Genomic DNA, 91,972 nt, shown 5'->3' on the forward strand with positions numbered 1-91,972 from the left:
CTTTTTCTATAGGCGCGTTAATTTCTACTTCATATACTAGAATTTCCATATTCAATTTCCTTATCTCTGTTACTCAAGTGTTCAATAAACTTTCTCGTTTTATATAAACATGAATTCATCTGTCTATTTATTAATCAGCTTATGTTTTTAAGAACTTTATTTATATAAATGCTTTGTTCTTTTTGTAACCCTTCATATCACTTAAAACCTTATTACATTAATAAGTGAATAAAAACATATGATTTATTATGTGCTTATGTTGAAGTTTTGCCTAAATAACCAGTTATTTGTCTCGATATGCCATTCACCTTTGCTTACGAATGATTAAACTCCCTTATGTGCTTTACTTTAAATGTAGAACTGCGTAAAAATTTGATACCCGATCAAAGCTACATTAGTTATTATTGAGCGGATCGTAGTTACATTATTAATAGATGGAATAGTTTTACTGAAAGGCAGCTTTGAGCAAACTTATCAGTGCGGAGAGTCTCATGAAAAAATATCAATGTATCGTTTGTGGATGGATTTACGATGAAGCAGAAGGTTGGCCACAAGACGGCATTGCAGCTGGAACAAAATGGGAAGATATCCCTGATGATTGGACTTGCCCTGATTGTGGCGTTTCAAAAGCTGACTTTGAAATGATCGAAATCTAATGTCTTAACCTAAAAGGCCATGATTTACATGGTCTTTTTTATATATCACCAATCACCGTATTAAATGAACAATTCTAATTCTGGAGAAAAAAATGCATCCAATCGTCATTATCGGATCAGGCATGGCGGGTTATACCTTAGCACGTGAGTTCCGTAAGCTTAACCCAGAGCAAGAACTTGTGATGATTTGTGCGGATGATGCGGTGAACTATGCAAAACCAACGTTATCTAACGCTTTTGCAGGTAAAAAGGCTCCGGAACAAATTCCGTTAGGCGATGCTGCAAAAATGAGTGCACAGCTCAATATGCGTATTGAACCTTTTACATGGGTGAAAGAAATTTTAGCTGAGCGTCATGAGCTTGTTCTGGAGAAAGATGGGGTAACTTCAAATCAACCCTATTCAAAACTGATTTTAGCCGTTGGTGCCAACCCGATTCGTCTTGCAATTGCAGGTGATGGCAGTGATGACATTCATGTAGTGAACTCACTGATTGATTATCGTACCTTCCGCGAAAACCTGGCTCAGCGCAAAGATAAACGTGTTGTGATTTTGGGTGCTGGTTTAATTGGTTGCGAATTTGCCAACGACTTACTTCATAGTGAATATGATGTAACGGTAATTGATTTAGCACCTCAACCATTAGGCCGTTTATTACCATCACACATTGCTTCAGCTTTCCAAGAAAATCTTGAAGAAGCAGGAGTTAAATTTGCATTAGGCACAACCGTTGAAAAAGTAAGTAAGATCAATGATGGTGAAGATTACGCCGTTACATTAGCAAATGGTCAAACTTTAGTTGCTGATATCGTGCTTTCAGCAATTGGCCTACAACCAAATATTTCTCTTGCTCAAAGCGCAAATATTCAAACCAGCCGTGGTGTAATTACGAATAGCTTGCTTGAAACGAATCAAGCAGATATTTATGCGATTGGTGACTGTGCGGAAGTGAACGGTACCCTGCTTCCATATGTAATGCCAATTATGCAACAAGCGCGTGCTCTAGCAAAAACATTAAGCGGCCAACAAACAAATGTACATTACCCTGCAATGCCAGTTGCGGTAAAAACCCCGGCTGCACCACTTACAGTTTTACCGGCACCGGTTGATGTCGATGTAAATTGGGAAACTGAAGAATTCGACGATGGTATGCTTGCTAAAGCAATTGACAATGAAGGAACATTGCGTGGTTTCGTATTGTTAGGTGCAACAGCAGGCAAGCAACGTTTAACGTTAACTAAGCTTGTTCCAGATCTTATTCCTGCCCAAGCATAAGGTTTAAACTGGGAATACTCGCTCAAGAGTATTCCTTCAAGGAATGCATAACATGAATAGCGCCTTACAATTTAGTATTTCACCCTACACTCCTTTTATGCAAGAAACCAAAGTCAACTTAGGCAATGGTATTGAATTGCATGTAGAAGTAGGTGGAAAAGCAGAGCATCCGACCATTTTGCTAATTATGGGCTTAGGTGCCCAAATGCTATTTTGGCCGGACTTTTTCTGTAAATCGCTCATTGATCAAGGTTTTCGTGTTATTCGTTTTGATAACCGTGATATTGGCCTTTCTTCAAAAGTTCGTCATCAGGGTAAACGTTTAAATACCATGAAGTTGATGGGACGCTTTGCATTAGGGCTAAAAAATCAGGGCGCACCTTATACATTGTATGATATGGCAGACGATGTATCGATGCTTCTCGACCGTTTAGGGGTAACTAAAGCACATGTGGTCGGTGCATCAATGGGTGGTATGATTGCCCAGATTCTTGCTGCAAAATATCCGGAAAAAGTAGAAAAATTAGGTTTGATGTTTACCAGTAACAACCAACCTTTTTTACCACCACCATTTCCTAAACAACTTTTAAGCTTGATTGGCAAACCCGAATCACGTGATGAAGAAGGGATTGTTAACCACAGCTTAAAATTATTCCAATTGATTGGTTCTCCTGGTTATATTAATCATATTGAAGCCGTTCAAACTGCACGAAAACTTTATCAACGTAGCTATTATCCTGCTGGTGTACTTCAACAGTTTTTAGCAATATTATGTACAGGTTCCTTACTGCAACTGGACCGTGAAATTAAGCAACCCACCATAGTCTTACATGGCTCTCGTGACCGCTTACTTCCACCAAGCCACGGTAAGGCTGTAGCAAAAGCAATTTCCGGTGCTAAGTTTGAATTAATTGATGGAATGGGGCATGATATCCCTGCCCATTTTATTCCACAGCTTAGCGGTTTATTTGCGCATCATTTTAAATCATCATACTAGGACACTATGGCTGCATTACCCTCACTAAGACAGCTATCATATTTAGTTACGTTGTCGGAAACTTTGCATTTTACTGAAGCAGCACGCCGCTCTTTTGTTACCCAATCGACTTTATCGGGCGGTATCATGGAGCTGGAAAGGCTATTAGGTGGCGTTCTGGTTGAGCGTGACCGTCAGAATGTGCGCTTAACACCATTAGGTGAACAAGTCGTTGCTAGAGCCCGTGTATTGCTAGCAGATGCTCAGGATTTAATGCGTTTAAGCCGTGAAATGAGTGAACCATTAACTGGTGATCTTCATTTGGGTGTTATTCCAACCATTGCACCTTTTATCCTGACACGGTTACTTGATGAAGTGCATCAACAATTACCAAAGATTCAGTTGCATTTACATGAAGCTCAAAGTGAGAAAATTGTAGAGCGCTTAGAACACGGTAATTTGGACATGATCGTCCTTGCCCTACCTTTTGACACAAGAAGTCTAAAAGTAGCTGAAATTTCAAAAGAAAATTTATATCTTGTTTGTAGTAAGCAAGATACAAATGCACTTCAAGCAAATTCACTCGATGACCTTGATTTGTCGCGTCTTATTTTGCTTGAAGAAGGCCACTGTTTACGTGACCATGTATTAAGTGCTTGTCCAATTGGTGAACGTAAAAACGATAACCGTTTAAAAGCAAGTTCGTTACCAACATTAGTCGAAATGGTTTCTTCTAATTTAGGTTTTACGCTTTTACCAGAAATCGCAATTGAAAATAGTATGATCAAGTTTAATGATCAGATTACTGCAAAACCAATTGAAGATGCACCAAGTCGTACACTAGCGCTCGTTACACGTAAAAGTACGCCATTGCAAAGCGAGTTTGATGTACTACTGCAAATCATGCAGAAAATCACAACAAATTTACATGAATAAAAAAAGGAGTCTTCGGACTCCTTTTTCTTTTACTGTGCTGTTAAAGATGCCCATTTAAAGACCCAAGCCGATTTCAGATCCAAACTCTCATCTGAAATTATTTTTTCTCGAATAATTTGTGCAATCGCAAAATCATTGGCGGGGTCTACCATAACCCGTATGCCTTTTGTGGTTGGGCTAGTCACAATCTTATATCCTTTCGCCTGCAATTGAGACTGGATCATATTTGCTTTATTTTGATTAGGTGCCAATGCAACTTGTACCATCCATTTTTTTTCGCCATTTTCTAAAATTTCTTTAGCTACTGCTGCATCAAGCTGTTTTTTATTCTCAAGATTTTTCTTTTCTTCTATTTTTTTTAATTGAGTATCTTCAACTTTCTTTTGTGCTACCAGCTCATCTTGAGTAGGTTTTCTTTTCTGAACCGTTATTACTTTATTTTGTGTATCATTTTTCTTATTTTTCTCCTTAGAAGGTTGTATAAAGTAGGGATATATCATTTGATCATCATATTTATGAAATACAATAATATCTCCATAGCACTTTTGATCTGCATACGCAGTCACTGGCATTACCCCTAAAAATATTCTAATAAATAAACTTTTAATAAAGCATTGCATATTATTCACTTACCAAAGTTAAGTATATTTAATGCAGCGTATTAAAGTAGATTTCACATAATTTGTATATTTTTAAAATTCAATGTTTTATGTAAAGAATCACATATTTTTAAAACATATTGCGGTGATTCAAACTATTATCGTATATCCTGCAACCATTTAAGAAACCAGATTAAATTACTATGAATTTCAAACAATTAAAAAGCCGACATGATGCCGGCTTTTTAATATTAAGTTTTATTTAAATGTTTCTAATAATTCTCTTTGAGCATTATGTAGTTTTTCACCTTCAGCAGGTTGAGCACGGACCCACGTACCATCACCTTGTAATAACCAAGCTTGCTGATTGTCTTGCAAATAATTAAGAAGACCTTGCTGATAAATTCGCTTTTTCAATGCAGGATCTTCAATCGGGAAGCATGCTTCAACACGATTAAATAGGTTACGATCCATCCAGTCTGCACTTGAACAGTAAATACGTGCATCACCATTATTACTAAAGTAATAAACACGTGTATGCTCAAGGAATCGTCCTACGATTGAACGTACTCGAATATTTTCCGATAAATTTGGCAATCCTGGGCGTAAGCAACAAATAGAACGGATAATGAGATCTACCTGTACCCCTGCTTGAGAAGCTTCATACAATTTATTGATTAATTGAACTTCCGTTAAAGCATTCACTTTCACAATAATTTGAGCTTTACGACCAGCCTTTGCATTGGCAATTTCTTCATCAATAAAGTTGATGAGCTGAGCATGCAAAGTAAAAGGTGCATGGAGTAACTTTTTCAGTTTTGCCATTTTGCCCATACCTGTTAACTCTTGGAAGATACGGTGTACGTCTTCACATAAGTCTTTATCAGTCGTCATGAGACCATAATCGGTATAAATACGGGCATTCATCGCATGGTAGTTACCTGTTCCTAAATGAACATAACGTACCAATTTATTATTTTCACGGCGTACCACCATAATCATTTTGGCATGGGTTTTATAACCCACGATACCGTAAACGACTACCGCTCCTGCTTCTTGAAGTACATTCGCCACTTCAATGTTTGATTCTTCATCAAAACGGGCACGTAATTCAATAACTGCCGTTACTTCTTTTCCGTTACGTGCAGCTTCAGCCAAGACTTGTACAATTTCCGAATCAACTCCACTACGGTAAAGCGTTTGTTTAATTGCAAGTACTTGTGGATCACGTGCTGCTTCGCGGAGTAACTGAATAACTGGAGCAAAAGATTCAAATGGATGATGAAGCAAAATATCCTGCTTTTGCATGGCAGAGAAAATACTCTCGGTCTTTTTAAACACTTTCGGTACGACTGGCGTATGCGAGTCATAACGCAAATGAGGGCGTTTAAAGTTTGAAACCAGACGAGCCAAGTTTACAGGACCATCAACTTTATATAGTTGTTCTTCGTTTAAGTCGAATTCTTCAAGCAGATATTCATAAATATGTTGCGGACAGTTATGAGTTACTTCCAAACGAACTGCACGCCCAAATCGGCGTGAACTTAATTCACCTTTTAAAGCTTTAGCTAAATCTTCAACGTCTTCATTGAGCGCCAAATCGGCATTACGAGTTACACGGAATTGATAACATCCAGTTGCAGTCATGCCAGGGAATAAGTCTGATACATGTTCATGAATAATCGCAGACAGCATGACATGATGCTCTTTACCACCCGTTAACTCATCTGGTAATCGTACAACACGAGGTAATGAACGCGGCGCGGGTACAACGGCTAAATCAATTTGACGGCCAAATGCATCTTTACCTTCTAAGGTCACAATGAAGTTAAGGCTTTTGTTAACTAAACGCGGGAATGGATGAGCTGGATCTAGACTAATTGGTGTTAAAACAGGTGCAACTTGTTCTTGAAAATATTTTTTAACCCAAGCCGATTGAGCGGGTGTTAACTCCCCACGACGCAAGAAGCAAATGTCTTCTTCACGGAGTTTAGGCAAAATTTCTTCATTTAAAATACGATATTGGCGTTCAATTGCCGCATGAGCAGTCTCAGAGATTTTTTGTAAGACTTGTCTTGGTGTTAAACCATCAGGGCTTCGGCTTTCATTGCCTAGAGCATATTGCTCCATAACTCCTGCCACACGAATTTCAAAAAACTCATCTAAATTACGCGAAAAAATGAGCAAGAAATTCATTCGCTCAAGTAATGGATGTAAAGGGTCGACTGCCTGTTCCAGTACACGCAAATGAAAGTCAAGAATAGACAATTCACGATTAATATAACGGTCGTTATAACTATATTCTGTTGGGGTCGTTGCTGTAATCGCTGTATTCATGTCTAACTTAATCTCTTTCCAACCAAAATCTCTGCAAAATAGTATGCTGCAAATTTATGTCAATTTGATAAAAACTAAAAAAATAACACATCTTTAAGACAGAGTTATTCAGGAATCTGGGTGCTATTCATATAACGTAAAATAACGCGTTTTCGATATTGTAGTTTATGGTCATTACGGTGATCTTGATAATATTTTGGATCAGGCAATAACGCGGCTAAAAAAGCAGCTTGTTCACGCGTTAAGCTTTTAGCACTTTTACCATAATAATATTGAGAAGCTGCTTCAACACCATATAAATGTTTGCCAAACTCAACCGAGTTCATATACACCTCAAGAATTCGGCGTTTTGACCACATGCGCTCCATCATCCATGTCGCTACTGTTTCTTGGCCTTTACGAATAAATGAACGCTTATTATATAAGAACAAATTCTTTGCAAGCTGTTGAGACACGGTAGAACCACCCGCAACAACTTCACCCTCTTCATTGTTACGCTCAAGGGCAAAACGAATACCTTGCCAATCAAAGCCATGATGATGGATAAATTTTGCATCTTCACCAGCTAAAATCGCATGTTTGAAATTATCGCTAATATCGTCATAGTCGAGCCATTCATGAATGATTGGCCGAGATGTATCTGACCAATAATCAATTCGCATAAACATGGTGGTATCAACTTCATGTGTACGCCACCAAACCAAACTTGAGAAGATCCAAAGCTGAATTAAGAGAATTGCCCCAATAAAAATTAACAACACGCGAACAATAAAAGCTTTCATGTTCGTCCTGATCTCCTGTATTCAACTTTTTTCATGTTAAGCTGTAAAGCATGTTCATATATAACAAAAGCATAGCATGACTCAATCTCAGCCTCCGCACATTAATCGTAAACTCAATGTACAAGCATGGTGGCTGACCGCCCTACTGATCTCAATCAATGTAGGTTTGTTCATCTGGCAAATTATATCTGGGGTCGACATTAGTGACCCAGCCATAAAAGATGCTCTTCACTGGGGAGCAGATTTTACACCACTTACTTTCTCTGGACAGCCAGAACGTTTATTTACCAGCATGTTTTTTCACTTTGGTATCATTCACCTTATGCTTAACATGTGGGCCTTATATATTTTCGGTAATGTCGCTGAAGCTTTATTTGGCCGTTTATATTTTATTGGTCTGTATTTGCTTGCTGGTCTGTTTGGCAGCCTTTTAAGTAGTTATATCAATATTCAAAATGGACATGAATTACTACAACATTTCGATCAAAGCTTACTTCCCCATGTCAGTGCGGGTGCCTCGGGTGCCGTGATGGGACTAGGTGCAGCTTTAACTGTTCTTTCTTTATTTCCACCCTTACCACACCAAGCCTACATACTTGATAAAAAAGCATTATTAATGATTATGGCGATTAACCTTATATTCGGTTTGGTTGCCACAGGTATTAATAATGCTGCACATGTTGGTGGCATGATTATGGGTGCATTACTCGCACTGATTTGGTATTTAAGCTATCGCACTCAATTTAGAAGCCTCCTAAAATTTTTAGGGTTGGTGGGAGGCCTTTTAATAACTGTCGGCTTCTATATTTACTGTAATCAGCTCAACTCACCATTACTTCCGCTTTGGCATGAGGTTTTAATTCAGAACCCAGAAATACTACCTTAACTTAAATCTGATTCAGCTCTCGCAAACTTTGTAATGGTGGCAAATTACAAAGATATCCTAGTCGATATCGACCAATGAGAGCGCAAATGAGCATCATGGCAAGGGGTAAAATCAACCATATTTCAATATGCCACTGTAGAGCCATATTCATTTTATAACTTGCAATTGCACTAATTACCTCAGCAAAACAGCAGGCAACAATGCCTGCTAATAAGCCTAAAAATCCAATTTCTAAGCTCAGCATTTGCTTCATTTTATTTTTAGACAAACCAAATGAACGTAACAAAGCAACTTCCCGACGGCGCTCATCCATTAACAGATTTAAACAAGCAATTAAAACGAGTATTCCAGAAAAGCCAACTAAAGCCGCAAGCACAGTCACAATTTTGACTAATACATTCATTAAACGCTTTACTTCATCCAAAATACGGTCAACATCAATAAAAACTGTATTTGAAAATTGCTGAATAATATGAATCATTTTAGGCTGATCTTGTTTAGGCACGTAAAAACTACCCAAGTAGCTACCCGCATTCTCATCTAAAGTTTTTGGCGAAAAAATAAAGAAGAAATTTGGACTAAAACTTTCCCATTCAACACTCCTGAAGTTTACAACTTTAGCCTGTAAAGTACCGTCTGGCAGACTAAAGGTCAGCTTATCCCCAATTTGAATACCTAGACTTTCAGCAGTTTTTGCCTCTACTGAAACTTGGCCTACAGCGTTGAACCCAGATTGACCTTTTGTAATGGCATTGTCATTTGGTAAAGCACTCGACTGAGTTAAATTTAATTCACGACGTAAAGCATTATTTTGCTTTATAGCTTCTTCTGAAAAAGGCACATCATTCTTGGCAAGTAAACGCCCACGAATGTTTGGGTATAACGGTGTACTTTGCCAACCATTTTGCTTTAACTGTTGCTCAAAAGCTTTTAAATCGAATGGAGGTAGGCCATAAACAAACTGGTTTGGTGTTCCCTCTGGTAATTGCTGTTGCCAACGCTCTAATAAATCTGTCCTGAGTACACTTAACACGGTAATGAGGCTTAAACCCAAAGCCAGTGCTGTAATTTGTAAGGCACTTTGCGATGGTGAACGAATATAAAAAGACAAACGGGTTTTCATCTTTTTTAAAGCACGAAGCAATAGCCAGACAACGGTGTAAAGTAAAATGCAAAGTAGAATAATCGCTGTTAATACCCAAATGCTGAGCATTAAATTTTCACTTAAAACTAAGCTAAAAATAACAAGACTGGTAATACCAGCAAAGAACATAAAGAATAACGATTTTCGAGATTTTGCCTGCTCTCGAATAACTCGAATTGGAGGTGTATTTAACAGCTCCCAAATGCTTGGCAAAATAAATCCGAGTAGCACAATCACACTCGTAAAAATGGCAATTGGTAAAGGGCCAATTAAAAAACCGACCGCGGAAAAACTTAACTCTAGTTGTGGAATGAGCTGCAACATAAGCTCAAGCAAGCCATAGCCCATCATTATTCCGAGTAGGCTACCGATCACAATCGAAACTGCACTGACTACACAAAGTAGCCCGATATAGGCCCATAAAATTTGGAACTTACTGGCACCTAAACAACGTATTAAAGCAATATGATCTTGGTTTTGCTGAACATAACGCTGACTCGTTAACGCGATGGCAATGCCACATAATAAAATCGTTAAAATATTGGCAAGTTGTAAGAATGTATCGAGGTTTTCTAACGGACGTAATAATCTACTATTTGATTCACTGGCATCGCGTAAGCGTAAACCTGCAGGTTCTTCCTGATCATTTACGGGTTTATGTTGCTGTTTAAATTGCTTACTAAAGTTCTGAACCTGTTCAGGTTGACCAGACATTAACAATCGATAATCAATTCTACTGCCAGTTTGTATTGCATGGGTTTTAGCTATATCGGCTTGATGAATAATAACGGTGGGCGAAAAACCTGAAAAACCGAGTTCTTGATTTGAATCTCGTACAATGACACCACTAAAGCTAAATTCGGCATCTGCAATAGAAACCGTATCGCCTAGTTTAACTTTAAGTAAATCGGCTGCTCTTTGACTTAACCACACTTGGCCTGGTTGAATACTCTGTGTACTAGGTGCTATCTCAAGCTCTCCTCTTAATGGGAAAGCAGGTTCTATTGCTTTGACATTGACCATGACAAACTGATCTTGAGTATGCGCCATTGAACTAAACATGGTCACATTGGTCTGCCTTAAACCAAGCCGCTCTGCTTTTTTCTGCCATTTAGTGTCTAGAGGTTCGTTATTCGACAGAACTAAATCAGCTGCTAACATTTGCGCTGCTTGTAGACTTACCGCATTTTTAACCTGATCATTACTAAACTTAAGGGCCGTGGTTGCGCTAATGGCAAGTGAAAGCGCAATAATAAGTAAATATAGCCCTCCAGTACGAAAGCTTTGTAGTAAAAGTGGCTTAAGTAAATTACGCATAGTCTAACCACCCTGTACTGTCTTTAGTCGGCCGTCATCTAACTCAACATGACGTTGACAAAGCGCTGCCAAGTTACGGTCATGTGTGACCAAAATAAGCGTTGTACCAAGCTCTTTATTTAAATCAAAAAGTAGAGTTTCAATTTCTTGTGCTGTCTGACCATCTAAGTTCCCAGTAGGTTCATCGGCAAAAATGATTTGTGGTTCGGCAATGAGAGCCCGAGCAATTGCCACGCGTTGCTGCTCTCCTCCAGATAAGACTTTAGGGGTTTGCTCTGCCTGTCGGCTCAAGCCTACTCGATGCAACCAATCTAAGGCTTTTTGTTCAGCAACTTTATAATCAAAATCTTTACGCAACCGAAGTGGTAACATCACATTTTCAAGTGCACTTAACTGCGGTAAAAGTTGGAAAGACTGAAATACAAAACCGATATGCTGCATTCGAATTTGAGCGCGCTGCTCTTCTGTTAACTGATGAACCGCCTGTCCACATAGCCACACCTCACCTTCAGACGGCTGATCTAAAGTCGCTAAAATACCCAGTAAGGTTGATTTTCCCGAACCAGAACGTCCTGTAATTGCTACCTGCTCCCCTTCATAAATTTCTAAATCAATATTTTTTAAAATCGTAAACTGATTTTGGTTAATCTGAATAGTTTGTGTAACTTGATGGGCAGCAATGATAGGTTGTGGCATGATGTGGACAGTCCTATATATTTAGTATTCGGGTCGAAACACAAATGTATAAATCTTATTTGTTTAGTTCTAAAAGTCTCTTGCTCATTTCATTGAGCATGTTGCCTATGTTCGTCTCGGCCAAAACTATTTTAATTTTAGGAGATAGTATTAGTGCCGGTTATGGAATAGACCCTAAACAAGGTTGGGTACAATTACTACAAAAACGTTTAGACCAACAGTATCCCAAACGACATAAAGTGGTCAATGCAAGTATGAGTGGTGAAACGACTAGTGGCGCGTTGGCACGATTACCTAAACTTTTACAGACGTATAAACCAGAGGTTGTTGTTATTGAGTTAGGTGGGAATGATGGCTTGCGTGGACAACCGCCACAAATGATTCAACAAAATCTGTCTCAGCTCATCCAATTAAGCCAAAAACAAAAAGCGCAGGTTATTCTTTTTGGTATGAAGATTCCGCCAAATTATGGGGCCGCTTATAGCAAAGCTTTCGAAAACAGCTATAAAACTGTGAGTCAAAAATATCAGGTGAAATTACTACCATTTTTCCTTGATGGAGTTGCTGGGCAAAAGCAACTAATGCAAAATGACTTGATTCATCCAAATGCTCAAGCACAATCGAAACTACTTAATTTAGCTTATCCATACATAAAAGGTGCCCTATAGGCACCTTTTAGTTTTAAATCTTTTTAGACTGATCAGAAGTCAAAAAAAGTAACTTCACCAGTTTCTAGTGAATATTCAGCGCCTACAACAATTAATTTACCTTGTGCAATTAAATTTTCTAGCACTGCCGACCCATGACGTAACTGATTTACCGAAGCAAAAACGTTTGAACGTACTGCATGGCAGGATAATTTTTTCAAATCATTTTTCAGATCAGTTTGCATTAAAATTTCAACAGATGGACGAACACGGTTCACAATCGACATCAAGTTAGATGAAGGCGGTTGATCAGGGTTCATTAATGTATCAATTGTTGCTTGAATCGCACCACAATGACTATGTCCTAATACAACTACAACTGGACAGTCATAGCGCTCTGCTGCGAACTCAACACTACCAACTTGTGAAGGTGCAACCACATTACCAGCAACGCGAATTACGAATAAGTCACCAAGACCTTGATCGAATACCATTTCTGCTGGTACACGAGAATCTGAACAGCCTAATACAATTGCAAACGGATTTTGATCCTTTGCCATTTCAGCACGTTCGTGATGCGATAAGGTTTTTGTAAGGGAAGTATTTCCATTTACAAATCGTTGATTACCAGCTTTCAAACGATCCAAAACTTCTTGCGCAGTAGGCATTGTATATTTCCATTGTTTTTTCAAGGTTGGAAATCATTTTAATGTGTCAAAATTTGAATGTCACTGACAAAAAATAAATCCTTTTTCATGAAAAAATTTAAAAATACTCAAACGATTTTAAGATAGCTATTACTGCATATTCCCTACTGTTTAGTGAAAAAATAGACATACTTTAGTTTGTAGATTGACTATAATTTTCTTCATTCCAAACGTTTGGCAAATGACTCATTGGCAAAGTTTTTCAATAATTTTTCAAACTCGCTTAAGCTTCAAGGATGAAATCTATGACCAGGTTGTCTGCATCAATTAAAGCCTCTATGAAAAAAACTGCTACTGCACTGACATTAGCTTGTAGCTTATGGTCGGTTATGAGCATTTCTCAAGCACAGGCAACCGATAATCTTGATGTGACGTTCCAAACAGTCTTACAGCAAGAACGTAGCTGGGCGGGCCTTCAAAGCAAAAAATTAAAAGTAGGTGATATCACTTGGTCATATAGTGAAGGTGGTTCGACCACAAAACCAACCTTATTACTTATTCATGGTTTAGGTGGCAGTCGTGACAATTGGAATCGCATGGCGCATTACTTAACTACGAATTACCACGTCATTATTCCAGACCTACCAGGTAGCGGCGAAACTATTGTTGCTCAAGACTTTGACTATTCGGTTCCGAACCTTGCTGAAAAATTACGCCGTTTTGTTGAAGCTGAAAATTTGAAAGGACCTATCCATATTGCTGGGCACTCACTTGGTGGTTCTATTGCCCTACTCTATGCTGGACAGTATCCATTTGAAACCAAAAGTCTATTCTTGGTTGATAGCGGCGGTATTTTCCGTTCTGCCAATACAATTTATCTAAAAGACCCAGCCTACTTAAAACAACTTTTGGTCTCTAAAAAAGGTGACTTTAATTATTTATTAAAACAAACCATGTTTAATCCTCCGTTTATTCCTAAAGAGTTCTTACAAGCACAAGAAAAACTGATGATTAATCAGGCACCACAAACTCAAAAATTGGTCGACCAACTCATTGCACTCAATAAAGTCTATACTCCAGACTCTTTTGCGGTACTCACCAAAACCATTGATGCACCCACACTCATTTTATGGGGCAAACAAGATAAGATTATTAATGTAGAAGTGGCGAGTGAACTAAAACGACTTTTGAAAAACGCACAGCCTCCAGTTATTTTAGAAAACGTAGGCCATATGCCAATATTGGAAGCTGAGCAGTTAGTTATTCAACAATATGTACCGTTTTTACTGAAAGTAGAAACAGATCAGATGTCAAAAACGACCGCACCTTAAATAAAACTTCGGACTTGTGAGACCTTATGTCTACCCAACCAATCATAGAAAAACTTATTGAAGCTCATCTAGATTTTTTAGATGAGCAATTTGCTCAGACTCAGGTGATCCAACAAGAGTTTGAACAATTTTATCATTGGTTGGGCAGTCGACAATTACAACTCCTTTGGACCTTTGACCAAATTCAACAGCTCATTCAAAAGCAGATTTTAGGTACACCTGCTTCTGATTTTTTGATTGAACAGATTGCTGAGCATATTCGATTTGCACTCATTCATCCTGCAAATGACACGGCAACAGTTGAAGACGTTATTCCTGTTTTAACCATTGACCGCATTGCGCAGTATGTTGCAAGTAAAGAAGAGCACCGTAAAAAACTCATTAAAACAATTGTAAATAATCCGGCCTTTTCTGCCCTTTTAACGCAACTGATTCAGCAAACAATGCATGATTATTTAGATGAATCTATGTCAAAACGCGTACCGGGTGTAGGCCGTTTTATGAAAATGGGTAAATCGGTATTAGAAACAGTGACTGATTCTAATCTCGACGATACCATTAACCATTATTTGCAAAAGAATATTTTAAAACTCAGCCAAATGAGTGAGCGTGTTTTAAACCAACATTTTGACAATGATAAGCTCTACCATTTTCAGGCAAATGTTTGGCACAAAGTTAAAACGATGCCTCTTTCTGTTTTAAAAAATTATGTAGAAGTTCAAGATTTAACAAAAACAGTGGGCTTAGGACATGAGATTTGGGACCACATTCGTCAAACTGATTACCTGAAACAACAAGTACATGATGGTATTTACACTTGGTATGTGCGTAATCAGGAACGTAACTTCGACTTATTACTGCGTGACCTTAATATTGATGAAAGCCTAGTACAACACGAACTCACGCAGTTACTTGTACCAGTATTACAACAATTAGTGACAACAGGACATTTAAGACGTCGTGCGCGTGTTTACCTAGAAAAGTTTTATTATTCTGAAAAAACATTAGATATTCTAAACAACAAAGGCGCTTAAAGCGCCTTTGTTGTTTAACTATTTAAAATTTATAAATAATACCCAAATTATAACGGCGTCCGTCTAAAACATAATTGTAAGTTGCTACATCAATATCTTTATCAAATAAGTTATAAATACCTGCTGCAACTTGGATTTTATCAGTCGGTTTATAGTTCATACCAATATCAACCAACCCATAAGCAGGCTTTCCTTCAGCCATTGAAGTTCGGCTTAAATATTCAGAAGTTTTACTACGGAAATTCAAGCGGCTCCACATGCCCACCAAATCATTCACTTGCCAATCCAAAGTAGTATTAAACATGTGTTCCGGCATTTCATTTAAAGGTTGACCTTTAAACTCCCCACTCTTTTGCTCTGTATCGGTATAGGTATAATTGGCATTCAACTTTAAGTCAGGTGAAATGAGCCAACCAAACGTCGCTTCAACCCCTCTCATACTGGCTTTATCTACATTCGTACGTTGACTGACAAAATCAAATTTTGTACCTAACCAATCACAATTATAAGTACCTGCATCTCCTGAACAGGTTCTAACTTCTGTAATTTTATCCTTAAATTCGCTATTAAAGAGCGTTAGGCCAGCATTCAAGTTATCTAAATTATCCCAAGAAAATGACAGCTCATAGTTGGTACTTTTTTCTGGTTTTAGATTTGGATTACCAACAATTACCCCTGCTGAACGTCCTCCGCCTGTCGCTTGTCCCCATTCCGCTACTGTCGCTCTTAGCGCAGGTGTTTTATAGCCTGTTGATACACCGCCTTTAATGATCCAGTTATCATTTAAAGTCCACACACCGTAAACTTTAGGAGTGAAATGGTCTCCAAATTTTTCGTCCTGATCCATACGCAGTGACATTGTTAAAGTAAAAGGATCAATAATATTCCATGCATCTTCTGCAAATAATGCCCAGCTATAACGATCTAAATTAGAAACAGGTTGTGACCCACCCACTTTTAACTGGTTTCCTAAGTCATCTAATTCTTCTTTTAAATAACTCCCCCCAACGCTCAGTGCATGATTTGCGAGTGTGATCTGGTTAAGCGTATTAAAAGTAGTATTTACAGCCTCCATGTTTCTCGAAGGATTCTTGTTCTCTTCGCGTTGAATATAAGAATGAGTTTTCACAGGACCAATGTCACCACGATGGGTCAAACTATATTCGGTACGATAATAATCCGTTATTGAATCCACTGGTGGATTACGTCCAGTTTGAATAGGCGAAACTGATTTTCCAACTGTAGCATTACGATTTTGAATAGAACGCTGATATTCAAGTTCAATGGTATGTTGATCATTCGGAGTCAGACTTAAAGTAGCCCCACCAGCACGGATTTTTTGTTTGCTATAACCACCAATAATTTCATCTTCATCTCTTTGTGAAAATGTCCCGTTGGCCTTTAACCCAAGTAAATTCTTAATTAATGGCCCTGAAACATAAGTATTGGCTTGGTAAAGATTGCCAGATTTATTGTTTTCTTGGATGGTGGTATCTAACTTAACTGAGCTACTCCAAACATCTGCAACTTTTTTAGTAATAATATTAATTACACCGCCCATCGCATCTGAACCGTAGAGTCCAGACATTGGACCACGAATAACTTCAATACGTTCGATACTTTCGATTCCCGGTAACCAACCTTGTTCAATACCTGAATTATCACTATTTGGTCGTACAGAACGTGTATTTACTTTCTTACCGTCGACCATAATAACGGTATAGGCACTCCCCATTCCACGAATACTGATATCAGATGAACTTCCGCCGCCTGTAACCACAACACCAGGTACGTCTTTAAGTGCATCGGTGACATCACGATATGCTTTTTTATTAATTTCATCTTGAGTTAAAACGGAAATAGAAGCAGCTGCTTTTTTTATATTTTGTTCAAAACCACTTGCTGTCACGACTATTTTTTCTAACTGTGCAACTTCACTATCTTTTTTATTTTTTCTGGAAGAATCAACTAAAATATTTTCACTTTCAGCGGCATAGGCCGCAGGAAACATTCCTGTAAGTACCGAAATTGATAGTACAGATTGGAAAATACGCTTAGTCATATCCTGCTCCAACAGATTAAATTATGAATAAATATTAAGTTTTACTTAAACAAATGTAACAAATTTAAATAATAAAATAAATAATATTGATAATTATTTTCAATTACTAAAAATAAAAAAACCTCATGGAGAGGCTTTTTTATTTCACTTTTCAAATAATTTTATTACTTGAAGTAAGCGCCTTCTGCTTGCGTATGGTCTGTTTGGTCAACCACACGTTGAAGCTCAGGAATGTTTTCTTTCAAGGTTGTTTCTACGCCTTGTTTTAAAGTCACATCAATTGCAGAACAACCTTGGCAACCACCACCGAATTTCAATACAGCAGTTAAGCCATGTTCTGGGTCATCTTGCACTTCTACCAAGCTACAATTACCGCCATGCCCTGCAAGACCTGGGTTAATTTCTGCTTGAAGAATGTAAGTAATACGTTCTTCAATTGAAGCATCTGGTCCTACGCGTGGCACTTTAGAGTTTGGTGCACGGAAGGTTAACTGACCACCAAAACGGTCTTTATTGTAATCAATTACAGCGTCTAAAAGATATGGAATAGACGGTGCATCAATGTATGCAGGAAAATCAGGATAGTCCTGTTTATAATCCGTTGGTACCACTTCTTCTGGTGCGCTATATGCCATACAGCACTCTGCACGTGGTGTACCCGGATGTTCAACAAAAATTCGAACGCCAATTCCCGGAGTATTTTGCTTCGCCAATAATTCGTGCAAATACTCTTGTGCAGATGGTGTAATCAAAAGGTTCGGAATTTCTTCTGCAACAGCAGTGTTGGTGTTCTCAGTCGACATAACAATATTCCTCAAGCTGATGCCTTTATATTAACCGAAGATGAGGGGGATTTAAAAAAAATCAACTAAATTTGTCGGATTTATACACAACAGGGTTTCAAGTTGTATTTTTAATGGCATTATTGACCTTAGTATTGATCATTTTTTAAATATTTCTTATGTTGCATTTGCCGTTTAACCATACCATTACCCTTATTATTATTACGGTCGTCGTCTCTTTACTTGCTTTTAGCAATCAAAACGTTATGAACCGCCTGATCTTCTGGCCGCCTGCAATGCAACGTGGACAATTTGATCGTTTCATCACTCATGGTTTTATTCACGCAGATGGTACTCATTTACTCTTTAATATGATTACCCTGTTTTTCTTTGGCAGTATTATTGAAAGTTTTTATCGCCAATATTTCTACGACATGGGCTTTGTGTTGTTCTATTTAGGCGGGTTAATTTTTGCGATTTTACCAAGCTATCTACAACATAAAAATGATGCAAACTGGGCAAGTCTTGGAGCTTCAGGAGCTGTAGCTGCTGTTTTATTTGCCTATATCCTGTTTCAGCCATGGAAGCTGATTTTTGTATTTTTTATTCCAGTACCAGCCATTATTTTTGCGGTTTTATATGTGGCTTATAGTATTTGGGCTGGTAAACGTGACAATACGCATATTAACCATAGTGCACATTTATGGGGTGCAGCTTACGGTGTAATCGTAACGATTTTGATTGAGCCACGAGTGATTCCGCATTTCTTAGATCAACTTACCCGCTTACCGTTTTAAACTTAATGTTTTTGAAAAGCCCGATATGGGCTTTTCTTTTTTTCTCATTTATTTATCAGCATAAATTCTCAGACATTTTTCTGATTTTCTTTGATCAATTCCTTGTTTTGATAGCAAAAACCATCTGATTAAACTCAAGCACAATTCTTTTAATAATTCAGATGATACAATGAAGTACAAAGCTCTTTTATCTAGTCTTTCCATTGCTTTATTTAGCTTATCTTTAGCTGGCTGTAACGATAATGACTCACAAGAAACTACAGCAAGTACACCAAAGCAGCCCAATATTTTATTCATTATGGCTGATGACTTAGGCTATTCAGATTTAGGAGCCTTTGGTGGTGAAATTCATACGCCTAATATTGATAGTTTGGCACAAGAAGGCCGACTTTTAACGGACTATCATACTGCACCCACTTGTTCCCCTACTCGCTCGCAACTCATTTCAGGAACTGACCACCACCTAGCAGGTATAGGTGCTATGGCAGAGCTTACCCCTGACCGTTTAAAAGGACAGCCAGGTTATGAAGGCTATTTAAATGAACGCTCTTTATCAATTGCTCAAGTACTCAAAGACAATGGTTATCGGACATATATTAGTGGTAAATGGCATTTAGGGTTAACCCCTGAAACCAATGCACATGCCAAAGGTTTTGATCATTCATTTACTTTATTGCAAGGTTTAGACCATCACTTTAAACAAGCTCCAAGCACTTTTAAGCGAAACTCGACCTATACCGAAGATGGACAAATTATTCCTGTTTCAGCATTGCCTGATGACTTCTTCTCGACCAACTATTTTACCGACAAATTGCTGAGCTATTTAGAATCAGGTAAAAATAGCGGCAAACCGTTCTTTGCTTATGCTGCATATACAGCACCACACTGGCCTATACAAGCTCCAGCAGAATACCGGGACAAATATCGTGGCGTTTATGATGTTGGCTACGATGCCATTCGCAAAGCACGTATAGCACGCCAAAAACAGCTTGGAATTATTCCGGCAAACTTTGAGGCTGCAGAACCAATTGCGACGCAAAATGCACCACAAAAATATGGAAAATGGGATGAGTTAACTGCTGAGCAGAAAGCACTTGAAGCCCGAAAAATGGAAATCTACGCAGGTATGGTAGAAAATCTTGATGCCAACGTAGGTCGAATTATCCAATATCTAAAACAAAATAATCTTTATGAAAATACTTTAATTTTCTTTGTTTCTGACAATGGCGCAGAAGGTTTTATTCGTGGTGGATATGGTAGTGAATCTGGTTTTGATAACTCTGTAGCAAACGTAGGTACCCCTACTTCATACCACTATATTGGACCACGTTGGGCCGAGGTCAGTGCTGCCCCATTCCACTTATGGAAAGATACCGCTGGGGAAGGTGCAACCACAGCACCTGCCATTGTGAAATTACCAAATCAGAAGAAAGCTGAAGAAACCAATCATAGCTTTGCGTCGGTACTCGACGTTTTTCCAACATTATTAGATTATGCTCATATTCCAGTACCTCAAGGGCAATATAAAGGCCGAACCATTAATACGCCAAGCGGTTATTCTTGGAAGTCTGTACTTGAAAATAAATCACAAACCATCCGTCCAGCAAATTTCAGTTTTGCCGATGAACTCCATGGCAGTAAATATGCCAAACAAGGCGAATGGAAAATTGCGCTTCAAGGTCGTCCTGAATTAGGTACGAGTACTTGGGAGCTCTATAACATTGCCACTGACCGCGGTGAAAATCACAATGTTGCGCAGCTTTACCCAGCAAAAGTACAAGAGTTGCTCTCGGTTTATCAAAAATACACTGAGCAAAATGGCGTACAGGAATATAACGCCAAATGAAATTGAAACTGGTTCTAAGCACTACAATCAGCCTGCTGTTCATCACAGGCTGTAGTAAGTCTGAACATAGCTCTGACACGAAAACAGTTTTACCAAAGCAAGCCACTCCATCGGCTGCTTTGGGTTCTATTGAACAGTGTAAAAGTTATACAGGCCTTCCTACAGGTTGGCTTAAAAATGCAACTGCCGGAATGGTGTTCATTCCAGATGGACATTTTAATTTTGGCTCTGAAAAAGCTTATCCTGATGAACTTAATTTTGGAAAGAAACAACGGGAAGTTAAAGGTTTCTGGATTGATCAAACTGAAGTTACTGTTGCTCAATTCTCAAGTTTTGTAAAAGCTACTGGTTATATTACCGATGCTGAAAAACAAAAACAGGCTGCTGTTTTTTCTCCTGATTCACATCATCCCCAACAATGGTGGCAACTCAAATCAGGATATACATGGAAAACTCCAAATGGCAAAAATGGTACACTTCCCAACCCTCATGAACCTGTAAGGTACGTAACAAAAAATGATGCTGAACATTATGCAGTTTGGCTAGGACGCGATTTACCCACTGAACTTGAATGGGAATACGCCGCTAAAGCGAACTCACAAACTGACACGTCTCTACACCAAGCACCTATCGATGAACATCAGCATCCCCAAGCAAATTACTGGCAAGGCACATTCCCTTTTGAAAATTTGAATCAAGACCATTTTACTGGTGTTGCTCCTGTCGGCTGCTTTAAGCCTGATGGCTTTAAGCTATTCGATATGATTGGAAATGTATGGGAATGGACATCCTCTCCCTACCAAGGAGCGCATGATCAACATATGGGTAATTATTCTGATTTAAGACAAAAAGAAATGAGCAGTACCCAATATGTCATTAAAGGAGGCTCATTTTTGTGTGCTGAGAATTACTGTTCACGTTATCGAAATAGTAGCCGTTACCCTCAAGATTTTGATTTAGCAGCTACCCACGTCGGTTTTCGAACAATTTTACGTACACCTTAACAAGTTAAAACTATTTTTGTAGTGTTGATATTTCTTAACCAAAAGTAGATCGAAAAACGATCTAATAATTTTTATAGTAGATAGTAAAAGGGAGAATGATAAAAAGTGAGAACAATATGAAAGCATTACTAGTTTGTGCAGCAGCAATTTTCATACTATCACTATCTACTTGTGCAGTTTATACCCCAGCTGGCAGTGTTGTGGTCGATCCGGATTCACCTTATCACAATCATCCAGGAGACTTCTGTCCACCAGGACAAGCTAAGAAAGGTCGTTGCTAAAGGTTTAGATAAACTGTAATCGAATTGACCTTGCTCTTTGGCAAGATGACTTACAGCTCATGTGAAGGGTTTCACCCAAAATTAGATGGGGCGAAACTAGAAAATTATGGTGTAAAAAAATCACCATATCCCCAAGATTTTTAAAAGACAATCTTACGTTGTCTTTCATCTAGTTTCACCCCAATTCTTTCTTATTCCGTTTGACTTGTCTTATCGTTTCATAAAAAAGTCTAGTTTTTACTCATCATCGTATCTTTTTTATTGATACATTTTGAACATTTTATCTTCAGCTTAAATCTGATGATTTCGCTCTATACAAAATAATCATTTATGTAACGTAAGTCTATAAAAATGTTCTAAAAATGTGAAAAAAATTAAGGTAAAAATGAGATCGAATTATCATAAAAAATCACTCAAACTACCTCTATCACAAAAATAATTTAATTTTCATTTTGTCAGTTATTGCCACTCGTTTCTTTTAATTGGCATAGATAATGTATACACCTGTATATTAATGCTACCGTACAAGTGAGATATTTTATGTCCAGCCAGAGTCCAGATGAAGGTCTACAATTTCCGATACACGCTTCAACCAAAAAGCAAAGTACTTCTCGCACAGGCCAAGAGATTTTGTCAGAAGCTTTATCTATTGTAGATAATAAAACTGCTCAACAGATTTTGACTGAAAAAAACTGGCGGAAAAATTATCCAACATACTTTAAATCACTTGTTCAGCATGGACTCTCTAATAACAACAATCCGATTACCATTGCAAAACAGGGTTTACATAAGGCTCATCATCTCTTTGACTATTTCCGCGATGGTAAACACTATCTTTTAAAAGATGCTCTGCATATTTCCTCTTCTAAACCTTTAAATACAGTAAGGTTTAAAGGCGAAAGTGAAGCTGCACCAGAATGGTATGTGCCATATAAAGGTAAAAAACTGAGTGGACAAAGCTTACTCGATCAAATCCAAAAATGGGAAAGCGCAGGCATTATTGAGCCTAGCCACGCCAAAGCATTACGTGAAGCTGTTGCCCACCCTGAATGGTTTGATTTATCTGACCGCACTATGGTCCTGTTTGGTGCAGCATCAGAAGCTGGCCCCTTACCTTGGTTAGCAAAGTGGAAAGCGAATATTGTTGCAGTAGATTTACCGAACCCAAGAGTTTGGGGCAAAATTTTACATACGATTCAGCAAGGAAATGCGACGCTGATTGCACCTACGATTGAATCAGTTGACTCATCAGCAAAAGCTTCGGAATTAAGAGATAAATTAGGCGCCAATTTACTAACTCAGATACCAGAAATTGCACAGTGGTTAGTTCAATTTCCACAAAAGTTAGATTTGGCTGCTATTGCTTATTTAGATGGGGAAAAGCATGTCCGTGTCTCAATGGCAATGGACAGCATTATGCAATATGTGAGTGAACATAAACCTGATACCAGCTTAATGTTTATGTGCACCCCAACCGATGTCTACGCAGTACCCAAAGAAGTTGCAGATGCTGCTCAAGAGAAATTTAAATCTCGTTCACAACTACAAAAAATGGCTGCAAAAGGGGTTTCTGCACTTTCGCTCAAACGTTTTTTCCAAGCGCCATATCAAGATTTGATTACCAGCGAAAATGGTAAAACTTATGGTATTGCAGACTGTTTAGTGGTTGAACAAGGGCCAAACTATGCTTTGGCAAAACGTATTCAACAATGGCGTGCAACACTTGCCCGTCATCAAGGCCAACGTGTAAGTATTAATATTGCCCCTTCTACCACAACTCACTCGGTGACTAAAAATCCGCTACTTAAAGCTGCTTTTAATGGCGCAGAGCTTTTTGATGTAGAAGCATTTAACCCTGAAACCACCAATGCCATTATGGCGGCGCTATGGATTCATGATTTAAGAAATGAATCTTCTGTGGCAAACCCTGAAACCGTACTTGATCACCCTCTTGAGTTGATGATGGAAGGTGCCAACCACGGTGGACTATGGCGTGTGGCTTATTTAGCTCGTACTGCCCTTCCTTTTGCTGCAATTTATGGTTTTGCAACCGAAAAACTTCCATTTAGGAAATTTTCTAAAAAATAATGAAATTAAAAGCCCAATTTTAGAATTGGGCTTTTTTTAACTTCAGTTATTTGTTTTGACTATGCGTTAAATATTTATGCATTTCATCTGGTGGCACCATACCACCACCAGTCGCCCAGACCACATGTGTTGCCTGCTTTAACTTCTCTGCTGACAATTGATGTAAAGCTAAATAATCAGGAGTAGTTTGCACATAATATGGCCCCATCATGCCTGCCGCAGCTGAGGGTTCAACTTGAATATTTTCAGTTTGATTTAAAAGCGCAATGAGCTCATATAAACATTCATCATGAATCGTGTAATAGCCGTCAATTAACTGCTCCATAGCCCGCCCTACGAATCCAGAAGCACGGCCAACAGCCAATCCATCTGCCGCAGTGATATTATCTAAACCAATGTCATTTACGGAAATCTGATCATGCAGACCTGTATAAACACCTAACAACATACACGGAGAATGAGTCGGTTCTGTAAATATACAATGTACATGCTCACCAAAAGCGAGTTTTAATCCAAAACTTACACCACCAGGGCCACCACCTACGCCACAAGGTAAATAAACAAATAATGGGTGTTCTGCATCGACCTTAATCTGTTTCTGCTCACACTGCTGTTTTAAACGTATTCCTGCTACTGCATAACCTAAGAATAATGTTGTTGAATTTTCATCATCAATAAAAAAGCAATTTGGATCTTGTTCTGCGGCTTTTCGTCCCTGCTCTACAGCAACGCCATAATCACTGGCGTATTCCACGACATTGACACCTAGTGAGCGTAATTTATCTTTCTTCCATTGTCTTGCGTCGGCAGACATATGCACAGACACTCTAAACCCGAGCTTCGCACTCATAATACCAATAGATAAACCAAGATTACCTGTAGAGCCTACCGCTATTTGATATTTGGAAAAAAATGTTCGAAATGCATCTTGATCAAGTTTACTGTAATCATCTTCTAACGTGAGAAGCCCAGCCTTAATTGCTAGTTTTTCAGCATGAGCCAAAACTTCATAAATACCACCACGTGCCTTGATTGAACCTGAAATAGGTAAATGACTATCTTTTTTAAGCCAAAGCTTTCCCGTAAGCTCCTGCTGTTTTGACACAGATAGGGCTTGTTGCATATCTGCAATTTCTACTAATTCTGATTCAATTTTTCCATGTTGTGCTTGAGTTTCCGGAAATACTTTTGCCAAGTAAGGTGCAAAACGTTCTAGTCGAGCCTCGGCATCTTTTACATCTTGCTCGCTAAGTCCTACCTTCGCAAGAGCATCGTTTAAAGGATAACGGTTTGGATTGAACCAAAATGTTTCTTGATAATCTTGTAATGTTTGAATGAGTGGAAATTGTTGTTTTAGTTGATCGAGTTGAACCGTTTTCATCCTATATCCTTTCATAAATTTTTTGAGCTAATCACTTAGCACTAAGTGTTCGCAATAATCATTAACTCTTTACTGAATTTACCTGAAAAAAGCGATCTTTTCTTAAATATGCCAATAAAAAAGCCACTAATAATAGTGGCTTTTTAGATTTAAACAGACAACTTAAATGAACTTTAAGAACAACCAATATAAACCACCTGACAAACAGATGGTCGCAGGTAAAGTAAATATCCAAGCTGATAAGATTGTTTTAACAGTATTAAAGTTTAGACCTGATTTATTTGCAACCATGGTACCTGCAACCGCACTGTTTAAAACATGTGTAGTTGAAACTGGCATACCTAAACCATCTGCTGCTGCAATTGTACTCATTGCAATAAGCTCAGCAGACATACCTTGACCATAAGTCATATGGTTCTTACCAATACGCTCACCTACAGTCACCACAATGCGTTTCCAACCAACCATAGTGCCAAGACCAAGTGCCAATGCAACTGCAACTTTCACCCAGTTTGGAATGTACTGTAAGAATGAATCCAAGCTACTACGATAATCTTTCACAAGCTTTTGCTGTGTTTGATCCAATTTTGGTAAAGCATCTGCTTTGTCCAAACGTTTAAACGTCGTTGTGCTTAAATACATGTCATTACGAATTTCACTAATCGCAGCTTCAGGAATATCTTTTAAGTCGCGATAGCTAGAAACACGAGCACCTAAATGATCAGTCATACTTGCCAATGCAGGTACAACTTCAGGTGTTTGCTGTTTGGTTTGAATATATTTAGTTAAAACTTCACGCGCTTTTTCATCAGTCAATTCTTGCTGATTATGGTTTAACAAAACAGCAGTTTGAGAAGAAAGCTGGTGGAATGATTGAACCTGTTGTGTATCGAGGTTTTTATTGATTGAATAAGCTAATGGTACTAAACCAACCAAAATGAGCATGATGAGTCCCATACCTTTTTGGCCGTCATTTGAACCATGTGCAAAACTTACACCTGTGCAGGTAAAGATTAAAATTGCACGAATGATTGCTGGTGGTGGCTTATTACCTTCAGGTGGCTGGAATAATTCTAATTGGCGTTTAAAAATAGTTTTAACCAACAAAAATAAGATTGCTGCAAAAGCAAAACCAATTAAAGGTGAAAATAATAATGCCTTACCTACTTTAATCACCTGATCCATATCTACACCACTGGTCGTTACGCCAGTCGATGCACTCAACAGATGGTTCATAATACCCACACCCAAGATTGAACCAATCAAGGTGTGAGAGCTAGAAGCTGGGATTCCTAAGAACCAAGTACCAAGGTTCCAAAGAATTGCAGCGATTAACAATGCAAACACCATTGCAAAGCCAGCACCGCTACCCATATTCATGATAAGTTCAACAGGAAGCAATGCAATAATGCCATAAGCAACAGCACCACTTGCGACCATTACCCCAAGGAAATTACAAAAACCAGCCCACATGACTGCAACTGGTGCCGGCAATGCATTTGTATAAATGACCGTTGCAACTGCATTGGCAGTGTCATGGAAACCGTTAACAAATTCAAAGCCCAATGCAATGAAAAGCGCAGTCGATAAAAGAATAACCGAATAAAGGCTCAAAGGTGGAACATGCGCTAAATCAGCACTAACCTGAAACCCAATATAAATAAGTGTTGCAACAATAATCGTCAGAAACACCGGCATAAAAAATTTCGGTGTTGGGACGTGTACATTCGTCGATTTTGCTTGCAGGTTTGCCGCAAGTTTTGAATCCGAAACAGGGGGTAGATTAGAATTCATGCAGACGGTAAGAGGATAATAAAATCCTCTGTATTCTTAAATTAAATTATGACAATTATATGACAAAGAGCCGCCTGATGAAGTCAAATTTTTATATTTTGACCTCATTTGATGCACCTTTCCTCGCTCATTTTTATTTTATTTTTAAAATACAATAACTTAAATCATTATTTACAAGCTCCTTTTGTGCTTATTTTTACAGCAAAAAAACAAATAAAATGACCCAAATGTCTATTTTTTACACAGAACAACTGTAATATTTCGGCATATTGAGCATGAAATATTTCAATATCATGATCATTTGATGAATATTTCATGAAAATTCTTTCGTTTTTGTCATAAAACCCCCTCTCTTTTTAACTTTTCTCTCATCAACTCATGACCTTCGTAGGTCATCATTTGTGCTGCTATTCTGTTACAATAGCGCCGCATTTTTAAATTCATATAAAAGATCGGGGTTTTCTATGTCTACGCTTGCCACCCTAAAAGCGCTTCTTGCTAAACGCATTCTGATTATTGATGGTGCTATGGGAACGATGATCCAGCGCCATAAATTAGAAGAAGCCGACTACCGTGGTGAGCGTTTTGCCGATTGGGCACATGACTTAAAGGGTAATAATGACCTTTTAGTTTTGACACAACCTCAAATTATTCAAGGCATTCATGAAGCTTATCTTGATGCTGGTGCAGACATTATTGAAACCAACAGCTTTAACGGTACACGTGTTTCAATGTCTGACTACCACATGGAAGACCTTGTTCCAGAGATTAACCGTGAAGCAGCTCGTTTAGCCAAAGCAGCTTGTGAAAAGTACTCGACTCCAGACAAACCGCGTTTTGTTGCTGGTGTACTTGGGCCAACATCACGTACTTGTTCAATTTCACCGAATGTAAATGACCCTGCTTTTCGTAACATTACCTTTGATGAGTTAAAAGAAAACTACATTGAAGCGACTCATGCACTGATTGAAGGCGGTGTTGATATCATTTTGATTGAAACCGTATTTGATACATTAAACTGTAAAGCAGCAATTTTTGCGGTTAAAGAAGTCTTCAAACAAATTGGTCGTGAGTTACCAATTATGATTTCAGGGACCATTACCGATGCATCAGGTCGTACCTTAACAGGCCAGACTGCCGAAGCTTTCTGGAACTCTGTTCGTCATGGTGATTTGCTTTCAATTGGTTTTAACTGTGCGCTTGGTGCAGATGCCATGCGTCCTCACGTAAAGACCATTTCTGATGTCGCAGATACTTTTGTTTCAGCGCATCCAAATGCAGGCTTACCAAACGCATTTGGTGGATATGACGAAACGCCTGAGCAAACTGCAGCTTTCTTAAAAGAGTTTGCTGAAAGCGGTTTAATTAACATTACGGGTGGTTGCTGTGGTACGACACCAGATCATATTCGCGCCATTGCCAATGCAGTAAAAGACATTGCACCACGTCAAGTACCTGAAACAGTACCTGCTTGCCGTTTAAGTGGTTTAGAGCCATTTAATATTCATGATGACTCACTTTTCGTAAATGTCGGTGAACGTACTAACGTTACAGGCTCTAAGAAATTCTTACGTCTCATTCGTGAAGAAAACTTTGCCGAAGCTTTAGAAGTTGCACAGCAACAAGTTGAAGCTGGCGCGCAAATTATCGACATTAATATGGATGAAGGGATGCTCGATTCGCAAAATGCGATGGTGCATTTTTTAAACCTTGTAGCATCTGAACCTGATATTTCACGTGTGCCAATCATGATTGACTCATCAAAATGGGAAATCATTGAAGCTGGCTTAAAATGCGTACAAGGTAAACCTGTTGTTAACTCGATTTCTTTAAAAGAAGGTTATGACGAGTTTGTCGAAAAAGCCCGCCTTTGCCGTCAATATGGTGCCGCAATTATTGTGATGGCCTTTGATGAGGCTGGACAGGCCGATACTGCTGAACGTAAACGCGAGATCTGTAAACGCTCATACGACATTTTAGTGAATGAAGTGGGCTTCCCTGCTGAAGATATTATTTTTGACCCGAACGTGTTTGCAGTGGCAACAGGTATTGAAGAACACAACAACTATGCGGTCGATTTTATTGAGGCGACAGGTTGGATTAAACAGAACTTACCGCACGCCATGATTTCTGGTGGTGTATCGAACGTTTCATTCTCGTTCCGTGGTAATGAACCCGTTCGTGAAGCGATTCACTCTGTGTTCTTGTACCATGCCATTAAGCAAGGCATGACCATGGGTATTGTGAATGCTGGACAAATGGCAATTTATGATGATATTCCAGCCGAGCTAAAAGAAGCTGTTGAAGATGTCATCCTAAACCAAAACCAAGGTGAATCAGGTCAAGCTGCGACTGAGAAACTGCTTGAAGTAGCAGAAAAATACCGCGGACAAGGCGGTGCTGCAAAAGAAGCCGAGAACCTTGAATGGCGTAATGAGTCAGTTGAAAAACGTCTTGAATATGCATTGGTTAAAGGTATTACCACTTATATTGACCAAGACACTGAAGAAGCTCGCTTAAAGTCTAAACGTCCTTTAGATGTGATTGAAGGGCCGCTGATGGACGGTATGAACGTTGTTGGTGACTTATTCGGTTCAGGCAAAATGTTCTTACCACAGGTTGTAAAATCTGCCCGTGTAATGAAACAAGCTGTAGCATGGCTCAACCCGTATATTGAAGCTGAAAAGGCTGAAGGACAATCTAAAGGTAAAGTCCTAATGGCAACGGTTAAGGGTGACGTACACGATATTGGTAAAAATATTGTAGGCGTGGTACTTGGCTGTAATGGTTATGACATTGTTGACCTTGGTGTGATGGTCCCTTGCGAGAAGATCTTACAAACTGCAATTGATGAAAAATGTGACATCATTGGCTTGTCTGGTCTGATCACTCCATCTTTAGATGAAATGGTCTTTGTTGCGAAAGAAATGCAGCGTAAAGGCTTTAACATTCCTTTATTGATTGGTGGTGCAACAACTTCAAAAGCACACACAGCAGTAAAAATTGATCCTCAGTACCAAAACGATGCCGTGATTTATGTTGCGGATGCTTCACGTGCTGTAGGCGTTGCAACTACTCTCCTTTCGAAAGAAATGCGTGGAAACTTTATTGCAGAGCACCGTGCTGAATATGCCAAAATTCGTGAGCGCTTAGCTAACAAACAGCCAAAAGCGGCTAAGTTGACATATGCTGAGTCAGTTGAAAATGGTTTTAAAATTGACGAAAGCTATGTACCACCAAAACCAAATCTTTTAGGAACACAAGTCCTTACCAACTACCCGCTTGCGACACTCGTAGATTATTTTGACTGGACACCATTCTTCATTTCTTGGAGCTTGGCAGGTAAATTCCCGAAAATTTTAGAAGATGAAGTGGTGGGTGAAGCGGCAACTGACCTTTACAACCAAGCACAAGCGATGTTGAAAGATATTATTGACAACAACCGTTTTGATGCTCGTGCTGTATTTGGTATGTTCCCTGCTCAGCGCACTGATGCAGATACAGTGAGCGTATTTGATGAAGCTGGTCAAAATGTTACGCATACTTTTGAGCACTTACGTCAGCAATCTGACAAAGTGACAGGTAAACCAAACTTGTCTTTAGCAGATTACATTCGTACTGACCGCGAGCAGCAGGACTACTTGGGCGGATTCACTGTATCTATTTTTGGTGCAGAAGAACTGGCAAATGAATACAAAGCCAAAGGTGATGACTACTCTGCAATCTTAGTTCAGTCATTGGCTGACCGTTTTGCAGAAGCTTTTGCAGAACACTTACATGAGCGTATTCGTAAAGAGTTCTGGGGTTATAAAGCTGATGAACAGCTTAGCAATGAAGAACTGATTAAAGAGAAATATGTCGGTATTCGCCCTGCACCAGGTTACCCTGCTTGCCCTGAGCACTCTGAAAAGGCAGTGTTATTTGACTGGTTAGGATCTACCGACAAAATTGGCACTAAACTGACTGAACACTTTGCAATGATGCCACCATCTTCGGTAAGTGGTTTCTATTATTCGCACCCTCAAAGTGAATACTTTAACGTGGGCAAAATCTCTCAAGACCAACTTGAAGATTATGCAAAACGTAAAGGTTGGACACTGGATGAAGCGAAGCGTTGGTTAGCGCCGAATTTAGATGATTCGATTGTTTAAGCTTATGTAATTTTTGAGAAGAGCTACATGTGTAGCTCTTTTTTATTCGCATATTTAGAAATTCTTTATGAACACAACACAACTTTTTCTCGGCGTAATCTTTAGCTCCATTGGGGGTCAGCTATTTTCTCTATGGAAAAAAGCAAAAAATGACTGTACCTTTTACTGTGGGTTTAGTTTTAATGATTTTCTCTTATTTTATTGAGAGTAATGTCTTACTTAGTGGCATTGGTACTATACTATCCGTTATTCCCTATTTTTTACGTTTTTAGAGCCATTTCTTAAATGATCTGAATTTGCTCAACTCGTAAGTGATGCATCATCTCTCGAACAAATACAAAATAGGTAAAAATATAAAGCTGATTTGGATCCACTTGGTTTGTGTAGTAGCTCAAACGCTCTATAAAATCATTAAATCCATGCTCAAGCTCGATACGGCTGATTTGCTTTTTAGCACTAAAAAATAACTTACTCAGTTGTGCCATGCCGGTGTCAGCCGTAACCGCTACACCACTTATATTTAAATTTTTGAGGGGCTGAGACTCGATGATTTCTTCAATAAAATAAATCATCTTTTCGATAGCAAGCTCATCAATAACACCATCGCTGACACTTTTTGAATTAACAAAACCTAAGCCCTGCTCAAGGTGAATGTGTTGGCTGTCTACATCAAACGAGAGACTATTTAGACCAAGTGAAAATTTTAAAACCGAGTCGGGATGAGTCATAAAAATAGCTTATCGTTGAGTTTTACTAATAGGATTAGTGCTAGCTTATTCAATACTTAGCGTTAACAGCGCTAATCATCATTAACACTATATATAATAAAAAACTCTTTAAAAAGACGAAAAATCAATCTTATATTCATCCAGTCCAATTATTAAAAAATAGAGTATAAGCATGAAAAAATTAGTAATTTTAGGTGTTGCGATTTATAGCTTTGCACAACTTGCAAATGCAGCAACATTAAATGTAAAACCCTATGGTACGACTCAAGACGGTCAAAAAGTTGATCTATACACCATGAGCAATAACAAAGGAGTCTCAGTTTCTTTTATTAGCTTCGGTGGTGTAATTACCCAGATTTTGACTCCCGATGCACAAGGTAAACAAAATAATATTGTTTTGGGCTTCGATGATCTAAAAGGCTATGAAATCACTGATACCAAGGAAGGCATTCATTTTGGTGGGTTAATTGGCCGTTATGCGAACCGTATTGGTAATGCTAAATTTAGCTTAGATGGAAAAACGTATAACCTTGAAAAAAATAATGGACCGAATTCATTACATAGCGGTAATCCGGGTTTTGATAAACGTGTTTGGCAAGTTAAGCCCCTCGTTTCTAAAGGTGAAACCGTTAAAGCTTCGCTTAAGTTAACAAGTCCAAATGGAGATCAAGGTTTTCCCGGAAAATTAGATGTGGAAGTGATCTACAGTCTTTCAGATCAAAATGAATTCCAGATTGAATATAAGGCCAAAACTGATCAACCGACAGTCGTTAATCTCACCAACCATAGTTATTTCAACTTATCAGGAGCTGGTAATAACCCTTATGGTGTGCTCGATCATGTTGTCCAGCTAAATGCAGACCGTGTATTGGTAACCGATCAAAACTCTTTACCCACAGGTGAAATAGCTTCGGTTGCAGGTACACCTTTTGATTTTCGAACTCCTAAAACAATTGTGAAAGATATTCGAGCGAATCATCAGCAATTGGCCTATGGATATGGCTATGACCAAACTTGGGTAATTAATCAAAAGTCTCAAGGAAAGTTAAATCTTGCAGCTCATGTTTTTGATCCGAAATCTAAACGGACACTGCAAGTCTTAACTACTGAACCAAGCGTTCAAATGTATACAGCCAATCATTTATTGGGAAATGTGGCTGGTGCAAATAGTGTACTCTATCGTCAAGCAGATGCGCTAGCATTAGAAACGCAGCATTTTCCAGATAGCCCGAATCAACCATCCTTCCCTTCTACACGTTTGAACCCAAATCAAACTTATAACAGTGTCACCGTATTTAAATTTGGTATTCAAAAATAGTATTGTGAATTGACACTATATTTATTTAAAAAAGACTCTCAGCTGAATATGACTGAGAGTCTTTTCATTTATTTAACTTTTGTGTTTGGTAGAAGTGCTGTTGCAAAACCAAGTAATGGCAACAATGAACATAAACCAAATACCCATTCAATGCCGTTAATATCAGCTAAATGCCCTAACCCCGCTGCGGCAATACCACTTACCCCAAACATAAGACCAAACATTAAACCTGCAATCATACCTACACGGCCCGGAACAGCTTCTTGTGCGTAAACCACCATTGCAGCAAAAGCTGATGACAACACCAAACCTGCAATAATTGAGAAAACTGTTGTCCAAAATAAGTTTGCATAAGGCATCATTAATGCAAACGGTGCCATACCAATAAATGAAACCCAGATCACAGCTTTACGGCCAATTTTGTCTCCAATTGGGCCACCTGCAAATGTACCTAAGGCAACGGCTGCCAAAAAGGCAAACAAGTGCAACTGAGCTGTTTGAATGCTGATATGGAACTTTTGAATAAGATAAAAAGTAAAGTAGTTACTAATGCTAGCAATGTAAGTAAATTTAGCAAACATCAATAAACTAATTGTGCTCAAAGCAATAATGAGCTTACGACCATGCAATTTAGTATGTGCTTGGGTAGCACGTGCAACCACCTGACTTTTTGCATGACTTACCGTCCAACGGCTTACACCAAATAAAACCCAAATTGCTAAAAGTGCAATGATAACCAAGCCCGCAACTGCATGCTGTCCAAACGGGACAATCAGTAAAGCTGCCAACAATGGGCCAATGGCTGTACCTGTGTTTCCGCCCACCTGAAAAGTCGATTGAGCCGTACCGAAGCGCCCACCCGATGCCATTCGTGCCACCCGAGAAGCCTCAGGATGAAAGGTTGCAGACCCTACCCCAATCAGTGCAGATGCACATAACAACACAGCAAAACTAGGTGAAAATGCCAACAAAATAATGCCGCAGAATGTGACGACCATTCCGAGTGGGAGAAGATACGGTTTTGGATGTTTATCGGTATAAAGTCCAATCCAAGGCTGAAGCAGTGAACCTGTAATTTGATATACAAACGAAATCAGGCCAACCTCCGCAAAACTTAGCGAAAAGTTTGCTTTTAGCATTGGATAGATGGCTGGTAGCACCGCTTGAATTAAATCATTCAGTAAATGTGCGACTGCCACGGCGCCTACAATTTTAATAATCATTCCTTGAGGCTGATCATTTGCAACGGTATTGGCAATACCATCTTTCAATTGTATTGAAGACGTCATACCTGAAAAACTCCAATATTTTTAAATGAGATGCTTATTGTAAATTGTCGCTTATAAAGTTATCTTCCAATAATCATTGTATAAGTGACAATTTTTAGGATAGTTTATGTCCGATTCTCTTATTCAGTCTGATTTGTCTGAACTTGTGATTGGGCTATCTTCTGAGCATTCTTATCGAGAAATCACACCTACCCATACGCATACACGTGCGCAGTTTTTATATGCATCCACAGGAAATATTCAGGTTTTTACACCTAATCATGTCTGGATTGTGCCGCCGATGTGTGCATTATGGATTCCGGCAAATGTAGAACACAGCGTGATTTCATTGAGTCACGTGAAGTTAAATACGGCATTGGTTGAAGTAAATGCAGCAGCTCTAATGGGGCAACATTGTTTTATTATTCGAGTAAGCAACCTTTTACATGAACTTTTAATTCGTTTAAATGAAATTGAGCGAGAAGACACGCCAAATACTGCGACTTCTCAAGAACTTTCCCGTTCTTTACAAATTTTGATTTTTGAAGAAATTCATCGAGCCAATTTGTTACCTATTCAGATTCCTTGGCCGAAAGACAAACGACTATTAAAAATTTGCCAAGAGTTATTACATACTCCTGACCATTCAAAAGACTTAACAGATTGGGCCGATGAGATTGGTACGAGTTCTAGAACTTTAATGCGTATGTTCCAAAAAGAAACTGGGCTGTCGTATCGGGCGTGGGTACAGCAAATGCATATTGCAATTGCCTTGAGTAAAATCGCGAATGGTGAATCTATTGCTCAAATTTCAGAGTCACTGGGGTATACAAACCCCAGCGCGTTCAGTGCGATGTTTAAGCGACATCTAGGAAAAACACCTCAGCAGTTTAGAAGTGCCGCGATGTCGCTATAAGTCTTTTTTTTAGTGCGGATCTCATGCTTTTCGAGCAAATCATCAAAATCGTGGTAGACATGAAGCTCACGATCTTTAGCTGTTCTGGCATGATCTAAGCGCTGTTCAGGGTCAACTAGAACAAGCGTATGACCATCATCAATCAGACGATCTACCCCTTCTAAGAACATACGTTTACCCACATCGTGGATAAGTGAAATCTGTGTTAAATCAATGACGATTGTGCTTTGGTCAGTTGTCTCGTCTTGTAAAATGCGTAATAACATTTCCGCTTCAGTAAATTTCAATACGCCGCGAAGCACATATACGCTTAATGATGCGTCTTTTCCTGTGCGGTAATGGCTTTGTACAATGGTTTGTGCAGAAGGTGTACCTTCCATGAGATGTAATCCCATGTCACGAGATAATCGCTCTAAAATATCGATGCCTCGAATACTATGACCATGCTCATCTAAACGAGGTGAAAAAGCAGCAATACTGACCTGCCCCGGTAGCACACCCAAGATACCGCCTGCTACACCACTTTTAGCAGGAATACCTACAGTTGAAAGCCAGTCACCCGCTGCATCGTACATACCACAGCTCATCATGACACTGAGCACTTGTCTAACGACAGATCGGTTCAATAAGCGCTTTCCAGTTCTAGGATCGACCCCGCCATTAGCAAGTACACTGCCCATACGTACCAAGTCTTTAACTGTAACCATGATCGCACATTGGCGAATATAGCCATTCACGATATCTACAGGGTCAGTTTCCAAAATTCCGACAGTTCTCAACATATAACCGATCGAAAGATTACGGTAGGCTGTTTTAACTTCCGAATCATAAACAGACTCATCAAAACTTAATTCGCGGCCTGCAAGCTCGCTCATAAAACGGCGTAGAATTTCTGCGCTATGTAAACCATGCTTGACCTGAATCAAGGAATGTACAGTAATTGCGCCAGAGTTAATCATCGGGTTTTTCGGACGTCCGTCTTTACCCAAAGAAATTTCATTGAAGGCTTCCCCCGAAGGCTCTACCCCTACTTTCGCAAGTACTGCATCAATGCCAAGTTGTTGTAAAACATAGGCATATACAAAAGGTTTAGAAATCGACTGTATGGTGAATTCGACATCATCATCACCAACCGAATAAATTTTGCCATCTACCGTAGACATTGCTAAAGCTAATCGATCTGGGTTTGCATTTGCCAACTCAGGAATATAATCGGCGAGATGACCACTGTTGTCGATGTCACAGGCTTCTATAACATTTGCCAAATATTCTGGGAGAGGGGTTTTCATGGTCAGTAACCTTAAATGAGGAGATTCACAACATCGCGCAAAATTTCAGCACAACCTGCTGATAATATTAAAATTATATCTTTTGTAATGATTTAAATATCACGCTATAAGTATTGTAATTGCTATGTCTTATTCATTTCAAGCTCATTATAGGTTTTTCAAAACTTTAAACTGAAGATTAGCTTATTCTTTCTACAAACAAGATTCCATTTAAATGATCGACTTCATGTTGAACAATACGAGCAGGAAAACCATGAAAAATTGTTTCAACCATCTCTCCTTTAAGGGTTAGATATTTAACCTTAACCATTTCTGCACGTTCCACTTGTCCACGTTCATCTGGCACACTTAAGCAACCTTCTTCACCCAAAAGCGTTTCACTCGAAAACTCTAAAATTTCAGGATTCACCATCACCACAGCATCCATTTCAGGTGCATCGGGATAGCGTGGGTTTGGTCTGGAAGCCACAATAATGACGCGTTTAGAAATATAAACTTGCGGTGCGGCAATTCCCACTCCATTACGCTCAAGCATGGTTGCTTGCATAGCAGCGGCAAGCTGATAAAGCCAATCACTGTTTAACTCATTTGCCGAGACGGGAGCCGCAATCAATTTCAAAATATCTTCACCACGCTTCGCGACAGGTAAAACTACACTCATCCTTTGACTCTCTCATTAAACTGGCTAGACGAGTTTTATTATTTCGCTGAACGACTCAAAAGAAAAGTCATTCCTACATCTGTTTTTGTTTCATCTAATGCGTTTTTTGTTTTAAAGCTTTTTTTATTTGAGTGATGAAAATCTAAGCCTCCGTATAGAACAAATTTCCTCCATTTACTTTTACTTCACTTTTCCATTAATATCCAAACTTCAATTACAACAATTAAGTAAAAAAATGGATCAGGACTTAACTTTGCAGGATGCGAACTATCTCAATAAAGAAGATAAACGAACCCTCGCCCTTTCTTCATTGGGTGGAGCTTTAGAATTTTACGATTTTGTGATTTATGTGTTTTACGCCAAAATCATTTCCGACCTGTTTTTCCCAAGCACCCTTAGCCCATTTTGGGCCATGCTTAACACTTACGGAATTTTCGCAGCAGGTTACTTTTTTAGGCCTTTAGGTGGGGTGGTTATGGCCCACTTTGGTGACTTGGTTGGGCGTAAAAAACTATTTTCACTTTCTATTTTGCTGATGGCGCTGCCTACCCTGTTTATCGGGATATTGCCGACCTTTGAAAATATTGGGTATTTAGCCCCCCTACTTTTACTACTTATGCGAGTGGTACAAGGGATTGCGATTGGGGGTGAAATTCCAGCCGCATGGACCTTTGTGTCAGAACATGTACCCGAAAGAAAAATTGGTCTGGCAAATGGTTTATTGACTGCTGGACTGTCTCTAGGAATTTTACTAGGTGCACTGATGTCTCTATGGATTTCACTGAATTTTAGTGAAGGGCAAATCCATGACTGGGCATGGCGTATTCCTTTCATTGCAGGTGGTATTTTTGGTCTAGTCGCACTTTATTTACGAACTTATTTAAAAGAAACGCCTGTGTTTAAAGCCATGCAGGCTCGTAAAGAAATTTCAAAAGAAATGCCAGTGAAGCAAGTCTTAAAAACGCATAAAACAGCCGTAGCGATTGGCATGTTATTTACATGGTTTTTAACGGGATGTGTGGTGGTGGTGATTTTAGCCATGCCAAATTTGTTGATTGGTTCATTTGGCTTTGAGCGCGCACAGACTTTTGAAATGCAAAGTGCAGCCATTGTCATGCAAATGGTGGGCTGTATTTTGGCAGGCTATTTTGCTGACCGTTTTGGCTGTGGCAAAGTCATGATGGTCGGTGCGCTTGCCGTGGCGCTTACAGCGGCAGTTTTTTATAACAGTTTGGGGCACGCGGCACATTCAACCATTTTTGGTTTATATATGCTGTTGGGTCTATGCTCTGGTACAGTTGGCATGGTGTCGAGCAGTATGGTTAAAATGTTCCCCGCGCCTGTTCGCTTCTCAGGCATTTCATTTTCTTATAATTTATCGTATGCAATTGTTGGTGGTATGACGCTGCCTTTAGTGCATTGGCTCAGTCAATACAGTGATATTGGTGCGATGTATTATATTTTCGCGCTAACAATTTTGGCCTTTGTAACTGCCTTTGTGTTTTGGAATAAGTTTGAAAAAAACAGATATTAAAAGCTTTAAATTATTAAATAAAAAACCACGCCGATTGCGTGGTTTTTTATTGCTGCTTAGTTTAGAAAGTAAAGCCGATATTAAAGTTAATACGGTATAGCCATTTATCGCTGTTTGGCGAGGTTGCAGAGGTATAACCCGTTGAGTTTGTAGAGCCACCAATAATGTTGGAGTTTTTACCCCACGTATAATCTGCCCAAACCATAAATGGTGAAGCAATAAACATCATCCCTGTGGTGTTCATTTGCGAGTCTGACCAATCATCACGTTTTTTATCCAAGTAACTATAGTCATTATAAAACTTAATGGATTTTAGCTTGCCCATATTGGTGACAGGCAACGTATAGGCAAGGTTTAAACTGGCAATGGTTCCTTCTGAAGCAATGAAATAAGCAGGTGTAAGTCCATTCGCCCCCATTAAAGTCATATCATTATTTACACCATCGGGATTTTTAGCATCGTATTGATAATGAATGACCGAGCTTTGTAAATTAAAGCGTTTGTAGTTGTTTTCGGTATGCAAACCGACTGCATAATATTTGCCGTCTTTGTCGGTAATATCGTTATGTAGCTGAGCAATCGCACCCGATACACCAAACTCTTGCTTACCGAAATCAGTTTCTAACTTGCGAACAATACGGGTATTCACCTGATTGCGTTTTTCATTTTGATAGGCTTTTTGAGATGGAAATGCATTTCCTGCCAAGTCATCATAAGTTGCACTCTCAGGGGAATAACGCAAGTTCGTCTCTAACATTTGCGGGTAATAACCAAGTTTTAAATCCCAGTCTTTGTCGTGATAATTCCAGTTAATCCCCGGTGCAATATTGTTGCCATAACCTAAAAAGAATGGAATGTGATAGGTCCAGCCATTTTGTGGATAGGGATAAATCGTGAAAGGCTTATAAACCAGACCTGCTTCAATGCTGTTATTGGCATCTAAGTTATAGCCGACATATGCTTTTTCAATGGACGTTTTCTGTTGGTCTTGAACCATATAACTGGCACTGATATAGGCATCATCAAATTTACCTTTGATATCTACCTTGAAAATATCAAAATGAAGTTTTCCAAAACCACGGTTTGGCCCCTCCCAATCTTCATAGCGTTGATTTAACCGAACCACCCCACCTAACTTTAATGAGTCTGTGCCATCATCACTTTTCCATTCAAGCAATGAGTCTTTAGCAAATGCATTGACGCTTACCCCCAGCGTAAGCGGTGCAATGAATGCCATGATCAATGAAGTCTTTTTCATCTCTACATCCTTGATTGAGTTCCAGCGTCCTGCTGGAACTTTATTTGTTTTACCTGTAAAACTTAGTTTTTATTGTTTTTTAGACAAAAAATTTTATCTAAAAAAAGGATGGCTTAGCAGCTCCCATCGCATATGTACTAAACCATCCAAACTGGTTAATACAGTTTCTTTTGCGGTGGACCCGCAAAATTTAATGGCCCAATCGAGTTCATATCGAGCTCGATTACAGTTGGTCCTTCAAAAGCGACAGCCTCTTGAATAACCGTTTTAAACTCATCTGCACTACCAACTTTCCAGCTTTTCACCCCCATTGATTCGCCAAGAAGTTTGTAATCAGGTGTATGCAGTTCATTGAAATACTGACGACCACCGAAGTAGTTATTTTGAATGCCACGCATTACACCATAACCACCATCATTCATAATCATTAAGACCATATTAGTGTTTTCTTGCACCATAGTTGCAATCTCACCAATACCAAGCATTAAGCCGCCATCGCCGACTAGACCAATCACTTTTTTGTCAGGGTTAGCAACCGAAGCACCAATTGCTGTTGCAAGGCCTAAACCAATTGCACCCGCAAGTGAGTGGATATTTTGGTTTGGTGCTTGTACAGGGAATAAACGGCTGCCCCATGTGCTACCAGACATGGTGATGTCTCGTACAAAAATGCCGTCTTGCGGTAATGCTGCACGCAAGTGATCACAAATTAAAGCGTACTGATCGATTTGTTTACGAAGTGCATCAATTGCAGCTTGTTTAGCCGCCACTACAGCATCATCATAATCGGCGTCAACTTTTGAAGTTCCTTGAAGCTGTTCTAACACACGTGTTAAGACATCTTTGGCATCGCCACAAATGAAGTTGCGAATTTTGTAATTACGTTGCTGAGCCACAGGGTTTGCATCTACCTGAATAATGTTTTCAGGAAACTCAACCGAATAGGTTTTTGTTTCATTACTACGTAAACGAGAACCCACTACCACCATCAGGTCGGCATCTTTTAATAACTGTTCAACACCTGCAGAGTTATGGAACGCACCTAAGCTACGTGGATGATCATCTGCCAACACCCCACGAGCATGAGTCGAGGAAACAACTGGAATACCTAAATCTGCAATTGCTTTAACTTCGGCAATGCTATTTAAAGTTCCACCACCAATCCAGAAAATCGGGCGTTTTGCTTTTTTGATCTCGCTTACAAGAAGATCAATTTCAGCTTGCTCTGCCTGTGGCAATTCAAGTGCTTTCACTGGCCCAAGATTAAGTGGTAAATCAATTTCTGCTGCTTGTACATCAATTGGTAACTCAACACTAACTGGTCCCATTGGAACTGTAGTTGCGACACGAATTGCCTCACGAATCACACCAACAGCATTGTCTGGACTGGTAATTCGGAACGCCGCTTTGCTTGATGCACGCAAGAATGTAAGTTGGTCTTTGGTTTCATGAATGAAGCTTGCATCACGGTCGAGATATTCACGCTCAACTTGACCTGTTAAATGTAATACAGGGCTACCTGCATTCATTGCTTCAATCAGTGAACCTACTGCATTACCTGCCCCAGCACCTGTACTGGTCAACGCTACACCTAAGCCTTTAAAGCGTGAGTGTGCATCTGCCATGGTGACTGCACCTGCTTCACCACGTGCTGCAACAAAGCGCATTTTTTCACGGCGCCCTACTGCATCGGCAATAGGTAAATTGTGGATGGAAATAACACCATAAATACTATCAACTTGGTGCGCTTCTAAAACTCTTGCGATTGCTTCGCCTACATTTACACGTTCAGTCATGTCTGTTCCTCAAAATTTGTTTTCAGTCCTTGAATTTATTAATCGCACCAAGGGTTAGGCTGTTCATTCAGCCCCATATAAATACTCTTTTGTTGCATGTACGATAAAATGCCCAAACGGCCTTTTTCGCGCCCAATCCCACTGTCTTTAAAGCCACCAAACGGAGCACTAATCGAGAATTTTTTGTAGGTATTAATCCATACCGTTCCCACTTCTAATGCACGTGCAATGCGCCAAGCTTTACGATAGCTTTCAGTCCAGATGCCTGCGGCAAGGCCAAAACAACTGTCATTGGCTTGGGCAATTAAATCTTGCTCATTGTCATATTTCATAACGACTAAAACAGGGCCAAAAATTTCTTCCTGACAGGTTTGAGCACTGTTATTTAAGCCAGTGATAATGGTCGGTAAGTAATAGCTTCCTTTGGCATAGTCACCACTCCTAAGTGCCTCACCACCAATCAAAACTTGACCACCTTCGCTTTTGGCAAGTTGCACATAGCGATCAACTGACTGCAAATGCTTGTCATTGACCAGTGGACCTAAATGCACACCCGCCTGTTCCGGATGGCCCACACGTAAGCCTTTGGTAATTTCAACCAAACGCGTTAAAAACTGATCGTAAAGACTGCTATGAATAAACAAGCGAGAACCTGCGATACACGCTTGGCCTGCCGAGCTAAAAATTCCGTACGCCACACCTTTAGCAGCCAGTTCGACATCTGCATCCGGTAAAACGATGGTTGGTGACTTACCACCTAACTCAAGCGAAGTGGTAATGAGTTTGTCAGCGGCAATGTGTGCCAAATGACGACCCGTAGTTGTTCCACCCGTAAAAGAGATTTTACGAACCAGCGGGTGCTGAGCAATTGCATCACCAATCACAGAACCACGCCCAACCAACACACTGAGTAAGCCTTTTGGTAAACCAGCCTCTTCAAAAATTTTGGCAAGCTCTAAAGCAATGAGTGAAGTTGCTTCTGCTGGTTTTAACACCACGGCATTTCCTGCTGCCAAAGCAGGAGCAAGCTTTTGAACTTCACTTGCAATTGGAGAGTTCCAAGGGGTAATAGCTGCTACAACACCTACAGGTTCATGCACACTCATGGTCATAAAGTCCGGTGCACGCTGAGTGGTGAGCTCATCGTTCAGCGTTTCACATGCTGCTGCAACATAACGCGCAGTCGCCGCAGCGCTCATCACTAAACCACGAGTTTCGGTTAAAGGCTTCCCATTATCGCGGGTTTGCAGTTTCGCTAATTCATCTACACGCGCTTCAATAATGTCTGCAACTTTATAGAGAATACGTGCGCGCTCATGCGGCAAGCTGTTTCTCCAGCTCGGTTCACGCCAAGCCTGATCTGCTTTTTCAATTGCTTCATTTACATCTTCAAGCGTTGCTGTTGAAAGCTCAGCGTTTACCGACTGATCTGCCGGAAACAGGCTTTGAATGACTGCACCACGGCCTAATCGCCATTCACCTGCAATATAAATTTCCTTTGCCATGATCAAATCCTTCTTAAATCTGTATTGCTTCTACACTGTTGCGACAAGCACGAATCACGCTAAGCGCAGCCAAAGTTGATGTTTTCGGGTTACTTGGCAACGGCACGCCCACCAGTTCAATGGTCATTTGTCCAAAGCCGCCTTCTGCCACAATGGTGTGTTTGTTTTTGTTGATGGTTGGATCAACAGTTAACTCAACCATGGTTTCATCCATTCCAAGCCCTGCAAGTGCAATGGTTGCTGCAACGTTGGCATTGGCTGGAAATTTGGTCGCAGCTTCACGGGCAGTTCCAGTAAAAAAAACCGTAGGTTCTGAAACATGGTCTAAATCGACCAATTGCTCTGCATAACTGCCCTTCCAGCTTTTTGGACTTTTACAGCCTTTATAAGTGACCTTTTGCAAGCCACCTTCTTTGGCCGCAGAAATACCGTCAATACCTGCGATAGCCCCTGCCAGTAAATGCAGATGGGCATCATTTTTTTCGGCAGTTTGTTTAAGCTGAACCAAAAACTCGCTATCAGCCAAAGTACCCACCGAAATCAGACCAATGGTCCAACCTTTCGCTAAAACTTTTTGAGCATGCTCTTTCACTGCTGCTTGACCTGCCACTTCAATGACATAGTCTGGTGTACCATCACATTGCTCAATATCTGAAATCACTTGAATGTCAGAAGAGACTTGTGACTGCACTTTTTCAATGCTGCGAGATGGCACTACAATCCACTTGAGTTGCAGATCTTGGGGCAAGTGGGCATACACTTCTGCTGCCATTGCGCCAAAACCAATCATCATCAACTTTTTCATGACAGCACCTGATATTTATAAATGTTTGTTAAAACCACCTGAGACATCTATTGCCGAACCTGTGGTGTAAGATGCCAATGGTGATGCCAAGAAAACTAAAGCACGTGCAGGCTCTTCTGGACGGCCTAAGCGCTGCATAGGAATGCCACGATTTTTTGCGATATTGCCGGTCCACTCTTCCCATGACAGATTTAAATCTGAACGGGTTTCATAACGGCGTTTCCACTGCGCAGATTCGACCATTCCAAGTAAAATTGAGTTCACACGAACGCCATATTGAGTAAACTCATGCGCTAATGAATGGGTTAAATTCAACAGCGCAGCGCGTGCAGATGAAGTCGCAATCATGTGCGGTTCTGGTTGCAATGCCAGTAACGAGTTCACATTGGTAATTGAGGCATTTGCCGACTGTTTTAAGTCGTCGAGAAAAGCCCGTACCGGATGTAAAACACTGAAATATTTCAGCTCAATTTCTTTCATCCAGTCTTCATCTTGTGTGTTTTCAAAATTTGAAACACGGCCTTGCCCAGCATTGTTAATGAGCATGTCCACATTGCCCAAATTGAGTTTGACGTCTTTGGCAAATTGCAGAACTTCTTCTTTTTTCAACACATTACATGCTTTGGTAAAAATATTGGCATGTGGAAATTTTTCTAAAATATAGTGCTTAGAAGCATTTAAACGTTCTTCATCGCGACCACACCAAGCAACTTTTGCACCCTCTGCAACCAGTATTTCAACAGCAGCCAGCCCAATCCCAGATGAGCCACCGGTAACAACTGCAACTTTTCCTTCAACTTGGAAGCTCATAATCCTTAATCTCTCTTACGATTGTTCCTGAATCGTCAACATAATTTGGTTAAATGCTTGCGGTTGGTCGACATAACTTAAATGTCCTGCATCTTCTAGGACGAAGTGCTGTTCCAACTGCAATTCCTGAGCAAGCTCTTGTATACCTAACGCAGGAGTGATTTGATCTTGCTGCCCTGCAATCACTGTGCATGGGACTTTTAAATTAGTTAAGTAATTACGTATTTCGTCATATGCCAGTAAGTACGATGCATGTGTGAAACCCTGTAGGGTCAACTGTTGCATCACCTCTGAAACTAAGGCTAAGGCTTGTGGCTCTTGTTTATAAATCAAATGAGGTCCACGGCTTTGGGCCATTCCTTTAGCACCGAGCTCTTTCAACATTTTTGGTCTTTTTTCAAAAACCTGAATTTGTGTCTGTTCATCGTGGCGTTGGTAGCCTTGCGCCAAGTTAGCGACCACCAAGTGTTTCACTCGCTCTGGGTACAGTGCAGCAAATGCACTGGCCTGTAAGGCACCTAATGAGTGTCCGACCACAATTGCTTTTTCAATTTTTAAAACATCGAACAATGCTGCCAAACGCTTTGCGTAGTCGGTCGCATTGGGCTGATCAGTTAAAAGTTCATCTGATTTGCCATAGCCCGGTGCATCCCAGGCAATGACATGAAAATGATGAGACAACACTTCAAGTTGGTTTACCCATGAAGCAGAACCTGAACTAATGCCGTGCAACAGCACAAGGTACTCGCCCTGACCGGCTTCCCGATAGGCTTGTTGCTGGCCTTGAACATTGACCGTTTTCACTGGAAATTCTGCTAACTTTTCAATGAGTGTCATCATTTTTAATTCTTTCCTTTCATTCACTTCATCAAACAATTAACGTTTGATTTGAGACAATGGATGCTCTGGTGGATAGTTAGGAATTGTTGGTTTACCTGTTCCCAACATCACGCACATCAAGGCATCTTCTTGACCTGGGTTAAATAAACCACGGTAGATCCCCGGTGGAATTGAAATCAGGTCACGCTCTTTTAAACGGGTTTCAAATTTTTCGCCGTTGTGCTCAATAAACAAATCAATTTCGCCGCGGAGCATAAAGAAAACTTCTTCAACGTCGTGGTGAATGTGCAAAGGACCTTCACACTGTGGTGGTAGAACCATGGTTGAAAACGTGAAGTTTTCTGCTGGAACGGTGTTACCGTCATTTGCAACACCTGTTGCACCCGTACCCATGTAACGCATTTGTGCACGGCGATATTTCGGGTCGTAATCAGCTTGGAACTTCAAAGCATCGAAGTCGTATTTACGTGTCTCAAAGCGAGCAATACGCGTGTTTAACCAATCTTCTAAAGAAGTACCTTCTGGTTGTGCCCACGATTCGAATTGTTGTGTAGTCATTTTTTAAACTCCTATACAGTGAATTAATAACGTTTTAAAAGAGGAACCAAGAACAACGACCCAATGACAGCGACTGCAGCCAAGAAGGTAATTCCCAAATTAAAACTATGTGTTTGCATCACGATGTAACCGATAAGAACAGGTGCAATTGCACTTGCAAAATTACCTAAACCGTTAAATATTCCACCCGCTGTCGCACCTACATTTGAGGTGGTTACTCGGGCAAGCAAAGCAAATACCGCAGCCACTCCAAAGCCCCACGCCATAGCACTTAAAGACATAGCAGCAATAATCAATAATGGCTCAGTCATAATGACCATCACATACATGAAGATGCCCGCGAGTAATAAACCGCTGAATACTTGAATTGCGCGGCGGCCTAATTTGTCAGATAAAAACGCACCAACTACTTCGCCAATTAACATTGCAATGAATGGAAAGCTTGAATACACCCCAAACTCTTTGAGGTTGAATCCTTTGTCTTGCATGAGATAAGAAGGAACCCAACTGTTTAGGCCCCACAGATAAGTCATTAAGGCAATATTGAATAAGCACACCAACCAGAACGCGCTATTGCTCACAAGTACTTTGGTATTGGCGATATGGCCTTTGAAGTTAGTACGTTTACTTTCACCTTCAAGCTCAACAGTTTTCTTGAGTTGCAAGTTACGCAGACCAAAAACAATGCTTAAAATTGCAATGAGTGTTAGTGCAGCCATCACAAAAAAAGTGGTATGCCAGTCGTGGTGTGCCAGAACGGCTGCCGTAATTGGGAACCCAAGGAATGCACCAATCGGTGTACCCAGTAAGAACATGGTTGAGGCACGTGCCTGCTGACGGTCTGTATAAGTCTGCTTAACAATGGTGTATGCCAAAGCAAATAGCGGACCTTCTGCTAAACCGAGCAGTACACGTAAAATCAACATGCCTGAGTAGCTGGTGGTAAAGCCCATGCAAAGCATGAGTAGGCCCCAAGAGGTCACGCTCCAGAACAGCATTTTCTTTGGGTTAAAAATATCGCCTAAAAAGCTTAGAAAGACTGATGAAAAACCATAAGCAAGTAAAAAACTTGTCATGAGCCATCCGAGCTTGGCTTTATCTTCAGTAATTCCCATCGAGCTTTGAAAATGTGGGTCTGAAAATAAAACCGCAATACTGATCTTGTCGAAAAACGCCAGTACCACACACACCATAAGGACAAAAGCAGGTACCCAATGCTTCAATCCACTTTTTTCTTCATTACTCATGTGTCATTCCTTCGATTTGGTAATGAGAACCAGATTTAATGTTTACGGTTTTAACTTCATGACATTAAATTCAGCATCTGCTAATAGTTTTGGATCTAAAACGGTGTTGGCTTGCATCCAACGTTTTGCCAGTTTGACTAGCTTCGAGTCATTAATAGCAATCATGTTGAGCAAACGATTTTCATGGTCCAGATATAAATAGCTCACCTGATCTTCACCGCCTTGGCGAATGACCAATTCTTTGGTTTTTTCAGGTTGATACGTTCCTAAAATCTGAATGTTGAAGTGATATTGATCAGACCAAAGCCATGGAATATCGCTATATTCAGTTTCAATTCCCAGCATTGATTTCGCAGCTGCAATCGCTTGATTTTGTGCATTTGCCCAAGACTGAATGCAATAACCCAAGCCCGGATGAATCGCGACATCGCCTGCGGCATAAATGTTTTGATCTGAAGTTTGCCCAAAACAATTCACCACAATGCCATCTTTCACATCAAGACCAGCGTGTACACCTAACTCTTTGGCAATGTCAGCACCTGCACCTACCACGACACAGTCAAATAACTGACTATTTTGAGGATGATTCACCACTTCAACTTTCTGATTAGGTGCTTCAACCAAATGAAGGCTCTTGCTGTCTAAATGAATTTTTGTACCTTGGGTCTCATGCATATTTTTTAAAAATGCAGAAACTTCCGGACTCACACTTCTTGCACATAAACGGTCACCATATTCAAAAATATGAACCTCTTTACCTTGCTTACGTGCGGTTGCAGCGATTTCCAAACCAATCCAACCACCGCCAATCACAGCGACATTTTTTGCATTCTTTAAAATTTCAGCCAAACGTTCACAGTCATGCACATTGCGTAAGGTCACAACATTTGGAATAAACTGCCATGTATTAACTGGTACACGTGCACGGCTTCCGGTTGCAATCAGCAATTTGTCATAGGGTAAAATCTGGCCACTTTCTAAATGAACCTGTTTTTGTTCACGATCGACTTTTGTTGCAATTTCCGGTTTATGCCATTGAACGTTGAACTCTTGAACCTGTTCTGGAGAGAACAGATTCAAACTTTCATAAGTTGCTTCTTTTGAAAGTACTTGCTTAGACAGTGGCGGACGCTCATAAAACACTTGATCTTCATTTGAAACCACGTGAATTTCGCCCACATAACCGTTTTGGCGTAGTGTGCTTACTGCCCAACCCGCTGCCTGTCCGGCACCTACAATTACAATCTTTTCCATAGCCATCTTCCTTGTTCAGCCATACCTATTAAACAGGCTTCACCTGACGGCGGGTTGTGTCATCAAGACCACCTTCAATCGCCCATTCGGTGAAAAGCTCTAGACGATGCTCTTCTACACGTGGCTGCCATTCTTCTGTCAAATAATCATCGTTGGTGTAATATTCAAACGCACCACCTAATGGCGAGTTGACGTACCAGAAATAAGCAGAAGAAATTGGGTGACGTCCCGGTCCAATAAAGGTTGACCATTCCGAACGATTCATATTTAAACCGCCCCCAATTACTTCATGGATATCACGTACTACAAACGCAACGTGATTTAAGCCAGCAGGTTTATTTGGAACACTGAGCAAGAATAAATCATGGTGATAACCTTCACCGCGGCAACGTAAGAATGCACCACGGTTTTTATAGGCATCCGATAAATGAAAGCCTACTTTTTCAATATAGAAGTTTTCAGTTGTTGCCAAATCTTGTGTGAAGAACACCACGTGTCCAATCGCAACAGGCTGACCTTTTTCATAGACAGGACTTGCTGCATTAACACGTTGAATATTGCCGTATTGGTTAATGCCTTCCGTTTTAAGTTCAGGAACTTCCTTAACAAAGCTTTGTTCAAAACGAATGGTCATGCCATTTGGGTCAAGACACTGAACTGTATTTTCAGTACGTTTAAAACCTTTTACATCGGCCAAACGAGCTGCCAAGTCTTCAAGGTCTTGAACACTATCAACGCCCCAAGTCACTTCACGTAAAGTTGAACCTTGTTCAATAGCAGCAGGCAAACGATCATCATCACAATTAAATAGATAAATCTTGCTGCCATTTTGGGTTTGGTATAAATCTGTGCCTTCAATATCTGAAGTACTTTGACTTAAACCAAAATCTGCCAAAAACTTGTTTGAAGCGGCTCTATCTTCAACTCCAAACTTTAAAATCTCGATCCCTGTAATCATTTGACTACTCCTTAGTTAAAGACAAAACCGCCATTGACCGGAATATTTTGACCTGTCACAAAAGAGGACAAATCCGACAGTAGATACAATGCTGTTCCATTTAAATCTTGTGGAAGTTGCTGACGTTGAATCGCTCTTCCGTTGACATATAAATCGTGACGTTCTTGAGGTACATACTCGGTTGCTTCAACCAAAGTTAACCCCGGAGACAATGTGTTGACACAGATATTGAACTGACCCAACTCTCTTGCCATTGAACGTGTCATAGCAACAATTGCACCTTTACTTGCAACATAAGCCATTAGGTTCGGTGCGCCCCAAAGTGCTGTATCGGAAGCAACATTAATAATTTTTCCGGCAGCCGATTGCTTTAAATGGGGAACGCAGGCCTTACTGATCAGCCATGTGCCTTTCACATTAATATTCATAACTCGATCCCAAAGTTCAGGATCGTAATCAATCATATTTTTTCCACCGACATTGGTTGCTAGTGCCGCACAGTTCACAAGGCCATCTAGTCCTTGGAGTACGTCAACACTTTTTGCAACCGCATTTTCAATAGAGTCTGCATTGGCAAGGTCAACGGTGACCGCATGAACGTTTAGCCCTTGTTGCTGTAACGCTTGGGCTTCTTGTTGCACCAAGTCAGACAAAATATCTGCCATCACAACTTCAGCACCAGCCTCGGCAATCGCTTGCGCGAAATCTCGGCCTAAACCACGCGCAGCACCAGTCACTAAAACTTTTTTGCCTTGCAACAACGCTACATTAGCCATGAGCTTCTTCCTGCATCTCGATACGGTTTGATGCATTTAGTGCAGCAATTTTCTTTAATTGCTTCTCAGCTTCTTTTTTCATTAAACGGCGTAAACGTGCAAGACCAACATCGTGTTGATAGAGGAACTCTTTTTCACGCGCATTTGGCGCAAGGTTTTCTAAAATAATTCGGTCTTGTTCCAATACATCCCAATGCAACTGCTCTAAATGATTGCGATACAAGAAGCGCCATACATTTCGTTGCCAACCACTCACCTTACGGCAGCGCCAGAAAAATACGCGAGTATTGTTAGCGTCAATTGGCGTTGCATAGCCCACAATCCAGAATTCGCCACCTGGGCCAAATTGCTTACGGTATGGAATTGAAAGACGTAACCAGCTCGCACCTGTTGAACCATATTCGACCCAGTCGAAGTTCACCCCTGTTTGACCTTCTTTTTCAAAAACAAAGCCATTATCGGTTGTGCGATGCTTCATCTCTGCGGTACGTTCACCATCTGCCATCGAATGCGATGTAGCGTGTAAATAGGTCCCGTGCATTGGGTCCATCACGTTATCAATCGCGTATTGATGGTTTACTTTCCAGTCTGCTTGGCAAAGGAATGAACTCCACTCTTCACTTGCCAGTTGTTCTGGAAACTCAAGCGGTGCGGGTTGTTCATTTGCATCGATACCAAACCAAATGAAGATTGCGCCATGTTGCTCAATGACAGGATAGTTCTTTAAACATTTCGTTCCAGTCATTGGACATTCATGAACCGCTGGCACATCAGCAACCACACCATCAGCACGAACTTCAACACCGTGATACCAGCAAGCCACTCGGTCACCCAAGTTCCAACCAAGTGAAAGACGTGCACCGCGGTGTGGACAGCGATCTTCAAGTGCATGAACCTGACCTTCGGCATCACGCCAAACCACAATATTTTCGCCTAAACGAGTAATTCCAACTGGATTAGCAGCGACTTCCCAACTTGCTAAAACCGGATGCCATTGGTCACGTAAACCAAGTTCTAAATATTCTTCAGCGCTTTGTGAAGTTGATACGATTGCGTTCATTTTATTCGTCCCTGAATCAATAACCTAAACGTTGCATTTCTTCTGTAAAGCTCGCAGAAGTCCATTCATTACCAGATTCACAGCGGAAACCCTGTTGATTAAGTGCAGAAACAACATCATCCAACTCAGTTGCGCCCGCAGAAAATGCCTGAATCAAGTTCTTTACAAAGTCTTGTTCGTAGAGAGTCGGTTCTTTATAACGTGTTTGCCAAACCAACAATTCAGATTGACCAGGAATTTGAATATTGTTGATACCTGCTTCGGTTGCCGGCGTTGCATGAATCCAGCTTGCCAACTTTTCATTAAATGTCTTCATTGTTCTGCTTCCTTGTACATGTGAGGACTAGAGTTGAATTTGAATATCCTGTCCTTCAACACGAACTGGGTACGTACATAGGTTTCTACACCCGGGTCCACTTTTTAGCTCACCTGTCTGAATGTCAAAAATTGCTTCGTGCAATGGACATTCCACAGTTTGATCTTCGATAAATCCTTCGGTTAATAAGGCATACGCATGAGGGCAAACATTTTCGATAGCAAAGTAATTTTCATCGACGAAAAATACGCCTATTTTTTTCCCTTCAATTTCGATGGCTTTCGGCTCATCTTCGCTAACGTCACCTTGCTGACAAACTGAGATCCAACTCATATCTTGCGTCCTCGTTTTGTTTTATATACAAAACTTAATTTCATTTTCAAAACACAAGCAAAGAATAATACTCTTGATTAATTTTTGTCAAAGTAAAAATAAACATATAAATCATGCAATTAATTAATTTTAAATAATTTGTTACGTTTCAAAATAAAAACTTTGTTTTAAATATAAAAATTGTTTTATGCGATCTTTATAATTACAATAGTTCTAAAATAAAGCATAATGCCCTAATTCGAACCCTGTTTTATTTATAGGAAAACAACACGAATGAGCCTAGAGATTGAAGAAGATTCGCAAGAATCAGAAACAACAAAAAATGATGATCGGTATTTAGTACCAGGGCTTGTGCGTGGTTTAGCCATCTTGCAAGCTTTTAATCAACAAGCACAAGAAATGACGATTACAGAAATTGCCGAAATTTTGGAAGTGAACCGTTCTAGTGCATTTCGTCTGATCTACACACTTGAAGCTTGCGGTTACTTAAGGAAAGCTTCACAAAAAACGTATGCTCTCGATTCAAAAGTCATGGAGCTTGGTTTTAACAGTTTATCTAAACTTTCATTACTCGATTTATCGACGCCCTTAATGAAAGAACTACGCGACCAGACCAAACTGGCAGTACATCTGACCGTTTTAGAAGGTACACACATTGTTTTTGTAAATAACGTTCAATCTATGGGAACGTTTACCAGCAATATTAGTTTAGGTACTCGCTGGCCTGCCCATGCAACCGTCATTGGTCAAATGTTATTGTCAGATTTACCAGAGGCAGAAGTACGACAACGTTACCGTAATTTCAATGAGTGGGATAGTTACTCAGAACTGACCCCAACCAGTTTGAAAGCACTCATACAAAAGTTGAGTTATGTAAAAACTCAAAAATCGATGGTGAGCTGGGGTCATTACAACCACGATATGGCTGCTTGTGCTGCCCCTATTTTCAAACAATCAAATGGAAAAATGGTGGCGGTTCTTTCAGTGAGCTGCCCAATTACCACTTATGATGAAAAGACCTTTAAAGAAGATATTGCCGCTATGGTAATCACAACCGCAGATAAAATTTCAAAATTTATTTATTAAAAAAAGCGACGTTAAGTCGCTTTTTTTGTGCTTTTATTTCATCAATTAAAAACTACTTTAAAAACTTCACCATTCATATCCTGAAAACTCAGTAGCAAATGATTTTCTTTAATATCAAACTTTAAATACTGCTGTTTAAACTGTATTACGGCATAAAACTCTTCAGCACCATCATCTAAACCAGTCGCAGAGACCTGTGTGCCTTGTGGAAAATCCTTGAGCCATGCAGCCTTATAAAAATCTGACACTGAATTAAAATCTATATATTTTGTGGGTTCGGCCATAATTTTTTGGGCCATCGCATCAAACTGTTGCTGTTTATATATGACTAAATTCAGGATCATGGCTATTCTTAAAGGTTAATCATTAACAGTCATCAATAGAGTGCGTATAGTAGTGTAATTTTCCATTACGGAAATGAAAATGTAAGCCATCATTAGTACCTTTCCAAGGAAATATAGAGTAAGTATGATTTTCAGATATAACTATTTGTTTACCAAAAAACTTTTTAAAATCATTCTCGGTAGTTAAATGATTAAATAATCGAGAACCATACTTTAGACCATTTTGCTGGCTTACATATACCTTATCTAAAGATCCCGTAGAGAGTATCACTCCATCTTCATATACCCATTGATCTGGAAAATAACCACCATTGCATTCATCAGCTTCACCTTTAATAACCTGCTTTGGCTTTTTCAGATTATTTAAGGGAATATCAAAACTGTTTAATACCTTACCATGCCATAAAGGTTTAATATTGACTTGCGCATAAGAGGGAGTTGCTACTAAAAAACCAATACAAAATAAAAATATATGAGTTAAATTTTTCATAAAAATCCAGAAATTAATGATTTAGAAGTTTTGTGCCTTAGCCTTATTAATGATCAAACCTTTTTGTTTGTCTTTCATAATAATTAAAGGAGATCCAACTTTCTTAGTTTTGGTATTATCCAAATATTTTTTCTTCTGTAAATAAATCTGTTTGTCTTTAATAAAGCTATCTATGGAAGTTTCATCATCCGTATAATAACTAATATCTTGTGTATAAATATTTGACCAGTCCGCTACCCAAAAAATAATAAAATTTCCACCACGCTCCTGATAATTGTCTATAGCAAAAGTTTCAGAATCAATTTTATGTATAGTCTGGCCAGCTATTGCGGATATATCCCGACTTTGCGCTTTAAAATAGTAGGTTTTATTTTTATCTAAATTGATAGCAAATACATTATAGCCTAGCGCATCAGCTATATCAGGCTTAAAGCAAGAATAGCTTTGTATTTTTACCTGTGATGCCTGTATAGCTAATTTATTATTTTCAGCAGCTTCATCTTTCTGACATGAATCTGGTAATTTACTAAGCTGCTTTAAAGGAACAGCGTTAATCTGAGCATTTGCATAACCAGAAAAAAGAAATAAACAAAATAAAAGTTTTTTTAAAGTATGAGTCATCAAATAATTTCCAAACAGGATTATTGTTTTAATATTTTCTCATACATTAAATAGTTTTTTTCAAATCTATATGATCAACCTGCTTTCTTTTAACCTTCTCCCATTGATACCAACCATAAGCTGCCATTAACACAAAGGCTGCATATAAGGCAGAAGTTAAAAATAGATCTTTATAAATAAACATGCCCACATAAATAATATTTACAAAGACCCAAAGTATCCATGTCGCAATATGTTTTCGACTGGTCCAATAAGTTGCAAGTAAACTAAATGCGGCAAGCTGCGAGTCGAGCATAGGCACTGCTGCATCGGTAAAGTTTTTAAGTATCAAACCAAAAAGTAAACCACCTACCGCGGCAATGATCATTTGGATAATAGCGGTTTGAGCTGCAATAGGTTCAATTCGAATATCATGATCTTGCTGCTTCCCTTTGAGCCAATAGTAAAAACCATAAAAATTCATAGCCATAAAAAAGAACTGTAAAATGGTTTCGCCATAGAGCTTAAATTTATAAAACAAATAAGCATATAAAACACAGGCAAAGAAATTAACCAACCAACACCACATATTACGAGTTATCGTTAATCCCACTCCAATTAGACTAACCAAGACCGCAAAGACTTCTAGAGGTGACATAAGAGCAGCTGCTTATTGAGATCAATTTGACAAGGTATTATGAGAAAAATATGGGCCTAAGCAAACAACTAATTTAGCGTATTCAAAAAAATCTATATTCCACGCTTGAATCTAATTTGTACTTTTCTATTTATATGTTATAAAAATATCATCTATATTTTTAATATACTTATCATGTTTTTATCTAAAGCCCATTATTGTCTAGCGCGTCAATTCTACGCCTCAGAGATTAAGTTCTGTGTGGTGATTTGGCGACGTCCTTATTTTGGACAATTTGGCGCTTTGAATAAAAAAATCAAGAAGTTAATTACATAATATATTCTTTGATTTTTCTTAAAAAGCCGCCATAAAACGCGGCTTTTTTTATGTCCGTTCATCCTACAAAATATCACTTTATGGAGCTTTATATGAAGCCTTTATTTGAACAACAGAGTACGTCCAGCCCGCAGATTCAGCCGGCTGTAGCATTACCTTCATCTCCGACTCGACTCGCTACAGCCGGCCAATTTATTGCGGTCATTGTTATTTGGTCGCTTACACCTCTCGCCGCCGTCTGGACAGTACAAGAACTTCACTGGGCATGGGGATTATTCCTTCGCTTTAGTATCGCTATTCCGATTGCTTTACTGTGTCTAAAATTTTTTCGTTTAAAACTGATCTTTAGTAAAAAAGCAATTTTAAGCTACTGTGCAGGAGCCATTGGTTTATTTGGTTCCATGGCTTTTTGCTATATGGGTGCAGATAAAGTTCCTTCGGCCATTATTTCAATTATTTACGGCGCCTCTCCTTTAGTATCTGGGCTCATTAGCTCCTTTGTATTAGGACACGAGCGTTTTTCATCATGGCAGTGGCTTGGTCTCGGTATTGCTCTTGTCGGGATGAGTTTTACATTAGGGCTATCTTCATCGGGTTTTCAGCTCAACAGTATTGGTATTATGCTAGAGCTGATCGCTATGCTGTTTTATGTATTGTCGACTTTTGCCGTAAAATCTGTCGGAGCGCATATTCACCCCATTATACAAATGACGGGTTCTAGCCTTGTCTCGTGGGTAGGTTACGTATGCTTATTGCCTTTCTTCTGGTCGTATCTTCCAACTGAATTTCCAAGTCTGAAAATTTCACTCGCGGTCTTCTATAGTGCTGTCTTTTCTTCTGTACTTGCCATGATTTTTTATTATCAGCTCATTAAGGTACTACAGCCGACGACGGTACTACTTATTACAATTATTACCCCTGTTTTAGCCACCTTTTGGGGAACATGGTTCAACCATGAACACCTTAGCTCACATCTAGTTTTAGGTTTAATCATGTTGTGTCTAGGGCTATTGATGTATTCAAGGCGCTCTGCATAAGCTTATACAACCTGACTCATCTATGAGTCAGGTTGCACTTTTAACTCATATTTACAGCATCATTTTATTTTCACTTACCAAGTCATCAACAAATTGTATTTGATCGTTTTTAAATGATTGTTTAAAAGATAATTAAAGACAAATAAAGAGCGTGAGAATATGTCAAATCAAACAGGGAAAGTCAGCCGTGAAACTCGAGGACATATTTTTTTAATTGGTCTAGATCGGGCAGCAAAACGCAATGCCTTTGATAGCCACCTCATTAAAGACTTATCACTAGCACTGACCGAATATGAAAATAATGATGCTCTGCGCTGTGCAATTATTTTTGCACATGGTGACCATTTTACGGCGGGTTTAGATTTAGTTGAGTTACAACCTAAACTTGCTACAGGTGTTTTTGATTTTAGTGATGAAGAAATTAACCCGTGGGGTACAGTTGGCCGAAAACTAAGTAAACCATTAATTGTAGCCATACAAGGTTATTGCTATACCGCTGGCATAGAACTATTTCTTAATGCAGATATTGCAATTGCAAATGAAAATACTCAGTTTGCGCAAATGGAAGTCCAACGTGGCATCTTACCATTTGGCGGTGCAACTGCCCGCTTTACTCAGGCAGCAGGTTGGGCCAAAGCGATGCGTTATTTGCTTACAGGTGACTCTTTTGATGCAAAAACAGCTTTTGATATGAACCTGATTACAGAAGTTTGCTCAGAAGGTACGGAGCTTAAACGTGCAATAGAACTGGCTGAAAATATCGCGCAAGCTGCACCACTTGCTGTAAAAGCGACCCTCGCTTCTGCCCGTGAAGCCATTAATGAAGGTTATGAAACTGCTTTTAGCCAATTACAGAGCCATCTTCAGCCTTTACTCACCACAGAAGATGTTCAAGAAGGTGTGTTTGCCATGTTGCAAAAAAGACCGCCTGTTTTTAAAGGTAAATAAAACCTACTCAAACTTATACTTCGCGGTTTAAAACTTATTACTCTCTAAGCATATATGCAAAAAGAAAGCCCACATCATGTGGGCTTTCTTTTTATTTATTAGGTTTATTCAACTCTAACAATTTTACCAAATTCATCATGGTGAACGACCGTAATTTTTTGGCTACGGCCCTGTTCAATTTCTTGCTCTGGCAAATCAAAGTAGCGTGCATAATCATCTGTCTGTTTCATGTTAAGTGCACTCCCCCCAACACGGCGTTCAGGCAATACATGACTCCATAGCAACAAACCAATTGCACAAGCAATAAGTGCTGTAAAGCCATGCTCAATTCCCACACCAAAGGCACTAAATAAACGGTGTACCAAATGTGTTTTTTGTAGTTCAACCAATAGCCATACAAACACGAACGGACGCCACAACAACAACCAACCGCCCCACATCATGGCTGTGCTTGTTGTAGAAACATAGCGTTTGTGCCATGGTAATTGACGACGTAAATCAATAATCAACGAATTTGTCTTCATTTCTCTTTACCTAACGAAGTGCTGCGGTTTTCCCCAGACATCAATACAGCACGATCTTTAAAATCTCATGACTCTTGCATTTCATCTAACGAATGCCCCGATCCGGGCTCACCCAACGTGCTCGTTTCTCATCCCCACGTCGTAAGACTTTTGGAAATGCCACAATGGTTGCCGAAATGGTGATTAGCCAAAAGACCAATGGATACCAGATCATCCAGAAATAGTTTTTTCCTAGATGCGGTTCATAGCGACTATCCATCCATTTGCTTAAAGCAAACTGAATTAGACAGGTTGCCCCCAATAAAATACCGCTACCATACGGTAAAAATGGGGAACTCACAACGGCTAAAGCAGGGACCGGTAAAATAAAATGTACCAACCACAACACAGCCATTGCCAGCATTAAATATGACCAGACTAAAGTTAAGCAAAGCTCAAACATGAGAGGCCATAAAAAATTCAATTTTGGTTTGGTGAACACATCAATGTTTTTAATTAAAACCTGTGCTCCACCCATTGCCCAACGTAAACGCTGTTTCCACAAACCGTTTAAGGTTTCAGGCATTAAAATCCAGACCAAGGCATTCGGTTCAAAACGAATGTCCCAGCCTGCACGCTGCAATTTCCAAGTAATGTCGATGTCTTCGGTCAACATATTTGGAGACCAATAATCGACTTGGTGAACAGCACTTTTACGGAAAGCGGTAATTACACCAGACACCGTAAACAAACGACCAAATGTACGCTGTGCACGTTTGATCATTCCCACAATCGAAGAAAACTCACCGACTTGAATACGTCCTAACAAAGTTGAACGCGTACGAATACGTGGGTTTCCAGTTACGGCTGCAACTGTTGGGTTCTGAAGAAAATGACGAATCATCCATTTCGCTGCATGCGGGTCAAGCAAAGCATCGCCATCGATACCAATTAAAAACTCGGCATCGGTCATCAGGCTGCCTGCCTGTAGGCCCATTGCTTTACCTTGGTTTTGTGCAAGGTGAACAACACGAAGCTTTTCGTATTGTTCAGCTAAACGGTCCAGCACTTCACCCGTATTATCCGAACTGCCATCATTAATCGCAATCACTTCAAAATTAGGATAGTCCAGTTTTAAAGCATGACTAATGGTTTCCTCTGCATTATCACCTTCGTTAAAGCAAGGAATAAGTACAGCAACTTTCGGATAGCTTTCTAATGGAGCTGGTTGATCGTAAGGTGGAGCCTTACGTTCCTTCCAATAGAAAATGACCGCACCTATCATCCATAGATATGACATAAACAATGGATAATAAAAAACGAATTTTAGGGCGTGCGACCATATTGCAGCAAAGATTGTCATGTTTCAGCCTCGACTACGGCACAAGACGAGATGATTTTTCAGCAAATGCTTTATGCATCACGTTCACGTCCGGATGATCTTTGATTGGGTCATCAGGGTAATATCCGACATGCATTACGCCTTGTTCATAGAGAGAATGAATTGTCGCAGCCATTTCAGTTGAAGGTACCTTTTCGTTATTACGCCAGTTCGTTGCCTGTAGCTCAAAAACTGTTTTCTTAATGCCATTTGGATATTGCTTAACACGATCAACCATATCTTTATAGAATTGATCTGAGTTTTTCACTTGCTCCATATAAGGCATCGCCATAATAGCAGTAAAATCATAACGGTTTAATGACTCTTCAAGTGACTGAGAGTACCAATTTTCCGCATATGGTTTTAAAGCCACTTGCGCATATAAATTACGTGCTGTTAACAGGAATGGCTCATATTGACGAACCTGATCCACAAGCTGCATCGCAAAATCATCTAAATATCTGGTTTTGTATGCAGTCCACTTTTGCAAATCTTCGTCATTTGCACGAATTTCTGCCAAGTCTGTTGGTAAGCCTTGTTTTGCATAAGCTTTTAAAGCATCTGGGCTTGCATCTTCATAATCAGACAGTGTCACATCGTCATGGAATAAAATTCCATTGAAAGACGATGACTTCGCTAAGTCTTGATATATTTCACGGATAGTTTGACGCGCTTCAGGTGAAAAAGGACTTAAACGAATGTATCCCATATTAAGGTGTCCACCCGTTTTATCCTGTTGGGTTACAACCAAATCTTTTGATACAGGATCAGTTTTTGGTAGTTCCCATGCCAATAATGGCATCCACGCATAAATACGGCTTACAGGAGTACGTGTTTGAATTTGCCATGCAACACGGTTAAATAAATCAGCACGCATAGGAATATGTCGATTTGGGAAGTATACCATATCGGCAGAACCATTCGCATCTGCATCAGAGAAAGCCTGCAAATAAACTGTATTTACGCCCATTGCATTAATACGGTCGAGTAAATTACCTAAATTACGCTCTTGCTGTTGCGGGTCTGGATCATAGATATAGTCGAGATCCACATGCATGATTTTTTGCGGACGGTTATTATCCGTTAAATTTAACTCACGGTTTTTAATCTCTTGAGCTAAATCATTTGTGCTCATTCCGCCCTCTACCAAAATACGGCTCATATTTTGTAGAGACTGTTTAGCGTGATCCGCCCCATCATCAAGTGTGATGGTAATTGGCATACCAAGCTTTTTAGCAATTTGAACAGTTTGCATATTATAGCGACCATATGGCCACACCATAATACGTGGTGAACGTATACCATGTTCTTTAAGCAACTGATTATTCTTTTTTAAATCGTTATAAATTCGGGCCTGATATTGGCTGTCGTTTTCATACGTTTTAGTTTTTACGTCATAAAAACGAGTCGTTGCCGCAGGTTCAGAGTTTCCTTGTGGGTTACCAGTAATACCACGGTGTAAATGATAGCTGTGGCTTGCAATTTCAACAAAACCGCTGTCTTGCATTTCTTTAAGTTCAGGCCAGCTTAAGATTTTATCACGTGAAATTTCTTCGCCAGAAAAATCAACTTTCTGATTTGCTTTAGGCTCTAACCATGAACCAACAACAGCAAGTACTACCGGGATTTTTTTAGCCTTAATGACTGGATAGGCATTTTGATAAAAAGACTGATAACCATCATCTACAGTTAATAAAACTGGCTTGGTCGGCAGTGCAGTTTTGCCCTGATGAGCACGAATCAACTGGTCTACAGTAATAAAATGGAAACCGTTTTTTTGCAGCCAATCAATATGCTCACTAAATTGTTTCGTGGTTACTGCATATTGAGGAATTAAGGCATTTTTAGTATCGGTAATTTCATGATAGCCAATAACAGTAAGTTCTGAAGCATCTATTTTAGGAGGCTTAGCTAATGCCATACCTGACAAGCCTGCTAAAGCCAAGCCAAGCGTTAGATTCAACAAAGGAGATGCAAAACGGGTAATCATGAAATAGCGTCTCAATAGCAATATAGATTATTTATGTGAAATTTAAACTTAAGAACTAAACCTTATGTCAATTTAGCCCTTAGGTTCAGACTGTTCCAAAAGAACAGTTTTTCAGTTCACCTTTATAATCAAATAAACTGAAAATAATCTTAAATATTCAAAAAGCTAAAATATAAATAGTGAATGTATTTATATTTAAAGCTTATATATAAAATCAAACCCTAAAGAATTTGATATCACTCATCACGAGTTTTTACGTCAAATAATTCGATTTCAAAAATCAAATTTGAATTTGCCGGAATAATTTTACCCATTTTGCGTTCGCCATAAGCTAAATGCGCAGGAACAATAAGTTTACGTTTTCCGCCCACTTTCATTCCCATGATGCCTTGGTCCCAACCTTTAATCACACGGCCTGTACCAATGACACATTCAAAATAATTTCCGCGGTCAATTGAAGAGTCGAATTTAGTACCGTCTTCTAACCACCCTGTATAGTGCGTGGTAATTAAAGCACCTTTAACCGCTTCTTTACCTTCGCCTACTTTTAAATCAATAATTTCTAATTCAGTGATCATAACATTTCCGTTTCATTTAAATTCACAGCTCAGACTCAATCTTTAGTCTAGCAAGTGAAGTTGTAAAATTTGTTTCGCTTTCCAGTTTTACTGTAATTGTGTCCACACCACGTTTGCTTGGCCCTTTTCACCAAGCAAAGTCCACTCTGTGTCCATAACATTTAACTGTAACTGCATAGTGCGTTCACAAAGCTGTTCTAACTCTGCTGTACTTTCAGGTGCAATTTGCCATACCTGAACATTACTCAAAGTTTTAATTTTACTGTTTCTCTTCCACCAGTCTTCGACTTGTGAACCATAAGCAACAATTGCCACATTTTTACAACGGGCACTGGCTTTTTTCACTTTATCTTCAGAAGGTAAACCGACTTCAATCCAGGTTTCTAACTGCCCTGTTAAGTCTTTTTGCCAAAGTGCAGGCTCATCAGTTTCAAAAAGGTCTTTGGTAAATTCAAGGCTATCACTGGCAAAACGTGCAAATGCCATAACACGAACCATTAATCGTTCTAAAGTTTCTGAAGGATGTAAGGCAAGCGTCAATTGATAATCGCCATAAATATGGTCATCCATATTGGCAATATTCAGATCCGCTTTATAAATTGTTGCTTTAAGCGCCATAGTTGATATGTCCAAAAATTTGGCGCTAAGAATACTCGATTTTAGTTAAAAATTTATAGAAAAAACGCAGTAACCTAAAACTTCTTTCACTCTAAATTTGCATCTTATTCCAAAACATCTAAGCACTTTCAAAGTTGGCGGGCTTTTTGCTTGAGAGGGCTGTATTCCTCTCTTTTTGATTTGATGACTTATGTGGCAAAAACTTAAACGTAGTTTATTCCTACAAGTTCTATGCGCTCTCTTCCTCGGTATTGCAGTAGGTCTTGGTTTTCATGATTTCTCCCTAGCTTTAAAACCTCTTGGTGATGGTTTTATTTCGCTCATTAAAATGTTGATTGCTCCGATTGTGTTTTGTGTGGTGGTACTGGGAATCTATGGTGCAAACGACATTAAAAAAATGGGCAAAGTCGGTGCAAAAACGATTCTTTATTTTGAAGTGGTCACCAGTATTGCTTTAATTTTGGGAATTATTGTTGCTTATGTCTTTAAACCGGGCGTCGGCATGAATATTGATATTCATCATTTAGATGCTAAAGATTTAAGTACCTATACCGACCGTGCTCATGACATGCATACAGGTTCGGATTTTTTACTTAATATTATTCCAAAAACATTTACGGCTGCTTTTGCCAACGGCGATATTTTACAGATTTTACTCATCGCGATTTTATTTGGTGTCTCGCTACTCTTAATTCCTAAACATTTAGCAGAGCTGGTACGTCAGGCACTTGAAGCTTTCTCTGAAGTCTTTTTTAAAATTATGGGACTTATTATCCGTTTAGCTCCAATTGGTGTATTCGGTTCAGTCGCATATACCACTGCAAAATTCGGATCAGACTCACTTCTACAACTCGGTTATTTAGTTTTACTCTTTTATGCAACCTGCATTTTATTTGTTGTGATTGTTCTAGGTTCAATTCTAAAACTTACCGGCCTCAACATTTTCAAATTTGTAGGCTACTTTAAAGATGAGCTCGCGATTGTTTTAGGTACAGCATCTTCCGATTCGGTTCTCCCTCAAGTCATGAAAAAGCTTAAAAACTTGGGGATTAAAGATTCAACAGTCGGTCTGGTCATTCCAACCGGTTATTCTTTTAATTTAGATGGCTTTTCAATTTACTTAACTTTAGGGGTGATCTTTATTGCACAGGCCTGCAATATCGATCTCTCTATGCATGACTTGTTGGCTATTTTGCTGGTTTCGCTTATTACCTCTAAAGGCGCGCACGGTATTCCGGGTTCTGCCTTAGTGATTCTTGCGGCGACACTTTCAGTCATTCCAAGCTTACCTGCAATTGGCTTAGTACTTTTACTGTCTGTTGATTGGTTTATCGGGATTATCCGTGCCTGCACCAATTTAATTGGTAATTGTGTTGCGACCGTAGTCATTGCACATTGGGAAAAAGACATTGACCATGCTCAAGCTAAAGCTGTACTCGACATCAAAAAATAGATGAATATTTTTGAGAACATTGACTATCTTTTCAATGTTCTCTATTCATCAATTCTGCAATTTAATAATTCATTTTCAAATGCCAGCCAGTCATGTTCATGTTGGCTAATGATTTCAATACGGTTATCAATGCCCTCTTCACCAGACTTATAGTTAAATTGGTCAGGATTAAAATTAAAGGTCTTCCATCCCTGATCTGTATTAAAAATTCCCTTAATACGTAGCCAGTCTTGCTGTGCACACAACACATCAAGCAGAGCATAAAACTCAAATTTCCAACGCTTAGGAAATTTCCAACCCGCCACAATATAACCTTGTGCAGACTCAACATAGTGATAAGGCAATTGATGAATTTCTTTTGCAACTTCAGCTTCGGTCATTTGTTTTTGAAGCTTAAGTAAAGGTTGTATAGAGCGCTCAGTTAAACGAGCAGCGACATCAATTTCTACTAGTTCAAGTTGACCATGCTCGGTCTTTAGCCATTGCTGCTGATAAGGCTGGTATTCTTCTTTAAGCCTATCTAGCGCCTGATCATCTTCAAAAGTCATGGTGTCAGCATGCGACACCACCACAATTTGCGCGGCTTTTAATTGATCTTCATACAAGTTTTGTTTAACCCAATTGGTGTCATGCAAACGACTACCATCAACAACCGTGACCAATGCACGCATAGCCAAGCTGTTTTGCCAATGAGGTTCTGTAAGCTGATCAAATAATTGTGAAGGGTGCCCAAGCCCAGTAGGTTCAATAAAGAGTCGGTCTGGCTTTTGTTCACTTAACAAGCGAGCCAAAGCAATATGCATGGGAAGTTGGCTGCTACAACATAAACAGCCACCTAATAATTCTTTTACGGCATAGCCTTCATCTTGAGGTAACAGTTGTTGGTCGACTCCAATTTTCCCAAACTCATTCATTAAAACTGCCCACACTTCATCTTTGGGTTTCTGACTTAATAAATGCTGCAATAATGTGGTTTTTCCTGCACCTAAAAACCCTGAGATAATATGGGTAGGCACAGTTTTTGGGGCAATAAGTTTCACAAGCGGCTCAAATCAACAAGGTTTTAAAAACTAAGAAAGGTATATCACTGTTTAAGTGGCATGGAAAACATTTTTCATTTTGAAGCTATAGTTTTCAATTATCCGGCTAAAACAGCATTTTTGTGACATACCTCTCATCAATAATCTAAATTAACTTTAAATAAAAAATAATTAAACGGAATATTCTATTTATGGGCATTCACAATTCATGCCAGAGTGTTTTGTTTACGTAACTAAATTGGCTTTTTTTTACTCAACAAGAAATATTCTTTCACATTTTTAGCGCTCAACAAGCGCTCCAATTTTACAGTAGACGCACATAAACGGCCCGTATATTTCATATTGTTAAGATAGGCGTAATAGATTGTTAAGTTAATTGATGTAATCCAAAGCTCGGCTTAGCATGTGTCCTAGCTTAGTCATTCAGCCCTACATGTTTTATCAGGTAGGTATGAACGATTAGGTTTGATTTATTTTTTAATGAATTTAAGGATGCCATAAAATGAAATTAGCTAAAACTTTACTAGCGACTACTCTAGCTTTAACTGCTGCTTCAACTTTTGCTGCTTCTAAACATGATAAGGTTCATGCTCCAGCAGAAGATAAAGTTGTAGTTTCAACTCAAGAGCAAGCAAACACTGCAAATGCTGCATCTGAAGCAGTAGGTTCTGCTTCTGAAGCTGCTCCTGCTGCTCAATAATTACCTCTGTACTCTCCTCCAAGCTCAGAGATAATTTTGCTGAAACGAAACAGGACGTTGAATTTCGGTGAAGAAAAAAGATCGAACCATGCTGCGGTTCGATCTTTTTTTTAATTCAGTCTTCTTTGTTCTTTAAGAAGTTTTCTTATACATGCTACAAGAAGGATTATGATTTTCTTGTAGGCGCAACACCTTACGGTGTTCTGCTGCTTCAAATCGACAGCGTTTCCATTCAGTATCTAGCTTTAATTGAGGTACTTCACGTGGCTTACCGTGCTCATCAACCGAAACCATCGTGAAATAACAGCTATTGGTGTGGCGTACGGTGCGCTTTTGAATATTCTGTGCTTCTACACGAATACCCACTTCCATTGAAGTACGACCCACATGGTTCACACTCGCTAAAAATGTAACGAGTTCGCCCACATAAATTGGTTCTTTAAAATTTACTTTATCTACAGACAACGTTACGACATAACTGCCTGAATAACGACTTGCACAAGCGTAGGCCACTTGGTCTAACAGCTTTAGAATTGTTCCACCATGAACATTACCTGAAAAATTTGCCATGTCTGGGGTCATTAACACTGACATGGTTAATTCGGACTGATCATCAGTTACGGTTGTCATTTCATCTAATGTAGGCATGACTCAACTCTGTCTCAAAACAAGCTCAGAAAACATTATGGTTGATAATTCACAAAAAAAACATGCTTAAATCCACAACATAGCATCGTATTTTTTAATATTGTTAATTCTTTTTTTGAACGAATATTTTTTAAGCTATTATTTTTAATTATTTTTTAGTTTTTCTTAAATAAAAAGCTGATAAGCAGCCAAAAATAAACTAAAGATGCTATGCCATTTTGTTCCATTTTAAATGACATAGCATCATTTTATATGAGCCTGACTATACTTTATGGATCAGTCCGGTAATACCATTAATAATCATATCAACAGCAATCGTACCAATTAATAAAGCAGATAAACGCCCGACAATATCAAAATATCGATCGATATATTTTGCATGTTTATAGCGTAAATGATCATGTGAAAATTTCATCAAAATCAAAATACTGCATGTTAAAAACATGGTAAACCCAATAACAAGCGCCGCAGCACCAATCGACATTTCAATACCTGTGACCACAGCCGCACTAATCGTGCCCGGCCCGATCATAAAAGGCATGGCGATGGTGCCAGCCAAATGTTCTGGTGCACCGCGCATTTCACCAATGGTGTCGGCTCCCTGAAACACGTAGCGATAGCCAATCACCAAAAAGATAAGGCCACCAAAAATCTGGAAAGCCTCAAAGCGTACGTTCAAGTATTTACTAAAGATTGCTTCACCGCCCCATGCAAACAGCATAAAGACGATATAAGCAATCAAGCTGCCCTGAATTAAGGCTTTGTTAAATACCTTGGTTTCTGAATGGCGGATCAGGCCAATCATATAAATGCTCATTAAAAATGGATTGAGCAAAGAGAAAAATAAAGCAAAAGAATGCAGATATGGTGAAACCATGCATATTCCCCTTAAGCTTGCGGATCTGGGAATAATGGACGGTTCCCAGGGCTAATACGATTAATATGCAAGAATGTCATATGTCTTTCATATTTATCTAAAATGTCATTAATAACCTGTTCTTTACTGTAACCCACAAGGTCATTGTCTTGAGAACCTTCATAAAGATAAGTTTCGAGGCGGTAATAGAACTGTTTGCCTCGTTTTACACGCTGACTAAAGTTAGGCGCGCTATAACGGACTGGCCAAATCTGATACACGAAGTTTTGCTCTTCTTCCAAATGAATGGTGATATCGAGGTGATATAGAGCCTCTTCATCTTCAAGTGGTGTTTGCTGCACGTCTACGTTCATACCTTGCTTAATGAGTTCATCGGCAACAGCTTGAACAGCAGGTTTGCAAACGGTATCGAGCATTCGTCTGGTTTCAGTCGTTCCCGGATGATGCATAACCCGAGTCAAACGCTGTTTCCAATTGAGAATATCGACGTTACCCACTACAGGTGCTGCGTTCATACTTCGGCTGGCATGCCTGTAGTCCTCAAGCCTGAGCGACTTATAAAGACCAGCCATGACTAGGAACATCACGAAACTAAACGGCAGTCCCATAATGATGGTTGCATTCTGCAAAGCGGTAATCCCGTTGGTCATCAGCATGGCTAGCGTTAATAAACCAATGGCAATTGCCCAGAACACGCTTAACCAACGCGGCGCATCATTATCAATATGCGTAAGCTTAGTGGTGAAGTTACCTAAAACCAATGCACCCGAGTCGGCAGAAGTCACATAGAACAACAGACCTGTCACTGTCGCTATTGAAGCAATGAAGGTAAAACCTGGATACTGCGCTAACAGGTCATAAAAACCATGGGCAGGATTAGATAATACCGTTGCAGCTAAAGTCTGGTTGCCTTCAAAAATAACGCTGTGCAATGCGCTATTACCAAAAATGGATAACCAGGTTAAGGTAAATAACAGAGGAATAATTAAAGTCCCGCACACAAACTCACGAATAGTACGGCCTCTAGAAATACGGGCCAAAAATAACCCTACAAATGGCGACCAAGCAATCCACCATGCCCAGAAGAACAAAGTCCAGCTGCTCATCCAATCTTTAGGTTGCTCAAAGGCAAAACTTTGTAAGGCTAAGGTTGGGAAGCGAGTTAAATAATCACCAATATTTTGTACCAGTGCATTGAGTAAAAACTCGGTATTGCCCAAGAACAAAATAAATAGCAAAAGACCAATTGATACATAAATATTGATTTCAGACAAAATCCGAAGACCTTTATTCACCCCAGATGTCACTGAAATAATACTAATACCGACTGCAATGGCAATGAGTGCAAACTGCATCCAGATATTCTCTGGCAGTCCTAATAAAACATGTAAACCATAGTTCAGCTGTACCACGCCAATTCCGCAAGTGGTCGCAATACCAAAAATTGTCCCAATGACGGCAGCAGTATCTACACTATGGCCAATTGCCCCATTAATCCTGTTCCCGAAAATTGGGTAAAGTGCAGAACGAATGGTAAGCGGTAAGTTATAGCGATAACTGAAATAGCCAAGTGCCATACCAATCAAGGCATACATACACCATCCAGTCAAACCATAGTGAAATAGGGTCCACACCATACTTTGGCGTGCAGCTTCATAGGACTGACCTACGCCAACAGGCGGCTGCATATAATGAGATAATGGCTCGGCCACCGAGAAGAACATTAAATCGATACCAATACCTGCCGAAAACAGCATGGCAGACCAACTCAGTAGACTAAACTCAGGCTTTGAGTGTTTAGGACCAAGTTTAATTTCACCATATCTTGAACAGGCAATGAAAATGACAAACACCATATACAGCGTTGCAGCCAGTAAATAGTACCAGCCAAAGGTTGACGTTACCCACGCAAGAACGGTGTTAATGGTTCGATTTGCGAAATCGTTAAATAAAAAAGTAACGAGAGAAAAGATTAAAATGATTAGAGCTGAAATATAAAAAACCACACGGTTAAGCGGGTCTTTTTTAGATTTAGATAATGTTAAATCATCAACTGCTCTTGGATTATCTGTTGCCATACAATCCTCAAGGAATAGAAGAAAAATAAAATATTCAATTTAGTCTTTTCACTATTTAACCATAATGAAAAGACTGCTTTGAACGCAAAAAATAAATAAATGTGATGAACCAAGATTATAAAACCTCGGTTACTTTGTTCTGGTCACAATTCGATGGAATAGAAATGTCTTTTGAAATAGCTAACTGCTTTTTCGCAACATTCGGGTCAAAATCATCTTGCTTTAAGGCTTTGGCTAAACCAAACATATAAAGCAAAATAATCACAGAAAATGGTAAACCACATAACACCACTGCACTTTGCATGGAGTTAAAACTACCTGCTAATAATAAGCCGATACTTACAATGGTAATGACCACAGACCAAAAGATGCGTAACCAGATCGGTGAATCACTATCACTGGTGCCCCCTCTCGAGGACAAATTGGCGATCATTAGTGTACCAGACCCAACAGGGGTCAAAAATAAAACGAAACAAATTACAACAACAATCCCGGCAATATACGGATTAAATGGGAGATATTCGAGTAATTTGAATAATGACAATGCTGGGTCACTTAAAACCATATCACCTAAAGCTTTCTGCTTTTGGTTGAGAATAAAATGAATTGCGGTGTTTCCAAAAATCGAAATCCAAGCCAAGGTAAAACCTAATGGAATGAGACATACCCCCAAAACCACTTCACGAATGGTTCGACCTTTTGAAATACGCGCAATAAACATTCCTACAAAAGGTGCCCAAGCAATCCACCATGCCCAATAAAACACAGTCCATGAACCCAACCAACCACTGGCTTTTTGATTGTATAAATACATATCAAAGCTTTTACCCATAAAATTGTTGAGATAATCACCGACATTTTGCACAAGACCATTTAACAAATGGTTAGTTGGCCCAGTTAAAAATACAAATAAAAGCAACGCATAAAGCAAACGCAAGTTAATACGCGATAACCATGCCAAGCCTTTTTCAATGCCAACCACTGTTGTGATGGTCGCAACACTCATCATGACGAGAACAGCTGTAATTAAGGTTGCAGAGCTATGCGGTATTTCAGGAATTAAATAGCAAATACCTGAAACCAGCACTAAAGCACCAATACCTAAGTTGGTCACGAGCGAAATGACAGTTGCTAAAATACCAAAGCCATCGACAAAATCACCCACTAAGCCATGAACTCGTTCTCCGAAAATTGGATAGAGGGCCGAGCGCAATGCGAGCGGTAAATCTTGTCTAAAAGCAAAGTAACCTAAGGTCACACCGAGCAAGGCATAAAGCACCCAGCCATGAATACCCCAGTGCAAAAAGCTATAGGTCATGGCATTTCGAGCAGCCTGAATGGTTCCTGCCTCACCTTCGGGTGGTCTTAGAAAATGATCAACAGGTTCAGCAACACCATAATAAAGTAGCGCGATACCAATACCTGCTGAAAACAGCATTGAGGTCCAAGCCAAATAGCCAAACTCAGGTTTGTCGTGGTCTTTTCCTAAAGGAATTTGTCCCACTTTTGAGAAGGCAAGCCAAGCCACAAAGCCTAAACACAGCACTATCACCAACATGTAATACCACCCGAAAAAGTGGTTTACCTGCTCTTGCACATAGGTCAGCCAAAACTGACTTTTTTCTGGAAACAGTACAAATAATAGGCCAAAAATGCCGATACTGACTGCCGAACTCCAAAATACGAAACGATTTAACCGAATATGGTCTGAAGAATATCCATCACTTTTCAACACCATCTTATTGCTCCTTGCAATCGGTGTATTTTTCCCAAAATAACGTGATAAGTACTGGACTTATGCGCATCATCCTATCCGTAAGAACTTCTGATTCTATCTCTTCTACCCCGAAGTAAGATTCAAAAATTCATTGATTTTTACACATCATACTTGTTATTGATTGAACGTTCAATCAATAACAAGTATGATAAAAAAAGTGCTATGATGCTCTGCAAGTTAACATGCTGAATTTAAAGCACCCGTAAAAGTGCTGATGTGGACAATCATGACAAAACGCAGAGTAAAACCAGAGCATGTGCGCCGTGAAGAGATTATGAACGCTGCACTCGACGTAATTTATGAAGTGGGGTTATCCAATACCACCATTGCACAAATTGCAAAAAAAGCCGAGCTGTCGACCGGCATTGTTAGCCATTATTTTGGCGACAAACAAGGGTTAATAAATACCTGTATGCAAGAAATGCTGAATGTTTTGCGTCGTAAAACCGAACAATACAGAGCAGAAGCAGATTCGCATCCAGAAAGCCAGATTAAGGCAATTATTGACTCTAACTTTGACATTAGTCAGGTAAATGAAAAAGCAATGCGGGTCTGGTTAGACTTTTGGTCTGCAAGTATGCATGTACCAGACCTGAGCCGTTTGCAAAAGATTAATGATCAACGCCTGTACTCCAACTTGAAGTTTTACTTTCTCAAGTTAATAGATGAACAACAGGCCAGTGTTGCCGCAAGAGGTTTGGCAGCATTGATTGATGGATTATGGCTACGCGGCAGTTTAAGCCGTCACAACGAATTTGACAGCGAGCTGGCCCGTTCCATTGCTTACGATTATGTAAAAACGCAATTGCAATTTGCGAACAAGCCTTTGCAGGAGAGACAAAATGAGTGATGTACAAGTTTATCAACTGTATATCCATGGACGCTACGTTGAAGCAACCAGTGGTAAAACATTTAATAGTATTAACCCTGCCAACGGCGAGACAATCGCGACTCTTCAACAGGCATCTGAACAAGATATTGAAGCTGCTGTAAAAAGTGCCCAACAAGGACAAAAAATCTGGGCAGCCATGACCGCTATGGAGCGTTCACGTATTTTACGCCGTGCTGTCGATATTCTCCGTGAACGTAATGATGAGCTTGCCCGTCTTGAAACACTCGACACCGGTAAAGCCTACAGCGAAACATCTACAGTTGATATTGTGACTGGTGCAGATGTACTCGAATACTACGCAGGACTTGCAACCGCCATTCAGGGCGACCAAGTTCCACTTCGCGAATCAAGTTTCTTTTATACACGCCGTGAACCATTAGGAGTGGTTGCAGGTATTGGGGCTTGGAACTATCCAATTCAAATCGCTTTATGGAAATCTGCCCCTGCTCTTGCAGCCGGCAACGCTATGATTTTCAAACCAAGTGAAACAACACCACTCACTGCATTTAAACTTGCAGAAATCTATACAGAAGCTGGTTTACCAGACGGCGTATTTAACGTGGTACAAGGTGCTGGCCGTGAAATTGGTCAATGGCTCACTGAACATCCTGTGATTGAAAAAATCTCATTCACTGGTGGTGTGGAAACCGGCAAAAAAGTCATGGCAAGTGCTGCGGGTTCTACGCTTAAAGAAGTGACCATGGAACTTGGTGGTAAATCACCACTGATTATTTGTGAAGATGCCGACCTGAACCGTGCCGCAGACATTGCAGTCATGGCGAACTTCTTTAGCTCAGGTCAGGTATGTACCAACGGTACTCGTGTATTTGTTCCAAAATCACGTTTAGCCGACTTTGAAAAAGCGGTTGTAGAGCGTGTAAAACGTATTCGCATTGGCGACCCAATGGCTGAAGATACGAACTTCGGTCCACTCACTAGCTTCCCTCACATGGAAAAAGTGTTGTCTTTCATTGAGTCAGGCAAACAACAAGGCGCTAAAGTATTAATTGGTGGTGGCCGCGCAACAGAAGGCGAACTTGCCAAAGGCGCTTATGTACTACCGACAGTATTTAGCGACTGCACTGACCAGATGGCGATTGTTCAAGAAGAAATTTTTGGACCTGTCATGAGCATTTTAAGCTATGAAACCGAAGAAGAAGTCATCCGTCGTGCTAACAACACCACCTTTGGTTTAGCTGCTGGCGTTGTTACTCAAGACATCAGCCGTGCTCATCGCATTATTCACCAGATTGAAGCTGGTATTTGCTGGATTAACACTTGGGGTGAATCGCCTGCCGAGATGCCAGTGGGTGGCTATAAACAATCTGGTGTAGGCCGCGAAAATGGCTTGACCACACTTGGGCACTATACCCGTATCAAATCTATTCAAGTTGAACTTGGCGATTATCAAAGCATTTTTTAATGCCCCAATCGCTCTAAACACTTCAACCTAAATCACATATGCCGAGCAGTCTTTATAGATTGCTCAGGCAAACTGTTAGTAAAAAAAAAGGATAGTTATGAATATTAAAGAATATGATTACATTATTATTGGCGCAGGATCTGCCGGAAATGTACTCGCTGCGCGTCTGACTGAAGACAAAGATACCACCGTTTTACTGCTAGAAGCAGGTGGACCAGATTATCGCTTGGATTTCCGTACACAAATGCCAGCAGCTTTGGCCTACCCACTTCAAGGTCGTCGCTATAACTGGGCTTATTTAACTGACCCAGAGCCACACATGAACAACCGCCGTATGGAATGTGGTCGTGGTAAAGGTTTAGGTGGCTCATCTTTAATTAATGGTATGTGCTATATCCGCGGTAACGCAATGGATTTAGAACAATGGTCAACGCATAAGGGTCTTGAAAACTGGACTTATGCCGATTGTTTGCCTTACTACAAAAAAGCCGAAACTCGTGACATTGGTGAAAATGACTACCATGGCGGTAATGGACCTGTGTCGGTTGCTACACCTAAAAATGGCAACAACGTGCTGTTCCATGCCATGGTTGAAGCAGGTGTACAGGCAGGTTACCCGCGTACTGACGACTTAAACGGTTATCAGCAAGAAGGTTTTGGCCCAATGGACCGTACGGTTACGCCTAAAGGCCGTCGTTCAAGTACCGCACGTGGTTATTTGGATATGGCAAAAGGTCGTCCAAACCTGACTATTTTGACACACGCGACGACCAACAAAATCTTGTTCAACCAAAAGCAAGCGATTGGTGTTGAATACATTATTGGCGCTGACCAAAACAACTTACAACGCGCATTGGTTAAACGCGAAGTATTACTTTGTGCAGGTGCAATTGCGTCACCGCAAATTTTACAGCGCTCAGGCGTAGGTCAAAGTACCTTCTTAAAATCAATGGACATTGATGTGGTTCATGATTTGCCGGGTGTAGGTGAAAATCTGCAAGACCACTTGGAAATGTACTTACAGTATAAATGTAAGCAACCTGTTTCTTTATACCCTGCTTTAAAATGGTATAACCAACCTGCGATTGGTGCCGAGTGGTTATTTAATGGTACAGGTATTGGCGCGAGTAACCAGTTTGAAGCGGGTGGATTTATCCGTAGTTCGGACGAGTTCAAATGGCCAAACATTCAGTACCATTTCTTGCCAGTAGCTATTAACTACAACGGTAGTAATGCAGTAAAAGAACATGGTTTCCAAGCACACGTCGGTTCAATGCGTTCGCCTTCACGCGGTCGTATCAAACTTAAATCGAAAGACCCGTTTGATCATCCAAGTATCTTGTTTAACTACATGTCGACTGAGCAAGACTGGCGTGAGTTCCGTGATGCAATTCGTATCACGCGTGAAATCATGCAGCAACCTGCGCTTGATCCATATCGTGGCGATGAAATTAGCCCGGGCAAACATTTGCAAACCGATGCGGAGCTTGATGACTTTGTTCGTAACCATGCAGAAACGGCTTACCACCCGTCTTGTAGCTGTAAGATGGGTGAAGACGAAATGGCTGTTGTAGATGGTCAAGGCCGCGTACACGGTATGAATGGTTTACGTGTGGTTGATGCCTCAATTATGCCGCTCATTATTACCGGTAACTTAAATGCAACCACCATTATGATTGCCGAGAAAATTGCAGACCAAATTCGTGGACGCGAAGCGTTACCACGTTCGACTGCACCATTCTATGTCGCGTCATAAAACCGTTAAGGGCATATTTCTTATACAGAGATATGCCCTGAATTTAATAGGTACTGCACAAGCATTAATAAGAACTATGTATGACAAAAAATAAGCGGCTATAAGCTAAACATTTACATAAATATGGCATGAAATAAAAATTAATCTATTTTTATAGGCAAATCATCCTCAAATGATTCAAGTTTAACCGAAATTATTTTAATCATTAATTTTCAAATATTTAAATCAGAATAAAAGCTAAAAATAATCTTATAAAAGCTTAATTTGATTAAATATAAATCATATTTATGATTTTGATGAACCCCATTTATTATAAAAATTGTCTTGTCAATGCAAAATTAGTCTAAAATATAGAGTGTTTGCGATAATCCCAAGTAATTTTTCTTTTTTTAAAGTTCTCTGTTTTGGAGAATTTTACTTTCGCATTTATATCCATTTTGTCTGGATACGCTGTCTAGGTTTCCTCACACCTTAAGTGACTCAAATAACTTATTTTAAGGTCCCCCTTACATGAAAAAGTTTTTGAAATACCTTCTGGTATTAATCATTCTTATTTTAATTGCAGGTATTGTTTTCTTGTTTAGACCAATTGCGTCAAAACAGGTACAAACTGCAAAAGATGAGCCAGTTGTTGATGCTGTTCTTGTTGGCGGCGGCATCATGAGTGCCACTCTCGGTACTTATTTCACTGAGCTTGAACCGAATTGGCAAATTCGTATGTATGAACGTCTTGACCAAGTTGCTCAAGAAAGTTCAAACGGCTTTAACAATGCCGGAACAGGCCACTCTGGCTTTATGGAAATGAACTATACCGAAGAGAAAAACGGTAAGATGGAAATTGTCAAAGCTGAAAAAGTTGCTTCTCAATTTGAAGTCGCTAAACAGTTCTGGTCATATCAGGTAAAACAAGGCGTTTTAGCTGAACCAAAATCATTCATTAACCCTGTTCCACACATTGCTTTCGTTTGGGGCGATAACGTTCAGTTCTTAGAAAAACGTTATGCTGCCATGATTCAAAGCCCGTTGTTCAAAGGTATGAAATTTACTGAAGACCCAGCTGTGATTAAACAATGGGCACCTTTGGTGATGAACGATCGTGATCCAACTCAAAAAGTTGCAGCGACTCGTATGGAAGTTGGTTCAGACGTAAACTACGGTTCAATCACGAATCAGTTAGTGAAACACTTAAACCAAAACCCAAATTTCAAATTACAGACTTCAACTGAAGTGACTGGCATCAGTCAAAATGATGACAAAACTTGGACTGTATCTTTCAAAGATTTGAAAACTGGTAAAACAGATCACGTTAAAACACGTTTTGTGTTTATCGGTGCAGGTGGTGCAGCGGTTAAATTATTGCAACTTACTGGTTTACCAGAAGCGAAACAATATGCTGGCTTCCCTGTAGGTGGTGAGTTCTTAATTACTGATAACCCAGCAATTACTTCTCAACACACAGCGAAAGTATATGGCCGTGCTGAACTTGGTGCGCCTCCAATGTCTGTACCACATATTGATACACGTTATATCGACGGTAAAAAATATGTATTGTTTGGACCATTTGCAACCTATTCAAACAAGTTCCTGAAAAATGGTTCTCAGCTTGACTTGCTTGCATCTACCAACAAAAATAACGTTTTACCAATGACCACTGTTGGCTTGGAAAACCTTGATCTTGTTAAATACTTGGTAAGCCAAGTGATGATGTCAGACCAAGACCGTCTAAATGAACTTCGTAAATACTACCCAGATGCGAAAGCTGAAGATTGGCGTTTAAGCCAAGGTGGTCAACGTGTTCAGATCATCAAGAAAGAACCGGGTAAACCAGCAACACTTCAATTCGGTACAGAAATCTTTGCTTCGAAAGACGGCGCTGTAACTGCATTGTTAGGTGCGTCTCCGGGTGCTTCGACTTCTCCATACATCATGCTTAACTTGCTTGAAAAAGCTTTCCCTCAGCAAACTGAAGGTAAGTGGAACCAGAAGCTTCATGAAATTGTAGTTTCTTATAAGCAAGACTTGAGCAAAGACCCTGTGTTACTCGACAAAGTACGTCAGTACACAAGTTCTACTCTTGGCTTGAACTATACATCTCCGTTCAAAGCTGCAAACGATGAAACTGCTGCTGCCCCTGTTGCAAAAGCAAACTAAGTTTGATGATGTATAAGTAAAATATCAAAAGGATGAATTTCGATTCGTCCTTTTGTTGTTTAAGACCTCAGTTGAGATATTTAGACTAACTATGACGCCTTTAAACTCATCACCTCGCCTCTTGTCATTTTGTTTTAAGCTTGTACTTGTTTTGCTACTGGCTTATCTTTTGTTAAGCGGGTTTTATATGTGGATGATTGGCGGTACAGCCATTTACGTCAGCTCAGCCGTGTTATTTACCATAACAGCTTATGCCTTTAAGCTCGGTAAATATCAAAAGCTATGTTCTGTTTTAAATGTGTTCATGAGCGCAGCCGCGTTATATTTCAGCACAGCTCATCTATTTTTCTCCTCTGTTCAATTCTTTATATTTTTACCTGCCTTGTTTTTTATTTTGTTGGCTTTTACTCACGTAAGTAAAATTCGTAGCTTATCTAAAGTTTTAATATTTATTAGTTTATTGGTGTGGTCAGGTATACATTTTTCACAGCTTAAACAACTTCAAGCCTATTATAAAACACAGCATACAGGTGAAAGCTGGCAACAATATGGTGCTTTGTAAGATCATTTTTTATTCTATATTTTCAAATAAATACATGTTCTTTTTCACATGAAGTTCATCAGTAAAACTGAACATCATCTACAGAATTCCTTTTAAGAAAAAATATTCATAACAATCTAATTTATTTAGAAATATATCGAGCATATTCGCGATTGAACACGGCTCATCTACACGCTAGATTAACTGAATTATTTTTCTCCCGTTATGTTGTAATTTATGAAAATTTTAGATGGCGGTTTAGGCCGTGAATTGGCCCGTCGTGGCGCTCCATTTCGTCAACCAGAGTGGTCTGCGCTTGCGCTTATTGAAGCACCAGAAACAGTAAAAGAAGTTCACCTCGATTTTATCAATGCTGGTGCAGAAGTCATTACCACCAATAACTACGCTGTTGTACCATTTCACATTGGTCAAGAACGCTTTGAAACTGACGGCGTACGTTTAATTAAAGTTGCAATTGAACAAGCAAAAAATGCAGTTAAAGAAAGCGGCAAGAATGTCAAAATCGCAGGCTGCTTACCGCCGTTATTTGGTTCTTACCGTGCAGACTTGTTCCAACCAGAACAAGCTAAAAACCTAGCTGAGCCAATTATTAACACATTGGCACCAGAAGTTGACTTCTGGTTAGCTGAAACCCAATCTTGCTTAAAAGAAGTTGAAACAGTACACGCGTTATTGCCACAAGATGGTAAGGACTATTGGGTGTCATTTACGCTACAAGATGAAATTAAACAAGAACAAGCGTTACTTCGTTCAGGCGAAAACATGCAGCAAGTGGCTGATTTCATCAAGCAATCAAATGCCAAAGCAGTATTGTTTAACTGCTGCCAACCAGAAGTGATCTTGCAGGCAATTAATGAGATTAAAGGACTCATTCCAGAGTCTGTACAAATTGGTGCTTATGCCAACGCTTTCCCACCGCAAGATGAAAGCGCTACTGCGAACGATGGCTTAGATGAAATTCGTAAAGACTTAGATGCTCCAGCTTATCTTGGTTTTGCTAAACAATGGCAGCAAGCAGGTGCAAGTCTGGTTGGCGGTTGCTGTGGTATTGGACCAGAACACATTGCTGAACTTTCTCAATTTTTTAAAGAATAAATACCATGTCTGCTGCCAAAATCGGATTGTTGTCTCTTACAGCGCTGGTATTTAGCTCTATGGTGGGGTCTGGCGTATTTAGCCTTCCCCAAAATATGGCTCAAGTTGCCAACGGCTCTGCCCTTCTTGTTGCATGGCTCATTACCGGAGTCGGCATTATTTTCTTAGCCCTGTCATTGTTGCATTTAACCCGTCAACGACCAGATCTAGACGGCGGTATTTATAACTATGCGCGGGAAGGTTTTGGAGATCTCATCGGGTTTTGCTCGGCATGGGGTTATTGGTTATGTACCACCATTGGTATTGTCGGCTATGTGGTCATTGCCTTTTCAGGCATTGGCATGTTTACCGACAGCAAAGACCATATTATTTTTGGTGAGGGTAATACGCTCTACTCACTGATTGGATCAAGCATTTTTGTATGGCTGGTGCACTGGTTAGTGAGTCGAGGCATTAAAGAAGCTGCGATTGTGAATTTACTGGCGACCATTGCCAAAATTATTCCAATGGTGGTTTTCATCTTCTTTACCTTTATTGCCTTTAAGTTTGATTTGTTCAAACTCAACTTAAATGACTTCTCTTTAAAAGTTCCGCTTTGGCAACAAGTAAAAGACCTCATGCTGATTACCCTTTGGGTATTTACCGGTATTGAAGGTGCTGTGGTTTTATCATCACGCGCAAAAAAGCGTCATGACATTGGTAAAGCGACTATATTAGGTGTGTTACTGGCGTTAAGTTTTTACATCATGGTCACAGTACTGGCTTATGGTGTGGCAAGTCGTGAAGCACTTGCAGGCATGCATAACCCATCTATGGCGACTATTTTGCAGCAGCTCATCGGCTTACCGGGTACTATCGTTATAACCATCGGGCTTATTATTTCAGTTTCTTCGTCTTATTTAAGCTGGACGTTATTTGCGACTGAAATTCCATATTTGGCTGCAAAAAATGGTGCATTCCCGAAACTATTTTTAAAGAATAATCAGAACAATGTACCCATTTCATCACTTTGGCTCACTACTATTGTGGTACAAGGCTCTCTGATTGCCGTGTATTTTTTCAATAAAAACTACACTCAGCTTTTATTGATTTCATCGGTGATGATTTTGCTGCCTTATTTTCTGGTGTCGGCTTTTTATCTTAAAGAATCTATTCGCCATAAACGCACCCCGCATATTGCCATTGCAAGTGTTGCTTCAATCTATGCACTTTGGCTGCTCTATGCGGCAGGTTTAGACTTACTGCTGTTGTCTGGCGTGTTGTATTTGGTTGGCTTGGTTATTTTTTCAATCAGCTACTTTGAGCATAAAAAATCGCTCAAACAAAACCAGCTTAATTAATCATTTCAACCACTGTTGAGCTATTTCAGCAGTGGTTTTCTAAAAACAAAAATTCTATTTTGAAAGCTGCGACTGCTTTAAATGCAACCTTAAAATACGACGTAATTCTAAAATTGCCTCTGGGCTAGTTTGTATTGAATGCCCACCTTTAATAATCAGTTCTGATTGCTCTCCACCTAAATGTGAACTTTGATAAGGCACAATCCCATCACTCATTTTTGTCTTATCTGTGGTGCCATTTATATTGCCCATAATTGAGTGATAGACCACTTGTGGCGATGGCTGAATGGCTTGGGTCAACTGCATAAAGTTAGAAGAACGACTTAAATTACTTGCTCCATTTTCAATTAAGCCTTTTCTGAGTTTGGTATTTTTCTCATCTCTCATTTCAACTGCAATAAAAAAGTCGGCGGGTAACCGAATAATACGGCGAGCAATTTGGGTAAACCATCGGTCAGCATAGTCAGTACCATGATGCGGCGCCGAAACAAAAACAACCCGCTTAAAATAAGGCAAAGCTTTGAACTGAAAACGCTCTAGCACCACTAGATTTTCTTTTAAACGGTTTAGCTGGGCTTCATTCATTTTTTGCATGGCTTGCTCTGAAATATCAGCATCGCTTACCAATAAACGGCTAATCACTCCGCCCATACTATGCCCCACTAGCACAGCATCATGAGCAGCATAGCTGTCTTTAGCAACGTTTTGAAAAGCCTGATTCAACAATGAATAAATCTGAAAACGACTTTCAAAAATCGGCATATTGGTTGAATAAAAAACCTGCCAAACTTGGTAGTTTTTCCTTAATTCGGCATCGCCCATAATATCATTGGTTAGACTCACCCACGCCTCTGGGCTACTGGCCAAACCATGCACAAACACAATAATTTTTTTATTCGGGTTAAAGGGTTCCAGCATATATAAATGCGGCATGATCAAATTGGCTTCTTTATTAATTAAAGACCAATAACCTGCTGCACCTAAATTATATTTCGAGAGCCAAAGCCCATAAGGTGCCGAATAGTTTGCAGTAAGCGGATAGTCCACACCTTCAACTTTTACGCGGTCCTGCCGATAAGGGTCGAACATGGAAATTTCCAAATCTGCCCCAGCAATGACTTGATCGGCTGTGGCCTTTTGTTTTGGGTATGCAATAGCAGTGACTGGAAAGAAGCGTGGTAAATGAATATTGGGATTACTCTGGTGAGCATAAAAAGCGTCGGGGTCTAAAATAAAACCATGATTTACATCATGCTCCTTACGCCCCACGATAAACTCGGCACCTAAACCATCCTTACGGTTTACGGTATTAAACCCTGAAAAGTTCATGTTATAGCTAGAGCGAAAGGTATCGACTTCAATGTTTTGTACATCTAGCGCATGGTCAAAATTGACGTGGTACTCATGCCCGTCTGCTTTGAGTAGCGGTGGGAAATGAAGCGTATTTAAATGATTAAAATACGTGGTCATAAGCTTTGACAAAGCCACGTTATAAAAAATACGCACCTGATTTTGCCGATGGTCAAATACCCGATCGAAAGGAGACTCTTCAGAGCCAAACAAATAAACATAGCTATAGCGTAAGCTTTTATCGAACAGCGCCAGCTCTTGCTCAACACAACTGTTACTTTTAAGAGTGACATTACACTGACTGCTACGCCCAACATCTAAAGCTTTTGCCAAGTAAATTTCACTGAGCGCAGCATAACGCTCTTCTCTGCTGCTATTTTCAGACAGTCCCTGAATTTTCTTTAAACAATCATCAAAATTTTGCAGACAAGACGTCTCATTTTCTTTGACCAAATACAGTAAGTTTTGGGTTTGATGACTTAAAGTATTGTCAGTCAAAATACTTTCATTTTTACTTTTTAAAGCGCTACTTAAGTTACTTTCTTTTAAATGAATGACCTGACAACCGCTGAGCAGTCCCATTATTGCAAGCACTAAATAATGGCCAGACTTTGTCATTGTGCATTCCTTTATCGAATGTATTTCCCCACTCGTCATTATGCCTGTAAAGCTGTGAACGAACAATTTCAGCTCAGCTTCAATGGTGCTTTACTAAAAAAATAAAAGCCCGAATTTTTTAAATTCAGGCTCTTTCAATAGCTTTGTTTAAGCTTGTTTAAACTTCTGCTGTGAAGCCAAATAAGAAAAATAAAGGATAGGTAAAATAAACGGCGCTACACTCCAAAAGTCAAAATAGACATAAAGCACAGCCCCCATAAAAGCACCAATCACAAAGCCAATTACAATACTGGCGCTTTTAAGCAAACTTGCCCGATTGGCCTCATTATTGTTTTTTAACAAGTTGGCAATATCAATACCAAGCTGGGTGGTGTTGCCTGTCATCATGGTACTTGGGCTAATATTTTTAATGAGGGTTTTGCTTGATGTATTACGAATCGCCAAAGCAATTAAACCGAGGCCACCCGTGATAGCAACGGTAATCGAATCGGCATTTTTAAATGGCTCAAAGTAAAGCCCAGCAGCCATAAAGGCAAAGAGAAAAATAGCTTCAAATAAAAATAAATAAGACAGCGTTTTGTGTTTGGTCTGACTACGGTCAATTAACAGTTTGGTAATCACCACCGTCACAATAAACAGTGGAATAGCAGCAAGCTTAATCCAGACCCCTGTACCGCCCTTCACCAAGGCTGCTCCTGCAAGCACCAAGTTGCCCGTTACATGCGCGGTAAAAAAACCAAATAACGCAATAAAGCCAATGGTATCAATTGCCCCGCCCACCATAGTCAGTAAAACAGGATCTCGACATAGTGCCCATGTACTTTGTGTTTCTTGTTGAATTGAGGTCTCTGGCATAAACAGCATCCTGTTATTTTAAAGTCATTAAATTCACTACAAAGATGTTTTAAATATTTAAAAACAAATCAAAGCTAAAGCATTTATAAAAACAAAAAAGCATGTAAAAACATAGACTATTTAATGTCGCAACACTGTCTTCAAAATAGCAACAATTATGATGCGCACCATGCAACAGTATCAGTCATAAAGTTACGGTTTGATTAAAGCAAATCGGCAAGATTTCTAATTTCTTCCATTACTGCCTTACACGCAGGCGTTAAATAACCATGTTTAGAAATAGACAAAGAAATATAACGCTTGAGCGCGGGATTAATAATTTTTGCGGCTTGAATTGGGGTGTATTGGCTGGCCTTCTTTAACGCTTGCGGCCCGAGCATAGTGTACATGCGAGACTCGGAAACCAAATGCGTTTGTAAACTAATCGAGTCGGCTTCAAACACAATATTCAACTCCACCCCATTTTCATAAGCCATGTGGTCTAAAAAATTGCGCCAGTTACTTGGCCTGCAAAACGTGACCAGCGGTAACTGACTCACTTCTTTAAACTCGACTTCATTTGCTTGAGTGAGCGCATCGCCTTCACAGCCGACCAAATAGGTATCGGCTTGGGTAAGGTAAACATCGCCTTGTTTAGGCGTTGGGTTAAACCGATAGAGTATGGCTAAATCGACGCTGCCATCTTCCAGCCATTTTTCTAAATGCACCCCTTGCCCTTCACGCACCGACAGTTTAATTAAGGGATATTTCTCTTGAAGCACTTTATACAGAGTCGATAACAATGGATGTGCTGTAGACGGCAAACTTGCAATACGCACCGTACCAATCGGGGTATCGGTCGAGTGCAAAATTTCATTGTTGAGTTGATCGGTCACGTTTAGCCATGAACGAATTTTAGGAAGTAAATGCTGGCCTAAATCGGTCAGCTCGACACCCCGTCCGGTTCGGTTAAACAAACGACCACCACATTGGGCTTCAAGCTCATTCATTTGCCGACTAATTTGCGGTTGGTTGGTGTTATGCAGCATCGCGACTTTGCTTAAGCTGCCGAGTTCTACCGCGTCTAAAAATATTTTCCATAATTCATAATTCATCGATTCTTCCTAAATCGTAAATAGGCAGCATTTTGAGCCATACATTTTCAGTATAACTGAAATTCAAGAATTGGTAATTCCTACATAGCTTACCTATTTCTATACTCCAATCATGTTCTCTACAACACGATTTAAGTCAGATTAAGAACCAGAGAATATTTAATTACACTGTATAGGAAGTACGATTATGAGTTTAGATTTACGTGGATTAACCCCAGCACCTGTGACTCCTTTTACCCGTGACGGACAAGTAGACCATAATGCAATTCAACGTTTAGGTTCATGGTTAGGCAGTATTGATGGTGTGAAAGGCTTGGTTGTTCTTGGGCATGCAGGTGAAGGAACATTCTTGTCGCAAAAAGAACAAATGCAGGTCATCGAAAGCTTTGTTAAATCGGTAGATGACAAAATTCCGGTAATCGCAGGGATTACGCTCGAAGGTACTTCGGTTGCAGCAGAAGAAGCAAAACGTGCAGTCAGCGCAGGTGCTTCGGCAGGTTTGATTTATCCTTCACATGGTTGGTTGCGTTTTGGCTATCAAAAAGGCGCACCACAAGACCGTTATAAAGCAATTTATGAAGAAAGTGGTTTGCCATCTATTTTATTCCAATATCCAGATGCAACGAAGGCCACTTACGACCTAGACACTCTACTCGATATTTCTGCACAGCCAGGCGTATTTGCCATGAAAAATGGTGTGCGTAATATGCGCCGCTGGGATGTCGAAATTCCGATTATTCGCCGTGAACGTCCAGACTTACAGGTGTTAACGTGCCACGATGAATATTTGCTTCACACCATGTTTGATGTAGATGGCGCTTTGGTTGGCTACGGCAACATTGCCCCTGAACTGTTAATTGAAATGATTAAAGCAGGTAAGGCCAAAGATTACGCCAAAGCTCGTGCGATTCACGACCAATTATTACCAGTGACTCGCAATGTTTATCACCGCGGTTCACACATGGAAGGCACGGTCGCGCTTAAACATGCATTGGTTGCTCGCGGAATTTTAGACCATGCCACTGTGCGTTCTCCTCTGCTTCCACTGGCTGATGGTGTGGAGCAAGAAATTCATGATGCGATGCGTCAAGCCGGAATTGGCAAGGTCGATTTAACCCAAGCCGTTGCTTAAATTCTATTCGGGCTAGCATGTACGCTAGCCTTTTTTTCCTGTACGCTGCCTGAGGCCAAACATCGGGCATGTCTCTTAAAAACAATAATAAAAAGCATGCAAACTGTGGTGAACAGGTAGTGCGAAATAGAACAACAAAACTACGAGGAATGTAGTGATAAGGAGATATAAGATGACAAATCTAGCGGATGTAGAACAAATTAGTCATCATCAAAAAAATGCGGAAATTATTGCAAGACTCGAACGACTACCCGTCACTGGTCGATTGCAATTTATGCGAATTACTATCGGTATCGCGACCTTTTTTGACGCTTATACTGTTCTAGCAATTGCCTTTGCTTTACCCCAACTCATTACCGAATGGCACCTGACGCCTGCCTACGTCGGTGCGATCATTGCCGCGGGCTATGTCGGGCAACTGGTCGGTGCGATCTTTTTTGGTTCTCTTGCCGAAAAAGTCGGTCGTTTAAAAGTGCTGTCTTTTACCATTTTACTGTTTGTGGCAATGGATATTTCTTGTCTGTTTGCGTGGAGTGGAATGTCGCTGTTAATTTTCCGTTTCTTACAAGGCGTTGGAACAGGTGGCGAAGTACCTGTTGCGAGTGCCTATATTAATGAGTTTATTGGTGCAGAAAAGCGCGGTAAGTTTTTCTTGCTCTATGAAGTTTTATTCCCACTCGGTCTTATGTTTGCAGGCATGGCAGCATTTTTCCTGATGCCAATTTACGGCTGGAAAGTCATGTTTATTGTGGGCCTAATTCCATCTTTACTGGTGATTCCTTTACGGTTTTTCTTGCCTGAGTCACCACGCTGGCTTGCCTCGAAAGGTCGTTTTAAAGAAGCCGATCAAGTGGTTAAAAGCTTTGAAGACGGTGCCATCAAAAGCGGTAAAACTTTGGCTGAACCTGTGGTTAAAGAAATTAACCCACAAGGCATGGCAAAAACCGACTGGCGCGAGCTGTTCCGTGGCATTTATCGCAAGCGTACCTTTACCCTGTGGGGCATGTGGTTTTGCGTGTATATGGTGAACAATGCCATGGTGACTTGGCTGCCATCTCTCTACAAACAACACTTTGGTCTGTCGCTGCAAACCAGTTTGGGTTATGGCTGGATTACTTCGGGCGTGGGTGTGATTGCCTCTATTATCTGTGCGTTAATGATTGATAAAGTCGGTCGCCGTCCTTGGTACAGTGCAGCATTTTTCTTAGCGATCACTCCACTCATGAGCCTCTCGGTTTTAGGCGCAAAATCGGCCATGCAAGTTGTGATTTTAGCAACGCTGAGCTATGCCATTTTGCAGACCATTTCATTCTCTTTATACCTTTACGCTGCAGAACTTTACCCAACTCGCCTACGTGCGATGGGCATTGGTTTTAGTACCGCTTGGTTACGTGCTGGCTCTGCGATTGGACCTGTTATGGTCGGCCTCGTGGTTGGTGGTTACGGCATTCAATATGTGTTTAGTGTGCTGGCCGTTGTGGCACTCATTGGTGGCCTAGTGACCTTCTTGTTTGCCATTGAAACCAAAGGCCAAGTGCTCGAAAAACTCTCTCCTTAATTCATCCATTTCATAAAAAGCTTGCCTAACCCCAGCGTTAGGCAAAGGGCTTATTCATGCTTAAAAAAGGAATTTAAAATGAATAAATATTTGCTATGGGGCTGTATTGGTTTAGGCAGTGTGAGCAATGCGTATGCAGAGCTTCCTCAAGAATTTGGCAAGTTAGAATTAAAACTCAACACCCGTTACTGGAACGATGAAGGCACTGCCCACCCCACGCTTGCCAACCCTTCGCCTTCGTCGAGTGAATATGAGCAAAGTGCGTTAGGGCTTGAGTTAAATTATCAGTCACCGTACATGTGGGACTGGCTCGGTGTAGATGGCTCACTCTATGCAGTCACCAAGTTATTTGACTCTGGCAAGCCTAGCGCTCAGCTTTTAGAAGTCGAAAATAACGGCAAGCTTGACCAAAACTTTGCGACTTTAGGACAGCTCTATATCAAAGCAAAACTAGGCGATAAAGGCGAAATTAAATTAGGCCGTCAGTTGCAAGATTCATTGTTACTTAAAAGCACCAATAACCGCGCGGTGCCCGACACTTTTTCGGGTGCGAGTGGGCAGTTTCAACTGAATGATCAGCTACAGACTTACATGGCCTACTATGACCGCTGGAAACCGCGCAGCATGGATAGTTTTGAAAAACTGGTGACTGAAAATGACGAACGAATTGATTATGTCGGCTTACTTGGTGCCAAATATCAGTACAAAAACTGGAGCGTAAATGCCGAGTATTTAAATAGCAAAGATTATTTAAAAAAGTACGGGGCGATTGCTCAATATAAATTGCCTTTGCATGGCTTGGTGTGGACATTTAACACAGGGGCTTTTTTCTCACGTGATGATGGCAAGCTGTTTAAATGTGGTACTGAAACCGAGCTGGACTGTGTCAAAAGCCAAGACATTAACAACCGGGGCAATGGTTATTTTGTCGATGTAAATGTGGCCAAGAATAATCTCGAAGGTGGTATTGCCGTTTCAAAGTTTGATGGTTTTTGGATTGAAGATAACTTTGCTGTGCACTCCGACCGCAACTCGGTTTTAACGCAAGATCACGGCACCAACCCGTTTCCGACCTCTGCGACCATTGGCCCTGACTTTACCAATAACGATGAAACCGCCGTTGCCCTTCGGTTGAAATATAACTGGAAAGACTACGTGAAAGGTTTAAAAACCGAAGCGAAGTATATTTATGGCTTTGGCGCTCACCAAAGTAACATCAGCAGTGATATTGAGGGTAAAGAGCGTTACTTTGACTTTACAGTGAGTTATGCCTTGCCGTGGGTAAAAAACTTAGATGTGCGTTATTCATTTTTGCATTATGACTCAGAATTTGAAAATGCAAACCTCGGTGAAAAAATAAATGGCATGTCTCGGAAAGATTGGGACCAGCACCGTGTATTTATTAATTACCGTTATACATTTTAAGAGCAGGCTAAACGTTTAGTTTAGCTTTATTATTTTTATTAATTTAACGATTTAAATCGATTAACTTTTGAGTTTAATTAAAATATAAATTTATATTTAAAATTTTTATAATATTTTATTTAAATTGAATTGACCTGTTAAAAACTTATGATTATTATGGTCTCGCTGGCCTACATTGCCAGTCGGTTTTGACAGACCGAGTATACAGCGTATCAGGTTTATACTTCCTGAGTATCAGACTTGTGCGCAACCTGCACCTCCCCCTTACCGTTGCGGTAGGACGGGAGGGGGACGCGCTTGCGCGTGCTGGTGTATACCCAGTCTGTCAACCCCTTCTCGTTCTACCACCATAATCAATTGACGGTGATTTTTGGTGGTAGAGCTCCATAAATTTTAAGGAGTTAACCATGACCTTTTTTAGATTAATCCCCTCTCCCTTATAAACTTTTTATTTATTTAAAATTTGGGTTTTCTATTATCTGGATTTTCAAATTTATAAATTATTTTTATTTTAAAATTTAAGTCATTTTATTTTATTGCTTTTATAGGCAGGTTAATTATTGCCTTTAAAAATGATTTTAAAACTTAAAATATAGCGGTTTATTTTTTCTCATTGATATATCCCCAATCATTACGAGAATAATATGAAATTTTATAAAACTATTTTTGTTTTAGGCCTCATTGTTGGCGATTACAGCGTTTCGGGTTGTGACCTTCGCACGCAGCAGGAGTTTGAAAAAATTTGCCTGTCTGGTGGGCATACCCAAGCCAGTTGCGACTGTATTTACCAACGGCTCGAACAAGTGTATTCGCCTCAGCTTATGCAACGCCTAGAACATGTCAGTTTGCAAAGTCCTGCTCTCCCACAGGACTTTGCCCCTACTTTTTTTAGCGTGATGCGGCGGTGCGATAAAGAAGACATGGGCTAAGCATTTGGCTTAGCTCCCTTATCTCTGTGCCGCAATGGTAGATGACTTTAAATCAGCGCAAAAAATTAAAGTTCTGTTGTGGCACGGGGGCCTGTCTAAATTTTAATAATATGAAAACCAATTAAATTTAACAAAAATATAATATAAAACAATATATTGTATTGTAAGATTAATTAAATCTAAAAAATTTTTAGACTTAACTATCTTTATAATTTAACGGAATATTTATGAGTAAATCTTTATTCACAAAAAAATGGCTTCATGGCACAGACTCTAAATTTAATAATTGGCAACTACCACCACCATTTGACACGACTAAGTTAGTTAAACACTCTGGTATTTTTTTCACATCGAATATAGATTTTGCTCAAGCTGCTGGCAAAAATATTGCTGAAGTAAAAATTAAGGAAAATTCAAAAATTCTTAACACATTGGAGGATAAATATGCTTCTGAAGAGCTAAGAACAAAACTGTGTAAAAATGCATTTTTTGATGCATTATTAAATAGTAAAAAAGATATATGGCATAATGGATGGCAAGATGGTTCTGTATTAAGACCTATAATTCAAGAAAATACTTTTGCAGCGTATAAATATACTGAAAGATATAAATCCAATCTTACAAAGTATGGACCTGATTCTGCAAAATTTGCAACTGGCCATGAACTGACTCGCGAACTTATAGAGTTAATTTGTTCAGGAGCTAAAGATATGGGATTTGACGGTATTTATGGTCATGAGATTGATAGATGGACAAATGATAAAAAAATTGTTGCACAACCATGGCTATGTATTTTTAACGAAAATTGTATAACCGAACCGAATTGGCTAGGATAGCATTTAAAAAATAACAGTTATATTCATTTAAAACCCTTTCTATTAAAGGGTTTTAAATGAAACATACAAAATAATTCTATTAATAATTTTATAAAAAATATAAAATTAAAATCTATTCAGAATCATCATTATTTTGTTTTTTATTATCTTGATTTCGTTTATAGCGTTTATCAGCAACTGTTTTTCTATATTCTTTCAATGATTTTGGATTTTTTGAAATAAAGCTATCCATCTTTTTCTTTCCCCCCTTATATTCATCTTTTTTCCTCATCTCTCGTTTATTCACTCTTTTGCTGCCATCTTTCAACGAATAAATAAAGGACAAACCTGCTCTAAGTACTTGATCAACATAAACTGGAGTTGCAATATTTGTATAAAAATAATTACAACCATAAGCCATATTTTTTTCAAGCACCTCATTAGGAATAAAGATTAAATAGCTTAACGTCTTATCTTTTCCAACTTCCAAATGTGGCAAATCGAAATGATCACTTTTCCATTTATTATCTATTTTACAAAAATATCGTATTTTTTCTTCAGTAGGCTTTACAGTTATATTTAATTTACTACATTTTTCTTGTGTATATTCAATAAAACTTTTTTTAGCAATATTCAGAGTAATATCAGAAATTGTATCTGATCCTATCCCTTCAATAACTAATAATAACTCTTCTAAATCTTCTAATTCTCCTGTTTCCACAGCTTTAGAGTGCCTTAAGGCAGTTATGATTTGTTGGCATTTAACATCATGACTCCCCCTTCCTTTATGGCCATTCTTAGCTAAACCAATACCAGTACCCTTTGGCTCTGAAAAACATTTTGATATCCATAAACTATTAATAATTGTTGGGTTTTCAAGATATTTTTTTAATCCTAATAATGTTGCTGTCATAAAATTCCTTAAAATTTCATGACCCAATTGCATATGAGTATTTGAGGAACGATACATTGCATAAGCATCTACAAATAACGGTGTATCTTCATCAAGGTTGATATTTAAAAAATCACACTCTGGATCAGTATAGTCCAATCCATAAGCAGAATATAAATCATTCATTTGTCACCCCAAATTTAAAAATTTTTAATAGTATTGTTCTAAGCCTAATCAAAATTGCTCAAGAACTCATCAATTATGATTAATATATAAATATTTACAC

Annotated in this window: 81 protein-coding genes and 1 pseudogene (1 of these 82 running past the window's edge); 35 read left to right on the forward strand and 47 right to left on the reverse strand. The window is 39.6% G+C overall.

Going from position 1 to position 91,972, the window contains the following annotated elements; genetic code table 11:
- A protein-coding gene (locus tag ACG59Z_RS11740) for an SRPBCC domain-containing protein (protein ID WP_311086400.1) crosses the window boundary here: on the reverse strand, window positions 1-49 show its start. The gene continues 392 nt to the left of window position 1, outside the view; the window shows 49 of its 441 coding nt (coding positions 1-49); the start codon lies at window positions 47-49; the stop codon falls past the left edge of the window.
- 442 nt (window positions 50-491) lie between these two features.
- Here ACG59Z_RS11740 and rubA point away from each other — a divergent pair, with 442 nt between their 5' ends.
- The 4 genes from rubA to oxyR all read left to right on the forward strand — a co-directional run bounded on the left by rubA (window position 492) and on the right by oxyR (window position 3,842).
- On the forward strand, window positions 492-656 hold the full coding sequence (rubA, locus tag ACG59Z_RS11745; protein ID WP_000760495.1) for a rubredoxin RubA: 165 nt from the start codon (window positions 492-494) through the stop codon (window positions 654-656).
- Window positions 657-748: 92 nt separating this feature from the next.
- Window positions 749-1,930, forward strand: coding sequence for a rubredoxin reductase RubB (rubB, locus tag ACG59Z_RS11750; RefSeq protein ID WP_263613164.1), 1,182 nt, complete (start codon window positions 749-751; stop codon window positions 1,928-1,930).
- A 52-nt stretch (window positions 1,931-1,982) separates the two neighbouring features.
- Window positions 1,983-2,927, forward strand: coding sequence for an esterase EstB (gene estB, locus ACG59Z_RS11755; protein WP_400199510.1), 945 nt, complete (start codon window positions 1,983-1,985; stop codon window positions 2,925-2,927).
- 6 nt (window positions 2,928-2,933) lie between these two features.
- On the forward strand, window positions 2,934-3,842 hold the full coding sequence (gene oxyR, locus ACG59Z_RS11760; RefSeq protein WP_002054474.1) for a LysR family transcriptional regulator OxyR: 909 nt from the start codon (window positions 2,934-2,936) through the stop codon (window positions 3,840-3,842).
- Window positions 3,843-3,871: 29 nt separating this feature from the next.
- Here oxyR and ACG59Z_RS11765 read toward each other — a convergent pair whose 3' ends face one another.
- From ACG59Z_RS11765 to mtgA, 3 genes are all read right to left on the reverse strand, one after another.
- Complete coding sequence (locus tag ACG59Z_RS11765) at window positions 3,872-4,462, reverse strand: SPOR domain-containing protein (protein ID WP_396462654.1); 591 nt, start codon at window positions 4,460-4,462, stop codon at window positions 3,872-3,874.
- A 237-nt stretch (window positions 4,463-4,699) separates the two neighbouring features.
- Window positions 4,700-6,778 carry a polyphosphate kinase 1 gene (gene ppk1 / locus ACG59Z_RS11770; protein WP_263613161.1) on the reverse strand — a complete coding sequence of 693 codons (2,079 nt, stop codon included), beginning with the start codon at window positions 6,776-6,778 and terminating at the stop codon, window positions 4,700-4,702.
- A 104-nt stretch (window positions 6,779-6,882) separates the two neighbouring features.
- The gene (gene mtgA, locus ACG59Z_RS11775) at window positions 6,883-7,560 is read right to left on the reverse strand and encodes a monofunctional biosynthetic peptidoglycan transglycosylase (RefSeq protein ID WP_263613160.1); all 678 of its coding nucleotides are present in this window, start codon (window positions 7,558-7,560) and stop codon (window positions 6,883-6,885) included.
- A 76-nt stretch (window positions 7,561-7,636) separates the two neighbouring features.
- On the opposite strand from mtgA, the gene ACG59Z_RS11780 reads away from it, so the two are divergent.
- Window positions 7,637-8,446, forward strand: a complete 810-nt coding sequence (locus tag ACG59Z_RS11780) for a rhomboid family intramembrane serine protease (protein ID WP_396479596.1) — start codon at window positions 7,637-7,639, stop codon at window positions 8,444-8,446.
- Window position 8,447: 1 nt separating this feature from the next.
- Here the strand turns inward: ACG59Z_RS11780 and ACG59Z_RS11785 are convergent, their stop codons facing one another.
- Both ACG59Z_RS11785 and ACG59Z_RS11790 read right to left on the reverse strand, forming a co-directional pair.
- The gene (locus ACG59Z_RS11785) at window positions 8,448-10,907 is read right to left on the reverse strand and encodes an ABC transporter permease (RefSeq protein ID WP_400199514.1); all 2,460 of its coding nucleotides are present in this window, start codon (window positions 10,905-10,907) and stop codon (window positions 8,448-8,450) included.
- 3 nt (window positions 10,908-10,910) lie between these two features.
- Entirely contained in the window at window positions 10,911-11,603 is a 693-nt protein-coding gene (locus ACG59Z_RS11790) for an ABC transporter ATP-binding protein (RefSeq protein ID WP_396462648.1), read from the reverse strand.
- Between the two features lie 44 nt (window positions 11,604-11,647).
- Here ACG59Z_RS11790 and ACG59Z_RS11795 point away from each other — a divergent pair, with 44 nt between their 5' ends.
- On the forward strand, window positions 11,648-12,271 hold the full coding sequence (locus ACG59Z_RS11795) for an arylesterase (protein WP_400199516.1): 624 nt from the start codon (window positions 11,648-11,650) through the stop codon (window positions 12,269-12,271).
- A gap of 32 nt (window positions 12,272-12,303) precedes the next feature.
- Here the strand turns inward: ACG59Z_RS11795 and ACG59Z_RS11800 are convergent, their stop codons facing one another.
- Window positions 12,304-12,918, reverse strand: a complete 615-nt coding sequence (locus tag ACG59Z_RS11800; protein ID WP_396479604.1) for a carbonic anhydrase — start codon at window positions 12,916-12,918, stop codon at window positions 12,304-12,306.
- Between the two features lie 284 nt (window positions 12,919-13,202).
- Between ACG59Z_RS11800 and ACG59Z_RS11805 the strand changes: the two genes are divergently transcribed.
- Both ACG59Z_RS11805 and ACG59Z_RS11810 read left to right on the forward strand, forming a co-directional pair.
- Window positions 13,203-14,228, forward strand: a complete 1,026-nt coding sequence (locus tag ACG59Z_RS11805) for an alpha/beta fold hydrolase (protein WP_400199517.1) — start codon at window positions 13,203-13,205, stop codon at window positions 14,226-14,228.
- 26 nt (window positions 14,229-14,254) lie between these two features.
- Window positions 14,255-15,262, forward strand: coding sequence for a hypothetical protein (locus tag ACG59Z_RS11810; RefSeq protein WP_400199519.1), 1,008 nt, complete (start codon window positions 14,255-14,257; stop codon window positions 15,260-15,262).
- A gap of 22 nt (window positions 15,263-15,284) precedes the next feature.
- Here ACG59Z_RS11810 and ACG59Z_RS11815 read toward each other — a convergent pair whose 3' ends face one another.
- Both ACG59Z_RS11815 and nfuA read right to left on the reverse strand, forming a co-directional pair.
- Window positions 15,285-17,324 (reverse strand): ligand-gated channel protein, encoded by a 2,040-nt coding sequence (locus tag ACG59Z_RS11815; RefSeq protein ID WP_343569800.1) that lies wholly within the window; start codon window positions 17,322-17,324, stop codon window positions 15,285-15,287.
- A 164-nt stretch (window positions 17,325-17,488) separates the two neighbouring features.
- Window positions 17,489-18,127, reverse strand: a complete 639-nt coding sequence (gene nfuA, locus ACG59Z_RS11820) for a Fe-S biogenesis protein NfuA (protein ID WP_004703125.1) — start codon at window positions 18,125-18,127, stop codon at window positions 17,489-17,491.
- Between the two features lie 158 nt (window positions 18,128-18,285).
- Here nfuA and ACG59Z_RS11825 point away from each other — a divergent pair, with 158 nt between their 5' ends.
- From ACG59Z_RS11825 to ACG59Z_RS11845, 5 genes are all read left to right on the forward strand, one after another.
- Entirely contained in the window at window positions 18,286-18,903 is a 618-nt protein-coding gene (locus ACG59Z_RS11825; RefSeq protein WP_400199520.1) for a rhomboid family intramembrane serine protease, read from the forward strand.
- Between the two features lie 169 nt (window positions 18,904-19,072).
- Window positions 19,073-20,749: an arylsulfatase gene (locus ACG59Z_RS11830; protein ID WP_400199521.1), complete on the forward strand. Its 1,677-nt coding sequence runs from the start codon at window positions 19,073-19,075 to the stop codon at window positions 20,747-20,749.
- Entirely contained in the window at window positions 20,746-21,753 is a 1,008-nt protein-coding gene (locus ACG59Z_RS11835) for an SUMF1/EgtB/PvdO family nonheme iron enzyme (protein ID WP_400199522.1), read from the forward strand. The genes ACG59Z_RS11830 and ACG59Z_RS11835 overlap by 4 nt, the downstream gene beginning before the upstream one ends.
- 116 nt (window positions 21,754-21,869) lie before the next feature.
- Window positions 21,870-22,034 (forward strand): hypothetical protein, encoded by a 165-nt coding sequence (locus ACG59Z_RS11840; RefSeq protein WP_400199524.1) that lies wholly within the window; start codon window positions 21,870-21,872, stop codon window positions 22,032-22,034.
- Between the two features lie 540 nt (window positions 22,035-22,574).
- Entirely contained in the window at window positions 22,575-24,122 is a 1,548-nt protein-coding gene (locus tag ACG59Z_RS11845) for a hypothetical protein (RefSeq protein ID WP_400199525.1), read from the forward strand.
- A gap of 46 nt (window positions 24,123-24,168) precedes the next feature.
- On the opposite strand, the gene ACG59Z_RS11850 is transcribed toward ACG59Z_RS11845, so the two are convergent.
- The gene (locus tag ACG59Z_RS11850) at window positions 24,169-25,503 is read right to left on the reverse strand and encodes a D-serine ammonia-lyase (protein WP_400199526.1); all 1,335 of its coding nucleotides are present in this window, start codon (window positions 25,501-25,503) and stop codon (window positions 24,169-24,171) included.
- A gap of 162 nt (window positions 25,504-25,665) precedes the next feature.
- Window positions 25,666-27,297, reverse strand: coding sequence for an inorganic phosphate transporter (locus tag ACG59Z_RS11855; RefSeq protein ID WP_400199527.1), 1,632 nt, complete (start codon window positions 27,295-27,297; stop codon window positions 25,666-25,668).
- 464 nt (window positions 27,298-27,761) lie between these two features.
- Between ACG59Z_RS11855 and metH the strand changes: the two genes are divergently transcribed.
- Entirely contained in the window at window positions 27,762-31,448 is a 3,687-nt protein-coding gene (metH, locus tag ACG59Z_RS11860; RefSeq protein ID WP_400199529.1) for a methionine synthase, read from the forward strand.
- Window positions 31,449-31,515: 67 nt separating this feature from the next.
- Window positions 31,516-31,720: pseudogene (locus tag ACG59Z_RS11865) on the forward strand (amino acid transport protein).
- Between the two features lie 9 nt (window positions 31,721-31,729).
- Here the strand turns inward: ACG59Z_RS11865 and ACG59Z_RS11870 are convergent.
- Window positions 31,730-32,176: a hypothetical protein gene (locus ACG59Z_RS11870; protein ID WP_400199531.1), complete on the reverse strand. Its 447-nt coding sequence runs from the start codon at window positions 32,174-32,176 to the stop codon at window positions 31,730-31,732.
- A 172-nt stretch (window positions 32,177-32,348) separates the two neighbouring features.
- Between ACG59Z_RS11870 and ACG59Z_RS11875 the strand changes: the two genes are divergently transcribed.
- Window positions 32,349-33,494, forward strand: coding sequence for an aldose epimerase family protein (locus ACG59Z_RS11875; protein ID WP_400199533.1), 1,146 nt, complete (start codon window positions 32,349-32,351; stop codon window positions 33,492-33,494).
- A gap of 68 nt (window positions 33,495-33,562) precedes the next feature.
- Here ACG59Z_RS11875 and ACG59Z_RS11880 read toward each other — a convergent pair whose 3' ends face one another.
- Entirely contained in the window at window positions 33,563-34,783 is a 1,221-nt protein-coding gene (locus ACG59Z_RS11880) for an MFS transporter (RefSeq protein WP_400199535.1), read from the reverse strand.
- A 106-nt stretch (window positions 34,784-34,889) separates the two neighbouring features.
- Here ACG59Z_RS11880 and ACG59Z_RS11885 point away from each other — a divergent pair, with 106 nt between their 5' ends.
- Window positions 34,890-35,678: a helix-turn-helix transcriptional regulator gene (locus ACG59Z_RS11885; RefSeq protein ID WP_311086419.1), complete on the forward strand. Its 789-nt coding sequence runs from the start codon at window positions 34,890-34,892 to the stop codon at window positions 35,676-35,678.
- On the opposite strand, the gene ACG59Z_RS11890 is transcribed toward ACG59Z_RS11885, so the two are convergent.
- Entirely contained in the window at window positions 35,645-36,967 is a 1,323-nt protein-coding gene (locus ACG59Z_RS11890) for a glutaminase (protein ID WP_400199538.1), read from the reverse strand. The genes ACG59Z_RS11885 and ACG59Z_RS11890 overlap by 34 nt on opposite strands.
- A 178-nt stretch (window positions 36,968-37,145) precedes the next feature.
- The gene (gene def, locus ACG59Z_RS11895; protein ID WP_068936590.1) at window positions 37,146-37,628 is read right to left on the reverse strand and encodes a peptide deformylase; all 483 of its coding nucleotides are present in this window, start codon (window positions 37,626-37,628) and stop codon (window positions 37,146-37,148) included.
- A 235-nt stretch (window positions 37,629-37,863) separates the two neighbouring features.
- On the opposite strand from def, the gene ACG59Z_RS11900 reads away from it, so the two are divergent.
- Window positions 37,864-39,162, forward strand: a complete 1,299-nt coding sequence (locus ACG59Z_RS11900; protein WP_013198643.1) for an MFS transporter — start codon at window positions 37,864-37,866, stop codon at window positions 39,160-39,162.
- A gap of 61 nt (window positions 39,163-39,223) precedes the next feature.
- Here the strand turns inward: ACG59Z_RS11900 and ACG59Z_RS11905 are convergent, their stop codons facing one another.
- The 14 genes from ACG59Z_RS11905 to ACG59Z_RS11970 form a co-directional block, all read right to left on the reverse strand.
- Window positions 39,224-40,420: a hypothetical protein gene (locus ACG59Z_RS11905; protein WP_400199540.1), complete on the reverse strand. Its 1,197-nt coding sequence runs from the start codon at window positions 40,418-40,420 to the stop codon at window positions 39,224-39,226.
- Window positions 40,421-40,575: 155 nt separating this feature from the next.
- Window positions 40,576-42,216, reverse strand: a complete 1,641-nt coding sequence (locus tag ACG59Z_RS11910; RefSeq protein ID WP_400199542.1) for a thiamine pyrophosphate-binding protein — start codon at window positions 42,214-42,216, stop codon at window positions 40,576-40,578.
- A 38-nt stretch (window positions 42,217-42,254) separates the two neighbouring features.
- On the reverse strand, window positions 42,255-43,721 hold the full coding sequence (locus tag ACG59Z_RS11915; RefSeq protein ID WP_400199543.1) for an aldehyde dehydrogenase: 1,467 nt from the start codon (window positions 43,719-43,721) through the stop codon (window positions 42,255-42,257).
- A 13-nt stretch (window positions 43,722-43,734) separates the two neighbouring features.
- Entirely contained in the window at window positions 43,735-44,526 is a 792-nt protein-coding gene (locus tag ACG59Z_RS11920; RefSeq protein ID WP_023897190.1) for an aspartate dehydrogenase, read from the reverse strand.
- A gap of 15 nt (window positions 44,527-44,541) precedes the next feature.
- Window positions 44,542-45,336, reverse strand: a complete 795-nt coding sequence (locus tag ACG59Z_RS11925) for an SDR family oxidoreductase (protein WP_400199545.1) — start codon at window positions 45,334-45,336, stop codon at window positions 44,542-44,544.
- Window positions 45,337-45,351: 15 nt separating this feature from the next.
- A complete protein-coding gene (locus ACG59Z_RS11930) occupies window positions 45,352-46,176 on the reverse strand; it encodes an alpha/beta fold hydrolase (RefSeq protein WP_400199546.1) in 825 nt (274 codons plus the stop codon).
- A 36-nt stretch (window positions 46,177-46,212) separates the two neighbouring features.
- Window positions 46,213-46,734: a cupin domain-containing protein gene (locus ACG59Z_RS11935; protein ID WP_014206035.1), complete on the reverse strand. Its 522-nt coding sequence runs from the start codon at window positions 46,732-46,734 to the stop codon at window positions 46,213-46,215.
- 23 nt (window positions 46,735-46,757) lie between these two features.
- Window positions 46,758-47,981: an MFS transporter gene (locus ACG59Z_RS11940; RefSeq protein ID WP_400199548.1), complete on the reverse strand. Its 1,224-nt coding sequence runs from the start codon at window positions 47,979-47,981 to the stop codon at window positions 46,758-46,760.
- Window positions 47,982-48,023: 42 nt separating this feature from the next.
- Window positions 48,024-49,235 carry an NAD(P)/FAD-dependent oxidoreductase gene (locus tag ACG59Z_RS11945; protein ID WP_400199549.1) on the reverse strand — a complete coding sequence of 404 codons (1,212 nt, stop codon included), beginning with the start codon at window positions 49,233-49,235 and terminating at the stop codon, window positions 48,024-48,026.
- Between the two features lie 28 nt (window positions 49,236-49,263).
- Window positions 49,264-50,193 (reverse strand): VOC family protein, encoded by a 930-nt coding sequence (locus ACG59Z_RS11950; protein ID WP_400199551.1) that lies wholly within the window; start codon window positions 50,191-50,193, stop codon window positions 49,264-49,266.
- A gap of 11 nt (window positions 50,194-50,204) precedes the next feature.
- A complete protein-coding gene (locus ACG59Z_RS11955) occupies window positions 50,205-50,969 on the reverse strand; it encodes an SDR family oxidoreductase (RefSeq protein ID WP_400199552.1) in 765 nt (254 codons plus the stop codon).
- The gene (locus tag ACG59Z_RS11960) at window positions 50,962-52,029 is read right to left on the reverse strand and encodes a Rieske 2Fe-2S domain-containing protein (RefSeq protein ID WP_396479653.1); all 1,068 of its coding nucleotides are present in this window, start codon (window positions 52,027-52,029) and stop codon (window positions 50,962-50,964) included. The genes ACG59Z_RS11955 and ACG59Z_RS11960 overlap by 8 nt, the downstream gene beginning before the upstream one ends.
- A 16-nt stretch (window positions 52,030-52,045) precedes the next feature.
- The gene (locus ACG59Z_RS11965; RefSeq protein ID WP_107973897.1) at window positions 52,046-52,345 is read right to left on the reverse strand and encodes a recombinase-like helix-turn-helix domain-containing protein; all 300 of its coding nucleotides are present in this window, start codon (window positions 52,343-52,345) and stop codon (window positions 52,046-52,048) included.
- A gap of 27 nt (window positions 52,346-52,372) precedes the next feature.
- Window positions 52,373-52,678, reverse strand: coding sequence for a non-heme iron oxygenase ferredoxin subunit (locus ACG59Z_RS11970; protein WP_002117586.1), 306 nt, complete (start codon window positions 52,676-52,678; stop codon window positions 52,373-52,375).
- A 273-nt stretch (window positions 52,679-52,951) separates the two neighbouring features.
- Here ACG59Z_RS11970 and ACG59Z_RS11975 point away from each other — a divergent pair, with 273 nt between their 5' ends.
- Window positions 52,952-53,764: an IclR family transcriptional regulator gene (locus tag ACG59Z_RS11975; RefSeq protein ID WP_400199556.1), complete on the forward strand. Its 813-nt coding sequence runs from the start codon at window positions 52,952-52,954 to the stop codon at window positions 53,762-53,764.
- Window positions 53,765-53,805: 41 nt separating this feature from the next.
- Here ACG59Z_RS11975 and ACG59Z_RS11980 read toward each other — a convergent pair whose 3' ends face one another.
- From ACG59Z_RS11980 to pnuC, 4 genes are read right to left on the reverse strand one after another with little or no spacing between them, the layout of a single operon-like run.
- Entirely contained in the window at window positions 53,806-54,108 is a 303-nt protein-coding gene (locus tag ACG59Z_RS11980; protein ID WP_032047794.1) for a hypothetical protein, read from the reverse strand.
- Window positions 54,109-54,130: 22 nt separating this feature from the next.
- A complete protein-coding gene (locus ACG59Z_RS11985) occupies window positions 54,131-54,598 on the reverse strand; it encodes a hypothetical protein (RefSeq protein ID WP_400199557.1) in 468 nt (155 codons plus the stop codon).
- A 21-nt stretch (window positions 54,599-54,619) separates the two neighbouring features.
- On the reverse strand, window positions 54,620-55,219 hold the full coding sequence (locus ACG59Z_RS11990; protein WP_400199558.1) for a hypothetical protein: 600 nt from the start codon (window positions 55,217-55,219) through the stop codon (window positions 54,620-54,622).
- A 46-nt stretch (window positions 55,220-55,265) separates the two neighbouring features.
- Window positions 55,266-55,856: a nicotinamide riboside transporter PnuC gene (gene pnuC, locus ACG59Z_RS11995; RefSeq protein WP_400199560.1), complete on the reverse strand. Its 591-nt coding sequence runs from the start codon at window positions 55,854-55,856 to the stop codon at window positions 55,266-55,268.
- Window positions 55,857-56,263: 407 nt separating this feature from the next.
- Here pnuC and ACG59Z_RS12000 point away from each other — a divergent pair, with 407 nt between their 5' ends.
- A complete protein-coding gene (locus tag ACG59Z_RS12000) occupies window positions 56,264-57,208 on the forward strand; it encodes a DMT family transporter (protein ID WP_400199562.1) in 945 nt (314 codons plus the stop codon).
- A 159-nt stretch (window positions 57,209-57,367) separates the two neighbouring features.
- Window positions 57,368-58,156: a crotonase/enoyl-CoA hydratase family protein gene (locus ACG59Z_RS12005; RefSeq protein WP_400199563.1), complete on the forward strand. Its 789-nt coding sequence runs from the start codon at window positions 57,368-57,370 to the stop codon at window positions 58,154-58,156.
- A 104-nt stretch (window positions 58,157-58,260) separates the two neighbouring features.
- Here the strand turns inward: ACG59Z_RS12005 and pgaD are convergent, their stop codons facing one another.
- The 5 genes from pgaD to ACG59Z_RS12030 all read right to left on the reverse strand — a co-directional run bounded on the left by pgaD (window position 58,261) and on the right by ACG59Z_RS12030 (window position 63,226).
- Window positions 58,261-58,680, reverse strand: coding sequence for a poly-beta-1,6-N-acetyl-D-glucosamine biosynthesis protein PgaD (pgaD, locus tag ACG59Z_RS12010; RefSeq protein ID WP_311072180.1), 420 nt, complete (start codon window positions 58,678-58,680; stop codon window positions 58,261-58,263).
- Between the two features lie 85 nt (window positions 58,681-58,765).
- The gene (gene pgaC / locus ACG59Z_RS12015) at window positions 58,766-60,022 is read right to left on the reverse strand and encodes a poly-beta-1,6-N-acetyl-D-glucosamine synthase (RefSeq protein WP_261491610.1); all 1,257 of its coding nucleotides are present in this window, start codon (window positions 60,020-60,022) and stop codon (window positions 58,766-58,768) included.
- A gap of 13 nt (window positions 60,023-60,035) precedes the next feature.
- Entirely contained in the window at window positions 60,036-62,030 is a 1,995-nt protein-coding gene (gene pgaB, locus ACG59Z_RS12020) for a poly-beta-1,6-N-acetyl-D-glucosamine N-deacetylase PgaB (RefSeq protein ID WP_400199566.1), read from the reverse strand.
- A gap of 236 nt (window positions 62,031-62,266) precedes the next feature.
- The gene (locus ACG59Z_RS12025; protein WP_002054441.1) at window positions 62,267-62,608 is read right to left on the reverse strand and encodes an FKBP-type peptidyl-prolyl cis-trans isomerase; all 342 of its coding nucleotides are present in this window, start codon (window positions 62,606-62,608) and stop codon (window positions 62,267-62,269) included.
- Window positions 62,609-62,695: 87 nt separating this feature from the next.
- Window positions 62,696-63,226 carry a YaeQ family protein gene (locus tag ACG59Z_RS12030; protein ID WP_311072186.1) on the reverse strand — a complete coding sequence of 177 codons (531 nt, stop codon included), beginning with the start codon at window positions 63,224-63,226 and terminating at the stop codon, window positions 62,696-62,698.
- Between the two features lie 190 nt (window positions 63,227-63,416).
- On the opposite strand from ACG59Z_RS12030, the gene dctA reads away from it, so the two are divergent.
- Complete coding sequence (gene dctA / locus ACG59Z_RS12035; protein WP_400199569.1) at window positions 63,417-64,679, forward strand: C4-dicarboxylate transporter DctA; 1,263 nt, start codon at window positions 63,417-63,419, stop codon at window positions 64,677-64,679.
- 41 nt (window positions 64,680-64,720) lie between these two features.
- Here dctA and ACG59Z_RS12040 read toward each other — a convergent pair whose 3' ends face one another.
- Complete coding sequence (locus ACG59Z_RS12040) at window positions 64,721-65,719, reverse strand: CobW family GTP-binding protein (RefSeq protein ID WP_400199570.1); 999 nt, start codon at window positions 65,717-65,719, stop codon at window positions 64,721-64,723.
- Between the two features lie 502 nt (window positions 65,720-66,221).
- Here ACG59Z_RS12040 and ACG59Z_RS12045 point away from each other — a divergent pair.
- Window positions 66,222-66,419: a hypothetical protein gene (locus ACG59Z_RS12045; RefSeq protein ID WP_002054416.1), complete on the forward strand. Its 198-nt coding sequence runs from the start codon at window positions 66,222-66,224 to the stop codon at window positions 66,417-66,419.
- A gap of 132 nt (window positions 66,420-66,551) precedes the next feature.
- Here the strand turns inward: ACG59Z_RS12045 and ACG59Z_RS12050 are convergent, their stop codons facing one another.
- From ACG59Z_RS12050 to ACG59Z_RS12065, 4 genes are all read right to left on the reverse strand, one after another.
- A complete protein-coding gene (locus tag ACG59Z_RS12050; protein WP_004703199.1) occupies window positions 66,552-67,067 on the reverse strand; it encodes an acyl-CoA thioesterase in 516 nt (171 codons plus the stop codon).
- A 262-nt stretch (window positions 67,068-67,329) separates the two neighbouring features.
- Window positions 67,330-67,944 carry a MarC family protein gene (locus tag ACG59Z_RS12055; protein WP_002054351.1) on the reverse strand — a complete coding sequence of 205 codons (615 nt, stop codon included), beginning with the start codon at window positions 67,942-67,944 and terminating at the stop codon, window positions 67,330-67,332.
- A gap of 11 nt (window positions 67,945-67,955) precedes the next feature.
- A complete protein-coding gene (locus tag ACG59Z_RS12060; RefSeq protein ID WP_400199574.1) occupies window positions 67,956-70,022 on the reverse strand; it encodes a choline transporter in 2,067 nt (688 codons plus the stop codon).
- A gap of 115 nt (window positions 70,023-70,137) precedes the next feature.
- Window positions 70,138-71,760, reverse strand: a complete 1,623-nt coding sequence (locus ACG59Z_RS12065; protein ID WP_400199576.1) for a BCCT family transporter — start codon at window positions 71,758-71,760, stop codon at window positions 70,138-70,140.
- Between the two features lie 265 nt (window positions 71,761-72,025).
- Here ACG59Z_RS12065 and betI point away from each other — a divergent pair, with 265 nt between their 5' ends.
- The 7 genes from betI (at window position 72,026) to ACG59Z_RS12100 (ending at window position 81,018) form a co-directional block, all read left to right on the forward strand.
- A complete protein-coding gene (betI, locus tag ACG59Z_RS12070) occupies window positions 72,026-72,649 on the forward strand; it encodes a transcriptional regulator BetI (protein ID WP_004703204.1) in 624 nt (207 codons plus the stop codon).
- Complete coding sequence (betB, locus tag ACG59Z_RS12075; protein ID WP_400199577.1) at window positions 72,642-74,114, forward strand: betaine-aldehyde dehydrogenase; 1,473 nt, start codon at window positions 72,642-72,644, stop codon at window positions 74,112-74,114. The genes betI and betB overlap by 8 nt, the downstream gene beginning before the upstream one ends.
- Window positions 74,115-74,211: 97 nt before the next feature.
- Window positions 74,212-75,870: a choline dehydrogenase gene (gene betA, locus ACG59Z_RS12080; RefSeq protein WP_400199579.1), complete on the forward strand. Its 1,659-nt coding sequence runs from the start codon at window positions 74,212-74,214 to the stop codon at window positions 75,868-75,870.
- Window positions 75,871-76,380: 510 nt separating this feature from the next.
- Window positions 76,381-78,021, forward strand: coding sequence for a malate dehydrogenase (quinone) (mqo, locus tag ACG59Z_RS12085; RefSeq protein ID WP_024433247.1), 1,641 nt, complete (start codon window positions 76,381-76,383; stop codon window positions 78,019-78,021).
- A 91-nt stretch (window positions 78,022-78,112) separates the two neighbouring features.
- Complete coding sequence (locus ACG59Z_RS12090; protein ID WP_400199580.1) at window positions 78,113-78,583, forward strand: hypothetical protein; 471 nt, start codon at window positions 78,113-78,115, stop codon at window positions 78,581-78,583.
- Window positions 78,584-78,799: 216 nt separating this feature from the next.
- Window positions 78,800-79,678, forward strand: coding sequence for a homocysteine S-methyltransferase family protein (locus ACG59Z_RS12095; protein ID WP_000696108.1), 879 nt, complete (start codon window positions 78,800-78,802; stop codon window positions 79,676-79,678).
- A gap of 5 nt (window positions 79,679-79,683) precedes the next feature.
- Window positions 79,684-81,018: a basic amino acid/polyamine antiporter gene (locus ACG59Z_RS12100; RefSeq protein WP_400199582.1), complete on the forward strand. Its 1,335-nt coding sequence runs from the start codon at window positions 79,684-79,686 to the stop codon at window positions 81,016-81,018.
- A 54-nt stretch (window positions 81,019-81,072) separates the two neighbouring features.
- Here ACG59Z_RS12100 and ACG59Z_RS12105 read toward each other — a convergent pair whose 3' ends face one another.
- The 3 genes from ACG59Z_RS12105 to ACG59Z_RS12115 form a co-directional block, all read right to left on the reverse strand.
- Entirely contained in the window at window positions 81,073-82,986 is a 1,914-nt protein-coding gene (locus tag ACG59Z_RS12105) for a lipase family alpha/beta hydrolase (protein ID WP_400199583.1), read from the reverse strand.
- 147 nt (window positions 82,987-83,133) lie between these two features.
- Complete coding sequence (locus ACG59Z_RS12110) at window positions 83,134-83,841, reverse strand: YoaK family protein (RefSeq protein WP_400199585.1); 708 nt, start codon at window positions 83,839-83,841, stop codon at window positions 83,134-83,136.
- 203 nt (window positions 83,842-84,044) lie between these two features.
- Window positions 84,045-84,935, reverse strand: coding sequence for a LysR family transcriptional regulator (locus ACG59Z_RS12115; RefSeq protein WP_400199587.1), 891 nt, complete (start codon window positions 84,933-84,935; stop codon window positions 84,045-84,047).
- Window positions 84,936-85,122: 187 nt separating this feature from the next.
- On the opposite strand from ACG59Z_RS12115, the gene ACG59Z_RS12120 reads away from it, so the two are divergent.
- The 5 genes from ACG59Z_RS12120 (at window position 85,123) to ACG59Z_RS12140 (ending at window position 90,815) form a co-directional block, all read left to right on the forward strand.
- The gene (locus ACG59Z_RS12120) at window positions 85,123-86,067 is read left to right on the forward strand and encodes a dihydrodipicolinate synthase family protein (RefSeq protein ID WP_135925299.1); all 945 of its coding nucleotides are present in this window, start codon (window positions 85,123-85,125) and stop codon (window positions 86,065-86,067) included.
- Between the two features lie 172 nt (window positions 86,068-86,239).
- Window positions 86,240-87,625 carry an MFS transporter gene (locus ACG59Z_RS12125; protein ID WP_400199589.1) on the forward strand — a complete coding sequence of 462 codons (1,386 nt, stop codon included), beginning with the start codon at window positions 86,240-86,242 and terminating at the stop codon, window positions 87,623-87,625.
- 78 nt (window positions 87,626-87,703) lie between these two features.
- Complete coding sequence (locus ACG59Z_RS12130; RefSeq protein ID WP_400199591.1) at window positions 87,704-89,050, forward strand: OprD family outer membrane porin; 1,347 nt, start codon at window positions 87,704-87,706, stop codon at window positions 89,048-89,050.
- Window positions 89,051-89,694: 644 nt separating this feature from the next.
- Window positions 89,695-89,979: a hypothetical protein gene (locus ACG59Z_RS12135; protein ID WP_216116916.1), complete on the forward strand. Its 285-nt coding sequence runs from the start codon at window positions 89,695-89,697 to the stop codon at window positions 89,977-89,979.
- A gap of 227 nt (window positions 89,980-90,206) precedes the next feature.
- Window positions 90,207-90,815: a hypothetical protein gene (locus ACG59Z_RS12140; protein WP_228141173.1), complete on the forward strand. Its 609-nt coding sequence runs from the start codon at window positions 90,207-90,209 to the stop codon at window positions 90,813-90,815.
- Between the two features lie 112 nt (window positions 90,816-90,927).
- On the opposite strand, the gene ACG59Z_RS12145 is transcribed toward ACG59Z_RS12140, so the two are convergent.
- The gene (locus tag ACG59Z_RS12145; protein WP_400199595.1) at window positions 90,928-91,872 is read right to left on the reverse strand and encodes a hypothetical protein; all 945 of its coding nucleotides are present in this window, start codon (window positions 91,870-91,872) and stop codon (window positions 90,928-90,930) included.
- Between the last annotated feature and the right edge of the window lie 100 nt (window positions 91,873-91,972).

This window comes from Acinetobacter sp. ABJ_C1_1 (genome assembly GCF_044684115.1).
In the GTDB taxonomy this organism is placed as follows: Bacteria; Pseudomonadota; Gammaproteobacteria; order Pseudomonadales; family Moraxellaceae; genus Acinetobacter; species Acinetobacter nosocomialis_A.

Coding starts and splice junctions, on each gene's coding strand:
- ACG59Z_RS11765 (WP_396462654.1), bottom strand. CDS start 4,462: ATGCAATGCTTTATTAAAAGTTTATTTATTAGAATATTTTTAGGGGTA.
- ACG59Z_RS12145 (WP_400199595.1), bottom strand. CDS start 91,872: ATGAATGATTTATATTCTGCTTATGGATTGGACTATACTGATCCAGAG.
- ACG59Z_RS11950 (WP_400199551.1), bottom strand. CDS start 50,193: ATGATTACAGGGATCGAGATTTTAAAGTTTGGAGTTGAAGATAGAGCC.
- mtgA (WP_263613160.1), bottom strand. CDS start 7,560: ATGAAAGCTTTTATTGTTCGCGTGTTGTTAATTTTTATTGGGGCAATT.
- ACG59Z_RS11890 (WP_400199538.1), bottom strand. CDS start 36,967: ATGAAAACCCCTCTCCCAGAATATTTGGCAAATGTTATAGAAGCCTGT.
- ACG59Z_RS12115 (WP_400199587.1), bottom strand. CDS start 84,935: ATGAATTATGAATTATGGAAAATATTTTTAGACGCGGTAGAACTCGGC.
- rubB (WP_263613164.1), top strand. CDS start 749: ATGCATCCAATCGTCATTATCGGATCAGGCATGGCGGGTTATACCTTA.
- ACG59Z_RS11910 (WP_400199542.1), bottom strand. CDS start 42,216: ATGACTGAACGTGTAAATGTAGGCGAAGCAATCGCAAGAGTTTTAGAA.
- ACG59Z_RS11870 (WP_400199531.1), bottom strand. CDS start 32,176: ATGACTCATCCCGACTCGGTTTTAAAATTTTCACTTGGTCTAAATAGT.
- ACG59Z_RS11805 (WP_400199517.1), top strand. CDS start 13,203: ATGACCAGGTTGTCTGCATCAATTAAAGCCTCTATGAAAAAAACTGCT.
- betI (WP_004703204.1), top strand. CDS start 72,026: ATGACAAAACGCAGAGTAAAACCAGAGCATGTGCGCCGTGAAGAGATT.
- pgaB (WP_400199566.1), bottom strand. CDS start 62,030: ATGATTACCCGTTTTGCATCTCCTTTGTTGAATCTAACGCTTGGCTTG.
- pgaC (WP_261491610.1), bottom strand. CDS start 60,022: ATGACAATCTTTGCTGCAATATGGTCGCACGCCCTAAAATTCGTTTTT.
- ACG59Z_RS12050 (WP_004703199.1), bottom strand. CDS start 67,067: ATGCCTACATTAGATGAAATGACAACCGTAACTGATGATCAGTCCGAA.
- ACG59Z_RS11780 (WP_396479596.1), top strand. CDS start 7,637: ATGACTCAATCTCAGCCTCCGCACATTAATCGTAAACTCAATGTACAA.
- ACG59Z_RS11815 (WP_343569800.1), bottom strand. CDS start 17,324: ATGACTAAGCGTATTTTCCAATCTGTACTATCAATTTCGGTACTTACA.
- ACG59Z_RS11970 (WP_002117586.1), bottom strand. CDS start 52,678: ATGAGTTGGATCTCAGTTTGTCAGCAAGGTGACGTTAGCGAAGATGAG.
- mqo (WP_024433247.1), top strand. CDS start 76,381: ATGAAAAAGTTTTTGAAATACCTTCTGGTATTAATCATTCTTATTTTA.
- ACG59Z_RS11825 (WP_400199520.1), top strand. CDS start 18,286: ATGTTGCATTTGCCGTTTAACCATACCATTACCCTTATTATTATTACG.
- betB (WP_400199577.1), top strand. CDS start 72,642: ATGAGTGATGTACAAGTTTATCAACTGTATATCCATGGACGCTACGTT.
- ACG59Z_RS11875 (WP_400199533.1), top strand. CDS start 32,349: ATGAAAAAATTAGTAATTTTAGGTGTTGCGATTTATAGCTTTGCACAA.
- ACG59Z_RS11985 (WP_400199557.1), bottom strand. CDS start 54,598: ATGAAAAATTTAACTCATATATTTTTATTTTGTATTGGTTTTTTAGTA.
- ACG59Z_RS11945 (WP_400199549.1), bottom strand. CDS start 49,235: ATGGAAAAGATTGTAATTGTAGGTGCCGGACAGGCAGCGGGTTGGGCA.
- ACG59Z_RS12090 (WP_400199580.1), top strand. CDS start 78,113: ATGACGCCTTTAAACTCATCACCTCGCCTCTTGTCATTTTGTTTTAAG.
- oxyR (WP_002054474.1), top strand. CDS start 2,934: ATGGCTGCATTACCCTCACTAAGACAGCTATCATATTTAGTTACGTTG.
- rubA (WP_000760495.1), top strand. CDS start 492: ATGAAAAAATATCAATGTATCGTTTGTGGATGGATTTACGATGAAGCA.
- ACG59Z_RS11785 (WP_400199514.1), bottom strand. CDS start 10,907: ATGCGTAATTTACTTAAGCCACTTTTACTACAAAGCTTTCGTACTGGA.
- ACG59Z_RS11990 (WP_400199558.1), bottom strand. CDS start 55,219: ATGACTCATACTTTAAAAAAACTTTTATTTTGTTTATTTCTTTTTTCT.
- ACG59Z_RS11965 (WP_107973897.1), bottom strand. CDS start 52,345: ATGAAGACATTTAATGAAAAGTTGGCAAGCTGGATTCATGCAACGCCG.
- ACG59Z_RS11810 (WP_400199519.1), top strand. CDS start 14,255: ATGTCTACCCAACCAATCATAGAAAAACTTATTGAAGCTCATCTAGAT.
- ACG59Z_RS12005 (WP_400199563.1), top strand. CDS start 57,368: ATGTCAAATCAAACAGGGAAAGTCAGCCGTGAAACTCGAGGACATATT.
- ACG59Z_RS12140 (WP_228141173.1), top strand. CDS start 90,207: ATGAGTAAATCTTTATTCACAAAAAAATGGCTTCATGGCACAGACTCT.
- ACG59Z_RS11830 (WP_400199521.1), top strand. CDS start 19,073: ATGAAGTACAAAGCTCTTTTATCTAGTCTTTCCATTGCTTTATTTAGC.
- ACG59Z_RS12030 (WP_311072186.1), bottom strand. CDS start 63,226: ATGGCGCTTAAAGCAACAATTTATAAAGCGGATCTGAATATTGCCAAT.
- estB (WP_400199510.1), top strand. CDS start 1,983: ATGAATAGCGCCTTACAATTTAGTATTTCACCCTACACTCCTTTTATG.
- ACG59Z_RS11940 (WP_400199548.1), bottom strand. CDS start 47,981: ATGAGTAATGAAGAAAAAAGTGGATTGAAGCATTGGGTACCTGCTTTT.
- ACG59Z_RS12000 (WP_400199562.1), top strand. CDS start 56,264: ATGAAGCCTTTATTTGAACAACAGAGTACGTCCAGCCCGCAGATTCAG.
- ACG59Z_RS11900 (WP_013198643.1), top strand. CDS start 37,864: ATGGATCAGGACTTAACTTTGCAGGATGCGAACTATCTCAATAAAGAA.
- ACG59Z_RS12135 (WP_216116916.1), top strand. CDS start 89,695: ATGAAATTTTATAAAACTATTTTTGTTTTAGGCCTCATTGTTGGCGAT.
- ACG59Z_RS11955 (WP_400199552.1), bottom strand. CDS start 50,969: ATGGCTAATGTAGCGTTGTTGCAAGGCAAAAAAGTTTTAGTGACTGGT.
- ACG59Z_RS12060 (WP_400199574.1), bottom strand. CDS start 70,022: ATGGCAACAGATAATCCAAGAGCAGTTGATGATTTAACATTATCTAAA.
- ACG59Z_RS12095 (WP_000696108.1), top strand. CDS start 78,800: ATGAAAATTTTAGATGGCGGTTTAGGCCGTGAATTGGCCCGTCGTGGC.
- ACG59Z_RS11845 (WP_400199525.1), top strand. CDS start 22,575: ATGTCCAGCCAGAGTCCAGATGAAGGTCTACAATTTCCGATACACGCT.
- ACG59Z_RS11800 (WP_396479604.1), bottom strand. CDS start 12,918: ATGCCTACTGCGCAAGAAGTTTTGGATCGTTTGAAAGCTGGTAATCAA.
- ACG59Z_RS11840 (WP_400199524.1), top strand. CDS start 21,870: ATGAAAGCATTACTAGTTTGTGCAGCAGCAATTTTCATACTATCACTA.
- def (WP_068936590.1), bottom strand. CDS start 37,628: ATGAGTGTAGTTTTACCTGTCGCGAAGCGTGGTGAAGATATTTTGAAA.
- ACG59Z_RS11795 (WP_400199516.1), top strand. CDS start 11,648: ATGTATAAATCTTATTTGTTTAGTTCTAAAAGTCTCTTGCTCATTTCA.
- ACG59Z_RS11880 (WP_400199535.1), bottom strand. CDS start 34,783: ATGACGTCTTCAATACAATTGAAAGATGGTATTGCCAATACCGTTGCA.
- ACG59Z_RS11850 (WP_400199526.1), bottom strand. CDS start 25,503: ATGAAAACGGTTCAACTCGATCAACTAAAACAACAATTTCCACTCATT.
- ACG59Z_RS12110 (WP_400199585.1), bottom strand. CDS start 83,841: ATGCCAGAGACCTCAATTCAACAAGAAACACAAAGTACATGGGCACTA.
- ACG59Z_RS12125 (WP_400199589.1), top strand. CDS start 86,240: ATGACAAATCTAGCGGATGTAGAACAAATTAGTCATCATCAAAAAAAT.
- ACG59Z_RS12055 (WP_002054351.1), bottom strand. CDS start 67,944: ATGGTTTCACCATATCTGCATTCTTTTGCTTTATTTTTCTCTTTGCTC.
- ACG59Z_RS11835 (WP_400199522.1), top strand. CDS start 20,746: ATGAAATTGAAACTGGTTCTAAGCACTACAATCAGCCTGCTGTTCATC.
- ACG59Z_RS11855 (WP_400199527.1), bottom strand. CDS start 27,297: ATGAATTCTAATCTACCCCCTGTTTCGGATTCAAAACTTGCGGCAAAC.
- ACG59Z_RS11960 (WP_396479653.1), bottom strand. CDS start 52,029: ATGAACGCAATCGTATCAACTTCACAAAGCGCTGAAGAATATTTAGAA.
- betA (WP_400199579.1), top strand. CDS start 74,212: ATGAATATTAAAGAATATGATTACATTATTATTGGCGCAGGATCTGCC.
- ACG59Z_RS12025 (WP_002054441.1), bottom strand. CDS start 62,608: ATGATCACTGAATTAGAAATTATTGATTTAAAAGTAGGCGAAGGTAAA.
- ACG59Z_RS12065 (WP_400199576.1), bottom strand. CDS start 71,760: ATGGTGTTGAAAAGTGATGGATATTCTTCAGACCATATTCGGTTAAAT.
- ACG59Z_RS11935 (WP_014206035.1), bottom strand. CDS start 46,734: ATGACTACACAACAATTCGAATCGTGGGCACAACCAGAAGGTACTTCT.
- ACG59Z_RS12100 (WP_400199582.1), top strand. CDS start 79,684: ATGTCTGCTGCCAAAATCGGATTGTTGTCTCTTACAGCGCTGGTATTT.
- pgaD (WP_311072180.1), bottom strand. CDS start 58,680: ATGAAGACAAATTCGTTGATTATTGATTTACGTCGTCAATTACCATGG.
- ACG59Z_RS11975 (WP_400199556.1), top strand. CDS start 52,952: ATGAGCCTAGAGATTGAAGAAGATTCGCAAGAATCAGAAACAACAAAA.
- metH (WP_400199529.1), top strand. CDS start 27,762: ATGTCTACGCTTGCCACCCTAAAAGCGCTTCTTGCTAAACGCATTCTG.
- ACG59Z_RS12120 (WP_135925299.1), top strand. CDS start 85,123: ATGAGTTTAGATTTACGTGGATTAACCCCAGCACCTGTGACTCCTTTT.
- ACG59Z_RS11925 (WP_400199545.1), bottom strand. CDS start 45,336: ATGAGCTTCCAAGTTGAAGGAAAAGTTGCAGTTGTTACCGGTGGCTCA.
- ACG59Z_RS11930 (WP_400199546.1), bottom strand. CDS start 46,176: ATGATGACACTCATTGAAAAGTTAGCAGAATTTCCAGTGAAAACGGTC.
- ACG59Z_RS12105 (WP_400199583.1), bottom strand. CDS start 82,986: ATGACAAAGTCTGGCCATTATTTAGTGCTTGCAATAATGGGACTGCTC.
- ACG59Z_RS11915 (WP_400199543.1), bottom strand. CDS start 43,721: ATGGCAAAGGAAATTTATATTGCAGGTGAATGGCGATTAGGCCGTGGT.
- ACG59Z_RS11920 (WP_023897190.1), bottom strand. CDS start 44,526: ATGAAAAAGTTGATGATGATTGGTTTTGGCGCAATGGCAGCAGAAGTG.
- ACG59Z_RS11905 (WP_400199540.1), bottom strand. CDS start 40,420: ATGAAAAAGACTTCATTGATCATGGCATTCATTGCACCGCTTACGCTG.
- ACG59Z_RS11980 (WP_032047794.1), bottom strand. CDS start 54,108: ATGATCCTGAATTTAGTCATATATAAACAGCAACAGTTTGATGCGATG.
- ACG59Z_RS11790 (WP_396462648.1), bottom strand. CDS start 11,603: ATGCCACAACCTATCATTGCTGCCCATCAAGTTACACAAACTATTCAG.
- ACG59Z_RS12130 (WP_400199591.1), top strand. CDS start 87,704: ATGAATAAATATTTGCTATGGGGCTGTATTGGTTTAGGCAGTGTGAGC.
- ppk1 (WP_263613161.1), bottom strand. CDS start 6,778: ATGAATACAGCGATTACAGCAACGACCCCAACAGAATATAGTTATAAC.
- pnuC (WP_400199560.1), bottom strand. CDS start 55,856: ATGTCACCTCTAGAAGTCTTTGCGGTCTTGGTTAGTCTAATTGGAGTG.
- nfuA (WP_004703125.1), bottom strand. CDS start 18,127: ATGTCGACTGAGAACACCAACACTGCTGTTGCAGAAGAAATTCCGAAC.
- ACG59Z_RS11885 (WP_311086419.1), top strand. CDS start 34,890: ATGTCCGATTCTCTTATTCAGTCTGATTTGTCTGAACTTGTGATTGGG.
- ACG59Z_RS12045 (WP_002054416.1), top strand. CDS start 66,222: ATGAAATTAGCTAAAACTTTACTAGCGACTACTCTAGCTTTAACTGCT.
- dctA (WP_400199569.1), top strand. CDS start 63,417: ATGTGGCAAAAACTTAAACGTAGTTTATTCCTACAAGTTCTATGCGCT.